Source organism: Fibrobacter sp. UWS1, assembly GCF_002300445.1.
In the GTDB taxonomy this organism is placed as follows: domain Bacteria; phylum Fibrobacterota; class Fibrobacteria; order Fibrobacterales; family Fibrobacteraceae; genus Hallerella; species Hallerella intestinalis.
Window position 1 is genome coordinate 172,784 of the sequence record NZ_NSGW01000002.1, and the last position, 113,994, is coordinate 286,777.

General features: G+C 46.3%; 113 protein-coding genes, 1 tRNA gene and 1 pseudogene (1 of these 115 running past the window's edge). 89 read left to right on the plus strand and 26 right to left on the minus strand.

Features of this window, described 5'->3' with window-relative positions; all coding sequences use genetic code 11:
* Both nrdD and nrdG read left to right on the plus strand, forming a co-directional pair.
* On the plus strand, positions 1 to 255 hold the final stretch of the coding sequence (gene nrdD / locus BGX14_RS10685; RefSeq protein WP_198951203.1) for an anaerobic ribonucleoside-triphosphate reductase. The gene continues 2,055 nt to the left of window position 1, outside the view; the window shows 255 of its 2,310 coding nt (coding positions 2,056-2,310); the start codon falls outside the window, past its left edge; it ends in the stop codon at positions 253 to 255.
* On the plus strand, positions 255 to 803 hold the full coding sequence (gene nrdG, locus BGX14_RS10690) for an anaerobic ribonucleoside-triphosphate reductase activating protein (RefSeq protein WP_095879883.1): 549 nt from the start codon (positions 255 to 257) through the stop codon (positions 801 to 803). The genes nrdD and nrdG overlap by 1 nt, the downstream gene beginning before the upstream one ends.
* On the opposite strand, the gene BGX14_RS10695 is transcribed toward nrdG, so the two are convergent.
* Both BGX14_RS10695 and BGX14_RS10700 read right to left on the minus strand, forming a co-directional pair.
* A complete protein-coding gene (locus BGX14_RS10695; RefSeq protein WP_095879884.1) occupies positions 721 to 2,010 on the minus strand; it encodes a CotH kinase family protein in 1,290 nt (429 codons plus the stop codon). The genes nrdG and BGX14_RS10695 overlap by 83 nt on opposite strands.
* 11 nt (positions 2,011 to 2,021) lie before the next feature.
* Positions 2,022 to 3,131 (minus strand): acyltransferase family protein, encoded by a 1,110-nt coding sequence (locus BGX14_RS10700; protein ID WP_095879885.1) that lies wholly within the window; start codon positions 3,129 to 3,131, stop codon positions 2,022 to 2,024.
* 271 nt (positions 3,132 to 3,402) lie between these two features.
* On the opposite strand from BGX14_RS10700, the gene BGX14_RS10705 reads away from it, so the two are divergent.
* On the plus strand, positions 3,403 to 3,927 hold the full coding sequence (locus tag BGX14_RS10705; protein ID WP_158223299.1) for a hypothetical protein: 525 nt from the start codon (positions 3,403 to 3,405) through the stop codon (positions 3,925 to 3,927).
* A 6-nt stretch (positions 3,928 to 3,933) separates the two neighbouring features.
* On the opposite strand, the gene BGX14_RS10710 is transcribed toward BGX14_RS10705, so the two are convergent.
* The 4 genes from BGX14_RS10710 to BGX14_RS10730 all read right to left on the minus strand — a co-directional run bounded on the left by BGX14_RS10710 (position 3,934) and on the right by BGX14_RS10730 (position 8,388).
* Entirely contained in the window at positions 3,934 to 4,893 is a 960-nt protein-coding gene (locus BGX14_RS10710) for an IS30 family transposase (RefSeq protein WP_095878741.1), read from the minus strand.
* Positions 4,894 to 5,143: 250 nt separating this feature from the next.
* Positions 5,144 to 7,006, minus strand: a complete 1,863-nt coding sequence (lnt, locus tag BGX14_RS10720; protein WP_095879888.1) for an apolipoprotein N-acyltransferase — start codon at positions 7,004 to 7,006, stop codon at positions 5,144 to 5,146.
* Positions 7,003 to 7,689 carry a 16S rRNA (cytidine(1402)-2'-O)-methyltransferase gene (gene rsmI / locus BGX14_RS10725; protein ID WP_073302755.1) on the minus strand — a complete coding sequence of 229 codons (687 nt, stop codon included), beginning with the start codon at positions 7,687 to 7,689 and terminating at the stop codon, positions 7,003 to 7,005. The genes lnt and rsmI overlap by 4 nt, the downstream gene beginning before the upstream one ends.
* Before the next feature lie 9 nt (positions 7,690 to 7,698).
* Positions 7,699 to 8,388, minus strand: a complete 690-nt coding sequence (locus BGX14_RS10730) for a hypothetical protein (RefSeq protein ID WP_095879889.1) — start codon at positions 8,386 to 8,388, stop codon at positions 7,699 to 7,701.
* Between the two features lie 150 nt (positions 8,389 to 8,538).
* Here BGX14_RS10730 and BGX14_RS10740 point away from each other — a divergent pair, with 150 nt between their 5' ends.
* On the plus strand, positions 8,539 to 9,312 hold the full coding sequence (locus BGX14_RS10740; RefSeq protein WP_233126523.1) for a UDP-2,3-diacylglucosamine diphosphatase: 774 nt from the start codon (positions 8,539 to 8,541) through the stop codon (positions 9,310 to 9,312).
* Between the two features lie 6 nt (positions 9,313 to 9,318).
* Here BGX14_RS10740 and BGX14_RS10745 read toward each other — a convergent pair whose 3' ends face one another.
* From BGX14_RS10745 to BGX14_RS10755, 3 genes are all read right to left on the minus strand, one after another.
* A complete protein-coding gene (locus tag BGX14_RS10745; protein WP_073302747.1) occupies positions 9,319 to 9,735 on the minus strand; it encodes a hypothetical protein in 417 nt (138 codons plus the stop codon).
* A gap of 3 nt (positions 9,736 to 9,738) precedes the next feature.
* Positions 9,739 to 10,380: a hypothetical protein gene (locus BGX14_RS10750; RefSeq protein ID WP_073302745.1), complete on the minus strand. Its 642-nt coding sequence runs from the start codon at positions 10,378 to 10,380 to the stop codon at positions 9,739 to 9,741.
* A gap of 70 nt (positions 10,381 to 10,450) precedes the next feature.
* On the minus strand, positions 10,451 to 11,215 hold the full coding sequence (locus tag BGX14_RS10755; protein WP_073302743.1) for a hypothetical protein: 765 nt from the start codon (positions 11,213 to 11,215) through the stop codon (positions 10,451 to 10,453).
* 374 nt (positions 11,216 to 11,589) lie between these two features.
* On the opposite strand from BGX14_RS10755, the gene BGX14_RS10760 reads away from it, so the two are divergent.
* From BGX14_RS10760 to acpP, 8 genes are all read left to right on the plus strand, one after another.
* Positions 11,590 to 12,459: a TIGR02147 family protein gene (locus tag BGX14_RS10760; RefSeq protein ID WP_078775571.1), complete on the plus strand. Its 870-nt coding sequence runs from the start codon at positions 11,590 to 11,592 to the stop codon at positions 12,457 to 12,459.
* Entirely contained in the window at positions 12,449 to 13,807 is a 1,359-nt protein-coding gene (locus tag BGX14_RS10765; RefSeq protein ID WP_143159316.1) for a hydroxyisourate hydrolase, read from the plus strand. The genes BGX14_RS10760 and BGX14_RS10765 overlap by 11 nt, the downstream gene beginning before the upstream one ends.
* A gap of 95 nt (positions 13,808 to 13,902) precedes the next feature.
* A complete protein-coding gene (locus tag BGX14_RS10770) occupies positions 13,903 to 14,421 on the plus strand; it encodes a DUF177 domain-containing protein (RefSeq protein WP_078775569.1) in 519 nt (172 codons plus the stop codon).
* Between the two features lie 35 nt (positions 14,422 to 14,456).
* The gene (rpmF, locus tag BGX14_RS10775; RefSeq protein ID WP_073302738.1) at positions 14,457 to 14,639 is read left to right on the plus strand and encodes a 50S ribosomal protein L32; all 183 of its coding nucleotides are present in this window, start codon (positions 14,457 to 14,459) and stop codon (positions 14,637 to 14,639) included.
* Positions 14,640 to 14,665: 26 nt separating this feature from the next.
* The gene (gene plsX / locus BGX14_RS10780) at positions 14,666 to 15,634 is read left to right on the plus strand and encodes a phosphate acyltransferase PlsX (protein ID WP_073302736.1); all 969 of its coding nucleotides are present in this window, start codon (positions 14,666 to 14,668) and stop codon (positions 15,632 to 15,634) included.
* Positions 15,635 to 15,791: 157 nt separating this feature from the next.
* The gene (gene fabD, locus BGX14_RS10785; protein ID WP_095879891.1) at positions 15,792 to 16,721 is read left to right on the plus strand and encodes an ACP S-malonyltransferase; all 930 of its coding nucleotides are present in this window, start codon (positions 15,792 to 15,794) and stop codon (positions 16,719 to 16,721) included.
* Positions 16,718 to 17,458 carry a 3-oxoacyl-[acyl-carrier-protein] reductase gene (gene fabG / locus BGX14_RS10790; protein WP_233126524.1) on the plus strand — a complete coding sequence of 247 codons (741 nt, stop codon included), beginning with the start codon at positions 16,718 to 16,720 and terminating at the stop codon, positions 17,456 to 17,458. Before fabD ends, fabG begins: the two co-directional genes overlap by 4 nt.
* 56 nt (positions 17,459 to 17,514) lie before the next feature.
* Positions 17,515 to 17,760, plus strand: a complete 246-nt coding sequence (acpP, locus tag BGX14_RS10795; RefSeq protein ID WP_073302732.1) for an acyl carrier protein — start codon at positions 17,515 to 17,517, stop codon at positions 17,758 to 17,760.
* 102 nt (positions 17,761 to 17,862) lie between these two features.
* On the opposite strand, the gene BGX14_RS10800 is transcribed toward acpP, so the two are convergent.
* Positions 17,863 to 18,753, minus strand: coding sequence for a YitT family protein (locus BGX14_RS10800; RefSeq protein ID WP_095880356.1), 891 nt, complete (start codon positions 18,751 to 18,753; stop codon positions 17,863 to 17,865).
* Between the two features lie 283 nt (positions 18,754 to 19,036).
* Between BGX14_RS10800 and BGX14_RS10805 the strand changes: the two genes are divergently transcribed.
* The 8 genes from BGX14_RS10805 to BGX14_RS15585 all read left to right on the plus strand — a co-directional run bounded on the left by BGX14_RS10805 (position 19,037) and on the right by BGX14_RS15585 (position 25,908).
* Positions 19,037 to 19,636: a superoxide dismutase gene (locus BGX14_RS10805; protein ID WP_078775565.1), complete on the plus strand. Its 600-nt coding sequence runs from the start codon at positions 19,037 to 19,039 to the stop codon at positions 19,634 to 19,636.
* Positions 19,637 to 19,797: 161 nt separating this feature from the next.
* Positions 19,798 to 20,877, plus strand: a complete 1,080-nt coding sequence (locus BGX14_RS10810) for a DUF2914 domain-containing protein (RefSeq protein ID WP_095879892.1) — start codon at positions 19,798 to 19,800, stop codon at positions 20,875 to 20,877.
* Between the two features lie 60 nt (positions 20,878 to 20,937).
* Positions 20,938 to 21,333, plus strand: coding sequence for a metal-dependent transcriptional regulator (locus tag BGX14_RS10815; protein ID WP_095879893.1), 396 nt, complete (start codon positions 20,938 to 20,940; stop codon positions 21,331 to 21,333).
* Between the two features lie 417 nt (positions 21,334 to 21,750).
* Positions 21,751 to 22,908, plus strand: coding sequence for a hypothetical protein (locus BGX14_RS10820; protein WP_095879894.1), 1,158 nt, complete (start codon positions 21,751 to 21,753; stop codon positions 22,906 to 22,908).
* Positions 22,909 to 22,920: 12 nt separating this feature from the next.
* The gene (locus tag BGX14_RS10825; protein ID WP_073302720.1) at positions 22,921 to 23,130 is read left to right on the plus strand and encodes a FeoA family protein; all 210 of its coding nucleotides are present in this window, start codon (positions 22,921 to 22,923) and stop codon (positions 23,128 to 23,130) included.
* Positions 23,131 to 23,147: 17 nt separating this feature from the next.
* Entirely contained in the window at positions 23,148 to 23,384 is a 237-nt protein-coding gene (locus tag BGX14_RS10830) for a FeoA family protein (RefSeq protein ID WP_073302718.1), read from the plus strand.
* Positions 23,385 to 23,386: 2 nt separating this feature from the next.
* The gene (gene feoB / locus BGX14_RS10835) at positions 23,387 to 25,750 is read left to right on the plus strand and encodes a ferrous iron transport protein B (RefSeq protein WP_095879895.1); all 2,364 of its coding nucleotides are present in this window, start codon (positions 23,387 to 23,389) and stop codon (positions 25,748 to 25,750) included.
* A complete protein-coding gene (locus BGX14_RS15585) occupies positions 25,750 to 25,908 on the plus strand; it encodes a hypothetical protein (protein WP_158223300.1) in 159 nt (52 codons plus the stop codon). Before feoB ends, BGX14_RS15585 begins: the two co-directional genes overlap by 1 nt.
* 176 nt (positions 25,909 to 26,084) lie before the next feature.
* On the opposite strand, the gene BGX14_RS10845 is transcribed toward BGX14_RS15585, so the two are convergent.
* Positions 26,085 to 26,969, minus strand: coding sequence for a phosphoribosylaminoimidazolesuccinocarboxamide synthase (locus tag BGX14_RS10845; protein ID WP_073302714.1), 885 nt, complete (start codon positions 26,967 to 26,969; stop codon positions 26,085 to 26,087).
* 29 nt (positions 26,970 to 26,998) lie between these two features.
* Here BGX14_RS10845 and BGX14_RS10850 point away from each other — a divergent pair, with 29 nt between their 5' ends.
* From BGX14_RS10850 to BGX14_RS10865, 4 genes are all read left to right on the plus strand, one after another.
* Positions 26,999 to 27,229: a hypothetical protein gene (locus tag BGX14_RS10850; RefSeq protein ID WP_095879897.1), complete on the plus strand. Its 231-nt coding sequence runs from the start codon at positions 26,999 to 27,001 to the stop codon at positions 27,227 to 27,229.
* Positions 27,226 to 27,822, plus strand: coding sequence for a dephospho-CoA kinase (gene coaE / locus BGX14_RS10855; protein WP_073302712.1), 597 nt, complete (start codon positions 27,226 to 27,228; stop codon positions 27,820 to 27,822). The genes BGX14_RS10850 and coaE overlap by 4 nt, the downstream gene beginning before the upstream one ends.
* A 112-nt stretch (positions 27,823 to 27,934) precedes the next feature.
* Positions 27,935 to 29,620, plus strand: a complete 1,686-nt coding sequence (locus tag BGX14_RS10860) for a Na/Pi cotransporter family protein (RefSeq protein WP_073302710.1) — start codon at positions 27,935 to 27,937, stop codon at positions 29,618 to 29,620.
* Between the two features lie 135 nt (positions 29,621 to 29,755).
* The gene (locus tag BGX14_RS10865; protein WP_073302708.1) at positions 29,756 to 30,265 is read left to right on the plus strand and encodes an LptE family protein; all 510 of its coding nucleotides are present in this window, start codon (positions 29,756 to 29,758) and stop codon (positions 30,263 to 30,265) included.
* Positions 30,266 to 30,280: 15 nt separating this feature from the next.
* Here the strand turns inward: BGX14_RS10865 and BGX14_RS10870 are convergent, their stop codons facing one another.
* The gene (locus tag BGX14_RS10870) at positions 30,281 to 31,411 is read right to left on the minus strand and encodes a hypothetical protein (RefSeq protein ID WP_073302706.1); all 1,131 of its coding nucleotides are present in this window, start codon (positions 31,409 to 31,411) and stop codon (positions 30,281 to 30,283) included.
* Positions 31,412 to 31,673: 262 nt separating this feature from the next.
* Positions 31,674 to 32,951, minus strand: coding sequence for a chromosomal replication initiator protein DnaA (gene dnaA / locus BGX14_RS10875; protein ID WP_233126525.1), 1,278 nt, complete (start codon positions 32,949 to 32,951; stop codon positions 31,674 to 31,676).
* A gap of 52 nt (positions 32,952 to 33,003) precedes the next feature.
* On the opposite strand from dnaA, the gene BGX14_RS10880 reads away from it, so the two are divergent.
* The 5 genes from BGX14_RS10880 (at position 33,004) to BGX14_RS10900 (ending at position 36,648) form a co-directional block, all read left to right on the plus strand.
* Positions 33,004 to 33,567 carry a hypothetical protein gene (locus BGX14_RS10880; RefSeq protein WP_095879898.1) on the plus strand — a complete coding sequence of 188 codons (564 nt, stop codon included), beginning with the start codon at positions 33,004 to 33,006 and terminating at the stop codon, positions 33,565 to 33,567.
* Positions 33,561 to 34,616: a squalene/phytoene synthase family protein gene (locus BGX14_RS10885; RefSeq protein ID WP_073302700.1), complete on the plus strand. Its 1,056-nt coding sequence runs from the start codon at positions 33,561 to 33,563 to the stop codon at positions 34,614 to 34,616. Before BGX14_RS10880 ends, BGX14_RS10885 begins: the two co-directional genes overlap by 7 nt.
* Positions 34,616 to 35,197, plus strand: coding sequence for a signal peptidase II (lspA, locus tag BGX14_RS10890; RefSeq protein ID WP_073302698.1), 582 nt, complete (start codon positions 34,616 to 34,618; stop codon positions 35,195 to 35,197). The genes BGX14_RS10885 and lspA overlap by 1 nt, the downstream gene beginning before the upstream one ends.
* Positions 35,166 to 36,479 (plus strand): RluA family pseudouridine synthase, encoded by a 1,314-nt coding sequence (locus BGX14_RS10895; protein ID WP_095879900.1) that lies wholly within the window; start codon positions 35,166 to 35,168, stop codon positions 36,477 to 36,479. Before lspA ends, BGX14_RS10895 begins: the two co-directional genes overlap by 32 nt.
* 95 nt (positions 36,480 to 36,574) lie before the next feature.
* A tRNA-Arg gene (locus tag BGX14_RS10900) sits at positions 36,575 to 36,648 on the plus strand.
* 554 nt (positions 36,649 to 37,202) lie between these two features.
* Here BGX14_RS10900 and rimO read toward each other — a convergent pair.
* Both rimO and BGX14_RS10915 read right to left on the minus strand, forming a co-directional pair.
* Positions 37,203 to 38,516, minus strand: coding sequence for a 30S ribosomal protein S12 methylthiotransferase RimO (rimO, locus tag BGX14_RS10910; protein ID WP_073302694.1), 1,314 nt, complete (start codon positions 38,514 to 38,516; stop codon positions 37,203 to 37,205).
* A gap of 3 nt (positions 38,517 to 38,519) precedes the next feature.
* A complete protein-coding gene (locus BGX14_RS10915) occupies positions 38,520 to 39,338 on the minus strand; it encodes an SPOR domain-containing protein (RefSeq protein WP_073302692.1) in 819 nt (272 codons plus the stop codon).
* Positions 39,339 to 39,543: 205 nt separating this feature from the next.
* Between BGX14_RS10915 and rpsU the strand changes: the two genes are divergently transcribed.
* Together rpsU and BGX14_RS10925 are read left to right on the plus strand one after the other, a co-directional pair.
* Positions 39,544 to 39,753 carry a 30S ribosomal protein S21 gene (gene rpsU, locus BGX14_RS10920; RefSeq protein WP_073302828.1) on the plus strand — a complete coding sequence of 70 codons (210 nt, stop codon included), beginning with the start codon at positions 39,544 to 39,546 and terminating at the stop codon, positions 39,751 to 39,753.
* 130 nt (positions 39,754 to 39,883) lie between these two features.
* Positions 39,884 to 40,354, plus strand: coding sequence for a GatB/YqeY domain-containing protein (locus BGX14_RS10925; protein ID WP_073302690.1), 471 nt, complete (start codon positions 39,884 to 39,886; stop codon positions 40,352 to 40,354).
* Here the strand turns inward: BGX14_RS10925 and rpiA are convergent, their stop codons facing one another.
* Complete coding sequence (gene rpiA, locus BGX14_RS10930) at positions 40,355 to 41,041, minus strand: ribose-5-phosphate isomerase RpiA (RefSeq protein ID WP_073302688.1); 687 nt, start codon at positions 41,039 to 41,041, stop codon at positions 40,355 to 40,357.
* Positions 41,041 to 41,658: a peptidylprolyl isomerase gene (locus BGX14_RS10935; RefSeq protein WP_233126526.1), complete on the minus strand. Its 618-nt coding sequence runs from the start codon at positions 41,656 to 41,658 to the stop codon at positions 41,041 to 41,043. Before BGX14_RS10935 ends, rpiA begins: the two co-directional genes overlap by 1 nt.
* A 31-nt stretch (positions 41,659 to 41,689) precedes the next feature.
* On the opposite strand from BGX14_RS10935, the gene BGX14_RS10940 reads away from it, so the two are divergent.
* From BGX14_RS10940 to BGX14_RS10955, 4 genes are read left to right on the plus strand one after another with little or no spacing between them, the layout of a single operon-like run.
* Positions 41,690 to 42,418, plus strand: a complete 729-nt coding sequence (locus BGX14_RS10940) for a metallophosphoesterase (protein WP_078775594.1) — start codon at positions 41,690 to 41,692, stop codon at positions 42,416 to 42,418.
* The gene (locus tag BGX14_RS10945) at positions 42,415 to 42,876 is read left to right on the plus strand and encodes a 23S rRNA (pseudouridine(1915)-N(3))-methyltransferase RlmH (RefSeq protein WP_095879902.1); all 462 of its coding nucleotides are present in this window, start codon (positions 42,415 to 42,417) and stop codon (positions 42,874 to 42,876) included. The genes BGX14_RS10940 and BGX14_RS10945 overlap by 4 nt, the downstream gene beginning before the upstream one ends.
* A gap of 31 nt (positions 42,877 to 42,907) precedes the next feature.
* The gene (locus tag BGX14_RS10950; protein WP_158223301.1) at positions 42,908 to 44,416 is read left to right on the plus strand and encodes a carboxypeptidase M32; all 1,509 of its coding nucleotides are present in this window, start codon (positions 42,908 to 42,910) and stop codon (positions 44,414 to 44,416) included.
* Between the two features lie 3 nt (positions 44,417 to 44,419).
* Positions 44,420 to 45,298: an ATP-binding protein gene (locus tag BGX14_RS10955; protein ID WP_073302683.1), complete on the plus strand. Its 879-nt coding sequence runs from the start codon at positions 44,420 to 44,422 to the stop codon at positions 45,296 to 45,298.
* Positions 45,299 to 45,452: 154 nt separating this feature from the next.
* Here the strand turns inward: BGX14_RS10955 and BGX14_RS10960 are convergent, their stop codons facing one another.
* Positions 45,453 to 46,574 (minus strand): mechanosensitive ion channel family protein, encoded by a 1,122-nt coding sequence (locus BGX14_RS10960; RefSeq protein WP_073302681.1) that lies wholly within the window; start codon positions 46,572 to 46,574, stop codon positions 45,453 to 45,455.
* Positions 46,575 to 46,663: 89 nt separating this feature from the next.
* On the opposite strand from BGX14_RS10960, the gene lepB reads away from it, so the two are divergent.
* The 9 genes from lepB (at position 46,664) to BGX14_RS11005 (ending at position 62,272) form a co-directional block, all read left to right on the plus strand.
* Entirely contained in the window at positions 46,664 to 47,941 is a 1,278-nt protein-coding gene (gene lepB / locus BGX14_RS10965; protein ID WP_233126527.1) for a signal peptidase I, read from the plus strand.
* A gap of 6 nt (positions 47,942 to 47,947) precedes the next feature.
* Positions 47,948 to 49,747, plus strand: a complete 1,800-nt coding sequence (locus tag BGX14_RS10970; RefSeq protein ID WP_073302678.1) for an Ig-like domain-containing protein — start codon at positions 47,948 to 47,950, stop codon at positions 49,745 to 49,747.
* Between the two features lie 9 nt (positions 49,748 to 49,756).
* Positions 49,757 to 52,477, plus strand: coding sequence for a helicase C-terminal domain-containing protein (locus BGX14_RS10975; protein ID WP_095879905.1), 2,721 nt, complete (start codon positions 49,757 to 49,759; stop codon positions 52,475 to 52,477).
* Positions 52,478 to 52,519: 42 nt separating this feature from the next.
* Complete coding sequence (locus BGX14_RS10980; protein ID WP_095879906.1) at positions 52,520 to 54,421, plus strand: hypothetical protein; 1,902 nt, start codon at positions 52,520 to 52,522, stop codon at positions 54,419 to 54,421.
* A 105-nt stretch (positions 54,422 to 54,526) separates the two neighbouring features.
* Positions 54,527 to 58,336: a DNA polymerase III subunit alpha gene (gene dnaE / locus BGX14_RS10985; RefSeq protein ID WP_073302674.1), complete on the plus strand. Its 3,810-nt coding sequence runs from the start codon at positions 54,527 to 54,529 to the stop codon at positions 58,334 to 58,336.
* 50 nt (positions 58,337 to 58,386) lie between these two features.
* Positions 58,387 to 59,406: a hypothetical protein gene (locus tag BGX14_RS10990; RefSeq protein WP_095879907.1), complete on the plus strand. Its 1,020-nt coding sequence runs from the start codon at positions 58,387 to 58,389 to the stop codon at positions 59,404 to 59,406.
* A 60-nt stretch (positions 59,407 to 59,466) separates the two neighbouring features.
* Positions 59,467 to 60,534 (plus strand): hemolysin family protein, encoded by a 1,068-nt coding sequence (locus BGX14_RS10995; protein WP_095879908.1) that lies wholly within the window; start codon positions 59,467 to 59,469, stop codon positions 60,532 to 60,534.
* Positions 60,531 to 61,361: an NAD(+) diphosphatase gene (gene nudC / locus BGX14_RS11000; protein WP_095879909.1), complete on the plus strand. Its 831-nt coding sequence runs from the start codon at positions 60,531 to 60,533 to the stop codon at positions 61,359 to 61,361. Before BGX14_RS10995 ends, nudC begins: the two co-directional genes overlap by 4 nt.
* The gene (locus BGX14_RS11005; RefSeq protein ID WP_095879910.1) at positions 61,361 to 62,272 is read left to right on the plus strand and encodes a metallophosphoesterase; all 912 of its coding nucleotides are present in this window, start codon (positions 61,361 to 61,363) and stop codon (positions 62,270 to 62,272) included. The genes nudC and BGX14_RS11005 overlap by 1 nt, the downstream gene beginning before the upstream one ends.
* Before the next feature lie 69 nt (positions 62,273 to 62,341).
* Here the strand turns inward: BGX14_RS11005 and BGX14_RS11010 are convergent, their stop codons facing one another.
* Complete coding sequence (locus BGX14_RS11010) at positions 62,342 to 63,673, minus strand: MATE family efflux transporter (RefSeq protein WP_095879911.1); 1,332 nt, start codon at positions 63,671 to 63,673, stop codon at positions 62,342 to 62,344.
* 280 nt (positions 63,674 to 63,953) lie between these two features.
* Here BGX14_RS11010 and rplM point away from each other — a divergent pair, with 280 nt between their 5' ends.
* The 11 genes from rplM to BGX14_RS11065 all read left to right on the plus strand — a co-directional run bounded on the left by rplM (position 63,954) and on the right by BGX14_RS11065 (position 73,733).
* Positions 63,954 to 64,388: a 50S ribosomal protein L13 gene (rplM, locus tag BGX14_RS11015; RefSeq protein WP_073302663.1), complete on the plus strand. Its 435-nt coding sequence runs from the start codon at positions 63,954 to 63,956 to the stop codon at positions 64,386 to 64,388.
* A 16-nt stretch (positions 64,389 to 64,404) separates the two neighbouring features.
* Positions 64,405 to 64,809 carry a 30S ribosomal protein S9 gene (gene rpsI, locus BGX14_RS11020; RefSeq protein ID WP_073302661.1) on the plus strand — a complete coding sequence of 135 codons (405 nt, stop codon included), beginning with the start codon at positions 64,405 to 64,407 and terminating at the stop codon, positions 64,807 to 64,809.
* Positions 64,810 to 65,557: 748 nt separating this feature from the next.
* A complete protein-coding gene (locus BGX14_RS11030; protein ID WP_198951204.1) occupies positions 65,558 to 66,577 on the plus strand; it encodes an HD-GYP domain-containing protein in 1,020 nt (339 codons plus the stop codon).
* Between the two features lies 1 nt (position 66,578).
* The gene (locus tag BGX14_RS11035; protein WP_095879913.1) at positions 66,579 to 66,932 is read left to right on the plus strand and encodes a histidine phosphotransferase; all 354 of its coding nucleotides are present in this window, start codon (positions 66,579 to 66,581) and stop codon (positions 66,930 to 66,932) included.
* A gap of 101 nt (positions 66,933 to 67,033) precedes the next feature.
* Positions 67,034 to 69,490, plus strand: a complete 2,457-nt coding sequence (locus BGX14_RS11040; protein ID WP_158223302.1) for an ATP-binding protein — start codon at positions 67,034 to 67,036, stop codon at positions 69,488 to 69,490.
* Entirely contained in the window at positions 69,459 to 69,653 is a 195-nt protein-coding gene (locus BGX14_RS15590; RefSeq protein WP_158223303.1) for a hypothetical protein, read from the plus strand. The genes BGX14_RS11040 and BGX14_RS15590 overlap by 32 nt, the downstream gene beginning before the upstream one ends.
* Positions 69,654 to 69,689: 36 nt before the next feature.
* Positions 69,690 to 70,505 carry a 30S ribosomal protein S2 gene (rpsB, locus tag BGX14_RS11045; protein WP_073302823.1) on the plus strand — a complete coding sequence of 272 codons (816 nt, stop codon included), beginning with the start codon at positions 69,690 to 69,692 and terminating at the stop codon, positions 70,503 to 70,505.
* A gap of 1 nt (position 70,506) precedes the next feature.
* Positions 70,507 to 71,394 (plus strand): translation elongation factor Ts, encoded by an 888-nt coding sequence (gene tsf / locus BGX14_RS11050; RefSeq protein WP_233126528.1) that lies wholly within the window; start codon positions 70,507 to 70,509, stop codon positions 71,392 to 71,394.
* Positions 71,395 to 71,651: 257 nt separating this feature from the next.
* Complete coding sequence (tnpA, locus tag BGX14_RS11055; protein ID WP_095880359.1) at positions 71,652 to 72,095, plus strand: IS200/IS605 family transposase; 444 nt, start codon at positions 71,652 to 71,654, stop codon at positions 72,093 to 72,095.
* A 650-nt stretch (positions 72,096 to 72,745) separates the two neighbouring features.
* The gene (locus tag BGX14_RS11060; RefSeq protein ID WP_255404537.1) at positions 72,746 to 73,294 is read left to right on the plus strand and encodes an FISUMP domain-containing protein; all 549 of its coding nucleotides are present in this window, start codon (positions 72,746 to 72,748) and stop codon (positions 73,292 to 73,294) included.
* A gap of 37 nt (positions 73,295 to 73,331) precedes the next feature.
* A complete protein-coding gene (locus tag BGX14_RS11065) occupies positions 73,332 to 73,733 on the plus strand; it encodes a hypothetical protein (protein WP_143394225.1) in 402 nt (133 codons plus the stop codon).
* Positions 73,734 to 73,787: 54 nt separating this feature from the next.
* Here BGX14_RS11065 and BGX14_RS11070 read toward each other — a convergent pair whose 3' ends face one another.
* On the minus strand, positions 73,788 to 74,666 hold the full coding sequence (locus BGX14_RS11070) for an IS30 family transposase (protein ID WP_095879463.1): 879 nt from the start codon (positions 74,664 to 74,666) through the stop codon (positions 73,788 to 73,790).
* 388 nt (positions 74,667 to 75,054) lie between these two features.
* Positions 75,055 to 76,290: an IS256 family transposase gene (locus BGX14_RS11075; RefSeq protein ID WP_095879753.1), complete on the minus strand. Its 1,236-nt coding sequence runs from the start codon at positions 76,288 to 76,290 to the stop codon at positions 75,055 to 75,057.
* Between the two features lie 60 nt (positions 76,291 to 76,350).
* Here BGX14_RS11075 and BGX14_RS11080 point away from each other — a divergent pair, with 60 nt between their 5' ends.
* The 4 genes from BGX14_RS11080 to BGX14_RS11095 are packed head-to-tail and all read left to right on the plus strand — an operon-like array spanning position 76,351 to position 79,756.
* Entirely contained in the window at positions 76,351 to 77,277 is a 927-nt protein-coding gene (locus BGX14_RS11080) for a fibrobacter succinogenes major paralogous domain-containing protein (RefSeq protein WP_095879917.1), read from the plus strand.
* Positions 77,278 to 77,309: 32 nt separating this feature from the next.
* Positions 77,310 to 77,978, plus strand: coding sequence for a hypothetical protein (locus tag BGX14_RS11085; protein WP_158223304.1), 669 nt, complete (start codon positions 77,310 to 77,312; stop codon positions 77,976 to 77,978).
* Between the two features lie 48 nt (positions 77,979 to 78,026).
* Positions 78,027 to 79,370 carry a fibrobacter succinogenes major paralogous domain-containing protein gene (locus BGX14_RS11090; protein ID WP_143394226.1) on the plus strand — a complete coding sequence of 448 codons (1,344 nt, stop codon included), beginning with the start codon at positions 78,027 to 78,029 and terminating at the stop codon, positions 79,368 to 79,370.
* A gap of 47 nt (positions 79,371 to 79,417) precedes the next feature.
* Positions 79,418 to 79,756: a hypothetical protein gene (locus BGX14_RS11095; protein WP_095879920.1), complete on the plus strand. Its 339-nt coding sequence runs from the start codon at positions 79,418 to 79,420 to the stop codon at positions 79,754 to 79,756.
* A gap of 145 nt (positions 79,757 to 79,901) precedes the next feature.
* Here the strand turns inward: BGX14_RS11095 and BGX14_RS11100 are convergent.
* Positions 79,902 to 81,005: pseudogene (locus BGX14_RS11100) on the minus strand (Acyl-CoA dehydrogenase C-terminal domain-containing protein); the annotation flags it as partial.
* Between the two features lie 236 nt (positions 81,006 to 81,241).
* On the opposite strand from BGX14_RS11100, the gene BGX14_RS11105 reads away from it, so the two are divergent.
* From BGX14_RS11105 to BGX14_RS11135, 7 genes are all read left to right on the plus strand, one after another.
* Entirely contained in the window at positions 81,242 to 82,531 is a 1,290-nt protein-coding gene (locus tag BGX14_RS11105) for an ATP-binding protein (protein ID WP_095879921.1), read from the plus strand.
* A gap of 78 nt (positions 82,532 to 82,609) precedes the next feature.
* Positions 82,610 to 83,317: a UMP kinase gene (pyrH, locus tag BGX14_RS11110; RefSeq protein ID WP_073302648.1), complete on the plus strand. Its 708-nt coding sequence runs from the start codon at positions 82,610 to 82,612 to the stop codon at positions 83,315 to 83,317.
* A gap of 48 nt (positions 83,318 to 83,365) precedes the next feature.
* Complete coding sequence (gene frr, locus BGX14_RS11115; RefSeq protein ID WP_095879922.1) at positions 83,366 to 83,902, plus strand: ribosome recycling factor; 537 nt, start codon at positions 83,366 to 83,368, stop codon at positions 83,900 to 83,902.
* A gap of 5 nt (positions 83,903 to 83,907) precedes the next feature.
* Positions 83,908 to 84,618 (plus strand): isoprenyl transferase, encoded by a 711-nt coding sequence (locus tag BGX14_RS11120; RefSeq protein WP_073302644.1) that lies wholly within the window; start codon positions 83,908 to 83,910, stop codon positions 84,616 to 84,618.
* Positions 84,611 to 85,456, plus strand: coding sequence for a phosphatidate cytidylyltransferase (locus tag BGX14_RS11125; RefSeq protein ID WP_078775520.1), 846 nt, complete (start codon positions 84,611 to 84,613; stop codon positions 85,454 to 85,456). The genes BGX14_RS11120 and BGX14_RS11125 overlap by 8 nt, the downstream gene beginning before the upstream one ends.
* Positions 85,457 to 85,459: 3 nt before the next feature.
* Positions 85,460 to 86,608 carry a 1-deoxy-D-xylulose-5-phosphate reductoisomerase gene (locus BGX14_RS11130; protein ID WP_095879923.1) on the plus strand — a complete coding sequence of 383 codons (1,149 nt, stop codon included), beginning with the start codon at positions 85,460 to 85,462 and terminating at the stop codon, positions 86,606 to 86,608.
* A 225-nt stretch (positions 86,609 to 86,833) separates the two neighbouring features.
* Complete coding sequence (locus BGX14_RS11135; protein WP_095879924.1) at positions 86,834 to 87,613, plus strand: Bpu10I family restriction endonuclease; 780 nt, start codon at positions 86,834 to 86,836, stop codon at positions 87,611 to 87,613.
* 53 nt (positions 87,614 to 87,666) lie between these two features.
* On the opposite strand, the gene BGX14_RS11140 is transcribed toward BGX14_RS11135, so the two are convergent.
* Both BGX14_RS11140 and BGX14_RS11145 read right to left on the minus strand, forming a co-directional pair.
* Positions 87,667 to 88,797, minus strand: a complete 1,131-nt coding sequence (locus BGX14_RS11140; protein ID WP_078777394.1) for a DNA cytosine methyltransferase — start codon at positions 88,795 to 88,797, stop codon at positions 87,667 to 87,669.
* 28 nt (positions 88,798 to 88,825) lie between these two features.
* Positions 88,826 to 89,035, minus strand: coding sequence for a helix-turn-helix transcriptional regulator (locus BGX14_RS11145; RefSeq protein ID WP_078777393.1), 210 nt, complete (start codon positions 89,033 to 89,035; stop codon positions 88,826 to 88,828).
* 102 nt (positions 89,036 to 89,137) lie between these two features.
* On the opposite strand from BGX14_RS11145, the gene BGX14_RS15595 reads away from it, so the two are divergent.
* The 6 genes from BGX14_RS15595 to BGX14_RS11175 all read left to right on the plus strand — a co-directional run bounded on the left by BGX14_RS15595 (position 89,138) and on the right by BGX14_RS11175 (position 97,818).
* Positions 89,138 to 89,467 carry a hypothetical protein gene (locus tag BGX14_RS15595; RefSeq protein WP_158223305.1) on the plus strand — a complete coding sequence of 110 codons (330 nt, stop codon included), beginning with the start codon at positions 89,138 to 89,140 and terminating at the stop codon, positions 89,465 to 89,467.
* A 103-nt stretch (positions 89,468 to 89,570) separates the two neighbouring features.
* Positions 89,571 to 92,531 carry a glycoside hydrolase family 44 protein gene (locus BGX14_RS11155; RefSeq protein ID WP_095879926.1) on the plus strand — a complete coding sequence of 987 codons (2,961 nt, stop codon included), beginning with the start codon at positions 89,571 to 89,573 and terminating at the stop codon, positions 92,529 to 92,531.
* A gap of 128 nt (positions 92,532 to 92,659) precedes the next feature.
* A complete protein-coding gene (gene rseP, locus BGX14_RS11160) occupies positions 92,660 to 94,039 on the plus strand; it encodes an RIP metalloprotease RseP (RefSeq protein ID WP_233126531.1) in 1,380 nt (459 codons plus the stop codon).
* Between the two features lie 3 nt (positions 94,040 to 94,042).
* Positions 94,043 to 95,149, plus strand: a complete 1,107-nt coding sequence (locus BGX14_RS11165; protein WP_095879927.1) for a macro domain-containing protein — start codon at positions 94,043 to 94,045, stop codon at positions 95,147 to 95,149.
* A gap of 139 nt (positions 95,150 to 95,288) precedes the next feature.
* The gene (locus tag BGX14_RS11170) at positions 95,289 to 95,948 is read left to right on the plus strand and encodes a vWA domain-containing protein (protein ID WP_073302819.1); all 660 of its coding nucleotides are present in this window, start codon (positions 95,289 to 95,291) and stop codon (positions 95,946 to 95,948) included.
* Positions 95,949 to 96,117: 169 nt separating this feature from the next.
* Entirely contained in the window at positions 96,118 to 97,818 is a 1,701-nt protein-coding gene (locus BGX14_RS11175; RefSeq protein WP_095879928.1) for a hypothetical protein, read from the plus strand.
* Positions 97,819 to 97,917: 99 nt separating this feature from the next.
* On the opposite strand, the gene BGX14_RS15600 is transcribed toward BGX14_RS11175, so the two are convergent.
* Positions 97,918 to 98,163 carry a hypothetical protein gene (locus BGX14_RS15600; RefSeq protein ID WP_158223306.1) on the minus strand — a complete coding sequence of 82 codons (246 nt, stop codon included), beginning with the start codon at positions 98,161 to 98,163 and terminating at the stop codon, positions 97,918 to 97,920.
* A 37-nt stretch (positions 98,164 to 98,200) separates the two neighbouring features.
* On the opposite strand from BGX14_RS15600, the gene BGX14_RS15605 reads away from it, so the two are divergent.
* On the plus strand, positions 98,201 to 98,746 hold the full coding sequence (locus BGX14_RS15605; RefSeq protein WP_146139585.1) for an FISUMP domain-containing protein: 546 nt from the start codon (positions 98,201 to 98,203) through the stop codon (positions 98,744 to 98,746).
* Between the two features lie 7 nt (positions 98,747 to 98,753).
* Positions 98,754 to 100,298: a hypothetical protein gene (locus BGX14_RS11185; protein WP_095879930.1), complete on the plus strand. Its 1,545-nt coding sequence runs from the start codon at positions 98,754 to 98,756 to the stop codon at positions 100,296 to 100,298.
* Here BGX14_RS11185 and BGX14_RS16170 read toward each other — a convergent pair.
* On the minus strand, positions 100,182 to 100,811 hold the full coding sequence (locus BGX14_RS16170) for a hypothetical protein (protein WP_233126587.1): 630 nt from the start codon (positions 100,809 to 100,811) through the stop codon (positions 100,182 to 100,184). The two genes, BGX14_RS11185 and BGX14_RS16170, sit on opposite strands and share 117 nt — an antisense overlap.
* 94 nt (positions 100,812 to 100,905) lie before the next feature.
* Between BGX14_RS16170 and BGX14_RS16175 the strand changes: the two genes are divergently transcribed.
* The 15 genes from BGX14_RS16175 (at position 100,906) to BGX14_RS11260 (ending at position 113,989) form a co-directional block, all read left to right on the plus strand.
* Complete coding sequence (locus tag BGX14_RS16175; protein ID WP_255404538.1) at positions 100,906 to 101,499, plus strand: FISUMP domain-containing protein; 594 nt, start codon at positions 100,906 to 100,908, stop codon at positions 101,497 to 101,499.
* A gap of 18 nt (positions 101,500 to 101,517) precedes the next feature.
* Positions 101,518 to 102,954: a glycosyltransferase gene (locus tag BGX14_RS11195; protein ID WP_095879932.1), complete on the plus strand. Its 1,437-nt coding sequence runs from the start codon at positions 101,518 to 101,520 to the stop codon at positions 102,952 to 102,954.
* A gap of 261 nt (positions 102,955 to 103,215) precedes the next feature.
* Entirely contained in the window at positions 103,216 to 104,499 is a 1,284-nt protein-coding gene (gene purD, locus BGX14_RS11200) for a phosphoribosylamine--glycine ligase (RefSeq protein ID WP_073302619.1), read from the plus strand.
* The gene (gene purE, locus BGX14_RS11205; protein WP_073302617.1) at positions 104,487 to 104,954 is read left to right on the plus strand and encodes a 5-(carboxyamino)imidazole ribonucleotide mutase; all 468 of its coding nucleotides are present in this window, start codon (positions 104,487 to 104,489) and stop codon (positions 104,952 to 104,954) included. Before purD ends, purE begins: the two co-directional genes overlap by 13 nt.
* A gap of 7 nt (positions 104,955 to 104,961) precedes the next feature.
* Complete coding sequence (locus BGX14_RS11210) at positions 104,962 to 105,729, plus strand: DUF3108 domain-containing protein (RefSeq protein ID WP_158223307.1); 768 nt, start codon at positions 104,962 to 104,964, stop codon at positions 105,727 to 105,729.
* 118 nt (positions 105,730 to 105,847) lie between these two features.
* Positions 105,848 to 106,708, plus strand: coding sequence for a hypothetical protein (locus tag BGX14_RS11215; RefSeq protein ID WP_095879934.1), 861 nt, complete (start codon positions 105,848 to 105,850; stop codon positions 106,706 to 106,708).
* A gap of 121 nt (positions 106,709 to 106,829) precedes the next feature.
* On the plus strand, positions 106,830 to 108,224 hold the full coding sequence (gene murC, locus BGX14_RS11220) for a UDP-N-acetylmuramate--L-alanine ligase (protein ID WP_073302613.1): 1,395 nt from the start codon (positions 106,830 to 106,832) through the stop codon (positions 108,222 to 108,224).
* A complete protein-coding gene (xseB, locus tag BGX14_RS11225) occupies positions 108,221 to 108,448 on the plus strand; it encodes an exodeoxyribonuclease VII small subunit (RefSeq protein WP_078777220.1) in 228 nt (75 codons plus the stop codon). The genes murC and xseB overlap by 4 nt, the downstream gene beginning before the upstream one ends.
* Positions 108,445 to 109,305: an ATP-binding cassette domain-containing protein gene (locus BGX14_RS11230; RefSeq protein WP_095879935.1), complete on the plus strand. Its 861-nt coding sequence runs from the start codon at positions 108,445 to 108,447 to the stop codon at positions 109,303 to 109,305. Before xseB ends, BGX14_RS11230 begins: the two co-directional genes overlap by 4 nt.
* Complete coding sequence (locus BGX14_RS11235; protein WP_095879936.1) at positions 109,302 to 110,435, plus strand: class I SAM-dependent RNA methyltransferase; 1,134 nt, start codon at positions 109,302 to 109,304, stop codon at positions 110,433 to 110,435. Before BGX14_RS11230 ends, BGX14_RS11235 begins: the two co-directional genes overlap by 4 nt.
* A gap of 76 nt (positions 110,436 to 110,511) precedes the next feature.
* Positions 110,512 to 111,036, plus strand: coding sequence for a hypothetical protein (locus BGX14_RS11240; protein ID WP_073302609.1), 525 nt, complete (start codon positions 110,512 to 110,514; stop codon positions 111,034 to 111,036).
* A 10-nt stretch (positions 111,037 to 111,046) separates the two neighbouring features.
* Positions 111,047 to 111,961 carry a hypothetical protein gene (locus BGX14_RS11245; protein WP_073302608.1) on the plus strand — a complete coding sequence of 305 codons (915 nt, stop codon included), beginning with the start codon at positions 111,047 to 111,049 and terminating at the stop codon, positions 111,959 to 111,961.
* On the plus strand, positions 111,958 to 112,419 hold the full coding sequence (locus BGX14_RS11250; protein WP_078777223.1) for a hypothetical protein: 462 nt from the start codon (positions 111,958 to 111,960) through the stop codon (positions 112,417 to 112,419). Before BGX14_RS11245 ends, BGX14_RS11250 begins: the two co-directional genes overlap by 4 nt.
* Positions 112,420 to 112,421: 2 nt before the next feature.
* Positions 112,422 to 113,231: a glutamate racemase gene (gene murI, locus BGX14_RS11255; protein WP_095879937.1), complete on the plus strand. Its 810-nt coding sequence runs from the start codon at positions 112,422 to 112,424 to the stop codon at positions 113,229 to 113,231.
* Between the two features lie 83 nt (positions 113,232 to 113,314).
* Complete coding sequence (locus tag BGX14_RS11260) at positions 113,315 to 113,989, plus strand: hypothetical protein (RefSeq protein ID WP_073302603.1); 675 nt, start codon at positions 113,315 to 113,317, stop codon at positions 113,987 to 113,989.
* The last annotated feature ends 5 nt before the right edge of the window (positions 113,990 to 113,994 follow it).

Sequence of the window (113,994 nt, forward strand, 5' to 3'; positions counted from 1 at the left end):
CTTTGCGACGTCTGCGGCTACACGGGTGAAATTCGGGTGGTCAAGGATTCGACGGGAAAGCAGGTCTGGGAATGCCCGAATTGCGGAAACCGCGATCAGATCAAGATGCACGTGGCGCGCAGGACTTGTGGCTATATCGGCACGCAATACTGGAACCAGGGTCGCACGGCCGAAATTGCGGATCGCGTTTTGCACGTCGGCATCGGAACTATCGCGGCGGATTCTTCCGAAAAAGTCAATTCGGTCGTCCGCTAATGCACGTTGGCCAGATTTACAATTCGGATTGTGCCAATGGGACGGGCATTCGCATTTCGCTGTTTGTTTCCGGCTGCACAATCCATTGTCCGGAATGCTTCAATTCGCAGACGTGGGATTTTCATTTTGGCGTCCCATACGACGAGAAAATCGAGAACCTGATTTTAAATGAATTGCGCAAGGATTTTTACGAGGGCATCACGATTCTCGGCGGGGAACCTTTTGAACCGTCCAATCAGGAAACCCTCGTCCAATTGGTGCGCCGCATTCGGAAAGAGTTGCCGCAAAAAAATATCTGGATGTTTTCCGGCTACGTCTATGACCGGGATTTGATTCCCGGCGGAAAAAGACATACGCCTTATACCGATGAGATTCTGGACTCGATTGCCGTTCTGGTCGATGGCCCGTTTATGGCGGCGAAAAGGAATATCGCTTTGCGCTTTCGCGGATCTGAAAATCAGCGAATCATTGATATGCCGCAGACTCGGAAGGCGGGGAAAGTAGTTCTGCATCCAGCCATGCAATCCGCTCTCGAATCCAGTCTTTAAGGGAATCTGCCGTATCTTCGTAGCGTTTAAAGGATTCGACGAATATCCAGAATTTTTCGCCTAGAATCGGCCAACGCTTGTATTCGTTTTTGGCAGCTGGGGTCAAGTATTTGACCGTGGAATCGACAGAATCGATAACTGCTTCAAATGCGGAATGGTGATTTTGCCAGTATTCCTGTACTTTTTTTAAAATCTCCGGATTTTGGAACAAAAGGGAAAACCATCCGTTGTTTCCTGTGGGCCAGTTTTCGGGTGAAATTTGATGCTTGAGCCCGATGCCGTAGGCCAAATCGAAATCCCAGACAGGCCCCATTTGCAAAGGGAATCCTTTTTTCCAGACAATGAAAATGCTTTTGTGAAAATAGCCGTCCTGATTTTTGGAAAATTCCTGAATGAGGTAGTAGCGGATAAGATCCTCCAAATCTATCCAATGGGAGATGGATTCCAGCGTTTTTGGGTTTTCGTTTTGCCAGAAAAACTCAAAAGAATGGATTTGATTTTTGACGAGACGGAATGCGCTGTCGGAGATGGGCGAGGGGTGTCGAATGAAAAAATGGTGGCCCGCGTCCGAAAAAAAGGCCGGATGCGATTTGCTTTCGTCATCGTCCGACGTTTTTTCCAGCAGAAATCCGTTTTCATTATCGGGAATGTTGACGCGGTGCTTTGCGACCTTGATGTTTTCCGTCAGCAGATAAATTCCACGGTAGTCCTTGTTCACGAATACTTCCACGAATTGCGAACGAGGGGAATACTCGTCTCCTAGCGATTTCGCCAACTGAAAAGAAATGCGGTTTCGCACGAGGCTCTTATCTCTGTGGTTGGAAATTAAAATCCAATCCTTGTCTTTGGGCATATCGAATAGCGGGACGGCATTTTCAAATTTCAATCGGTAGCTGTATTTAGAAAAGCTCCACGAAGAATTTCCGTGTCCCCGGATGGTTAAGTCGTAAATGCGACTTTCGGGAGAGTTCTTTCCGTAAATTTGCAATTTGGCTTTAACGGGAGTTTCTTTGTCGCGGATGCTCGTGGCGTTTTCGGTTTGAATGACAAGGCGCGGCAAGTTGGCGTAGGGATATTCGGAGTCGTCCAGCGGAAGATATTCAAATTCCTGTTCGGAAACGGAATTGAAATTCCAGAGGCATGCCGTAAGTAAAGAGGCAGCAAGAAAAGAAGCGGCGACAAGCATATTTCTGAACGGATTTTTCAACGGCGCACTCCTTAGCGAATGGACAAACTGGAAGAAACAGATATTTTTTCTTTGGCTATTAAACGGTAGAATTTACAGCGGAATAGCGGAATGGCGCAGATTACGCCGGCGATGACAATGGGAATCGCGAAATAAACGGTGCCGGGCTTGTCCAAGACGCTTTTGAAGACGATTCTGAGAACCAGTAGAATCCACCAGTGAACGGCCAGAATAATCATCCCGTTTCGGGAAATGTTCCGCAAAATCCCTTGGAAAAGGGAAAAGCAAAAAACTTTGGGAAAACGATTGGCAAGCAGAAAAAGCGAAAGAATGCCCCACGTTCCCATGAGCGAGCTGAATAGGAAAGACAGAAAATTTTTCCCCAGCGCGTTGTTCATGATGCTGAAATTCGGGTCGGGAGTTTCAAAGAATGCGTAAAGGACGGCGAATAGCAACGCCGATGCGACCAAAAGGAAAATTTTTGCATTTCCCAAAGTGAAAATGAATCCTTTGGAAATATAGCCCATTGCAAAAAAGAAAAACGTCGTGAGAATCCGCTCGATTCCCCAAGGAAGGTGGATGGCATAGCGGTTCGACAGCCAGCCTCCGGCCATTCCCAGTGCGGCCAAAAGCAGTAACGGCATTTTTTTGCCGGACGTTATTTTATGCGCGGCAAAAAACAGCAGGCTGACGCCGTAAAGATTGAAAACGAACCAGAGCGGCCCCGCTCCCACGGAAGATTTTCCCGCCACAAAAATTTTGGCCAGATTCCAGCCGATATATTGCCAGACATTTTGAATATCGGGGTGTATGCCGAGAATGCTCATTTTCGGGGACAGCGGGAAAAATTTTGCAAAGTGGTATAGCACGGGATCCATCGCGAGAAAGAGAAGGGACAGTAGAATGTAGGGAACAAGCAGAACTTTTGTTTTATGCTTTAGATATTCTAAAAAACGAGGGAAACGGCGATTGCTAAAAAGCATTCCCGAAAGGTAAAAGAATGCCGACATCCGGAAGGCCGAGCAGTGAAGCATTCCCATTTGGATATTCGCAAAAGATTGCTCCAGATGAAAAAGGCAGACAAGTAAAAGGATAAATCCTTTGCATTCGTCAATCCAGGGAATTCGTTCTGTGAATTGCATCACAATGAAAAATAGGTTTTCCACAATTTGCTGTGGGCGTCAAACCGTAAAAACCTTTGTTTTGGTAAACCGATTGAGAGCTGGGAGCTGAGAACTAAGAACTGGGAACTAAGAGCTAGCCACTCTCACGCAACAATTTTTTGAAAATGAATTTTTAGAAGTTGCCAATATTTACTGAAAAGAGGTTGTCTGTATGGACAATGATTATATTTTTTAGATAGCTCTGGAATGCAAAAGTGAAATTTCAGATGGTTGTTTTTTTGAGAGAGGATTGCTTGTGTTGAAATGGACGTGGCTCTCTGGATTGGCTTCGGATTGGAATATCTGGGAAGATGAATTGACCGTTGCCGATATGGATGCGGAACATCGCTTTGTCCCGTATGTGAAAGAAGTGCAATCTTTGCAGAACATCTATTCCCTTTCCGAAGTTAAAAATGCGGATGTCCTGGTCGGTATGGATTTTTCGGCGCTTTTAATGCTCAAATCTGTAAAGCACCGGCCCGTAAAACAAAAATGGATTCTTTTGGCCCCGATTATCGATTTTTGCCATGGGGAAGACGCGTGGCCGCAAAAGCAGGTGCTGCAAGTGGCGAAAGGCGTGCGAAAAATGCCCAAGGTCGCCTTGCAGGATGTTTTGAATTTGTTCGGACCTGCCGACGAAGAGTATTATGAAAGCTGGATGCGAACCGCCTTGCAAATGGATCCGGAGCTGATTGCTCAAGGGTTTGAATATCTGGCAAATGAAAAAGTGAATTCCCCGCTTGCGCTTTTAAATTGGGCGGATTTTCGTCGCTAACGCGACTTAGGTTTGTAGTTTAACTTGCGTATAAATATACTCTAAAGGGGTCATAAAGTCAAGCCTTTTTCGAGGCCTGTTGTTCAGTTTATCCTGTATCCAGCGAACTTTCCGGGGAGAGATTCCCTTGAACGACTCCTTCTTGGGAAGATATTGGCGTATTAGACCGTTCATGTTCTCGTTGGCACCGCGCTCCCAGGAGTGGTACGGGTTCGCAAAGTAGTAATCCGCCTTCATAGCTTTCGCTATTTCTGCGTGACAGGCGAACTCCTTCCCGTTGTCCGAAGTGATTGTGAGAATCTTGACTTCGAACGTTTTCTCAAAGTCCTTCAGCGCCCTCACAAGCGTTCTCTTCAGGTCTTTCGCGTTCTTCGTCGGAAGATACCTTATCAGGCTGTAATTCGTCATCCTGTCGTTGATCGTGAGCAGGTTCGCGTCATGGTCCGCGCTGTTTATCAGGTCTATCTCGATGTCGCCTACGCGTGATTTCTCGTCCACGATTGCCGGACGTTCCTCGATGGGCACGCGGCCTACAATCTGGCCTCTCTTGTCCTTCTTCTCCCCGCGCTTACGGTATGGTTTCTTGCCGTGCCGCAAGTGCTTCTTCAGGTCCTCGTCCTTGTTCACATGCCTGTATATCGTGGCGACGCTAGGGACACCCATCCCATCGAGTTTCGCGCGTCCGTTCACCTGTTCGGGAGAGTAGTCTTCCTTGATTTTCCCGTCCACGATTTTCCAGTCGTCCTCGTCGTAGTCGTAATGCAGGTGACTTGTCGCGGCAAGGAGGTCTGCCCGTTCCTGCGACTTGACCGGGTCGTAATGCTGGCGGCCGCCGCCCCTGTTTAGTTCCCTGTAGATTGTGGATTTGTGGACCTTCAGCTGCAAGGCTATGTTTTTCGGGGGGATCTTTGCCGCATTGAGCGCTCGTATTTCGTATCTTTGTGCTTGGTTGAGACTCACCGCCATGTCCTTTTTTGGTAGAATCGGCAAGGTAGAAAAGTTTCGGCCAGGTTCCCCAGGGGCTAGCCCTAGGGAACTTTTTTTCTTCCCGATTCAACCTATATCAGTCGCATTGACGGTGAAAATTCGCGTTGTGAAGTCCGTTTCGGCAAAGAAGACGAATGGATTACGGGCGCGGTCGTCGAAGCGGCAAAAAATTTATTGCAGGGCGCTCAAGTAAGCGTCCGTCCCAAGGTGGGGCATTGGCCAATGTCCCTTATCGATTAAGGCGAATCCGCGGAATGAGAATGGCCGCGAGCAAATAGGCAAAGAAAAAAGCGAGCAGGGCGTATTCGACGGCGTCTCCGATGCGGGAGTAGAGAGTGTCTCTTGTCCGTAGGGGAATGCGGCGTGTGATAACGCGTTCGGTGAAAAGCTCTGTTTTCAAATCCTCGTTGCCGTATTGATCAATAAATGCAGAAATGCCGGTATTGGTTCCGCGCACAATGGGGTATCCGTTCTCGATAGCCCGGTAGCGCAACTGATTCAGATGCTGCGCGGCCGCTGTGCTTTTGCCGAACCAGCCGTCGTTTGTGATGTCCACCATCAGGCGGGATCCCTCTCGGATGGAACGTCGTCCTTCGGCTCCGTAAATGGTTTCGTAGCAGATGTATGGACTCCAGGAATAGGGCTCAAAAACGGGGCGGCTTTTTCCGGGAACAAAATTGCCCTGCCCGACATCCACATAGTTGAGAATCGGGAATACATTGTCAAAAGGCAGTCTTTCGCTGAAGGGAACTAGATGCGTTTTGATATATCGCGTGTAATCGTTTTCGTCCGGCTTAAAAAGAAATCCGCTGTTGTAAAGGTTTACGGGGCGCGGCTTTTTGCCGTTTTTGTCGTAATCGAGAGCGCCGATAAAAATGCTTGTACGGGAATTTTGAATCCGTTTGTGAATCCAGCGTTTTTCCCGATTCCGCAGCCGGAGAAAATCGGGGATGGCTGTTTCCGGGAATACGACCAGATCCACATCGTTTTTTTCCCAATCGATGCTGTCGTCGGCGATTTGCCAGGTTTTAAAGACGACGGAATCGTAGTAGGCCTTGCTCCATTTGTTCGTCTGGTGAATGTTCGGCTGAACAATGGCGATCTTGGGAGCTTCTTTCGGGTCGGCAACATAGAAGGGCGAAGCTTCCGGCTTGGAGAGAATGCGGGAACCGTAAGCCCACAACAGTCCAAAAAAGACGAAAGGAACGGCGAACAGAATTTTTTTTCGGGCGGTAAAGGCCGCCGCTACAGAAAGGTTGCTCGCAATAATCAGGGCGGTATAACCGAAAACGCCGATGAGGGAAAGCGCTTGCAAAAGCGGCAACTGATTGCCAAGAGCGTAGCCCAGGTGACTCCATGGAAAACTGAAGTCGCCGATGCTGCGGGTCATTTCGAGTCCAGCGTAAAAGAGCGGGAACAGAATTAAAAGAATCGGGAATTTCCGAATCCGGATTTCCCTCGCTTTCACAAAAAGAACCGCCGCAATCACGTTGTAAACGCTGAAATAAGAAATGAGCAGAACGAGCCCGATTAAAATCAAAAGAGCGGGCCCCACGTTCATCACGTTGTAAATCCAGTAATAGTTGATGACGTTATACAGAAATCCGGACCAGAACGAGGCGAAAATCGCCATCTGCAAATTCGCTTTCAAAAGTACGATAAACCAAGGAACCAGAAATACAAAAGCCCCCGGACCCAAAGGCAAAGGCGGAAAGGCGAATCCGTAAAATCCCCAGCCGATAGAGCAGAGAGCCAAAGCGGTGAGGGATTCTTTTTCATGAATTCTTTTCCAGTTCCATTGAACAAAGCGGAAAAGCGCGAACAAGAGGAACGGCACAAAGACCGTGGCAAGTTGAATCAGGCCGACATGAGAATAGAGAATGTAGTCCAAGGCGAGTGCTAAAAAACCGACAAGGCAATAGGACCACAGGAATTTTGAAAAATGCCGCCGTGTTTTTTGGCGGAAGAGGAACGGCAACGCTCCAAGAAATGGCACGAGCTGGGCGTGAAACGTGTAAATGCCTTCGATATCCGGATTGGCGAGGACTAAGGCGGCGTTCAAAACAATCTGGACAAATAGGAATCCGATCATAAACCGCCCTTTCCTTGCGGATGGAACAGAAGAACATATTCTCCTTTCGGTTCTCGATTCTTGTAATGTTCCAGCAATTTCGTCGGCGTTTCTACCAGATGTTCTTCAAATTTTTTGGTGAGTTCGCGCATCAGGGCGATGGGAATTTCTCCAAAGACCTGCCGAATTTCATCGATAAATTTGACCAGATTGTGCGGGCTTGCATAAAAAATAAGCGTGGAGTCCGCAGAGGATTTCAATTTTTCAAGCAAGTGCAGCCGTTGAGCGCTTTTTTTCGGGGAAAAATTTTCGAAGCGGAATCGGTCCGTTGGCAGCCCGCTGGATACGAGCGCATTGATCATCGCGCAGGCACCTGGAATGCTGCGCACGGCGATGCCTTCCCGGACGCATTCTCGGACAAGGTTGAATGCGGGGTCGGCGATTCCCGGCGTTCCCGCGTCGCTCACGATGGCAATATCGCCTTGGGTTTTCAAGTACTCCACGTATTTAGGAGTCACTTCTTCTTTGTTGAAGTCGTGATAGCTTTCCATGGGCGTGCGAATCTCGTAATGTTCCATCAGAAGTCGGGAATGGCGGGTGTCTTCGGCGAGGATGAGCGAAACTTCTTGAAGAATCCGCACTGCTCGATAAGTAATATCTTCTAAATTCCCAATGGGAGTGGCGACGACGTAGAGTGTGTACATAGGTTGAAATTAGTAAATGTCGGAACGGATGGATTCGTCGGCGGGGAAGTTTTGCAACAAGGACTGCTTCAAACGAGCGACGAGCTTGCGGTGCACCATGTCGGCGTGTTCCTGCATATAGCCGTTTCGATACGGCCCATACCAAAATAGTCGAGGGTGTTCCTCTTCCCAAAGGGTTGCGCTTTGTACTTTCACGCCTTCGCAGATAAGTTCCGCTGCAAGCCGAATGGAAATGTCGTCCTCTCGGGGCATGGCCGGCCATAACGGGGCCAACAGTAAAATCCCGAAATACCAGGGGCTGGCGTAATGCTCACGGACATCGCCGGCAAAGGAAAGATGCAGCGTGCAGCCAGCAGGAATGGCACCGTTCAAATGGTGCGCATAAGCGTGTTGCAATTGTAGCGGAACGGAAACGGTGTCGTCGTCCTCTGTCGCGGAAAAATAAACGGGCGCAGCATTTTCCGTAGCCATTGGTGCCGATTCGCCGAGAGCGTCTGCTCGGTAAAGAGCGGGTGCGCAGGCAGAAAATAAAATGGCGGTGAGAATGAAAATGCAAAACTTCACTCCACAAAAGTAAAATTTTATGCGGACGAGAAATTTTCCGATAGAGGAAAGTTCCAAACCGGGCAAGCGAAAATAGCGGCGGCGAGCATCTTGTAGCCCGCGAGAAAAATTCACCTTGTGAAAAAGAAAGTTCACGTTTTGAAAAAGAAGTTCACCATGTGAAAGAATGTGCCCCGCTTTGAAAAGAGTTCATTTTGCGAAAAAAGTTCGCTCTTTGAAAAAAAATGAATTGCGAGTATTCGGAGAAGGATTGTATGTAATTCCCTTTTTTCTTTTAATTTTTCTTTGCTCGGACAATTTTTGGGATTTCCCGTATTTAAATTGCAATATATGTGCAAGCCTTCCTATTTTTTTTCCGATGCCCATCTCGGTGTGAACCCTCCCGGAGCCATTGAAAATCGCGAAGAACGGCTTGTCGCTTTTTTACGGGACCTGAAAGGGAATGCGGAAAAGATTTTTTTTGTCGGCGATTTGTTTGAATTTTGGTACGAATACCGGCATTATATTGCTCGGGGACATTTTCCTCTGTATCGGGCTTTGGGCGATTTGGTAGATGCGGGAACGGAAGTCCATTACCTGATGGGAAATCATGATTTTGCACTGGGAGATTTTTTCCCGAAAGAGTTGGGCGTTCAGGTGCATTGTTTCTTTGTCTGCAAAAACATTCAGGGACATCATATCTATTTGATGCATGGCGACGGCATTCCCCAAAAGGATTGGGGTTATCGGGCTGCGCGCAAGCTGATCGATGCAAAATGGGCGCGCTTTTTATTTCGAAAAATCCATCCGGATTTGGGGATGGATTTAGCGCTTTTTGTAGGGCGAAACAGCCGTCGCGCCGGAGCTTCCCGGCAAATACAAATCGAAGAATATCTTCAGGCGGCGACGTTAAAAATGCAAGAAAATGCCTGCGACATTTGCGTTCACGGGCATCATCATATTCCTGGAATCTGGGAAGTCCCTGCCGGGAAAGTCGTTTCAACGGGGCAGTGGCTGTATTCTTTGCACTACGCCAAATTGGAAAACGGAAAAATCGAATTGGTGACTTTAGACCGATAGAGCCGCTTAATTGCTCAGGCGTTCTTCGGAGGCGTTCCGCAAACCTTTGGCCTTGTTCGTCCCCCAGAGCTTATCGACAAAATCGTAGCTGAGGAATTTTTCCATATAGGTTTCCACCCAGCACCAGTGCAGCTTTTCACCATTTTCGCCTTCTTCAATCCAATGGTCCGGAGCCGAAAAACGGTGAGTCGCCGGAGCTGCCGCCCATTCGTTTGATGTATCGGGAGCGTCTGTAATCGTCCAGACTTTTCCTGCGGTTCTTTGCCAAATAAACACGTTAAAGGCAATGACGATCGCCAAAAAGATGAGGCTCCATTTGAAGTTCTTTTTGGTCAGCAAGAAGATAATGAGGAGCAGAATCAAGAGTGAAAACGCTCCGAAATTATAGTGGACCGAGTAGAAAGCTTTGAAAATGTCTATCATAGATTATTCGAGTTTAAGTGTCATGACCTGACCGGAAATCTGCACGCTGTAACGGACGTGGGATTCCGGAAGTTGAACGCCAAAGGAGTGGAATGTTCCCATCATCGACATACTGGCATGGCTTTCGATGGTGCGTACGTTCACAAGTCCTTTCTTGCCAAAAGTGAAGCGGAATGTTTTTTTCTTCGCGTCGTATTCGGGAGTCATCACGGGGTTTTTGATGGTATTGATGGCGGTGATGCAACGCTTGTCCAAAATCATCGTTCCGCGTTGGTCGATGGAAATCATCGGGAGTCCCACGGAATTGCGGCAGGCGAGCAAATTCCATGTGCCCGTTTTTTTCGCCCCTTTTTTCTGGAAAATGATTTTGTCGCCTTCTTTTGTCAAAATGGCGTCGCCCGAGCAAATTTTCATGCCGACGGCGTTCATGGCGCTGCGAAGGTAAAGAAGGAATGTCCCGTTGGATTGAAGAAAACGGTATGACGAGGTTTTGATCTTGCTGGTGGGGACAATGGCGATTCGGCTTCCCGCTTTATCGACCAGCACGTCGGCATACGGCGTGTTCTTCAATTTGAATTTTTCTGCGAGTTCCTTGGAAAAACGGATAAATCCGCGGATATCCAGTCTGGCTTTGTAGCTTTCCATATTTTATAACCTCATCTAAGAATTTATGTAAAATTTAGAAAAACAGCAAAAGACGGGCAAGGCGCATCCGTTACTTTGTAATCATTCCTGATAGCTCTGCTCGAAGAACTTCTAAAAAATTTTGCCCTTTCCGTTCGACCACTTTGAATTTTCCAGCGTGATTTTCCAGCAATTTTTGCAGATTTTCTTTTTTTCGCGGGTCGTTGGCGATGATGATGGCTGGCGCGGTCGTCGCATTTTGGAAATCCATCTTGGCGCGTGTTCTGCCTAAAAAAGCGGGGAAAAATATACGGTAGCGAGAGGATAATGAAGAATTGAAACTTTCAGCGGGATCCACCAGAATCGCCGCCTGTCCCAAACCCTGCGTCAGGGAATTATAGGCCGCGATAGAGCCTGTACCATGCCCGAGAAATAGGGGATTTTCGGCGTGGGCGCATCCGATCATCGCCCGAATGTCGCTCTTGTAGTGGGTTTCTCCGGGATTTCCTTCGCTGCCTGCAGAACCGCGGTAATTGAATGCGACAAAACGAAATGCGAGGGAACCTTTGGTGTTGGCGAGAAAAGTCGCCGCGTCTTCTCCGCCGTCGGCAAAATAAAGCACGGTGTTGGGCAAGCTGTCGTTCAAAATCCAGCCTTGCAAGCGTTTTCCGTCGTCTGTGATGCACATCACGGCTTCATCCCGTAAAATGTCTTCGGCGGCTTTGTCGGCCTCGGCTCTGGGGAAAGCGAGTCGCCGTTCCGAAAGAAGCATATAAAAAAGCAGGCTCGCATAAATGATGGCGAAAATGCCTGCAAATCGAAGAATCTTAAAGAATGATTTTTTCAAAAGTTCCATTTTGTGGGTAAAATAGCTATTTGGTGCCGTTTGTCTCGGCGAGAGTCCGCGTCGGGCGCCCTTTGAGTAGTTGGAACTGGGAACTGAGAGCTGAAAGCTGAGAACTGAAAGTTGGGAGTTGGAAGTTGGGAGTTGGAAGTTGGAAGGTTGTCCATAATTCCCCAAAAAAGAATCCCGTTCTCTTTGTGAAAACGGGATTCAAGGGATGGGATTGGGTGTTCCTTGAAAATAGACAAAAAAATGTCGGTTGGAAAGAGCGTTTGCGCTAAAAGTGTTCTCCAAATGTTCTTTTGCGAAAATTGCGGCAATTTTACTCAAAATTTTGCAGAAGGGTGTTCCCAAAAAAAGAGGAAAAATTTATCTTATGTGGAGCCATGAATGTGTTTGCGTATTACAATTATCGGAAATTTTTGCAGGACTATTACGAATATCGGAAATCGGTTCAGCGCTATTTCTCTTATCGGGCGTTTGCCAAGCGGGCGGGCTATTCGTCCAGCGGATTTTATTTGGACTTGGTCAAAGGGCGGAAGTCCCTGACCCCGCAGATGGTCCCGCGGTTTATTCATGCGCTCGGACTTTCCGAAAAAGAAGGGCATTATTTTAGTCTGATGGTGGATTTCACCCATGCGGAAACGCCGGAATCCAAGCAGGCGATTTTTGACCAGATGTCGGCACTTTTGCCGAGAACGCCCAAGGCACTTTCGCGTCAACAGGTGGATTACTACAAAGACTGGTATAATGTGGCCGTTCGGGAAGCGTTGTCCGTTTTGAATATCTCGGACAATTATCAGGACCTGGCATTCTTTATGAATCCGCGGATTACCGTTCCGCAGGCGAAGCGCGCTATCAAACTGCTTTCGGATTTGGGGCTTATCGAAAAAGAAAACGGTTTTTGGCGTTCGGTGAACAAGACGATTACCAGCGGACGGGAAATTCCGGCGTTTATTGTCCACAAGTTCCAAAAGGAAATGATGGATTTGGGGAAGGCTGCGGTCGATAATTACAGCACAGAACGGCGCAATGTGTCTTGTACGACGATGAGCGTGTCGCCACAGGGACTTGAACGCATTATCCATAAAATTGACGCTTTTCGCAAAGAAGTCGTGGATATCGTCCGCTCGGATGACAGTGAATCCATGATTTACGAATTGAACATCCAGTTTTTTCCGCTCTCCAAAGAATTGGAAATCCCGGCAGGCAGGTCGGATGCGGTTCGCGCACAAGGAGGAATCGATGAAAATTGATCGGCTGATTTTCGCCTTCTTCCTCGGCGCATTGGTTTGGGCTTGTTCCGATAGCAAGGTCGCGGGAACGGCTACCGATACGGAAAATACGGTTGCGGGATTGGTTCGGCTGTCGGACGGTTCTTCGGCGGATGGCGTTGTGGTGCGGCAGGTCGCGGTTTCTCGGGTCGCTTCTTCGACGACATATCTGGAAACCCGAACGGATTTACAAGGGGCTTTCGTATTTGATTCGACGATTGCGGACACCGTGAACATGGAATTTCGTTACCATGTCAAGGATTCCGTCCTTTCGCAGGCGCAGATTTTGCGGAACGTGTCGGCGAAAGAGGCAAATGCGCTGGATGTCCAGTTGAAAAGCGTCGCCACTCTTCGCGGGTCGCTGGAATCCATAGGTGCGGCTTCGGGCTTGGCGGGTTCGCATTTTATTGTCGCTTTGGACTCGACGACATTTATGACGGACGTCTTTGCTCCGGATTCTTTTGAACTTTCCATTCCGGAGGGCGATTACCTGCTGACAGTGCTTCCTGCGGATTCGGGTGTGGTTTCCAAGTTGCGGGCGTCTGGCTATACGGATTCGACCATCGTCCGACAAATCGCCGTATCGCTTTCCGCAGGAGAAATTCTGGATGTCGGCAATCTTCGCTGGAACGCTTTGAAAGAAAATCAGGCAAAACCGAAAATTTTGCAGGGCTCGGTGCGTTGGCAGGACAAAGCGGCAAAAGGAGTGTCCGTTCATGTGGTGACGGATCTTTACGGACTTGGAGTCGCCGACAGCTCTGCTTTTGTCACACAGGCCGTGACGGATTCCAATGGAATCTGGCGTGTGGAAGCGCCCGTTCCCGATTCCGTAGAAGGCCGCTTCCGTGTTGAATTCCGGGGAAAAGATTTGTTGGGCAATCATATTACCGGGGTGACGCCTTATATCGAAAAAACGAAATTGGAAGAACGCGCCGATACGATTCTGGTTGATGCGGTTCTTTTGTCTGCCGAGTCGAGTCTTCGGGGCTCGGTGTTCCTAGTGGTCGATATGCCGCAATCGTCTCGGCAAGACACCCTTTGTTGGGCGTATAGCATCCGGATCGGGATTCTCGGGACGAGCAATTTTAAAACGGTCAGCTCTTGCAACAAGGTGGAACTTTTGCACTTGCCGTCGGGAATTCAGGATTTTGTATTCTATTCTGGGGACGAATTGGTTATCCGCAATTTGAGAACTGGCGAGTTCAAGCGGGAAGATTACGTAAAAAGCGTGGAAGGCGTTGTTCTGCCGGAAGGAGCTGTTCTGGATCACCAGAACTTTACCTATACGCCCCCGATGCTGGAAATGAATGCGTTGAACGGCGGAAAATAAATGTTTTTGGACGTTTTGCCGCCTTTTCTGGATGTTTTTGCTCCCCATTTATTGACTGAATCCTTTTTTTCTAGTATATTTGCGTAGCCTTGAAAATGGAAATTTCAAAGATTGCATCCTGCAATGGTAAGTTGCAGGCGAGTTTCGCAAAGGACGAATCCGATGCGGGCGTTTTTGAAGAGCTCCGGATAAAAGGAGAACTTCATGCAGATCTTTCGGTTTTCCCAGAGGATTCCAACAAGTGGATTCTTTCGGGGACGCTTTTCGGGGTACAGGTTTTGGAATGCTCTCGCTCGCTGGAACTGTTCGACCATCCTTTTGAAACGCCGATCAGTTTCTGGGTGGAATTAGTCCCGGGACTAGCGAAGCAGGAATTGGACGATTCGGATGACGAAACTTTTGGAATTCGGATTCCGGCTGTCCAAGACCACGTGGATGTGACCGAATGTATTCGGCAACTGGTGATTCTCCAGGAACCGCTCCATCCGGTCAAGGATGATCCGGACAAGGCCTTCGTTTGGGAAATCGGCGAAAAGTCGTCAAAAACCAAAGAAGATCCTCGTTGGGAAAAATTGAAAGCGCTCAAGGACAAGATGTCGCATCCGAACGGATGATTCGGGTTCTTGAGCCGAACGATTAGGAGTTCAAAATGGCCGTACCAAAAAGAAAAACCTCTACGACTCGCCGTGACAAGCGCCGTACTCATTGGAAGCTCGAAGCTCCGGCGATGTCCACTTGCGACCATTGCGGTTCTGCAAAGCGTCCGCACCGCGTGTGCCCGGTTTGCGGCTACTACAATGGCGTAGAAGTCGTTCACATTCAGGAAGCTTAATTTCCATTTATAGGAGTTTACGCACCATGATCAGCATTGCACTTGATGCTTTTGGCGGAGATTTCGCTCCGGATGTCGTTGTCCAGGGGGCAATCAATGCCGTCAATAGTTCTGAAGGAAAGTTTGCGGTAGTTTTATGCGGTCCAGAGGCCGAGGTTAAGGCGAAACTCAAACAATTCGGATATGAAGGCAAGCTGATTCAGGTGGTGGACGCTCCTGAACTTGTCGCGATGGACGATCACCCGACCGAAGTTCTCCGTAAAAAACAGAATTCCGGTTTGGTGATGTGCGTTGCGCTGCAAAAGAAAGGCCTGGTTCAGGCCAGTGTTTCTGCGGGCAACTCTGGTGCCATGATGGCGTCTTGCCTGATGATTTTGGGACGCACCAGTGAAAATTTTGCGCGTCCGCCCATCGGTTGCATTTTGCCGACCGCCGCAGGGCAGTGCATTCTGGTCGATGCCGGTGCGAATGTGGATGAAAAGCCCGTTGTCCTCAAGGATTTTGCGCTGGCCGGTTCTGTTTTTGCCGAATGCCAGCTGGGTATTCAAAACCCGAAAGTCGGACTTTTGAATATGGGCGAAGAAGAAAAGAAAGGCCCCGCGTCCGTTCAGGAAGCGTATCAGCTTTTGAAGAACGCCCCGGTGAATTTTATCGGCAATATCGAAGGTCGCGACGTGGTCATCGGCAAAGCGGATGTCGTCGTTTGTTCGGGCTATGTGGGCAATGTCCTTCTCAAGATGTACGAAGGTTTCTACGAATTGCACCAGAAAATGTTCGGCAAAATCGATTCCGAAGCCGGAAAGAAATTTAATGAAGCGTTTGATTACCGCAATGCCGGCGGCGCCCTGCTTTTGGGCTTGAAAGGCACCGGAATCATTGCTCACGGGCGCTCCGACGCCAAAGCGATTGAACAGGCTGTCAAAGTCGCTTATGCCTTTGCGGAAAATAAGGTCCCCGAAAAGGTGGGGCAAAAGCTCGCCGGTATCGAAGCATAATGAAAAATTTTTCGTTCCTGTCGGCATTGTCAATGTGTAGGCAGGGATTGAACAGCCTTTTTATTAAACATGGATTTAAATTTCCGTCTGAAGTAGCGCATACTCGGACGGTTTTTATTATCTTCACACTGTCTGTCTGTTTATTTTGGAGTTAACTATGGCCAAGACCATTTTTGTTTTTCCCGGTCAGGGAGCCCAATACGTGGGCATGGGCAAAGCCCTTTCTGAATCGTTCGCTCCGGCGAAAGAACTGTTGCAGAAGGCCGATGACGTTCTCGGTTTTTCCCTGTCGAAGGTGATGTTCGACGGCCCGGAAGAAGATTTGAAAATGACGGCGAATACGCAGCCGGCTCTGTTTGTCTTTTCGATGATGGTCCTGGAAATTTTGAAAGCCGAAGGCATTCCCTTTGATCTGGTTGCTGGGCATTCCCTCGGTGAGTATTCGGCGATTTGTGCTGCAGGCGGCTTCTCGTTTGAAGACGGTTTGAAGCTGGTTCGTTTGCGCGGTAGCCTGATGGCGGAAGCCGGTCGGACAAATCCGGGAGCGATGGCGGCGATTATCGGCGTCGATGATGAAAAGATTCAGGCTCTTTGCGATGAAGCGAAAGATGCGGGCGTTGTCGTTCCTGCCAATTTTAATTGTCCGGGGCAGATTGTCGTATCGGGTGAAGTCGATGCGGTGAACAAGCTGGTTGCGAATTGTGCTTCTGCCGGAATTAAGGCGGTACCGCTGGCGGTGTCCGGAGCGTTCCATAGCCCGTTGATGCAGAGTGCTCAGCCTGGGCTTGCCGACGCGATTGCGCAAACGGCATTTCACGATTTGCAAAAGCCGCTCATTGCGAATGTGACGGCAAAAGAGGTGACCAGCGGAAATGAAATCAAGGATCTGCTGGTGCGCCAACTGGTGAGCCCGGTTCGCTGGAGCCAGTCCATGCTCTATGCGCAAAAAGAACTGGGAGTGACCGCCGGAGTGGAAGTCGGTGCTGGGCACGTGTTGGCGGGCTTGCAGCGCAAAATCGATCGCTCGGTAAAAATTTCGGCAGTGGAATCCGTGGAAGCGGTTCAGGCACTTAAAGGAGCGTTATGATTGATTTAAAAGGCAAAGTCGCCGTGGTGACGGGAGCGTCCCGCGGTATCGGTTTGGAAATCGCCAACACCCTGGCTCTCCAAGGGGCCCGTGTCGCTGTCGTTTCGACAAAGGAACGTCCGGAACTGGCAGAACGCCTGTCTTCAGAGACGGGATCCGAAGTCAAGAGCTATGCTTGCGATGTCTCGGATTCGGAACAGGTCTCTGCAACATTCAAGTCGATTCTGGAAGCCTTTGGGCAAATCGATATTCTTGTGAATAATGCCGGCATTACTCGGGACGGTTTGATGATGCGCATGAAAGATGCGGATTTTGACGACGTGATCAATACGAATCTCCGTTCGGCCTTTCTTTGCACTCGGGCCGTTGCCCGCCACATGATGGGACGCCGCTCGGGACGCATTGTCAATATGGCGAGTATCAACGGCATCCGTGCGCAGGCGGGGCAAGCGAATTATGCGGCCTCGAAAGCGGGAATCATCGGGCTTACCAAGACCAATGCCATGGAATTTGCGGCTCGGGGTATTACGGTCAATGCGGTCGCTCCCGGTTTTATTGAAACCGATATGACGGCCAAACTGACGCCGGAAACCCTCGAAAAATTCAAGAACGCCATTCCTGAGCAGAGAATCGGCACGCCGAAAGATGTGGCGAATGCGGTGGCGTTCCTCGTTTCGGATGAAGCGGGCTACATTACGGGACAAGTTCTCGGTGTGGACGGCGGCTTGGGCGCATAACTTGATATTTTGTCAAAAGTTTCTAAATTTAACCAAAACCTCAAATGGAGTTAAATATGACTGAAGAAGAACTTCTCAATAAAATTAAAGCCGTCGTTGTTGAAAAGCTCGGCGTAAAGCCGGAAGATGTGACGACCGACGCTTCGTTCGTAAACGATCTCGGTGCGGATTCTCTGGACCGCGTAGAACTGGTGATGGCTCTCGAAGAAGAATTTGATATCGAAATCCTCGATGAAGATGCTGAAAAGTTCATCAAGGTTTCCGATGTTCTCGCTTACATCCAGAATAAGCTGAACAAGTAATCCGATTCAGCTGTCGGCAACAGCTCTTTCGTCAAAGGGATCTGCTAAAGGTCTTGTGACGAAAGGGCTGTTTTCATTTTTAAAGAACCCGGCTTTGAAAATTTAATCCTTGGGTTTATTGTAGAACCTGCCGGACAGTTGCCCCGTCTTGATCACATTGAGAAAAACGGAGGGATCGGCTTGACGGATGGCGCGCAGGACCTTGTGCTCCTCTGCGGCGGAAACGACCGAATAGAGCATTTGGCGTTCTTTGCCTTGATAGCAGCCGATGCCCCGGAAAAGAGTGGCGTCATGGTTGGTCAGAGAACGAATGGCTTCATAAACTTCGTCCGGTTTATCGGTGATAATGAGGAGTGTCGCCTTCTGGTAATTTTTATACAGCACTTTCGTGGCTTGGGTCGTTGCAAATTGGAAAATAATCGAATACAGGGCTTTGTCCCAACCGAAAAGAATCCCGGCTGCGGTGAGAATGACGATGTTGAAGGCGAGAATGTAATTCCAGGCATCGGAACCGCTGCGTTCTGCAATAAAAATGGCGATGAAATCCGTTCCTCCGCTAGTCGCTCCGGCATAAAGGCAAAGGCTGATGGAAACCGCGCAAATAAGGCCTCCGAAAATAGCGGAAAGAAGCAGGTCGTTGGTGACGTGGAATGTTGGCAAGGCATCTGTGAAAACGCCGGAAAGCAAAATCATCTGGCAGGAAAGGAGCGTGTATTTTTTACCGATGAAAAAGAAACTCGCGATGGCGGGAATCGCGTTCAGGACGACGAGAGTGAGGGTGAACGGCAGATGGATGTTGCCGAATTTTTCTGCACATCCCTGCAAAAGCAGAGCCAGTCCGGTAAAGCCGCCGGGGAAGAGATTCGCGGATTTAACAAAAGTATTCAAGTCGAGAGCCATCAGCAGCGCCGCAGTGACAATGCAGAGTGGACGCCAAAACAAATCGCCCACCTGAAAAGACGACCGGTTGGAGAGGAAATTTTCTTTCGTCATAAAGGGGATATAGAAAATTTTCTGCTGAAAACCCATTTTTTTGAAAGGATGCGACTTGGGAGGAATTGGAGTGGTTGAATTTTTATAGTTCTTTGTATATTAGTCATTAGCCCCGTAGCTTTCAAGAAGGAAATGGACGCGCTGGGCGGGAATTGCTACGAAAAATGTGGCAGGATTAGAATGGGATTTCGTGAATTTTGCCCGGAAACATTTTGCTCGGCAACGATACCTCACGCAAGGAATTTAGAGAAGAAACTTTTCACAAACAAAAAGGAGACTCACAATGATTCAACAAACGAACGGAAAATTTGAAATGCCCGCTTTGCCTTATGCAGCGGCGGACTTGGCTCCGGTTCTCAGCACCGAAACCATCGAGTATCATTATGGCAAACATTTGCAGACGTACCTCAACAACTTGAATGCCGCTCTTCCGGGTAGCCCTTTTGAAGGCAAATCCATTGCCGAAATTGTGACCAAAGCCGAAGGGGGAGTGTTCAATAATGCGGGCCAGTTCCTGAATCACTGCATGTATTTTATGCAGTTCAAGGTGCCGTCTGCAGAGAATCTCCCCGCAGGCAAAATTGCCGAAGCTATCGTTCGGGATTTTGGCTCTTTTGAAAAGTTCCAAGAAGAATTTCAGGCCAAGGGTGCGGGCCTTTTCGGTTCTGGCTGGGTCTGGCTTTCTGCCGACGCATCGGGGAAGCTTGTGATTACGCAGGAATCCAATGCCCAGAATCCTCTTACCAAGGGACTCAAGCCTCTCTTGACCTTTGATGTATGGGAACATGCCTACTACATCGACTACCGCAACCGCCGTCCCGATTACCTCAAGGAATTGTGGCAAATCGTCGATTGGAACATCGTCAATGAACGTCTCGGATAAATTTCGCACGGTTTAGCTGGCGTCTTAGATGCCCAAATTCTACGGAGTTTGGGCTTTTTTGTTGGAGAGAATAAAATGAACTTTTTGGCAGCGTCTGTTTGGGGCTAGATTGCTAAATTTCTGCTTGGATAAAAAATTTTAGCGGATAGGAATAAGTTTGAATGATGATGGATTTTTTGCAGAGCGAATGGGTTCAAAAATTACGGAAACTCTTTCCAGCGGCTTCGTTTTTTGGCGGCTTCGCCTGGGATTCCTTTACTCTCGGCAAATTGGTGCAGACCTCGGATTTGGCGATTCTCCTTTTGTATTATCTCGCTTCGTTGATTCTTTTGATTTTGCTCTCGGCTGAATCGGGAAAATTTCTGAATCGCTCCTGGAGCGAAAAATGGAACAACCGTTTTACCTATGCCGTGCAGTTCTGCTTTGGCAGCTTGTTCAGCGCGCTGGTCGTGTGCTACTTCAAAAGCAGCGGTTCATTTGGAGCGTTTTGTCTGGTGGCGCTTCTCATGGGTTTTTTGGTCGCCAATGAATTTTTGCAAAAGAGCTACGCGCGATTCGGGTTCTCTTTGGCATTGTTCAGCCTGTTGGGAACCATGTATTTGAATTTTTTGATCCCGCATTTAGTGAGTGGCATTGGACTCCCGTGGTTTTTGCTGTCGTTGCTTTTATCGTTTGGAATTTGCTTTGCCGCTTTTAAAATTTCCAAGCGTCCCAAGCGGACATTAATCGCTCCGGTGGTTATTTCTGTCGTCATGCTCGTCGCTTACTTGGCGAATTGGATTCCTCCGGTTCCGCTCGTGCTCAAGGATCAAAATGCGTGTACGGGATTTTCCAAGGATTATTCCTGCGATGTCGATGAAAATGGTTTTGTCAAAGGCTTTTTGGTTCGTTCGGGGGTCGTTTCGCCGACGGTTACGTTGCCTGCCAATGAGGGCGTCACGTTTTTGAGTTCCGTATTTGCACCTGCTCAAGTGGAAGCTCAATTGGAACATCGCTGGTTTTGGAAAAATCCCAAAACGGGAAATTTTGAATTGATGAATAAAATTTCGTCGAACAGAATGCGTACGCACGGCAGCCGGGAAGAAGGCTTCCGGATTTATACCAGAAAATCGAATGTGCCCGACGGAAAATGGCGCGTGGAAACGGCAGTCAAAGACGGTCCTATTGTGGGTTCTAAAACATTTTATGTGAAAAAGAGCGAAGGCGGTTTGCCGAAAAAGGCATTGTGGAAAATCCGATGAAAAACGAAAAATCCAAGCCGAATTGCCCGGCGGCTTGTGAAAATATGTAAATTGCAAATCATGGAAAAACTCAGCCAAAGTTTGGAAGATTATTTGGAAAAGGTGCTTATGCTGCACCAGTCAAAGGGCAATGCCCGATTAAAAAATATCGCTTCCGAATTGGGTGTCAAGGCGCCTTCCGCAGCGCGCGCTATGCGGGAATTGAAGGAGCTGGGCTTGGTTGAGCAGGAACCTTACGGATTGATTACGCTGACCCCCAAGGGATTGACCGCGGCAAAGTCCATTTTGGGAAGGCATACTTTACTTCGGCGTTTTTTGTCATTGCTCGGTGTTTCGGAGGCCAATGCCGATGCGGACGCCTGTTTGATTGAACACGTGCTTTCGAAAGAGTCGCTGGGCTGCATTGAAAATTTTGTAAAAAGCCACGTGGAAAATGGCAAAAGCGAAAAAAGCTGAAAGGGAAACGCTTTGGGGAAATTAGCATTCGCTGTTTACATTTAGGGAATAATGGACAATTCTCCACCAAGGGGAATTTAGTTTTCAGTTATCAGTTATTAGTTATCAGTTCCAACTCTCAACTCCCAACCGCTTGTCGAATTAGCCAAAGGATGGTCCCTGAGTTTTGGTTAGTGAGCTTGCCGAACGAATCGAAGGGCACTAATCACTAAGCAGGGGAAATGCAAAGTGATTATGAGCATAGCGCAAAATGAAAATGTTGCAGCGGTAATTTTTGAAGAATATCCGGCGTTGAAAAAATTTTTTTTTGAATTTTAGCCTTGACTAAATTTGTAAAGTGTTTTAAATTAGCAGCATAAAATTAGTTTAGACAAAACTAATTAGTCTAACCTAAAAACAAAAAAGGAAATATCGACAATGAAAACAATTCTCGGCATGGTTCTGGTTTCGGCATGGGCAACATCGCTTTTTGCCGAAGAATCGACAAAAACGCCCCAATTTTCCGTTGCGGGAGAAGTGGAATTTGAAGGCAATGCGCACTTTAAACAGGTGGATCCGCGGGAGGATTTGGCGAATAATGCCGAAGATAATAAATGGTTTCACGATTATTCGTCCACGTTCAATTTGCTTTTTCAGGTGAGGTTCAGCGATAAGTGGTCAGCAGAAGCGGCAATTTCTGCGGATGATGACAATGCGGCTCCAGGTTTCGCATACGACGGCGCATTTGTCCAGTATCAATTCAACGATAATTTGGCGATTAAAGTCGGCGACTTGACTTATTCTGAAGGGGCACTGCGTTATTACGATTACGATGATCCGGGCGATGCGGCGGTGGGATTGACCGAACGGAATGTCCGCGGTATCGAAATCAACGCTTACGGCTTTCTTTTGGGACTCGGCTGGGGCAGGGACGATGATGACTGCATCGATTGGCTTTCGGAAGAGAATGAAGAATCCGGCTGCAAATCTTACGATGCGCATCTTGCCTATGAACTGGCGCTGGGCTCTCATACCATACGTCCGTTCGTGAATTACCAGAGTTACCAGCAAAAGAATGCGAACCGCTTGCGCGCTGGCGTGACGGCGAATCTGGCTTTTGGCGAAGGGTTGAACGTGCAGATTGCCTATGGGCTTTTGTCCGATGCGCTCCAAGAGGACAATCCGAAAATGAGTCACGCTTTTGCGGTAGAGCCAGAGCTGAATTTGGGCAAATTGCATATCAAGGGATCGGCGTTCCATGCTTACAAAGCCGACGAAGAAGATGCACCGACCGAAATTGAAGTTCCCGAATATATGTTCGCTTATGTAGAGCCGAGTTTTGATATGACGGAAGCATTTTCTCTGGGTGTGCAAGGGGAATTCCACACGATGTCCACGAACAAGGACGACAAGCTGTCTCAAGTCTGGGTGGGGCCTCGCGCTTATTTAAATCCGATGGAAAATCTGGCTTTGGAAGGCTATTTCCGGGCTTGCATTCCTGTTGGCGACGACTATGATGCGGGCAGTGGCAGCGATTATGCCGGACAAGACGAAGTCTATTTTGGAGCCGGCGCAACGGTGGGATTCAGATTTTAAGAAAGAGGGAATATGCCTTTGACTTTTTGCTCGATTGGAGAAAATTACAGGGTTCGCCACTTGCTCGGAGAAGCCGCTGTGCGCCAGCATTTAAATGAACTCGGATTTAGCGTAGGTTCGCCTGTTTCGGTCATCAGCCGTTTTGGCGGCAATTTGATTGTGAAAGTAAAAGAGTCGCGCTTGGCGATGGATCGTAAATTGGCCAGCCGGATTTTGGTTTAAACGGCAAGGGAGATTTTATGAAAACTTTACGAGACGCGAGGATTGGAGAAACGGTGAAAATTGCTCGGCTGAACGGAGTGGGCGCATTGAAACGCCGTTTGATGGATATGGGTTTGACCGGAGGCACGGAGGTGTATGTGCGCAAAGTTGCGCCGCTAGGCGATCCGATGGAAATAACGGTTCGCGGATACGAACTCAGCCTCCGCAAGGAAGACGCGGAAGGTGTTGAATTGAAAGAGACAGGAGAAGCTTGAAAATGCCGATGACGATTGCTTTAGCAGGAAATCCGAATTGCGGAAAAACGACGATGTTCAATGCGCTCACGGGGGCGAATCAGTATGTGGGAAACTGGCCTGGCGTGACGGTGGAACGCAAGGAAGGCCGCCTGAAAAAGAACAAGGAAATTCGGGTCGTGGACCTTCCGGGAATTTATTCCCTTTCGCCTTATACGCCGGAAGAAGTCGTTTCGCGCGATTATCTGGCGAGTGCTGCTCCTGATGCGATTTTGAACATTGTGGATGCGACCAATATCGAACGCAACCTCTATTTGACGACGCAGCTTTTGGAGCTGGGAAAGCCGACGGTCGTCGCTTTGAATTTGATGGACGCTTTTCAAAAATCCGGCGATTGCATAGATGTGAAAAAGCTTTCGGAAAAATTGGGAGTCGCCATTGTGGAAACGTCCGCGCTTTATGGCAAGGGCGTGCTGGAAGCGGCTGAAAAGGCGGCAACATCGGATGCGAAAATCCCGACGGCACCTCGATTTGCTGACGACGTAGAGGGTGTAATTGCCGAAGTCGAACGCATTCTTTTGGGAAAGGTGGATGCTCATTTGCAACGCTGGTTCGCTATCAAGTTCATTGAGCGCGATAAGAATGTGCAATCTCGCTTGGCGCTTGCCGACAGCGACAAGGCGAAAATCGAAGCGAGCGTTCAGGCTTTGGAAAAAAATCGCAATGACGACAGCGAATCGATTATTACCAACGAACGCTATCATTTCATCGCAGAAATTTTGCGCGGCGTTTTTCAGAAATCCAATTGCCGATGGACCTTTTCTGATAAAGTCGATTGCATTGTGACCAACCGGATTCTGGGGATTCCCATTTTTTTGCTGACCATGTGGGCGGTATATTACATTGCGGTTTCGACGATTGGATCCATGGGAACCGACTGGGTGAACGATTCTTTGATTCCCGGCATTCAAGATGGCGTTGCGGGCTGGCTTTCCAATGCGGGGGCAAGCCCGATTCTGCTGGACGCTTTGGTGAATGGGGTCATCGGCGGCGTTGGCGCGGTCGTGGGCTTTGCTCCGCAGATGTTCATCCTTTTTATTTTGCTCTCTTTCATCGAAGATTGCGGCTATATGGCGCGTATCGCCTTTGTGATGGATCGCGTGTTCCGTCGCTTTGGACTTTCGGGAAAAAGTTTTATCCCGCTTTTGGTTTCTTCGGGCTGTGGCATTCCTGGTATTATGGCGTCGAAAACCATTGAAAACGAAAACGATCGCCGTTTGACAATCATGACGACGACTTGGGTGCCGTGCGGTGCAAAACTTCCGGTAATGGCGTGTATGACGGGCGTTATTGCGGCTTCATGCGGATTTGGTTCTTGGGTTGCTCCGTCCGTCTATTTTATCTGTATCGGGAGCGTTCTTTTGGCAGCGATCATGCTCAAGAAGACAAAATATTTTTATGGAGAATCGGCTCCTTTTGTTTTGGAACTTCCGCAGTACCATTTGCCGCAGGCGAAAACGGTGCTTTTGCATGCTTGGGAACGCACCCGTGGATTTCTGATTAAAGCGGGAACGATTCTTTTTCTCGCTTGTCTTGCCATGTGGTTTTTGTCGAGTTACGGTTGGGAATCGCCAAGTGTAGAAGTCGCGCAGGAAACGCTGGTAGAGGAATCCACTGAAGACTCGGACGCGGCTAGTGAAGTGGAAAACGAAGAAGCTGCGGCTGCAGGGGAATCTCTAGAAGCGGATTCGGACAATTTGGAATTCGGGCTGGTTGAAAACTCGGCAAATTCGATTTTGGCACGCGTAGGCGACAAAATACGCTATATCTTTGTGCCGTTGGGATTTGGCGGCAAAGAAGGCGGTTGGCAGGCTGCGGCTTCGACCATTGCGGGATTTTCTGCAAAAGAGGGAATTGTCGGAACGATGGCGGTTCTTGCCGGCGGAAACGATGCCTTGGTAGAATCCGCAGAGGGAGCCGAATCGTTTGATGCTGAAGATGAAGGCTTGAATGTTTTTGGGCAAGCGTTGAAAAAGTGGTTTCCGAGCGCTTTGGCCGCTTTCTGCTTCCTTCTTTTTAATTTGCTCAATTCGCCTTGCCTTGCGGCGATTGCGACGATGGCACATGAATTGAATCATCGTAAATGGTTCTGGTTTGCCTTTGCTTTTCAGAATATCTGGGCGTGGACATTCACCTTTATCGTTTACCAGATTGGCCGATTTGTCACAGACGGACGCGGATTTACAATAGGAACAGGGATCGCTTGTTGTCTCCTGGCGGTCATGCTGTTCCTGTTGTTCCGCCCGAATCCCTATAAAGAAAAGAATTTCAAAACGGTCCGCTCTGTCGATGCGCAGTCGGCTTTGGAAAATGAAAGGAGGGCTTGATGCTTGCGAATGTAGCGATAACCCTGTTTATTTTGGCTTGGGCTGTGGGTGCGGCTTTGTATGTGGTGCGGAGAATGCGGGATGCCGCAGCGAATCAAGCTCCCGCTTGTATCGGTTGCAGCCAAAAATGTTCCAAATGTTGCCGGTGTAAACACTGACGAGTGCATTGCCATAGAGAATCCCTCGGAGCCAAAGTTCCGGGGAATTTTTGTTGGCGGCGAATGTTTTGCACTGGTAACTGACTCTGCCGATGCACCAAAATCCTTTTTAGAAAAGGCCCTTACAAAAAAAAGCAGCCCTCGTTGTGAGAGCTGCCTTCCTTGAAAAGGATTCCTTAAAGCTCCGGTTGTTTGCCTGTCAACTTCACGAAAATTTCCACGTATTTAGCTAGCGTGTTTTTCACGACTTCGGGCGGAATTTCTGGACCCGGATAGGTTTTGCCCCAATCGAGAGTTTCGAGCCAGTCGCGCACGTACTGCTTATCGAAGCTTTCCTGATTTTTGCCGACCTGGTATTTGTCGGCGGGCCAGTAACGGCTGGAGTCCGGAGTCAGAACTTCGTCAATCAAGATGGTTTTGCCGTCGATTTCGCCGAATTCAAATTTGGTGTCCGCAAGGATGATTCCTTTGGTCGCGGCATAATCGCGCGCTTTCGTATAAATGTCAAGCGACATGTTCTTGAGATCGGTTGCCACTTTTTCGCCGACGATTTCAAAAGTCTGTTCAAAGGAGATATTTTCATCGTGGCCGACATCCGGCTTGGTGCTGGGCGTGTAGAGCGGTTTTTCCAGTTTTTGGCAGAGCTCGAGTCCCTGCGGCAAAACGTGTCCGCAGATTTTTCCGGTTTTCTGATAGTCCTTCCAGCCGGAGCCGACAATGTAGCCGCGAACAATGCATTCGACGCTATGGCGCTTGGCTTTTTTGACAATCATGGAACGCCCGCGAAGATAGTCCTTGTATTTCTGGAGAACTTCGGGATATTCGTCCACGTTGGCGGTGATCAGGTGGTTGGGCATACCGAGATGTTCGAACCAGAAGAGGGAAAGCTGGTTGAGAATTTTTCCCTTGCCGGGAATCGGGGTGGGGAGAACCACATCAAATGCGGAAAGACGGTCGCTTGCGACCATGAGGAAGCTGTCGCCCAGGTCGTACATATCGCGTACTTTGCCTTGGTGGAACAGCGGGACATCGGTAATGGGGGTTTCAAATTTTAAGCTCATAGTGCCCAAAATTTAGTTAAATTCCGGCTATGGCAACCTCTAAAAAAGCATTTTCAAAAATTCCGCCACGACATATCGCGCTTTTTCGTTTTTTAAAGTGGAGATGGTGGCTGCCGTTTTTTCAAGGAACTCGGAAATGGCCAAACGAATTTGCCCGCTTCGCTCGCCGGGATGGCGGAGCTGAGGTTCTTTTTGATTCTGTATTGTTCGGTTGCTCTGGATTTTTCTTTGTTAAAGCTTTTTGGAAAATTGCCTTATGAAGACAGTGGGTATTTGCGGTAAAATCGGCTCGGGTAAAAGTGCTGTTGGAGTCATTTTGGAACAGCAGGGCGCCCTAGTGCTGGATTTGGACATGGAAATGCACGCCCTCTATGCGGAATCTCGGGAATTGCGAAATAGGATCGAGGCGCGTTTTGGAAGCGGTTGTATTCAAAATGGAATGGTGAACCGGGTTGCTTTGGCTTCGCTGGTGTTTCGGGAACCCGCTGCCCTTCAGGATTTGGAATCCCTCGTTTACCCGCTTTTGCGTCGCCGAGTCGAGGAAAAACTGGAAATTGCCAAAGACCACGCCCATTTGCTCCGGATGGCGGCGGTCGAGGGGGCTCTTTTGTTCAAATGGCCGGATTTTGCCGAAAGCCTTTCCGAAATCTGGGTGGTGGAAGCTCCGGATGCTGTGCGGCTGGAACGATTGTTGAAACGCGGTTTATCAAAAGAAGATGCGGAACGCCGGATGCAAGTTCAAGCTAAAGATCCTCTGCCTCGCAACGCCGTCTATCGCTTTGTTGAAAATTCCGGAACGATTTCCGACCTTCAGAAGCGGGTGCTGGAGCTTGCCGAAAAATTAAAGCCGTAAAAAATGGAAACATATCTCGGATAGGTGCCGTTGAAATTCTAAATTATCCAACCGATGTTACGCTTGGCAGAAAACAGCTACACCAGATGTTCACGATAAGGATGAACTCAATATGTTATTCTCGCAGATAGCCCAGTCCATCGTCTTTCTTATTGGCGGTGCTGGCATTTTCCTTCTCGGTTTACGCTTTCTTTCGATGGGACTTCAAACGATAGCGGGGCCCACTCTTCAAAAATTGATCAGCAAGGTCACGAACCACCGCATTCTAGGAGTTCTAGTCGGCATGGGCGTGACCTGCCTTGTTCAGTCCAGCGCTGTGACCATGGCGATGGTTATCGGATTTGTAAATGCGGGAATTATGCAGCTGTCGCAAACCTTGGGTGTCATCATGGGGGCGAATATCGGTACGACCATTACCGGTTGGGTTCTGGTTTTGAATATCGACCAGTATGGGATGCCGATTGCGGGAGCTTGCGCATTGGTCTATTGTTTTGCAAAAAAAGAACGCCTCAAGTATTCCGCCCTCGCCCTTCTCGGCGTGGGCCTTGTTTTTGTGGGGCTTGCCGCGATGAAGGTGTCGCTTGCTCCGGTTTCGAATAATCAGGATTTTTTGAATGCGCTGGCGGTTTTCAATGCGGAAAGTTTGCCGAGTATCTGCGCTTGCATTCTGGTCGGCTTTTTGATGGCGACAATCATGCAGTCGAGTTCTGCATCTTTGGGAGTTACCATCGTGCTGGCTTCTCAAGGGCTTATCGGATTCAATACGGCGGCGGCCTTGGTGCTCGGGCAGAATATCGGTTGCACCATCTCCGCTTTGATGATTGCCGTGAACACTTCTCGACATGCTCGTCGGGCGGCGATGTTCCATCTGCTTTTCAATATCTTTGGCGCCGTCTGGGTGACTCTTTTGTTTGATCCGACAATTCATTTTATGCGCTGGTTCTTGGAATCGGCGGTGGGCATTGCCAATCCGGATGATCCGAAAAATGTCACTCTCGCTATCGCTCTTTATCACACGACTTTTAACGTGGCGAACACCCTTGTGCTTTTGCCGTTTACGGGAAAAATTCCTGCCCTTTTAGACAAGTTGTTCCCGAACAAGGTGCAGCCGAAGCACGCTGTCGTCACCAAGCTCGATCCGGCGTTGATCAAGTCGCCGTTTGCGGCGATCACGCAATCCGCGCGGGAAATGGAAATGATGAACCAGACGGTTCGCGATATGCTCACCGACTTGCGACAAGTTATCGACGGCAAAGCGGACAAAAGCATTGTGGAACGCATTTTTGAAAACGAGAACAAATTGGACACGGCGCAAACCGAGGTGATTGAATTTTTGACCGGCCTTCTTTCAACGAGCGTTTCCAAAAGCATTGCGAACGATGCGGAGCGTCAGTTGCGGATGAGCGACGATTTGGAAACGGCTTCGGATTATGTGACGCAGGTTCTGAAATTATGGCTTCGGATGCGGGATCACAACGTGGTGTTTGACAAGTCGCACCAGGACGATATTTTGGCACTTCATGACGGCGTGACCAAGTTGGCTGCCGATGTCGCCGCAGTTCTGAACAATCAGCACAATGTGCAAAAGCTTTCCGAAATCCGTCGAGAGGGACGCGAAATTACGGAGCAGGTTCGGGAATGCCGTGCCAAGCATTGGCGTCATGTCGCTGAAATCAACGAAGACCCTCTGCTCACTACAACGTTTACCGACGTTTTGGGTTCTTATCGCAAAATCAAGGAGCACTTGGTTACGGCGACGCAGGCTCTTTGTGCAGAAATCATTCCCGAAGAAAAATAACGTCAGGGCCGCTTCTAAAAATTTCATGGGCTGCTTCAAGAATCTCGCGCGGTCGTTGTTGCCTTTATAAACGGTGAACGCCTTTGATTCTTGGAATTTCTTGGGATGGATTTTAGAATAGCTATCTTTTGAAGTATGAAGAAACTCCGCGTTAAAAGTATTTTGATTCTTTTTTTGATGGCCTCTTTGGGGGGCGTTTTCGGCTGTTATAGTTTTACGGCGAGTACTCTTCCTAGCCACATTAAAACGGTACAGATTCACGAAGTGGACAATAAAACGTTGGATCCGGTTCTGGGAAATACGCTCAAGGACAGCGTGGAAAAAATGTTCCGTAAAAACGCTGGCGGTGTGCGCCTGGTGAATTCCGATGCGGATGCCGATTTTGAATTGACGCTATTGAGCTACACGAACAAACCCGAAAATTATACGAGTTCTTCGGAAGTGGAAACTTACCGTGTGACCATGAAAGTCAATGTGCGCTTTTATGACAATGTGAAAGAAAAGATGATTTACAAGGGCGAGAACCTTTCTGCTGATGGCACTTATGATGTCTTGCAGAATGAAACCGAAGACCGGCACGGGCAATCCCGGGCGATTGCCAAATTGCAGGATTTAATCATCGCGAACGCTTTGGCGAAATGGTAAGCCGTTTGGGCGGTTTTACGAAAGTCCCAGCAGCCGGGAAATTTCGGAGCTGATTTCACCATTTTGAAGGGTGACGCCCAACAATTTCTGTTCAATATCTTCGGGCGGGTTTTGGGGACCTTGATTGTTCAGGTATTCCGATTCAAAAGCTTCGTTGTGTTCCAGGACAAGCCGTTCTCCCAAGGCGGCATGCAGGGCGAGGGACGCGTCCAGGTATTTTAAAAGGGTCGGCTCTTTTAAGCTGAAGTTGATGGCAATTTTATTGTTTAAAACCCGCTCGTCAGGAAAATCTTCGGGAAATTCGTCTTCGACGCCCATATTGGCGAGGACGGCTTTGGTTTGTAGAAGCGCTTGAAAAATCTCTTCGCCGGATAGGGCGTTTTTCTTTCCTGTTGCCGATACGACAAAATCCGCTTGGGAAATTTCCTGAAGCACGGAAGGAATGTCGTCTTTACTGACAAGGGGGACGCCGTTCTGTTCCAATGTCCGGATGAAATCCGTGGGGGAGTTCCGTTTGTTCAAATCGGTTATCGTGCAAACTTCACAGCCGTTTTCAATTCCTTGCAGGGCGATTCCGCAGCCCACTTTTCCGCTGCCGAAAACCAGTAGTTTTTTCCCTTTGAATTCTGTCCATCCCGCCTGAACGAGCGCACGAAAAAAGCCGTTTCCTGTGCCAAGCGAAGTTTCGATCCGCTTGATGATGCCTCCGTCCGCATTAAATACCGGAAACTCTGAATCGTTGTAGTAGGATATGCCGGCGCGAGTCAATTCCACAAAACCGATTTTCGGGTGGCAGGATGCAAATTGCCCGGCGCAATCTAAAATCAAATCGAAAAATTCATCTTCCTGTTCCATATCCAAGACCATTTCTGGCGATACGACAGGGATTTCGCTTTCTTGAAGAAGTTCGACGATTTCGAAATCGCAGGGAATGGCAGCGTTTTCCACCGCGCGTCCGACATAAAGTTCTGCGCCGCCAGCTAAAAGGGCTTCGTATTGCAAAAGGGTGTTGCGAAAAATAGGAGTAGCAACCAAAATTTTCAGGCCTTCAAAAGGACGTGAGTCCTGCCATTCTTCGGCAAGGCTTGCCAAAGCGGGATATTCGCTGGGTCTGTAGTGACTTTGGATGATTTCTTCAAAAAGCATATAGCAAAAATAATAGCATTTAAAATTTGGGAATTATGGACGATTCGCCACCAAATACTCGCAATTAAATTAGTTCTCAGCTCTCAGTTCTCAGTTTTAACTTCCAACTCCCAACTCCCAACCGGACCCTGAGTTTTGGTTAGTGCACCTCGGCAAGCTCGGTAACCGCTTGCCGGACTAATCGATGGACGCTTTGCCTATAAGTCCAAAATTTTTACGGGTGACGAAAATGAATCGCGTCTTGTGGAAAGCGAAAGGAAAATCAGTGGATGTTCGATTTAATCGTTTCTACCGTGCGGGCAAAAGCCGCATCCTTTTGCATTTCTTCTTTAACGGAATTGATGGCGTGCAATACCGTGGAATGGTCGCGGTTTCCAAATCGCATTCCAATGCTTTTTAGACTGAGCGTAGTCAGAGATTTCATCAGGAACATGGCGACTTGCCGCGCGCGGGCGACTTCTTTTGTTCCCCGCCCCGCTTCTAAAAGTTTATCTTCGGGCACTTCAAAATATTGTGAAATCGCATGGATGACGGATTCGATGCCGACTCGCCGTTTGATGTTGGGAATGATTTCGGAAACGACCTGCCGCGCCATGGAAATGTTGATGTCCTGCTTGGAAAGGCTGGACTGCATGGCTAACCGAACGATAGCGGATTCCAGAGGACGAACGCTGCCTTCGATATTTTCTGCGAGATAGGCGAATACGTCGTCGGGAATATCCAAATGGCTGTTCTGCGCTTTCTTGCGGAGAATCGCTTCGCGGGTTTCAAATGCGGGCGGCTGAATATCGACCGTAAGTCCCGAAGAAAAACGGCTTACCAGACGGTCGGAAAGGCTTTTCACTTCGGCTGCTGGAGCATCGGAGGTCAAGACGATGAGCTTTCCCGCTTGGTGCAGCGTGTTGAAAATATGGAAAAACTCGTTTTGCGTTTCCGTTGAACCGCTCCAGTTCTGGATGTCGTCAATCAAAAGGACATCGACTTCATTGCGATAAAAGGATGACCACTCGTTCGTGTAGCCGTTGCGGATGCTTTCCGTGTATTCGCGCTGGAAGTCGTGCGCGGGAATGTAGCGTACTTTTTTCCCCGTGGCGTTTCCCAAAATATAAATGCCGATTGCTTGGAGCAGATGCGTTTTTCCCAGACCGGAAACGCCGTAAATAAAAAGGGGATTGTATTTGCTGTGTTCCGGATTTTCGGCAACGGCAAAGGCCGCGTTGAAAGCGAGCTTGGATTTTTCGCCGACGACAAAATTTTCAAAGCAGAATTCTTCCCCCAGTTTAATGGGCTGGCAAAACTCGTTTGATGCGACGGAAACGGAAGGGGTTGTCCCAGGGTGCTGAAAGTCGAAATCCAATTGCTGGCCGTTGACTTCTTTCCAGCTCATTTCCAACAGGGCTTTGTATGGCTGGTAGGCTTTGATGTCCTTGTTGGCGGGAAATAGGACCGAGACTCGGCGATCTGTTACTCGAAGCAATTCCAGATGAGCGAACAAGTCGTTGAATACGGAGTCCGAAATCAAACTGTGCAAATGATTCAAACAATTTTCTAGCAGGGGGTTCATAGGGTATAATTTAATTATTATTGAGGGTATGATGGATTGTGTTTACTGGATTGGGGCATTCTTTTGGTTGCCCCTATTTTTGTGGCTCGCTTTATTTTTGTGGGCTCGCTTTTTGGCATACCCTTTGTTTCTGAAATACCAGATTCGGCGGGGAAAAACGTGGTGTTACATCCCCGGATGGTGGTTGAAAAACGCCGCATTGCGGATAATGGTGCGGTTTGTCCTGTTGCTTCTTTGTGTTTTGGCCGCATTGTCGTCGTCGGCGACTCTTTATTGGCTTTATCCGGTATCGGCGTATTGGTTTGTGTTTTTATTTCTAGGCGTTCTGATTTTAGCAAGGCCGGTCGTGAATTTTTCGATGCGTTTTGTCTATCGCTTGGAATTGGATGCGTATTTTTTGGAATATCGGAAGCAGAGCGAATTTTATGATAAGGCGGGGCATCCGCTGTCGGATTATGATTTGGCTGGGCATGCTGCTTGGGCTTTTCGGGATGCGATGCATAAAGCCGATGCGGAAAAACGTTTTTTTAAATATTTGAAAGAAATGTCGAACCAGGCCTTCGCCTTGGAAAAAGGATCTCTTCCATGTTGAAGTTACAGGATGCCAAAAGTCGCTTTGAGTATGCAGACAAAATGCTGCTGCTCGTATCGCGGACATTTGCGTTGAATATCAACCGCCTTTCGGGAAATCTGCGCAAATCGGTTCTGCTTTCGTATCTTTATTTGCGGATTGCCGACACCTTGGAAGACGATTCGGTATTGCCCGCAAAAGAAAAAATTCACTTGCTCGGCCTTTTTTCGGACATTTTTCAGAAAGACGCTGATGTGGAAGAAAAAACGGACATCTTTGTGAAGTCGCTTCCGGCTCATTTTCTGCATTCGGATGATCCGAATTACGATTTGTGTTGTCATGCGAAAACCGTTGTTCCTTTGCTGTGGACTTTTGACCGTTCCTATTCGGAACCCATCGCCGACACGGTTGTGGAAATGACTCAAGGCATGGCGGACTCCATTCGGCAGATGGACGCTTCGTTTGAAAAAGGCTGGTTTGTTTTGGAAACGATGTCGGATTTGTCCCGTTACTGCTACTATGTGGCGGGAATCGTCGGCAAACTTTTAACCCGTTTGTTTTCGGCGAACAATTCGGCGATCGATGAAAAACGGTTGCAAAAAATGAAAACGCTGGATGTCAGTTTTGGGCTGGCGCTGCAACTGGTGAATATCATCAAGGATGTGCGGGAAGATTCGGAACGCCGGGTCTGCTTTGTTCCCGAAATGATTTGTCATTGTCATGGTTTTGAAGATGCGCCGTCTATGTTTTTGCCCGAAGCCGACAAAAAAGCGCGGGCGTCCGTGATGAAGGAACTGGTCGCTGAAGCTTGGAAACATCTGGCCGATGCGATTGAATATACGGTGACGATTCCCCGCAGAAATCCGCAGATTCGGTTGTTCTGCCTGTGGCCGCTTTTTATGGCCGCCAAGAATCTTTCCATCATGGGCGACTGCTCGCATCTTTTTGATAAAGACCATAAAGTGAAAATTTCCCGTGATGATGTGAAGCAGATTGTGAAATCGACGACGCTTCATTTTTATTCCAATTCCTGGATTCGAAAAGAATTTGAAAAATGGAGGGACGCATAATGAACGAAAAATTTCGATGGCTTCAGTCGTGGAAATTTCATTTGGCTTTTATTTTCGTTTCGCTTTTTGTGGATCAGGCAACCAAGATTTGGGCGGTTGCCTATCTATCTCCGACTTATGAAAATCCGCTGGGTCGCACGGTCCATATCATCGGCGATCTTTTGCAATTTCGTTTGGCTTATAATTATGGGGCGGCGTTCAGCAGCAGGCCGCAGGATATTTTGCCGTTTCTTCCGCCGACGGTTTTCTTTTTGCTCATTTCCCTTGTGGCGGTTTTTGTCCTCGTCTATTTTTACCGTTCCGCCAAATCCGGCGATTTTTTGGTGCGCACGGGAATCGCTATGATTATGTCTGGCGCTTTGGGAAATTTTGCGGACAGAATGCGACTCGGAAAAGTGGTCGATTTTATTGATTGCGATTTCCCCGATTTTATCATGTCGCGCTGGCCCACATTTAATTTTGCCGATTGCTGTGTAACGGTGGGCGTGGCAATCATTATTCTTGCTCCGATTTTGTATAAATTCATCCGATATGTTCCCGAAGGTTCCCATGACGAAAAAAATGGAAAATCCCCAAACTGAATTCCCCAAATTTGTAGTTGCTGAAAAGGAAGCAGGAGAACGTCTCGATAAATTTTTGCAGGTGAAGCTCAAAGATTTTTCTCGGACGGACATTCAAAAACTGATTGTCGATGGGAAGGTCATTGCCGCGGGTTCTGTGGCCAAAAAGAATTTGCGCCTGACAGAAGGAATGCATGTCGCCCTTTCCGCTTTGCCGCAGAAAGAAGCGTCGGAACTCAAACCCGAAAAGATGCCGCTGCATATTGTTTACGAAGACGACGATGTCGCCGTGATTTTCAAGCCGCGGGGCATTGTCGTGCACCCGGGAAATGGTGCTGCCACGGGAACTTTGGCGGCAGGACTCTTGCATTATTTCAAGGACAAATTGTCTTCGGTAAACGGGCCTTTGCGTCCGGGCATCGTGCATCGTCTGGACAAGGATACTCCGGGCTTGATGGTAGTTGCCAAAAATGACAAGGCGCATCGCAGCTTGGCGCATCAGCTGGAAACACGAACTCTGCACCGGAAATACGAAGCTCTGATTTGGGGGCATCCTCGGGATTTATCGGGGGAAATAGAATTGCCGGTTGGTCGGGATCCCAAGTCGAGAATTCGGATGGCTGTCGTTAAAAATGGAAAGTTCGCTAAAACCCGTTATAAAGCGAAGACGTTTTTTGCTATTGCAACGTTAATGGAATACGAACTCGATACGGGGCGCACACACCAGATTCGCGTGCATTCCCGCTATACGGGACATCCGATTGTTGGCGATCCGGTCTATGATGGTCGGGAAAATTCTCTTTCCCGAGTGCCGCCGCTTTATCACAGCACCGCGGAGATCTTATTGAAAATGGCTCCAGCCCAGTTGTTGCAAGCCGTTGAAATCACATTTTCGCATCCGCGCACGCGAAAGAAGATGACCTTTTCGGTTCCTTTGGAAAAGCCTTTTGCAGAGGCTGTCCAATTTTTGGAAAAAGAGTGCTTGCAGTCGGCGCCGACTTTTGACGAAGATACGAGCTTCCGTGATTTTGCCGAAACGGAAATCAATAATCCGTATTTGGAAGAAGAGATTGTTGAAGACGAGGAAGAATATCCTTACGAGGAAGAACCCGTCAAGGAGCGTTTGACACGGGCGGAACGTCTGGAAATCAAAAAGGAACGCCGTAAAAAGCGCAAAGCGATTGAAGCGGAAAAGCGGGAAAAGAAAGAACGCCGGGATGCGGAAAAACGCGGTGAAACGTACGTTCCTAAAAGCGAAATCGTTACGGGTTACGAGCCGACCATCGATCCGTCTTTTCTTTAGGAAGTGTTTGATGGGCGTGAATCGAGTTCTTCTTTTGCCGTTTTGAAAAAATTCAAAGACAAAAATCAAAAAAAAGACTATATTCTTCTCATCCTGTCCGCGTAGCTCAATTGGATAGAGTGTCAGTTTCCGAAACTGAAGGTCACGAGTTCGACTCTCGTCGTGGGCACTGAAAAACGCACCGTTTTCGGTGCGTTTTCTGTTTCAAAAGGATTGGGACTTATATACAAAACTCCACCCGATTTGCTTGGTTGGTGTGCTTCGACAGGCTCAGGGACCAGTTGGGAGTTATGAGTTGGGAGTTGGGAGTCGGGAGTTGGAACTGACAACTGAGAACTGAGAACTAAGTTCACCGTGTGAAAGAAAATCCCACGTGTGAAAAGAAGAACTCTTCCTCTCTCCACGGCGCAACATCCAATTCCAGCTCACAAAACCAAAACTACCAACCACAAAGCGTGGCGGGGGATAGGGTGAAGGGAAAAGGGGGCTGGCCTTTGCAACTTGGAAGCCCCCTTATCCCTTCCGCCCGCCGCGAAGGCGAGTCCCTCGCAGTCTGCGAGAAGAAATTCCCCTTGTGAAAAAGAAATCCACGCTTTGAAAAAAATTATTTGAGGGGATTTGGAGGAAGATGGTATATAATTCCCAAAAGATTTTATCTTGAACTGCGGTTTCGAGGTTGCTTGCACAGTCCATTAAGTCGCAAGGAAAGTTCAAACAAAATCCTTATTCTATTTTCGCTACGATTTTTCCAATGAGTTCATGCGGTTCCGCGTCCACGATTTTCACCAGATAAAATTCGCCGGGAGTTGCGTCGCCTTCCACGATTTTTACAATGTCGTCGGCATCCAAGGAATTGCCTTCGGTGCGTCCGATAAAATGGTAGTCGCTTTCTTCGGCGACTTCATCGATAAGGACGGGAACTTCCGTGCCGATGAGAGCTTCGTTTGCTTCAAGGGAGATTTCTTCCTGAATGTCGTTGATGGCGTCCAGGCGCGCTCTTGCCAGATCTTCGGGAACGGGAGCGTCTTCCAGTTTCATCGCGGGCGTTCCTTCTTCGGGGCTGAAAACAAAACCGCCCAGATGTTCAAAGCGCACGTTCTGGATTAAATCCATCAGCTCTTCAAAATCTTCTTGAGTCTCTCCGGGAAATCCGACAAGCACTGTTGTGCGTAATGTGACACCCGGAATTTTATCCCGCATTTTTTGCAGCATTTCCCGCAACGTTTTTTGCGTATAGTGGCGTCGCATCCGCTTTAAAACATTGTCGTTCGCATGCTGAATCGGCATATCGATGTATTTGCAAAGCCGCGGTTCTTTGGCCATCAGATCGAGCAGCTCGTCATCGATAAATTGCGGATACCAGTAAAGCGTCCGAATCCAGGGAATGTTCGTTTCCCGCAGAATCGCTTTCAAAAGCTTGACGAGATTGGGACCTTTGTTTCCCTGTTCGTGCCCGTAGAAAGTGGTGTCCTGGGCGATAAGGGTCAGCTCTTTGACTCCTTGTTCTTCGAGCTGCTTGGCTTCTTCGACGATGCTTTCGATGGAAAAGGAAATCTGTTTGCCGCGGATGTTGGGAATCGCACAAAATGCGCAACGGCGATCGCAGCCTTCGGCGATTTTCAGATAGGCGTGATGCGGAAATTCGCCCAGATTCAAGCGACGGATGTTTTCTGTGCCACTGGATTTTTCGCCCAAGCCTAAAACCTGTAAAATTTTTCCCGGTTCATAAGTGCCGAGCCAGTAATCGACTTCGGGCATTTCTTTGGGCAGTTCTTCTTTATAGCGTCCAGAAAGGCAACCGGAGACAATCAGTTTTTGTGAAGTTTTTTTGATTTGGATAAAGGAGAGAATCGCATTGATGGATTCTTCTTTGGCCGCTTCGATGAATCCGCAGGTATTGATGAGAATGTAGTCCGCCTTTTCAGGGGAAGAGACCGATGCGAATCCGGCAGAGTAAAGTTCGGTCAAAAGATGTTCCGCATCGACTTGATTTTTGGCGCATCCAAGTTGGGCGGTAAAAATTCGAGGGTGTTTCAAGGGCTATTCCCAGTCGTCGTAAACGTCTTCAGAGGTCGCAGGAGCCGCCGGGGCGGGGGCCGGTTCTTCGGGGACAGCTGGTGCGGATTCCGGTTGTTCCGCCGGCTGAGAGGCTTCGGCGGGTGCTTCGCTTTTCTGGACAACCGGTGCAGGTTCCGAAACGGTCGGTTCCGGTTCTGGTGTTGTGGAAACGCTTTCGCTAGCGGCGGGAGGTTCTGGTTCCATCGGAGTCGAACTGGTGTAGGAGCCGGAAGTGTTGTAGGAATCCGAGTTGCTGTAAGAACCCGTGGATTCTCCGGACTCTGGCGAGCCGACCGTGTCGTTGGCTTTATTGTCCACCCACCAGGCAAAGCCTAGAGGTTCTAACGCCGATTTTCCGTAGGCCTTGGCCTCTTCGATTTTTTTGAAATAGCCGATGCGAACCCGGAAATAGGAACCTTCAAGTTCCCCCGGATTTTCGACTTGCGCGAGATAGCCTTTAATTCCTTTTTCTTCCAATTTTTTTAAGACGTTTTTGGCTGCACTTTTCGACGGCTGAATGCTCACCTGGATGACGACCGCCCCTTCGGTTCCCGGCTGGATGTCGCTTTTGGCGATGGAAGAATTGCCTTCGGTAGAGGAGTTCGCGGAAAGAGATTCAATGGATTGCAAAATGGGCATCTCGGATTTTTGCGCGGAATCCGTTGCAGGAGCGGGCGCTTCTGCTTTTGGGGGCATTTTGATTTCGGGAACGATTTCGTCCTCTTCGTTGCCACAAGCGATGAGCATCAGTCCCATGATAGCGGAACAAGCAAAAGAGGAAATTTTATGAAGATTTGCCATTCTCTCTCCTATAACAAGATCCCAAGATCCTGTTGAACAAAATATACATAAGTCTTTGTAATGGCGCAAGTTGTGAGCGTCTTTAACCGCGAAAAAAATGGGAAACGCCGAGGATGTGGCGCGGAAAGACCTCTTCCCCTTGACGGGGCAAGGCCTTTTAAATATATTTGGGGTGAATTTTAATTTTTTCAACTCGAGGAATCGAATGATCGGTGTTGTAGTAAAGCCCAATGAACCTTTTGAACGCGCTCTCAAGCGTTTTACCAAGTCTTGCGAAAAGAACGGAATTATTTCCGATGTCAAGAAGCGCCAGCGCTACGAAAAGCCGTCTGAAGAAAGAAAGCGCATTGAAACTTCCGCTCGTCGCAAGCGCCTCAAAGAACTTGCTGAAGCGAACCGCAAGCGTCTGTACTAATTCTTTAATATAAAGATTTTGGGAAAGCGGTTGCCGCTTTCCTTTTTGGCGTTTCCGGTGAAAATTTGATTTTTTCATAAACTCTTTCATTTTGTGACAACAACATCCCGTTTGGGAAAAAGGAATAATTATGGCCGATTCGTTGGTTAAAGCGGAAAGTCCGCTCCTTCAGCAAATTCTCGCTGACATCAAAGCTGCGATGAAAGCGCACGACACGATGACTTTGGAGGTTTTGCGCACTCTGCATTCCGACATTAAGAATGTAGCGATCAACGCGCAAAAAGAAATCACGGATGAAACGGTTCTGGATGTGCTCTCCAAGAGCATCAAACAGAGGAACGAATCCATTGAAATGCTCCGTAAAGGCGGGCGCGAACAAAATGCGCAGGAAGAGGAAAAGACTCTTGCCGTTTATCAGAAATATCTGCCGCAGCAGCTGACGGAAGAAGAAGTCAAAGCCTTGATTGCAGAAATTAAAGCGCAGGTCGGAGCGCAAGGTCCTAAAGATATGGGCAAGGTGATGAAGGAGCTTTCTCCCAAGGCGAAAGGCCGTTTTGACGGTCGCCGTTTGAGCGAACTCGTCAAAGAAGCACTTGCCTGATTACCATTCTTCAATACCGTTTGGCGTAGCAAGGATAACTTTGTTCGCCATGCCGATAAACAGCCCGTGGCCAAGCAGTCCGGGTATTTTGTTTAATTCCGAGTCGAGTTTTTCCGGGTCGTTGATGGTCCCGAATTTGGCGTCGGCGATGAGATTGCCCGAATCGCTGATGACGGGGCCGTCTTTGCCGGGGGCTCCCATCCGAATCTGGAGGTCGGCTCCCAATTTGTGGACTTTGTATGTAACGGAAGCGATGGCGTTGGGCAGAATTTCCAGAGGAACGGCAAATTTTTCGCCCAGTTGCTTGACTTTTTTCCCGTCGTCGGCGATGATGATATAATGGTCCGCCATGGAAGCGACGATTTTTTCAAGTAGATGCGCCGCTCCACGGCCTTTAATCAAATTCTTTTGAGGGTCGATTTCGTCGGCACCGTCAATAGCGATGTCCAGATGTTCCGCGTCTCCCAAATCCATAAGGGGAATGCCCAACTGGCGACATTGAATGGTTGTACTCCAACTGGTGCTGACAGCCTGGATTTTTAATCCTTCCGTCTGGATGCGCTCTCCCAATCGGGCGACCATGTAAGCTGCGGTGCTGCCGGTTCCGAGTCCGACGGTCATGCCGGATTCAATTTTGTTTGCCGCAAGAATTCCCGCGTTTTTTTTGAGTTCGTTCAGGTCCGCCATTAGCGCCAATGCCTCCCAAAGTTGTTTTGTTCGTCTTCTGGAAAATCCTCGTCGCTGTCGAAATCGTCATCATCTTCTTCGTATTCGTCGGGAATGCCCGTTTCCAGTTCGGTGATGGACGGTTCGGCAATGTCAATGATGTCCACTTCAAATGTCAAATCTTTTCCTGCAAAGGGATGGTTGCCATCGAGGGTGACTGTATTTTTTTGAATCTCTCGTATGACAAAAATATCCGGTTCGTCGAAGTTGTCGTTTTTGTTGTAAATTTCGCGGGGATCCTCGGGAATGGAAAATTCGGTGGAGTCGGTGTCGCGGACCATTTCCAATTCCATGCCCAGCCAGAGTTCTCCGATGTTTTTGAGTTCTTCTTTGGGGACTTTGATGATCAGTTCTTTGCGGTAAGCGCCATAACCCTTGGTGTAGGGGACGTGGGCAATGATGTGGTCGCCGACGGAATGTCCGTCCAGCGCTTCTTCAAGTCCTTCGATAACGCTGTCGCAACCGTGCATATAAACAAAAGGAAAATTTTCGGGTACTTCTTCGATAATGGCGCCGTTTTCGTCTTTTAGGTAGTAGCTGATGCTGACCTTTTTGTTTTTCTTGATCGTTTCCATCATGATTAAATATAGAAAAGCTATATTGATTTTTATGCTATACGGGATCTATTCGGACATTCACGCCAATTTGCCTGCGCTTGAAGTGGTTTTGGAATCGATGCGGGAACATGGCGTGGAGCGTCGTGTTTGCCTGGGAGACATTGTTGGTTATGGGGCAAGTCCCAACGAATGCGTCGCTTTGGTCAAGGAAAATGCGGATGTTTGCATTTTGGGAAATCACGACAGCGTTGCTATCAAGTGGGATTCCGATGTGGGATTTAACCCGTATGCGAAGACGGCGATTGAATGGACGCAAAAAGCACTTTCAGAAGAATCCAAACAGTATCTGCGTTCGCTGCCCTATATGTATGAAGAAAACGATATCTGCTTTGTACACGCTTCGCCGATGTCGCCTGCGGACTGGATTTATGTCACGGATTTGGAAGACGCGCTGGATGCCTTTGATCATTTTGGCGAAACGCATTGCTTTGTCGGGCATACGCACAGCCCGGTGATTGTGGCGATGAAAGAAGAAGAAATTCCGAAAGTGATTGAAACGGGTTCCTATGTTTTGGAACCGAGCGAGCGCTTGCTGATGAATGTCGGCAGCGTCGGGCAGCCTCGCGACAGGGATTCCCGGGCGAGTTATTGCCTGTTTGATTCCGAAAAGCACAGCGTACAGTTGGTGCGCTTGGATTATGATATTGGGGAAACGCAAAGAGTGATGCGCGATGCCGGATTGCCTATGTTTTTAATAGAACGCTTGGAATTGGGACGATGAAACTGACGATGGCGGTGTTTGGCAAACCGGGCTCTTCTTTTGTCAAAGACGAAGTGGAAAAATATGTCAAGCGGTTGCGAGCCTCGAATGTGCAAATCGAAATAGTGGAATTGAAGCAGAGCAAGCGCGATGATCAGGCGAAGGGGCTTTCGGAAGAAGCCGCGGAATTTTCCAAGCGTTTTCCACGGGAAAATTATCAATGGATTGTTCTGGCAGAAGAGGGAAAGCTGCTGAATACGGTTCAGCTTGCCGACTGGATAAAGCCTCGGATAACGGCGAATTGCGTTTTTCTGATCGGTTCCGCTTACGGCATTGCTCCGGAAATCAAAAAGCAGGCGAGCCTTTTGCTCTCTCTTTCTCCTTTGACTTTTACGCACGACCACGCCCGTGTGATTTTAACGGAACAGCTTTATCGATGTCTGATGGTGATGGCAGGGCACCCCTATCATCATGTCTAAAAACACAGTCTCTTTTTTTGAGGGTTCACTTATGCATGAAGATATCCAAAAAGCACTACAGATCATTCGCAAAGCTTTGGAGGAAAAGCAGGTTTTACGACACGCCTGTTGCGTCCTAGAATTTGACAGTCAGACAATTTGCCCGGAAAGAGGAATGTTGGAACAGGGGAATACTTCAGCGTTCCTTTCCAATAAGGCGTTCCAGATTTCCCATTCTAAGGAATTCATTTCGTCGCTGGAACTTCTCTATGAACATCGGAAGATTCTTTCCAGGGATACTCGTATTCTTGTCGAGAGACTTTATTGGGATTATTTGCGAACAAAAAATATTACGCCGGAAATGGACAAAGAGTTTTCGTTGGTTTTTAACAAGGCTTTTGTGGATTGGCTGGATGCGAAAGAAGAGGCCGACTTTTTGCTTTTTGAAGATTCATTGGCTGCTGTGCAAGAGGTGAATTTAAAACAAATTGCGATCGCTGAAAATGCAAAGCGAGTGCCCTATGACAATTTGCTGGACGTTTACGAACGGGGAATGACGACTCGGGATTTGAATCGCTGCTTTGACGAATGCAAGGAACGTCTGGTTCCCATGCTCAAACGTATTTTGCAAAGCCCTAAAGAAATTCGCACGGATTTCCTTTCGCGCCCGGCACCTAAAGAATCCCAGAGGGAAATGACGGAATACTTGTTGGAACTGCTCGGGTTCAATTTTGAGCGGGGAACATGGACAACAAGCGAACACCCTTTTACTGAATGCCTTGCCAAAGACGATGTGCGCGTGACAACGCATTTTCACGAAAACATGTTCTATTCGAATATGTTCTCGATTATCCACGAATGTGGCCACGCCTTGTTTGAACAGAATCAGCCGGTGGAGGATTTTTTTTATCACATATCGTCCTATAAAACGTTGGGCCAGCACGAATCGGTGGCCCGGTTTTATGAAAATCTGATCGGGCGTTCCGAAGCGTTTATCCGACTGGTCTATCCGAAATGCAGGGAACTTTTCCCGAAAGTATTTGACGGTGTTTCGGAAAAGCAATTCTACGAAGCGATGAATCTGGTACAACCCAGCCTCATTCGCACTGAAGCCGATGAATTTACATACACGTTCCACATTATTATCCGGTACGAAATAGAACAGATGCTGGTGAATAAATCGGTACAAATTAAGGATTTGCCTCAGATTTGGAATGAAAAATATGAGGAATATCTTGGAATTTGCCCCTCGAACGATCGGGAAGGGATTTTGCAGGATGTCCACTGGACCGACGGATTCGGCTATTTTCCGACATACGCTTTGGGTAATATGTACGGGGCGATGTATTACAATAAAATGCGTGAATCGTTAGATGTAGATGCTCTGGTTTCTAGCGGAGATTTTGCACAAATTAACAATTGGATGCGGGATCATGTCTGGAAATCGGCTAACCGTCGGGATGCGAAAACTTGGATTTTAAAAATTACTGGACGTGCGTTTACGCCGAAGGATTTTTTGGATTATTTGGAAAATAAGTATTCCAAAATTTACGGCATTTAAAAGATGGCAGAAAAGAAAAAACGCGAACTGCATTTGACTCCGGCGCAACAAACGGAAAGAAGCATTTCAAAAAAATTCCGCAGCAAATTGTGGAGCCCTTTTGTTTCGGCGTTGAAGATGTATCGGATGATTCAACCGGGAGATAAAATTGCAGTTTGCATTTCTGGTGGTAAAGATTCGATGCTGCTGGCAAAGTTGATGCAGATGCTTCACCGTTACACGGAAATTCCGTTTGAACTTGTTTTTTTGGTGATGGATCCGGGCTATAGTCAAATCAACCGCCAAAAAATAGAAAGCAATGCAGCGTTGCTCGATATTCCAATTACGATTTTTGAAACTCGCATTTTCGACGTTGCACAAAAGACCGAACATTCGCCGTGCTATCTTTGTGCCAGAATGCGTCGTGGTCATTTGTATGCAAAAGCGGCGGAGTTGGGCTGCAATAAAATCGCTCTGGGACATCATTTTTCTGATGTGATAGAGACGACGGTGATGAGTATGTTTTACGGTTCCCAGCTACAGGCGATGATTCCGAAATTGCACAGCCAAAATTTTGCGGGGATGACCTTGATTCGCCCGATGTATTGCATTCACGAAGATGATATTGTGGCTTGGGCGAAGTGGAATCGTTTGGAATTTATCCAATGCGCTTGTCATTTTACGGAGTCAATCGCTTACAGTGAAAATGGAATCGGTGAAAGTAAGCGACAGGAAGTCAAGGAAATTATCCGAAATTTAAAACGCACGAATCCCAATATAGAACAGAGTATTTTTAACAGCATCCATGCGGTCTGTATAGAAACGTTTCCCGGTTTTAAAGCGGATGGGATTAGACATTCTTTTTTGGAGCGTTTTGAATTAGAAAAGGTGATTAGGGATTAGCGGTTAGCGACTAGTGATTAGAGGGAAGTTGGGAATGTAGGAGAAGCGGCTTGCTAGAATGCAAAACATCTCGCGGCCCGCGAGAAAAATTCGCTATGTGAAAATGAATTTTTAGAGGAACCCACTAATCCTCAACTGTATTCCGCCTACTGATTTAGGGCCTTTGATAAAGGGTTAATCCAAATTCGGGGAGACGTGCCATTAATCTGTCGATGAGGGTAGATGAAAAATTTTCATAGGGGATCCACTTGGATGTTGTCGTGAACAAGTAGATTTCAAGAGGAATACCATAGCTTTTAGATTCCAGTTCGCGGACGATAAGTGTTCGGGAGGTATCGATTTCGGGAATGGTTCTCAAAAAGGCGTCAACGCAAAGGCGGAAAACGGTTAGATTGAGCGGCTTTTCGTCTTTGGGAAACGTCGATGCCAGATTTTCCAGAACCGGACGATAAAGGGGATTGTTATTTAAATGTTTGATTTGTTCTTCGGAAAGCGGAGCGAGGGACCGCGCATCGATAAGGAGAGATCTTTGGATTCGGCGCCGACCGGATTCCTCCATGAGCCTCCAGTTTTTGAAAGGCGTGGAAACGAGGCTGTAGGCGGGGAGAATGCTGACGGTGTTGTCCCAGTTGATGATGCGAATGCTGGTGAGGGTTACGGATTGGACTGTGCCGTTGATTCCTTCTTTGGGAATTTCAATCCAATCGCCTGTGCGAACCAGGTCGAGGGAGGCGATTTGAACTCCGGCGGTGAATCCTAAGATGGAATCTCGGAAAATCAGCATGAAAACGGTGGCGAGCGCGCCTAATCCGGAAAGGAGAATGACGGGACTTTTCCCCGTTAATTGGGAAATGACAAGGATAGTGCAAAAAAGAAGTCCTACAAGAAATAGCGCTTGGCGAACGCCTTGGATGGGAAGCCCTTGCTTGTGGGATTTGGATAAAATGTGGCTAGCGCAAGCGTGCAGGAACGAATCAAAAATTAAAAAACTGATGACGATAAAATAAATGTTGTTGAAAGTGAACAGTAGCTGAAAAAGGATGGATTCTTTGGGTAGGACATGAGGAAGAAGAACGTAAAAAATAATGGCGGGAACGAGGTGGACTGCACGTTCAACGGTTCGATATTTCAAAAGCAAATCATCGAATTTATTTTTGCTTTTCTGTGCAATTTTTTTGAAAAATGGAAATAGGAGGTGCCGCGCAACGATTAAAGCCAGAGCGGACAGGGCTATAAGAACGGCGAGTCCGCGATAGATTCCAAAAATATCTCTCATGCTGCTAAAATAGAAAATACCGAGTGCAAAGATTCTGGACTGTGGTGTGGGGAGTTTGAAAAGTTTCTATCTTGCGAAACGCTATGACTATGAAGAAATTTTCGATCCCGTCGGGGATTAAAGTTTTGCTGCGGGAACTTGTTATCCCCATCGCCTGCGCGCTGATCGTCATTCAGTATGTGGTGCAGGCGTTTCAGATTCCGAGCGGATCGATGGAAGATTCGCTTTTGACTGGCGATTTTATTTTGGGGCTCAAGTTTACCTATGGATCACCGATTCCTTTTTCCCATTCCAAACTGCCGGGGCTTGCCGACCCGAAAGCGGGAGACGTGGTGATTTTTCGCTATCCCGGAGAACCGCCTTATCCCGATTACGATTATCAACGCTATACGCATTTGGCGGATGCTTTGATGTTTGGCAATTTCTTTTGGGATTCAAAGCCGTTGCCCGGAAATCCGCATCTGGTGCATTATGCGGACGGCCCGAAGGATTTTATCAAACGTTGCGTTGCGGTTTCTGGCGATTCCATTGAAGTGCGGCGCGGCGTGCTGTATCAAAACGGCGTGGAACAGAAAATTTTGCCGGGAAAAGGAAAATATACGGCGTATTATCGTTCGGGAGTAGCTCGAGATTCCTTGGAACCTCTGCGGGTTCCCTCTCCGGGAGAATCGGTGGATTTGTCGAATCTCTCGTTGCCGAGGCTCTGGTGGATGAAATCGTTGATTGCGCAGGAAAATCCAGAAAAGAAAATAGAACTGGATCTTTCTTTGTTCCGCGATTCCGTTGAAGTGCAGGATTATTTGTTTGAAAATTTTCGAGTTCCTGTAGAAAACGATCGGGGGCTTTTGTTGAATGCCGTTCTTGCGCAAGGGCAAATCGTCGGGTTGAATTTGCGGCAGGGCGATACGGTAGAAGGGCCTGCAAAATTCTCGATGTTTAAATACTTGGCTCGGACGGGATTTCTGCCCCGCTTTGATCCAAACGAACGCTATGGCGGTTTGATGCGCCCCGTGAGCTATGATTATTTTGAAGGTCATCAGCTCGGCGATTTAGCGTACAATGTTTCGCGGGATTCTTCGCTGGAATTGCAGGCGCGAATCCTTGTGGATGGAAAACCAATCGATAGTTATGAAATTCAATATCCCGTATATTTTATGATGGGCGATAATCGGGACAATTCGGCAGATAGCCGTTATTGGGGATTTGTTTCCAAGAGGAATGTCAAGGCGAAAGCGTTTATTGTCTATTTCTCATTTGATAATTCCGATGACGGTTTTTCGTTTACAAATCCGTTTTCCTGGTTTAAAATCCCATTTAAAATCCGGTGGACTCGCATCGGAAAAATTATTCATCTGATTGGGGAATAGCTTCGGATGAAGTCCCGCATTCTGATTCTTGTTTTTCTGGCGCTTTTTTTGAATGAATGCGCTACTTCCATCGCTCCGAGCGGTGGCCCGGAAGACAAGTATCCTCCTCGTGTTGCTGGGGTTTATCCAGCGCCGAATGCGGTGAATGTCCCGCCGAAATTGAATATCCATTTGCAATTTGACGAATGGATAGCGGCGTCGGTTCCGCGGAGTGCAATCATGATTTCTCCGCCTTTGGAAAAGAAACTCAAGTTTGAAGTGGACGGGGACGAACTTTTCATTACTTCAAAAGCGCGCTTGGATTCAAATACGACTTATACGGTAACAGTGGCTAGCGGATTGAAAGATTTGCGAGGAAATTCCGTTGCCGATCCGTTCCGTTTGACCTTTTCGACAGGACCTGTCATCGATTCCCTTTCGGTTGCGGGACGAGTCATGATTACGCCTTCGATGATTAAAGACAAACAATATCCGACGGTGGGACTTTTTTTGTTGGGAGCTTCGGAACGGGCGACGCACCATTATTTGGAAAAATACCGGGATTCTACGCTAGCAATCGAAGCGGATTCGATCCCGAATTTGATCAAGGAACAGCCGCTTTTTGCCACGCAGACCGATAGCTTGGGACGCTTTCATTTAGCAGGATTAAAAGCGGGGCATTATCGGGTTGTCGCTTTTTGGGATAGGAATGGAAATCAGAAAATTGAACCTTCTGCTGAGTTGGCCGGTGTAAACAATGGGGATTTGCTTTTAACCCCGGAATTTCAAGATACGTTGTGGATTCCCCTTGCGGACCAGGACACGACTTCGATTTCTTTGGAGTCGGTGACGCAGTCGGGCAGAGCATCCCTAATCGCTAAATTTTCCAGAAGCATTTTTGTGGACAGCGCTTTTTTGAATTTAAAGAATTGTGCATTGCGGACGCTGGATTCTGTACAAATATATCCTTCGGCAATTTATCGGACGCCGAACGGACAAGATATGCAGTTTTATTTTGACTCGCTGGCAAATCGAGATTCTTCTTATACGTTCGTTTGCAAAACGGCGCGTGATTCGCTGGGGCGAATGTTGAATAATCGGCTGGCGAGCTTGAGCATTGAATGGACGGAGCAAAAGGACGATACGCTTCCGCCTAAACGAGTGACGATAAATCCGTCGAGTGGCGCAAAAAATGTTTTTCCGGACGATTCGATAGTCGTTGTTTACGATAAACCGATTTCCGATTCGCTTTTGAATGCGTTTTTGAACACGCTGATTTTGGTGCAGAATCAGGACACGCTTCCGGTAAAAATTTGGCGGCTGGATCCTGTACGTTTTGCCGTGCAGGGAAACGAAAAGTTTTTGACCGATGCGAAAGAGGAACTTTTGGAACGCTATGCGGATTCCTCATTGTCGTCGCCGGACAGTGTGACGGGATTGCGAGATACGATTGTGACGATGAAGACCAGACAATGGGTGAAATTTGAAACGGTTCCCAAATTGCAGCTCTCTACTCTTGCGGGAAAAATTCCGGGAGGCAAGGCGGACACTCGTGTGCGTATTCGCTTGGCGGGAACGGAAAATTTCAATACTTCGCGCTGCGCCCCTGATGGCAGTTTTAAAATGGATGATTTGATAGAAGGAAAATACCTGATGGAATACTTCCGCACAAAGGATTCTTTGGACGTTCCTTTTGCGGGAAAATTGCAGAGCTTGGAATTTGGAATGCCCTGGCGAATGCTTGCGGATACGCTTGTGTTGGAACGCGGGGCGAATGTCTTGGACGAAAGTGTCATTTCTCGGATGCCGGCATTGCCGGAAAAATAAAGGAATAAAATGAAACCGAATGTATATGTAGCTTTGGACTTGGAAACGACGGGACTGGATTTCGAACATGATGAAATCATCGAAGTCGCGCTGGAACGATTTGAAAACGGCTCGCCTGTAGAAAGCCGGGACTTTCTGATAAAGCCGAATCGAAATATTCGCCCTTTTATTTCTTCTTTGACGGGCATTTCAGAAACGGATTTGGCGGACGCTCCAGACTTTGCTACGGTAGCTGGGGAAATTCGACAGTTTCTTGGAGACTATCCAATAGTCGCTCACAATGCGCAATTCGATTCCAAATTTTTGCGCGATTCCTTTGCCAAAGTTGGCATTTCGATTGAAGGCAATCCGGTGCTGGACACTCTTGTGCTTTCCCGTATCGCTTATCGCGATGTTCCAAACCACAAATTGGAAACGCTGGTTGCGCATTTGAATATCAAGCGTGAACGGGCCCATCGTGCGCTTCCTGATGCCGATGCCTGCGGAAAACTTTTTTGGCAGGCACTTTCGGAAATTGAAAAATTGGATTCTTTTGTACGGCATCATCTTGCCCGAATAGCCAAAGGAACCGCTTGGGAACAGGTATTTGAAGACTGCATTCCTTCGCATGAAGAACTCTCCCCGCTCTCGCCGGAGGCCGTTCTTCCCCCGAAAACAAGCTCTGCCAATACATTGCGCGTGCGGGAATTTTTTGGCGAAAATGGAAGACTTGCCAAAGAAATTCCAAATTTTACTGCCCGCCAGTCGCAGTTTGATTTTGCGGAAGTGGTGGAGCGTAATATGTATAAGGGCGGCATTTCGATTTTGGAAGCCGGAACGGGAATGGGAAAAACGCTGGCGTATTTGATCCCGGCGGCAATCAAGGCGGCTTCGGGCGAGCGAGTTGTTGTTAGTACAGCGACTCGTACTTTGGAAGAGCAGTTGTCTAAACACGATTTCCCGATGATAGCTTCTCTTTTTGGAAATTCGGTATCTCCGCTTGTACTCAAAGGTCGGGGAAATTATATCTGTCTGCGCAAATTTGAAGAACATTTGAACTCTCCGGATGTGCTTTTGACCTTGGACGAGCGGGAAACCTTCATGACTTTGCTTCCTTGGATTGAACAGACGAAGACCGGCGATGGTTCGGAAAATACCGGATTCAATTTGTCCCGCAATCGATTGCTCTGGAATAAATTTGCGAGTGACGCTTCGACTTGTCTTGGTGAAAAATGCCGCTTTTACGAAAAGTGTTACGGCTTGAATGCCCGGCGGCAGGCGGCAAAAGCGAATTTGCTGTTTATCAACCATTCTTTGTTCCTTTCGGATTTGGCGTTGGATTTTGCGCTCCTTCCCGCTTATGAACACATTGTTTTTGACGAAGCACATCGACTGCCCGCAATGAGCCATGCAAGCTTTGGAAAAATGGTGCGCTTTTTCCGGTTGAGAAACATCACCAAAGTTTTGGTGCATCCGAAAGCTCCGGACAAGGGGCTTGTTGCCGAAATGGAAGCTCAGCTAGGTAAGGCGAATATGGATTCGTCCATCCTTGATGCCTGTGCCAGATTGCGCGAAGCGGCGATGGAATGCGAAAAGTCGTTACATCGCTTTTTCATGAAACTCGGGAAAAAAGTATTCAAAAATAAATCGGACGGCTTCCGTTTTTCTCGGGGAATTCTTGCGGAATATGATACAGACCCGAAGCCGGTTTTGGAATCTTGCAATGCGGTGAAAGCGATTTCGGAAGACATTTGTTCGCAGTTGCGCCGTGTTCCCGCATTTGAATTGCTGGCTCGAAATTTGGAAGGAATCGCCATGGAAACGAGTCGCTTTGCCGAAGATTTTGGATTTATCGTTTCGGCAGGGAAGGAAGATTGGGTGTTCTACATGGAAGAACCCGGCAATCCGCATACGGCGATTTTGCGTGCGATTCCGCTTTTCCCGGGAGATAATTGGACGGAAAAATTTTATCCGTGGATTCGCAGTGCGACTTTTACATCGGCGACGCTTTCGCTCCAAAATTCCTTTGAATATTTTGAAAAACGGATGGGGCTGCTTTCTCCCCGTTTGAACAAATCGAAACGTCCGTTTGTGCGTTCTTATCCGCCAGCGTTTGATGTCAATTCTAAAAGGCGCGTTATTATTGCGGACTTTTTGCCGAAACCCAATGCGCCGGAATATCAAAAAGCTTTGGAGGAAACGCTGTCCGCCATTTTGCCCGAGAACAAGAAAAACGCTTTGGTCCTTTTTACTAGCATTCTCAGCATGACCAAAACGCACGACGCTCTTGTTCCGCACTTTGCCAAGAACGACAAGCTGCTTCTTTGCCAGCAGGTAGATGGCGGCATGGACAGCTTAGTGGAAATGTTCCGCAAAAAGCGGGAAGCGTGCCTTTTGGGATGCCAGATATTCTGGGAAGGAATCGACCTTCCGGAAAATGCGCTGGAACTTTTGGTGATTCCCAAATTGCCGTTCCCTAATCCTTCGAATCCTTTGATTGCGGCTCTTGCCGACAAAATGAAAGAGCAGAATGAAAATGCGTTTAAGAACCTGTATATTCCAGAAGCTTTGCAGGAATTGCGTCAGGGCCTGGGACGCTTGATTCGCAGTGAATCCGATTCGGGAACAGTCTTGTTCTTGGATAACCGTCTTGTTACGGAAGCTTACGGAAAAAGCTTTACCCGCTTGTGGGGCTTTAAATATGAGGTTGCTCATAACATCGAGGAATTGAAAAATTTGCTCGGATTGTAGGCCTTTAATTTTCTAGTTTTGGCATTTGTTTGTGGAGAATCTATGCTCGCTGTGAGAGAGTTTTTAAATGGTCTTACGAAACCGCAGTTGAAGGATTTGCATACCAAGGCGTTTGGTGCGCAGGGTTTGCTGAACAACGCAAAAATCCTTTCGGAAACGAGTTCTTTTTTTACGGATGTTGCTCGCTTTGAAAGCTTTTATGCGTCGTTGGAACCCTGGAAACGGTTTTGCATATTTTTGATTTATCATAGCGAAATGCGCGGACTGGAAATGAACGAACTCCGGTTGGCCGCGCCAGCGGACAAACGGGATGAAGTCGAGGTTTTCCTGTTGGAATCGGCAAAGAATCTTTATATTTGGCGTTCTCGTTCCGAAAAGGGAACGTACGTCTATTTCGGATTTGAAGATTTTTTGAAGGGGATTCTTTTGACTCCAGAAAACCCTGCCGATGAAAAAACGCGTTTTTTGAGTTATGAAGATATGCTGGTCTGGCATCTTTGTCAGATGCTCGCATTTGCTCGCCTCGGAAAAATGAAAATGAACGGTGCCGGAAATTTGCATCGTCGTTCGCTCCAGTTCTGCGAAGAAGCGTTTTCATTTTCTAAACAGGTTTCACCCGATGCGATTCGTGAAGAATGTACGTTGCTGTTGGAATTTCTCTCTTCGCATAATTGGATAGAACAGCGCGGCATGGATTTGCTCGTCACGGAAAAAACTTTTGACTTTTTGAAACACAATGGTTTCCGGCTCAAGAATGAAATTCTGGAATGGTGGATCCTGCGGCGTTTCCATGGACAGGAAGATTTTTTCAGGCACGTCTTATTTTCTATCAAGCGGGATGCGTCGATTATCAAAGCGCAGCAGATTTTGTGGACTCTCGATCCGTCGAGTCGCCTTTCCCTTTCGGAAACGGATGTGTTCTGGTCTTCGCTTCCTAAACCGCTGGCGGAGCTTTGGCTTTTGGGGATGGTGGAATTTGCCGTTTCGGCTGGGAAAATTTCAGCGGTGCGCTTGAGCGATTGGGCAAAAACGTGGCTTTCCGCTTCGGCGTCCCCAATGCTCGGCGCTCAAATTTCGACCCTTCCGAATTTTGAAATGATTATTTCTGTCAAGAGCGCTCCGCGTGTTTTGTTTATGGCGGCATGCCTTGCGGATGTGCAAAACGACGAACCGTATCTGCGTTTTTCCATTTCTCGCGATTCTTTTTTGAATGGACTTAAAACCGGATTTTCCAAAGAGATCACGGAAAGTTTTGAAGGCTGGATCAATGCGCCGGAAAATGTTCGGGATGCGATGAGCGAATGGTCTGCTTGTTATTATGATTCGGAGTTCAGCTCGGTACGTCTTTTGAAAATCAACAATGCGGAATCTCGGGAAGCGTTGGCAAATTTTCCGGAATTTATGCAGATGGTTTATGAAGCGATTCCGAATTACGGATTTATTATCAAGCCGGCGTTTGAATCGAACATTCGGGAATTGTTGAAAAATTATGGATTGGAACCGGCAAATCCGGTCAATGAAAATCCTGTGGAACCTTTCCGCAATACGGATTGGAGCAAGGAATTTTGGCTTCGTTGGACGCCGGAAGGAACTCCGGATGCGGCGTTTAAACCGGAAACGGATGGTTCTTCGGTTTCGGTCGCTTTAGGCGCGACGAAGTATGGTGGCGATTATCAGAAATTTGCAATGGTGGATTTGTTTAAAATGCTCCGTTACGCCCGCTCCACAAACAGTTTTTTGGAAGCGAAAATTTCTTCGAAAAATACGGACAAGAATATGAAATTGCCCAAGTTGCCGTCAGAAATTCGCTTTAAAGTCGAAGAACTGCATTTTTCCAAGGTGCCGTTCATTGCGAAAATCACAGTGGCACCCGAAGGCGAATCGCTGAATTTGCCTTTGGAATCCATTTCGGCGCTTCGCATCGCTCGCGAAACCCCCGTCTGATTTTTGGCGAAGAAGATTTTTGCTACATTCTGGATTCGCGATAAAAAACAAGGAGAGGGAGGGGGTTCATTTTAAGGAACCCGCTCTCAAAAAGAGAGGTTTTATATGAGTTTTGTACATTTGCAGGTTCATTCCGAATTTTCCATTCTCCAGTCTTCGGCCCGATTGGACGATATTTTGGCCGCTGCCGCAAAAGATAATGCGCCTGCCGTCGCTCTCACGGATCATGGTGCCATGTTCGGCATTTTGGAATTCCAGACCCGGGGAATGGCTCTGAATAAAGATCGCAAAGCAAAAGGCTTGCCTCCGATTAAAACGATTTACGGTTGCCATATTTATGTAGATACTTCGGGGGCAAACGCTAAGGAACCCGCCACTTACGAACGATTGACTCTTTTGGTGGAAAGCGAAAAGGGCTATTATAATCTATTGCGCATTGTCAGTTATCGGTATGAGGAATCCAAACGATGGGAGGAAATTCCGTCGGTGCCGTTAAGCGTCATTGAAGCGCACAAAGAAGGTCTGATTGCCATCGCTGGCGATTATTTTAGCCGTTATGGAATGAATGTGTCCGCCGGTCGAGAATCTTTGGCCAAAGCTTATATGGAATCTCTTTGTGAAATTTTTGACAAAGAGCATCTTTATTTGTCGCTTTGCGATAATGGCATTGCAGCGCAGAAAACATTGAATCTTTTTACGATGGCCCTCGCCAAAGAACTGGATAGGGAATTGGTTGCTGTCGGGGACGTGCATTATATAAACAAGGCGGATTCGGATGCGCACAAAGCGCTTCGCTGTATTTCGCTGGTCGAAAAATTCAAGGAATTTAAGGATAAGCGATTCCCGACGGATCAGTTTTATTACCGCAGCGAAGAAGAAATGCGGCAGTTGTTTTCGGATTGTCCCACGGCTCTTGAAAATACGGTTAAAATCGCCGAACGCTGCAATTTCGTGGTGAAAACAGGTATCGGTGATGATTTCTGGCCCCGATTTGCGATTCCCAAGGATTTTTTGGAATCCGAAGAATGCAAAGAAATTTACAAGGCGATGGAGGACGAATACAATAAAGCTTTCCCGGCAGCTTTTGAAAATGCGGCAAAGGAATACTGCGCAAAGAATGAAGGGAAATCCATGGACGCTTTGACGGACGAAGACAAGGCGGCTATCGAAAGAATCATGGAAAAAACGAAGACGAGTCGGCATGGCGGCGATGCGGATGCCTACTTGATTTATTTGACGAACCAGCGTCTGCGCAGAAGGTATCCGGATGAGGAAATTCTGTATCCGAATCACGGGACGGAAGTCAGCGATCGCGTCTATAAGGAATTGAATTGTATTCGCAATATGAATGTGGCGGGTTACTTGCTTATCGTTTGGGATTTTATCAACTGGTCGCGAGAACACGGAATTCCTGTTGGACCGGGGCGCGGTTCTGCTGCAGGCTCCATCGTCACTTATATCATTGGCATTACGAATATCGACCCGCTGAAATTCGGGCTCCTTTTTGAACGTTTTTTGAATCCGGAACGCGTTTCGATGCCGGATATCGATACGGACATTGCGGATAGGGATCGCGGGCGAGTCATCGACTATGTGACGCAAAAATACGGTTCGGATTGCGTCGGGCAAATCATTACTTATGGAATGCTCAAGTCAAAGGCGGTCATTAAAGATGTCGCTCGAGTTCTTGGCATTGATCACCGCGAAGCCGAATCCATTATCAAATTGTTCCCGCAAAAAGTCTTGAATTTCAGCTTGAATGAAGCGTGGACGGGTAAAACGAAAAAAGACGCTCCGGTCGCTCCGGATTACGATAATGCGCCTCTTCAAGCACTTGTCAACAGTCGCGAAAGCTATCGGGAACTTTGGGATATCGCATTGAAGCTCGAAGATCTTCCAAGGCAAACGGGAGTTCACGCTTGCGGCGTCGTGATTACGCCAAGTCCGATTTACGAACTCGCTCCGCTGTATCGGGCAGCTCCTGCCGATACTCCCGTTGTCATGTATGACAAACATTACGCGGAAGACATCGGCCTTTTGAAAATGGACTTTCTTGGTCTTATCAACCTTTCCATCATTTTGGATACGGTGAATATGGTCCAGAAAATTCGCCATCTGGAAGTGGACATGGACAAGATTCCGACCGATGACAAGGAAACTTTTGAATTGTTGAGCAAAGGAATGACGACGGCGGTTTTCCAATTTGAATCGCCGGGAATGCAAAAGTATCTTCGCGAATTGAAACCATCTCGGATTAGCGATTTGATCGCTATGAATGCACTCTATCGCCCAGGACCGATTGATCAGATTCCGCATTTTATCGCCCGCAAATTGGGCAAAGAATCTATCGACTGCTATCATAAGGATTTGGAACCGGTTTTGGCGGAAACTTACGGCGTGATTGTTTATCAGGAACAGGTGATGCAGCTGGCGCAGATTCTGGGCGGTTACACGCTGGGCGGCGCTGACAATATCCGTCGAATCATGGCTAAAAAAATGCCGGACAAAATGGCGAAGCTGGAACCGGAATTTAAATCCCGATGCGTTAATAGGGGCTATGATCCCAAAATGGTTCAAAAAGTTTGGGATGCTGTTCTTCCTTTTTGCGGATATGCGTTCAACAAGAGTCACGCAGCGGCGTATGCTTATGTCGCTTACCAAACGGCCTATCTGAAAACGCATTTTGGCCCGGAATATATGGCGGCTTCGATGACATCCAAAATGGGCAAAACGGAAGATATCGTGACGATTGTGCAGGAGTGCAAACGGATGGGAATCGAAGTGCTTCCGCCAGATATCAATACGTCGCTCGGCGTTTTTTCTGCAAATGAAAAAGGGCAGGTCGTTTATGGGCTGGCGGGAATTCGCAACGTCGGGCTTCCTGTGATTGAAGATGTGGTGGCGGAACGGAATTTGCACGGTCCTTATAAAACGCTTTTTGATCTTTGCAAGCGGGTCTTGGATTATCAGGCGCTTCAGCCGGAAAAGCGTCCTCCGCTCAGCCGTAAAACTTTGGAAAGTTTGGTTTTGGCCGGTGCATTTGACAAAATGTCCGAGACGACGCCCAATCGTCCAACTTTGATGGCGAGCGTGGAAAAAGCGATCGAAGTGGCGAATCGGCATCGCAAGGAACAAGATGCGGGGCAAACTTCGCTTTTTGATATGTTCGGCGAGTCGGATGCGGAATCGCAAATGGATGAAACCTACGAAGAGGCGCAGCCGTGGGGGTTGATGGAAGTCCTGAACAAGGAACGCGATGTTCTGGGACTTTACCTTTCGGCGCATCCGCTTGACGAATGTCGCCCGGAACTGATGGGATTTACAACGAACACTCTGGCGGAGAGCGAATTGAACGACATTATGAGCCAGAATCCAAAATCGGAAGTTTGTGTTGGCGGAATTATCACTCGCTTGCGTTCGTTTCAAGGCAAAAAAGATGAAACCAAAACAATGGGATCGGGAATTTTACAGGATTTCCATGGAGAAATTTCCATATTCTTCCCGCCGGATGCGTGGGAACGCTGTCGGAATTATGTCGGTGAAGACGACCGGGTGCTTATCTGCGGAAAATTGATGTCGCAATATCAGGATAAAGCTGCATTGCAAATTGTCGTAGAAAAAACTTTTTCGATGGACGATGTGCGTGACAAGCTGATCAATTACATTCACGTCTCTGTTTCTTCTATGGAATTGACGGAAAGTAAAATGAGCCTCATTTTGGATAGAATGGAGCAGGCGCAGGCTTTTCCCGGAGAGCATGCCGTGAATGTTGTTTTTCATGTTGAAACCAATTCCGGATATGTTCATATTTTAAAATCGCAGGTATTTAAAGTCCTCTATACTTCCGATTTTTTCGAATGGCTGCAAAAAGAATTCGGCGCGGATCATGTGTGGGTTTCTGCAAAAGTCAAGTAATGGCCTCCTCTAAAAGTTCACCAAAGCCGTTTTTAGAGGTTGCATAATCGATGGATTTGTTCTGGCTTTTTTGTGCAGGAGAAGATTCGGGAGATATTCTCGGAGAAAGCGTCGTTTGCGAAATTCGGGAAAAGGGATTTTCCGCGGTTGGTGCTGGTGGCGCAAGAATGCAGCATGCCGGTTTGAAAGCTGTCGTTCCTTTTGACGAATTGCCTGTAAACGGTTTTGCCGATGTGATATTTCATGCGAAAAAACTAAAGCAACATTTGTGCAAACTTCAGAAGCTTTTGCTAAACGAAAAATGCCAAGGGCTTGTCGCCATGGATTATCCCGGATTTAACTTGAAATTGATGCAGCTTGCGCTCCGATTAGGCAAGCGGATTATTTATGTGGAACCTCCGCAGATTTGGGCGTGGAATCCTCGGCGAGTTCGATTTTTCCTTTCGCCCGAAGCAAAAAAGCGGGTAGAACTTCGTTCGTGCTATCGAATGAATGTCCTCGCCTATCAAAAATATGGATTGCCGATTCGGCAGATAGAACATCCGTTTGCTGCGTTTTCGGATTTAAAAAAAACGGAGGCTTTTTCGCCTAAAGAGATTTTGCTTTTGCCGGGAAGTCGCGTTTCGCAAGCCAAGCGAAATCTGTCGCTTTATCGCAAAGTGGCGCAAAAATTTCGGGAGAAGAAAATCGCTGTACGTTTTGTAGCTTCTCGAAAAGAAGTGCAAAAATTTTTGGAGGAAAATATCGGGGAGTTTCCGGTGGTTCTCTCGCCGGTTTCTACAGAAGAACGTTTCCTGCAGATGATGTCGGCAAAGGCGGTTGTATGTGGACCAGGAAGTGCTGCGTCCGAAGCGAAATGGGCGGGAACTTTTTGCGTCGTCGCATCTCGAATCGAACTTTGGACATTTCTGATGGGAAAACTTTTTCTTCGCACAAGGCACATTGCCATGCCCAACATCGAAGCGGATTCCGTTGGCGAAAAGCCGCCCTTCCCGGAGTTTGTGCAGAGCGTCCTTTCTAACGAAAGTGTTCAGGCACAAAAAATTTTTCAGGCGATTGAATCTCGTTGAAGATGCCTTTTGAAAAATGCCGCTGCGTATTTTCACAGATGAAATATCTATTTTATCGCTATGGCTCTTGTTTTTGTTGCAATCGCTTTTTTTCTCGCTTGTTCCGCTTTTTGTTCTTTTGCCGAAGCTGCGTTTTACAGTTTTCCGACATCTGCCGTAGAAGTTCTTGTCAAAAAAGGTTCATTTACAGGAAAATACATCGCCCATGTCAAAAATAATATCGACCGTTATATCGCATCGGTTTTGATATTCAATACTTTGGCGAATACGTTGGGCGTGTATCTGGCGACCTCTGTAGCTTTGGAACATTTTGGCGTAACGGTTCAAGTTGTGCTGCCCATCGTCCTTTCGATTCTCATTCTTTTGTTTGGGGAAATAACGCCGAAAACCATTGGTGTAAAACAGGCAAAACGGGTTGCGCCGATTTGCGCAGTTCCCATGTATTACGTGACGATATTTTTTACCTATACGGGTCTTATTAAACTTTGTTTAGCCATCACGCAGCATTGGACGAAAAGCAAAAAAGAAGAGCCCGAAGTCAGTGTAGAAGACATCAATAGTCTGGTGAATTTAGGTTTAAAAGATGAAATTTTGGATCGCCAGCAGGCTTCGGTTATCAAGAATATTTTGGCATTAAAATCGATTCCTGTTCGCAAGGTGATGACCCCGCATCAGGTCGCATTCACCCTTCCTTTAAACAGCACGATTGGCAAAGAATTGGATAAGCATTCCAATTGGCCTTTTTCCCGAATACCCGTTTATGATGCAGAGGATAAAGAAAAATGGGTCGGGCTGATTATGCGCCGGGATGCCTACAATTTGTTTGCGGAAGGAAAGCGGGATGTTCCCATCAAAAAATTGATGCGCCCGATCCAGTTTGTTCCGGATAGTTTGAGCTTGGATAAATTGCTGATTCGTTTTTTGAAACAGCGCGGACATATTGTTGCTGTCGTCGATGAATATGGTTCCATTGCGGGACTAGCTTCATTGGAAGACGTGCTTGAAGAAATTTTAGGTCGAGAAATCGTCGATGAATTTGATGTTGCTGTTGATTTGCAGGAACACGCTCGCCGAAAAAGTCGCGCACTTTCTTTTTTGAAAGAACATAGAAGGGATAATCGCGTATGATGTTTGAAATCGCGCCTCGAATTTTGCATAATGAATTTCGTGTGCAGAAACCGAAACCATCGGATTATGTTGTTTGTACAAAACGGAATTTGGTTCTCGTGAAAAGGAGCGCCGACTCTTTTGAAATTCCCCGGGTCGCCGATATGGAAAGCGCAAATCCAGAAATCTCATCTCATTTGCATTATCTTTTTTCTATCGATGAAATAGCATTTTTTTCTTGCGATGAAGAGCTTTCTCTGGATCCGTTTGAATTTGTCAAAGACCGGATTTTTCGAGAGATGCCGGATATGGCAATCGCTTTTGGGGGCGCTGTCGCTGCGCACATTTCTCGTTGGGAACAGTCCAATCGTTTCTGTGGGCATTGCGGAAAACCGATGTCTCGCAAATCGGATGAAAGAGCGTTTGTGTGTAAAGAATGCGGCAATCTTGTCTATGGAAAAATCTGCCCAGTCGTCATTGTTTCGGTAACGTGGGGTGACAAACTTTTGATGGCGCACAATTTGAACAATCCCGATCCCAAACCCTATTTGATTTCGGGATTTGTGGAAATGGGCGAGTCGTTGGAACAGGCCGCCGTTCGAGAAGTGAAAGAAGAAACCGGCGTTTCGATTAAAAACCTTCGTTATATCGGCAGTGAACCTTGGCCGTTTTCCAATTCACTTATCGCCGGTTTTACTGCGGAGCTGGAAGGCTCCCCAGAAATTACCGTACAGCGTTCGGAACTTTCTTTTGCCAAGTGGGTCGCGCGAAAGGACATTGGAGAATATACCGGGCGGCTCAGCATTTCTGGCACGATGATCAAACGATTTAAGGAAGGCGTTCTTTGATGGATTTTATCGGGGACATTCATGGGCATCGTGAACGGCTGGAATTTCTTCTCCAAAAGATGGGGTATTCTCTTGTGGGCGGATCGTATCGGCATCCTTGTCGGCAAGCCGTTTTTTTAGGCGATTACATTGACCGTGGGCCGGATACGCGGGGCGTGGTGAATATCGTTCGGCGAATGGTTGAAGCAGGCTCCGCTCAAGCGATTTTAGGAAACCACGAATGGAATGCTCTTTGTTTTTGGGAAAAAAATCCGCAGGGCGGTTACCTGCGGGAGCACAGCGTCAATAAAATTTTAATTCACACAAAAACGATGGAGTCGTATCGCAGTTGCCAAGAAGAATTTCAAGAGGCTTTGAATTGGTTTTTAACTCTTCCGCTCTTTTTGGAAACGCCTGCATTTCGCGCTCAACACGCTTGTTTCGATTTGGAAAACGTCCGTATTCTCCGGCGGGAAAATTTGATAACCCTTCAGAATCGGGAAAATCTTTTCCGCATTTTGAATGACGCCGAAATTCGTCGTGCGGTATTGGATACTGTCCAAGGCCCGGAAATGGAACTTTCTCACGGAAATTTTTATTACGACAGCGAAGACGTTTTAAGAACTCGGGCGAGAATCAAGTGGTGGCTGGATCCGCAAGGAAAAACGCTTCGGGATTTGGCGTTTCAGCCGGGGGTAAAAATTCCGCCGGAGCCGCTTGCTGCAGAAATTCGGAATCGCCTGTTTTATGGCGAAAACGAGCGTCCCGATTTTTTTGGACACTACTGGCTGGAGGGAACTCCGACTTTATTTCGTTCCAATATTTGCTGCTTGGATTACAGCGTCGCTTCGTACAAGGGCACGGGAATTTTGACCGCTTATCGCTTTGATGGGGAAGCAAATTTGGATTCTCGAAATTTTGTGTGGGTTTAGGATTGGTTTGAGTAGCTTTGTGCGAAAACTAACCGCTGACAACTAGTCACTATTTGCGCATTCCGAACGCTAACCGCCGTCTAATTTCCTTTTGTAAATTTTGAAAACGGCAAAACAAAAAATGACAGAAAAAAGCGACCCCGCTGGCGCGGCCATTCCCATGGGAAGCAGCGTGTCGGGGGAGAATTTGGCGGCGAGAGCCGTTCCCGGAATGCGGACGAGCGCAATGGAAAATGCATTGTGGACAAACGAAATGATGGAAAGTCCGCGGGCGCAAAAATAGCCGCTAAAACAAAAATGGACGGACGCAAAAATGCAGTCAAAAACGTACATTCGCAGATACTCCGTTCCGAATCGTACAATGGCCGGGTCTTCCGTAAAAAGGGCGACGGCATTTTCCGAAATGAATTGAAAGGCGATGGCAAAAATAAAAGCGACGCTTGCTGTGATGCCCATTCCCGTCCAAAGTGTTTTTCGGGCGCGTTGAAAATCTTTTGCGCCGAAACTTTGAGAAGCGATGGCCGAAATGGTGGAAAGCATTGCCGACGGAACGAGGAATAGGAACGAAATGATTTTTTCAACAATGCCGACCGCTGCAGCGATTTCCATTCCGCGACTATTGGCGATCATCGTGATGAAAAGAAACGAAACCTGGATGAATCCGTCTTGAATGGCAATGGGAAATCCAACGCTACAGATGCCGCGAAGAATGGTTTTGTGCGGGCGAAAATCTTTTAAAGAAAGCGAAAAACCGACAGATTTGCGAACGGATTTAAGAGCCATCAAGAAACTTGCCGTTTGAGCGAGAATGGTCGCTGCCGCTGCTCCTGCGGCGCTCCAGTGAAATCCTCCGATAAAGATGTAATCGAGCGCGATATTTAATAGGCAAGCGAACGCAATAAAGTACATCGGGCGTTTGGATTCTCCCATGCCGCGGAAAATGGCCGCCATGAAATTGTATGCGATAATGCCCGGAATACCGGCAAAGCAAATGCGCAAATAGCGCGTGGTATTATCGATGGCTTCGGGCGGAGTTTTTAACAGGGAAACGATTGGCGAACAGAAAAATAAAAGGCTCGCTGTCAAAAGTATAGAAGCCGTTCCCAAAAGGAGGATGCTGTTTCCGGCGATTCGAGAGATGCTCAAAAAATTTTTCGCTCCAAAAGCTCTGCCGATAAGAACCGTCGTCCCCATGGCGAAACCCACAATAATCACCGTTAAAAAGTGCATGACCTGACTTCCGACCGCAACAGCTGTAATCGCCTCTGCACTTTCAAATTGCCCGATGATGAATAAGTCGGCAAGCCCATAAAGGGTCTGTAAAAAGTAGGCCAAAAGATAGGGAAGCGAAAAAATGGCGATGTTCTTAAAAATGCTTCCGTGTGCCAGATTCTGCGGCATACGGGGCAAGGTAGAAATCGGGAAGGCGAAGCGTTTTCTTTTCGTGTGAATTTGGTTTTGTTTGGGCGTACCAAGCTGCTCGGGTTTTGTGGAATTCTTGAAGCCTGTTCTGCTATTATAATTGATTCAATTATATCAATTAGTAGAATCAAAAAAGCGATATTTCCGCTAAAAATGGCAAAAATCACTTCTTTTTGCCCTTGCTTTTATCTTTTGGATTTCTACTTTTGGGTGGCACTGCGGCGCGTTTCTGTGCCCGCAGGAACTTTAGAGGAATAACATGAAAACCATTATGGTGAACCCCAAGACGGTCACTCGTCAGTGGAAGCTCATCGACGCCGAAGGCAAGCCGCTCGGTCGCGTCGCCAGTGCCGCTGCCCGCCTTTTGATGGGTAAGCACAAGGCTATCTATTCCCCGAACGTCGATACCGGCGATTTCGTGGTTATCATCAATGCTGGCAAAGTCGGCATTACAGGTAAAAAAGCCCAGCAGAAGCAGTATTTCCATCACACCGGTCACATCGGTGGAGAACGCTGGATTTCTTACGAAGCTTTGATGGCGAAGCATCCGACAGAACCGCTGATGGAAGCGATTTGGGGAATGCTCCCGCACAGCTCTTTGGGTAAGAAGATGCTGAAGAAACTCAAAATCTACGCTGGTGCGGAACAGCCGCACGCGGCCCAACACCTCGAAACCGTGACAATCGATTTCTAGGACGGAGGATAACGCTATTACTACCGCAAAATCTAAAAAGATCTACCGTGGCACCGGTCGTCGCAAAAACGCCATCGCTGCTGTTATCTTGAAACCGGGTTCCGGCAAGCGCACCATCAATGGTCGCGATTTTAAGGATTATTTCCACTCCGATGTGCAGAATATGATTGCGAATCTTCCGTTCGCCGTTCTGGAAAATGCGGAACAGTGGGATGTCGAAGTGAACGCTCATGGTGGCGGAATCGCCGGCCAGATGGGCGCCGTTCGTCTGGGCATTGCCCGCGCTCTCGTGGCAAACAACGCCGAGGACAAGTCCGCTCTGAAGAAAGAAGGATTGATGACTCGCGATTCTCGCGCCGTGGAACGTAAAAAGTTCGGTCGCAAGAAGGCTCGTAAGCGCTTCCAGTTCAGCAAGCGTTAATCGCCTGCGAACGAAAAGTTCAAGAAAAGCTTCCGGAAACGGAAGCCTTTCTGTTTTAAAATAGGGTCTGTGAAAAATGAATGCCGCAGCCATTCGTCGTGGTGAAGGATGTTTCGAACTAGGCTCCCTTCAATTAGTTCGGCTAGTTCGATAAGATCACTAACCAGCGGTTGCTGCCCTTCGATAAACTCAGGGACCGCCGGTTAGTGTGTTTCGTCAACCGGCTGCTGAGCTTGTCGAAGCACTCACCAAGCGCCTTTATATGTAAGTGGAGACTTTGCATTCTGCGGGAAAATTCATGCTGTGAAAAAAATCATCTTGTGGAAAAATATTCGCTTTGCTCGCCATGGCGATTATCGGGCATAGTTAGGGTGGATTTTGCTTTAAAACGTTCTTTTGTACAAAATGAATTTTCTTTCAAAAACGAGAGTGTTTCAAAGAATTTGTCTGAAATGGCATTGCGGATGTGATGCACATCAGTTTCGATAAATTTAAAATTTACGAGATAATGTTGTATTGTTTTTTTTTCTTACTGCAAAGGAAGGGGGAATCGGCGTTGCTATTTTTAATCTGCAAAATTCGCTGGCGGTTTTGTTCCTTTATTATAAAAAGGCAAAGGCGATTCAGGCGAATTCGGCTTTTTATCAAAAGCCATTAAAAAATAAGGAAAAAATTCCACCGCAAAGTAACTTTGCGAAGTCGCTTTGAACAAGGAGAAGGATTTGATGGAAGAAGAACCATTTTGATTGTGGGCGACGACGAAATGAATCGGGAAATTTTGTCGGGCATTTTTTCTTCGCATTTTGAAATTGAAGTGGCGCAAGATGGCAAACAGGGCTTGGAACGTGCGCTGAAACTTCGCGACAAACTGTGTGCGGTTCTATTGGATATTATGATGCCCATAATGGATGGCATTGAAGTTTTGCGAGAATTGAATCGAGAAAAGTTTACCGAAAAAATTCCCGTTTTTATGATCACGGCTGAAGCAAGCGGTGACGTGATGAAAGAGGCGTATCACCTCGGCACGATGGATGTGATAACCAAACCGGTGATTCCGTATGTGGTTCTTCGCCGGGTGCAGTCGGTCGTGGAATTTTTCCTTGTCCGGCAGCGGCTTAGCAATGTGGTGGAAGTTCAGGCGGAAAAAATCAATGATTTGAATTACGGAATGATAGAAGCCCTTTCCACGGCGATTGAATTTCGCAGCGCGGAATCGGGAAATCACGTTCGGCGCATCCACGATATTACTCGGTATTTGCTTTTTCATACGGAACTCGGGGCGGGGCTTTCCGCCGAAGAAATCGAACAGATTGCATTGGCTTCGATTATGCACGACATTGGAAAGATTGCCGTTCCGGATGCCATTTTGAATAAACCGGGAAAACTGACAGCCGAAGAATATGGCGTGATGAAATCGCACACGGTTCAGGGCGCAAAACTTTTGGAAAAAATTCCGCAGCTGCGGGAAAATGGCGCATACCATTACGCTAGAGATATTGCGCTGCATCACCATGAACGCTATGACGGTAGAGGATATCCGGAAGGTCTCCAAGGCGATGAAATTTCCATTTGGGCGCAAATCGTTTCCCTTGCCGATGTTTATGATGCCTTGAGTTGCAAGCGGGTTTACAAAGATGCGTTCCCGCGCGAAAAAGTTCTTGAAATGATTCGGACGGGACAATGCGGCATCTTCAACCCGAAAATGCTCGAATGCTTTTTTGCGGTGGAACCGGAATTGAGTAAACTTTACAAGGCGGGAGAACTCTGAAATGGAACAGGAAAAATGGGATTGGCTCTCTCGCGAGGGCGTTGATGTGGAAAGCGCTCTGGAGCGTTTGATGGGTAATTGCTCCCTCTTGGAACGCTTTTTGAATAAATTCGCTGCCGACCGTTCGATTTACGAGCAACTTGTAAAATCTCTTGCTGAAAAAGATGCCAAAGGCGCTCTTGCGGCGTCGCACAGTTTAAAAGGAATGACGGCGAATCTCTCGATGCTGAAGCTCTCGGAACTTTTTGCGCGCCAGGTGGCGTTTTTTCGGACGGATCGTTTTGAAGAGGCTTCGGCGATGATGCCAGAAATCGATGACGAGTTTCACAGAATGATCGTTCTTATTGAGGAATGACTGAAATGATAGATTGGTTGAAACGTTTCGGGAAAAAGAGTAAGCGGAATATCTTCATCTTATTTTTTTTGGTGCTGCTGGTAATTTTCTTTGCTGCTTTTATGCGGCGCATTCTTCTTGAACAATATTTGAAATTGGGAAATGCCATTGCTTTGCGCTATTCGTTGGAAATGGCCGGAGAATTGGATCTTATTTCTACTTTGCTTGATCACGGATCCTATATGGCGGCAATTGAAACGGAAAAGGGTGCCGATGAAAAAGAATTGTCTGAATGGGTTGCGCTTTTCCGCAAACGTATGTCGTTGCTGCTGGGAGAGGAAATTTTAGAACCGTTTATTGTTTATGATAGCGTTGTTGTTGTTAGCGATGCCGGAATCCAAAAGGTTCAGGCCGAATTGTCTAACAAATGGTACAAGAAAGTGCTTGCTGCAGATGGGAAAAAGTTTTTTTCCAAAGTTTATATGGATTCTGTTTCCCAGAAATTGTGCTTGGTCATCGCACGAAAATGCGATAAAAAGAACACTGTCATCGCATTTAAAGTTTTTGTACAAAATTTGACAATTTATGCGTTCAGGCCGGATTTGCCAGTAGGCTTCTCCGTTTATATTTGCGACAGAGCCGGGAATCTTATTTACAGCAATTCCATTCTCAAAGTCTCGCAGGATGAAATTAGCGATTATGTAAAGCGAATTGACAGTGGTTTTAAGAATGGTTCGCTTGTCGCTTATGATGCTTTTGTTTTCGATCCGACAGGAGCGCAGAGAGGCGTTTATTCCTCTCCGATTTCATTTGGCGTCCAAGACCTTGGCTGGAATGTCTATGTCACGATTCCTTACTGGACAATCACCGAACCGCTCCGTCATTTTTATTTCCTGTTCGCTTTATTTACTGTTCCGATTTTTGTCGTAGTTGTGATTATGAGCGTTCGGACGATTAAATTGAGTGAGGACAAGGCAATTGCCGATGAAACGGTGGCCTGTTTGAGCAATCAATATTACGCTATTTATCGGGTGGATTATGTAAAAGGAACCTACTTCATGATAAAAGGCTCCGAATATGTAAAAGGTCGTCTGCCTAAGAGGGGTTCTTATGCTGAACTGATGCGGGTTTTGGAAGAAATTATCGAGCCTGCTGCTTTTGAAGATTTTTGCAAGAATTTTTCACAGGAAAGCATTGGCAATCTTGTGGTCAAGCAAATAACTGAATTTGGCGGGGATTTTTTGCGTCGGTTTGGGGAGGAATACCGCTGGGTAAACGTGCGGGTTTTATTTGACAATCGTTTATTGTCACACGAGGCCGTGCTTTGCTTCCGAGAAGTGGAAAAAGAAAAACAGCAGCAATTTCAGGAACGCAAATTGTTAAAAGATGCGCTGGAAATTGCGAAGCGCGGTGAAAAATCGAAACAGGCGTTTTTTAGCAACATGTCGTATGATATGAGGACGCCTCTCAATGCGATTTTAAGCCTTTCGGAGCTAAATCTCAACGAAGATTCGCTCTCGGAAAAAGTGCGTGGTTATCAGGAAAAGCTTGTTTATTCGGGACGTCAGCTCTTGAATTTGGTGAACGATATTTTGGACGTGTCTTGCATGGAGCAGGGAAAAATTGTATTGAACAATCAAAGCATCGATCTTGAAGATTGCATTTCGGAATGCGTAGATCCGTTCTATTTGCAGGCGGAAGTCGAAAAGAAAAAATTCGAGGTGAAGTTTAACATTCGAAATCGCAAAATCATGGGCGACTCGGCGAGAATTGTTCAGGTGCTGAACAACTTGTTGTCCAACGCATTTAAGTTTACTTCCGAAAAGGATTCGATTTCGGTGTTTGTTCAACAAGTCGATGCAGTGGGAAGAGCGCAATATCAGTTTATAGTTTCGGATACCGGTATCGGCATTTCAAAAGAGTTCTTGACGCGGCTGTTTGATCCATATTCTCGGGAAACCCGTTTTTCAAATCGGCGAATTGCGGGGACGGATTTGGGAATGGCGATTGTAAAAAATCTTGTCACGGAAATGAGCGGTCAGATTTATGTGGAATCGACTCTTGGCGAGGGCACAACGTTTACCTTTACGATTCCTTTTTCGCTGGCAGAGGAATTGGACGAAAAGAAAACAAAAAAGGATAGCCATAAGAAATCCTTGCAGCTGGTATCTTTAAAAGGTCAAAAAATTCTGCTTGCCGAAGATAACGTCATCAATATGGAAATTTCCGCGGAGATTCTGACGATGAATGGCGTTAAAATTGTGAAGGCGTGGAATGGCGAAGAAGCGGTGAAGGCTTTTGAAGAGAGTTCGCCGTTTGAATTCGATGCCATTTTAATGGATATGCAGATGCCGATTATGGATGGGTGTGAAGCTTCGCAGCGTATTCGGGCGTTGAATAGGCCGGATGCCGAAAAAATTCCGATTATCGCGGTAACGGCGAATGCTTTTGCAGAAGATATTGCGGCGACATTTGCAGTGGGAATGAACGCCCATATTTCCAAACCGATAGATTTTAATGCTCTGTGTCGCACTCTTGGAGGTTTGATTGGCGAAAAGCAGAAATCGGCCGATAGCTGAAAATTTCTTTACTAAAGCCATTTTGTTCCGCGCCGGTTTACGGGAAAAGAAAAAATTCGGTGCTTTTTCTATATTTTCCCCCGCTCAAGCAATAGCGCTTGGGTATAACAAGCACCATTCAGGAAAAGAATCGCTTTCGGTGGCTACAAGCTTTGCGATTTGATGAATGGGAAGAATAACCGAAAAAAGGAAAAATACCATGGCAAATCTGCCTTCCGTTGAAGAACTGCTTTCCGCAGGCGCTCACTTTGGACACCAGGCTCAGCGCTGGAATCCGAAAATGAAACCGTACATCCTTGCCAAGAAGAATGACATTTACGTCATCAATCTGGACAAGACGATCAAGATGCTCGAAGAAGCCGGTAAAGTTGCCGCTCGTATTTCGGGTGAAGGTAAGAGCGTTCTCTTCGTCGGTACCAAGCCCACAGCTCGCGCGATCGTTGAAGAAGCGGCCAAGAAGACCAATCACTTCTTCGTCTCCAACCGCTGGCTCGGCGGCATGCTCACCAATTTCCAGACTGTCCGCAAGTCCATCAAGCAGATTGATAAAATCGACCAGATGGAAGCCGACGGCCTCTTTAAAGAACTTTCCAAGAAGGAAGTTCTGGACAAGACTCGTCTTCGTGAAAAGATGCTCGGCGTTTTTGGCGGCATCCGCGAAATGACCACTCTTCCGGGACTCGTTGTGGTGACGGATCTTCATCACGAACACATCGCTGTGGCGGAAGCTCGCCGTCTGCACATTCCCATTATCGGCATTTGCGATACGAACGTCGATCCGACCCTCGTAGATTATCCGGTTCCGGCGAATGACGACGCTGTGAAATCCATCAAGCTCGTTGTGGACTATATTGCTAACAACGTAACGGCTCGCACCGAAGTGGCAAAGAATGCCGATGCGGAAGCTGCTGTCAAGAAGTATGACGACGCTCCGGCTCCGCGCAAGCGTTTCAACAAGCCGCGTAAACCCGCTGCTAAGGCCGAAGAAAAGTCTGAAACCGCAGAGGAAAAGTAAGATGGCTATTGAAATTACTGCCGCTATGGTCAATGAACTCCGCAAAGCTACCGGAGTTGGCATGATGCAGTGCAAAAAAGCTTTGATTGAAGCCGAAGGCAATCAGGAAAAAGCGGTTGAACTGCTCCGTAAGCAGGGGGCCGCTGTTGCTGCAAAGCGTGCTGACAAGGCTGCGAAGGAAGGTCGCATCTATTTGGTCGAAACGGCGGACAAGGCTGCTGCTTTTGAACTTTCTTGCGAAACCGAACCCGTTTCCAACAACGAAGATTTCAAGGCTCTTGCTGCTCTGGCCGTGAAGGCTGTCGAAACCCAGAACATTTCTTCTGTGGAAGATTTGAAGAACGCTGTGGTGGACGGCAAAAAGGTGAACGACGTTCTCCAGGATGTGCTGGTCAAAATCCAGGAAAATATCGACTTCCGCAAATTCCAGGAACTCAAGAAGGCTCCGAACTCCGTGTTTGGCGTTTACAGCCACATGAACGGTAAGATCGGCGTGATTACCGAACTCTCTTACGAAGGTTCTGCAGACGAAGCAGCCCTCAAGGCTGCTGCTAAGGACATCGCTATGCAGGCCGCTGCTTTCGCACCGGTCGCTTTGAACGATGCCGCTGTTCCGGCTGAAACCATCGAAAAGGAAAAGGAAATCGCAAAGGCTCAGATCGAAGCTTCCGGTAAGCAGACGAAGCCGGAATTCGTTCAGCGCCAGATCGACGGTCGCGTTGCCAAGGTCCTCAAGGAAATCGTTCTCGAAGACCAGGAATTCTTCATGTCCGAAAAGAACCCGAAGAAGCTCTCTGTCAAGGATTACCTCCAGGAAGTCGTTGCAAAGCAGCTCGGTCTCTCTTCCTTGAAGGTCGTAAACTTCATCCGCTTCGAACGCGGTAACTAGTTTAGACGAAAGGCGAGTGGCGAGAGAATCGTCGCTCATCATCGCGAGCCCCGTAAGGGGTGAAGCAATCTCTAGTTAGAATTAAAATTGGTCGTCCCATCCGGGGCGACCAATTTTTTTGTATGTATTCAAAACCGCTGGCTAGGCCGGCGGTCCCGTTTAGCCTTTTGGCGTTCCATCCTCGACAAACAAGAAATCCTTTGGCTACTATTGAAATGCGGTCTGCCAACTGCAAACAAAAGAACCAAAGGATTCAAATGAAAAATAGCAATAATCATACCTTGGCCCACACGACGTGGAATTGCAAGTATCATATCGTGTTTGCCCCCAAATTTCGCAGGAAGGTGTTCTATGGAGAAAAGCGCCGCGAGATAGGTGAAATCCTACGTATGCTTTGCAACTGGAAACAGGTGAATATCGTCGAGGCGGAAGTTTGTCCAGATCATGTACACATGCTTCTCGAGATACCGCCGAAATATTCGGTTTCGGGATTCATGGGATTCCTGAAGGGGAAGAGTAGCTTGATGATCTACGAACGGTATCCGTCGCTTCAGTTCAAATACAGGAATAGGGAATTTTGGTGCCGAGGGTATTACGTAGACACGGCCGGCAAGAGTGCGAGCAAGATTGCCTCGTATATCAAAAATCAGTTGGATGAGGATAAGTACGGAGAACAGCTGACTATGCTCGGCAAGATGTAGCCCGTTTACGGGCGGCCGGTAAGGACCTTACGCAAGTGGCAGATCGACCAACGCGACGTGACGCGTGGCTAGTATCCTAGGGCTACGCCCGTAAAAGAAGAACCGCCGGCTATGCCGGCGGGTTCCTTTTTTGTATACAGAAAATCACTCAACCTGGAATACCCAACATTCTTTACAATTTGCCCCAAATTCGTCGGTTTCGTCACAAAACTGGGCATTTCTGTAAATATTCCGTGCGTCTGGGCTGTATTTAAGTTATTTTTAAATCGGACATATTAGAGAGTTTAGCTCTTGTTCTCTAAGTGAAATTTCGACAGTTTCCCTGAACGAGAATAAGGCGAACGCTCACGCAGGTATGCCGTTTTGCGGTGTATCTCGGTTTGCTGTACCGGCCTTTTAGCCGGTCTTTGGTCGTATAGCCAAAAAGCAACAGCCCTTTTGGGGCGTGGGTCGTTTGTGTTTATCGTTCAGAGGCAGTCGAGAGCCCCACTTAGGTAAATGCAACGATCTACGCCTTTTTTTGTTTCCTTACAAAAATCGGCACGGTTCCTTGCAGAATGGGAGTAAACCTCTTGTAATGAAAGAGGCTTGGTTCTATGGGAATAGCTAGGTATGTGTTTCAAAATTGCATAAAGCAACCTTTGCTTTTTATGCTAGTTGTTTCGTGTGCTTGCGTTTATGCAGGTTCATTCACTGGTTCCAGAGATGGGGAACGGTATCCGACTATTAAAATCGGCAAATCTGAATGGATGGCCGAAAATCTGCGATATAATGTAAGAGGAAGTATTTGCTTCCGAAATGAACCTAGAGCATGCTTTGTAGGACGCTACTATAATTTCGATATGGCTGAACACGCTTGCCCAAGTGGTTGGCATTTGCCATCAAGGCAGGAATGGACTGAAATATTTGATGTGGCAGATAGCAAATTTGTCACGGATCTTACCGGGTATTGTTACGATGATGGTACATGCTTTGACTCGGAATTCAACAAATATGGAGAGGAAAGCTCCTATTTTTGGCCGTCGAGTGATGATAATGGCACTTGGACATCTAGGCGTAGCGATAGTTTTATCAAGAGTATGTTTCCAAGACGACATAATGCCTATGCAGTGAAATACTCTAAGTCTCAAAGACTCAAAGACTATTTCGTGATTTTAGTAAACCAAAGGATGCTAATTATTTTAGTGTCCGTTGTGTGAGAGATTAAAGTTTAACAAATGAAAAAGGGGTGCAAATATGCCAAAAATAATCAGTTCTGCTAGTGAAAGGGGCTCGTTCCTCAAAATTAACTCTGTTCTTGTAAAGTCTATGCTTGTATTCACAGTAGCCTTTATTGGTTGCACCGATAAAGATGGTGATAAAAGTAAGTCGGGTCGAGTCATCACTAGTCAAGAAGCTTCGCCTGCCAAAGAGATTTCTATAGAAGAAATGTCTTTTGAACAATTGTATGGATGTGAAAAAATTGAATGTTATGATGAATATAAAAAACGATTAAAAGAAGCTGTTGCCTATGTGGATTCTGTTTATGCAGAAGGAAATGTTGATGATGCATCACAATTGTCTGCTTGGTTCTATGCTATTTTGAAAAGTGATGGGGTTCTGTCAAATAAACTGTGTCATTTAGTTTTTGTTAGCTAAAAAAAGAGCTTTGAAATTTCAAAATTGAAGGCGGATTTTCGTCGCTAACGCGACTTAGGTTTGTAGTTTAACTTGCGTATAAATATACTCTAAAGGGGTCATAAAGTCAAGCCTTTTTCGAGGCCTGTTGTTCAGTTTATCCTGTATCCAGCGAACTTTCCGGGGAGAGATTCCCTTGAACGACTCCTTCTTGGGAAGATATTGGCGTATTAGACCGTTCATGTTCTCGTTGGCACCGCGCTCCCAGGAGTGGTACGGGTTCGCAAAGTAGTAATCCGCCTTCATAGCTTTCGCTATTTCTGCGTGACAGGCGAACTCCTTCCCGTTGTCCGAAGTGATTGTGAGAATCTTGACTTCGAACGTTTTCTCAAAGTCCTTCAGCGCCCTCACAAGCGTTCTCTTCAGGTCTTTCGCGTTCTTCGTCGGAAGATACCTTATCAGGCTGTAATTCGTCATCCTGTCGTTGATCGTGAGCAGGTTCGCGTCATGGTCCGCGCTGTTTATCAGGTCTATCTCGATGTCGCCTACGCGTGATTTCTCGTCCACGATTGCCGGACGTTCCTCGATGGGCACGCGGCCTACAATCTGGCCTCTCTTGTCCTTCTTCTCCCCGCGCTTACGGTATGGTTTCTTGCCGTGCCGCAAGTGCTTCTTCAGGTCCTCGTCCTTGTTCACATGCCTGTATATCGTGGCGACGCTAGGGACACCCATCCCATCGAGTTTCGCGCGTCCGTTCACCTGTTCGGGAGAGTAGTCTTCCTTGATTTTCCCGTCCACGATTTTCCAGTCGTCCTCGTCGTAGTCGTAATGCAGGTGACTTGTCGCGGCAAGGAGGTCTGCCCGTTCCTGCGACTTGACCGGGTCGTAATGCTGGCGGCCGCCGCCCCTGTTTAGTTCCCTGTAGATTGTGGATTTGTGGACCTTCAGCTGCAAGGCTATGTTTTTCGGGGGATCTTTGCCGCATTGAGCGCTCGTATTTCGTATCTTTGTGCTTGGTTGAGACTCACCGCCATGTCCTTTTTTGGTAGAATCGGCAAGGTAGAAAAGTTTCGGCCAGGTTCCCCAGGGGCTAGCCCTAGGGAACTTTTTTTCTTCCCGATTCAACCTATATCAGTCGCATTGACGGTGAAAATTCGCGGAAGAAGCGAAAAGCAAAATCAAAGCGATGTTTTTTCAACTCGATTTTGTCTTTGCGACAACTTCAAATTTCTCCTTTTGAAGCAATTCAAATATAACAAGAAATGATAAAATTATCATTCCTTGTTTGAAAAAAAATCATCCAATTAAAGTTTTTGTGTTTCCGTTTGGGGGCGGAGAAAATTCATTTTGGAATTTGATTTAAGTTGAGTGGATTAAATCTTTGACCAAAAAGAATCGATAATTTTTGTACGCAAGTTGTCCAGTTTTGCAATGGCTTTTTCCACTTCTTTTTGATATTTCGATACGCCAAGTACACGAGTTTTACAAGCGAGTCATCATTTGGAAACAGACCTTTTGTTTTTGTCACTTTTCGAATTTGGCGATGATAACCTTCGACAGTATTTGTCGTATAAATAATGCGACGAATTTCACTTGGATAATCAAAATAACACGAAAGTTTATCCCATTTTTCTTTCCAAGATTGAATGACGATTGGATATTTTTTTGCCCAATTTTCTTCTAATTTTTTTAGTGCAATTTCGGCTTCCGTTTTGGTCGATGCCGCATAAACTAACTTCAGTTCTTTCAAAAATTCTTTTTGTGATTTTGCGTTAATGTACTTGAGTGAATTTCGAATTTGATGCACTACACACAACTGAACATTGGTCTTTGGAAACACGGATTCTATTGCGTCCGGAAAGCCTGAAAGTCCGTCTACACAAGCGATGAGAATGTCTTCCACTCCGCGATTTTTCAAATCGGAAAGGACTTGCATCCAGAATTTTGCACCCTCGCTTTGCGACACATACATGCCTAGCAAATCTTTGTAACCATTTGAATCAACACCGATGACATTGTAAATTGCTCGCGTTGTTACGATGCCTGATTCATCTTTTACTTTGTAATGAATTGCGTCCATCCAAACGATGGGATAAACCGTTTCTAAACGTCTCGTTCTCCATTCGTTAATCTCTGGCCACACGCGTTCTGTGATGTTGCTAATGGTATCGGCTGAAATGTATTCGCCAAAATCATCTTCCAAATATTTTTGAATATCGCGCATACTTTGTCCGAGTCCGTAAAGGCCGATAATTCGGTCTGCAAGACCTTCGGCAAGCACGGTTTGACGTTTCTTCACAATCTCAGGATTAAAGCTTCCTTCGCGGTCTCTAGGCGTGTTTATTTGGACTGCTCCGTATGCCGTTTTTATCTCTTTCGGCATTTTCCCATTGCGCCGATTTTCTCGATTTTCGGGCTTTGTTTTTTCCAAATGAACATCCATTTCCGCTTCTAATGCAGCATTCAAAAAATCTTCCAATACTTGGTGAAATGCTCCGTCTTTGCCAAAAATTGGCTTTCCTGTTTTGAACTGAGATGCTGCTTTTTTGATCATCTCTTTATATTCTTCGTGTGTCATCATAGTTCCTCAATTTACATCATTTTTCAAATGATGCTTGGTGGTGAATGACACAGTTTTATGGATAGAGTCAGTGATGGTTCAACAATTAATATGAGAAATGAAGCCCCATCTGCGGAAAGTGTTGCTAGAAGGATAGAAAAGTTGTATCCCCAAAAAGGATGTATTGAAGATTCGGTACAGTATGTTAATTATTTTTCGACAATATATGAAGTTGAAAAGAATTTAGAACCAGACGATGAAAAAATAAAGAAAATTTTCAAAAGGTATTTTGGTTATCTAAATAAAAATTGCAAGTTGCGTCACTATGATGAAGATGTTTTGGCGATGGAAGAACATTTTGTCACGGGCGCTTTGAAACGAAAAGATATCACAGTTGCAAAAGCCCAAAATTTACGAAATGATATGAGAAAAGGAGAGATTCTTGTAGACGAACGTGATGGAAAAAAATACAAAACGGTCAAAATCGGCCAACAAGTTTGGATGGCAGAAAATTTAAACCACACACTTAGAGGAAGTCATTGCTATAAGGAAAGTGCGGCAAATTGTAGAAAATATGGACAACTTTACAGTTGGGAATATGCGATAGAAGTTTGCCCTGATGGCTGGCATTTGCCAAGTGTAGATGATTTTAGAAAATTAATCGAAACCATAGGGGGCAAAAGTGCTGGGAAATCTCTGAAATCGACAACTGGTTGGGCAAGGCAAGATGGAAAAGATTGTAATGGAACAGATGATTTTGGCTTTTCAGCACAAGCTGCGGGGGGTAATTTTTTCTTTGGTGGGTATGGTCATATGACTAAGCATACCTCTTTTTGGTCTTCAACAGAAACTAAAAGTGAACCTGCTGGTCCGGGGCTTGGAGATAATGTATGGGCCGCCCGAATGTATATTGGCTCAAATGATGATTGCAATGAGATTGTGATTACATCGGCTATTACAGGCTACGGGATTAACGAGTTTTCTGTTCGATGCGTAAAGGATTGATTTGCGAAAATGGTGTGTAAGTGTTTAGGTGCGTGAAAATGAGTGGAAGCAAATCTATTTATCGGTTTGTGCATTTCGAACATCTTCTTGATCTGATAAAAAATCATCGATTACCGTTGATAAATCCTTTAGAATGGGAAGATAAGAATGACATCTTTGCGTCAAAATTAAGCAGCAAAGATAATGATGTGATGGGAATTTGTTGTTTTACTTTGTCTAAGTCTAATAGCATCTATAGATGGAGTAAAATGGCTCCCAATAATTTATGCGTACGTGTTGAATTTGACATGGATAAAATTAAGGCTAGACTTTCTCAAAAAATGATGATGAAAGAAGTTCAATATAAATCGGCCGAAGAATTAGAATCGTATGTCGTAGAAACAACGAAAGACTGTGCGTTTATAAAATCAAAACCATTTAAACCAGAAAAAGAAATCCGTATTGTCACGTACCAATCAGAGACTGGCGAAAATGAAAAGATTGTTGATTATTTGGATAACTTACCGTCGGATGTCATAAAAGGTATTCGATTCTCGCCTTTTTTGGACCAGGAAATGTATTGCCTAATTAAAGAATTGCTGCGTAAATATCTTAAAGCAAATAATTGGGCGAAAACCAAAATTTCACAGTCTGAAATATTAAATAAGGAAAAATGGCAAAATGCGTTATGTAAATGTGTCGGCTCTATTGCTCAAAAATAATTTTGAGTGAGGAAGTTGTTTCTTAACAATTTAACTTGGAGAAAAAAAATGATTACTTATAAGTTATATAATTCTGATAAATCGCTGGATAAAATGAGTTCTTATTTGATTGTCATGATGCTTTTGTTTGCTGTTGCTATTGTTGGTTGCTCTAGTAATGATGAAAAAAGCCCAAACGAAACGGAAAACAACAAAAAGCAATTTGTAGGAAATGAAGAGTCGGTTTTAAATAACTCCAACATTCAAGTTGTTAATGATGCTAGTGAAGATATGTCTTTTGTTGACCCTCGTGACGGACAATCTTATAAATATGCAAAAATCGGCTTTCAATTATGGATGGCTGAAAATTTAAAAACAAAGAAAGGCCAGTGGAACTGTTATGACGGTAATCTTGGAAATTGTGAAAAATATGGAATGCTTTATGATTGGAATACAGCAAACAATGTTTGTCCAGAAGGTTGGCATTTGCCAAAGTCTCAAGAATGGGATGAATTGTTTACTTATGTAGGTGGTCGAAATAAGGCAGGAACCGCACTAAAATCAAAAGAAGATTGGATAAATGGGACTGGTTCCAATTCGGCTGATTTTTCTGTTTTGCCTGCAGGAGCTATGAATGATAAAAAGCTCTTCGTGAACAGAGGCTATAGTGCGTTTTTTTGGAGTTCAACAGAAACTAAGCGCGAAATGGTGGAAATTATTGGTTTTAATCATGAAAATCAATTTGTTTCTGTTGGTCAAAGTGCAAAATATTTTAAGTTCTCAGTAAGGTGTGTGAAAGATAGAGATGCCGTTGAAAATAAAAAAATGAAGGAGGTGGATAATAACGATGTCACTGAAAATAAGAATGAGAGTGGTGACGAAACGAAAACATATGAGAAGATTTTTGTGAAAATAGGTTCACAAAAATATAAAACTGTAAAAATCGGCAATCAAATATGGATGGCTGAAAATCTAAATTTGAAATCAAAAGATTCTAAATGCTACAAAGGACTAAGTGTAAATTGTAAAAAATATGGTCAGTTTTATAATTGGAAGGATGCGCAAACGGTGTGCCCAGAAGGATGGCATTTGCCTAGTCAATGGGAGTGGGAATCCTTGATTGACTTTGCTGGTGGAAAGGATGAGGCTGGAAAAGTGCTGAAGTCTAAGCATGGTTGGAATAACAGCGGCAATGGTACAGATTTATTTGGTTTTTCTGCGCTTCCTGCAGGAAATTACGATATAGATTCTGATTATCAATATATAGGTTATAGGGCTCTGTTCTGGTCTTCTACCGATATTGATGCGGATAAAGCCTTTGTAATGCAATTAAACCATGATCGTAATAGTATTACTTATCAAACTACTAGAAAATGGAACTATTTCTCGGTAAGATGTGTTATGGATGATTAAAGAAAGATTCTAGTGCAAAATTAAGCGAATTTAAAAAGGTTGTTGAAATGCCGTCAAATAAAAAACAAATGTTTGTTGTTATAGAAAAATTTGCTCAATGCAATGAGATTGAATTTTCTGGTGACTGTGAGGATCAATCGATTTTAATTGGGTCCGACAATACTCATTCTGTCCAATTTCAACTTCAATGGTCAAACGATCATTATATCGTTTATCTTGTTTTAAAAAAAGAAAAGCAAAAAAAGAAAAAAATTACAGGGAAACAAAAGTCTCAAGCAATTGCGTCATTGTGGAATGTGTCAGATGTAGTTCAATTTCTCGGAGCGTTTTATAATCTTTATTGGCTATATGCGAAAAGAGATAATCCAAACGAGAATGAATTGTAGATGTGTTGGATAAAGTAGGGACTCATGTTCTTTTGATTGGTATTGAAAAATTACTATGAAAAAAGACCCCGGCATTCCTGCCGAGATCTTTAGTTTTATGGATTGCTTCGGGGCTTCTCGCCCCTCGCAATGACGAAGAAGCAGCTTAAGCCTTCCTGTAGCTCTCCATCGCGTCCACATCCACGCTCTTCACGAAGTTGTAGTGCTTGGCGACTTCGGCTTCTGCGTAGTTCACAAAGACCTTGAGGCTCTTGCCGAACATGGCCGCATTCTTCGTTGCATCGCGGAGCAAAAGCTGCGTCATGATGCAGTAAGCGGCGAGTTCATAAAGGTGACGGCATGCAAGGTCCAACAGTTCCTTGTCGCCCGTCGTCTTCACCGCTTCGAGGACTTCGTTGAACTTGACGCTCATCGCCTTTGCACGGGCGGCAAGCGCTTCGAATTCCGGAGCGACCGGCTGGGCTTCGAGTTCCGCGATGATCGCCGAGTATTCACCCGTCGAAAGGTGCGGAAGAGCTGCCACCGTCTGGAGCTGTGTCGTACCTTCATAAATCGAAGTGATACGTGCGTCGTGGTAGAGACGCTGGCAGGCGTATTCGAGCATGTAGCCGGAACCGCCGTGGACCTGAATACAGTCATAGAAATTCTGGTTCGCAAATTCCGCGTTCATGCCCTTGGCAAGCGGCGTCAAGGCTGTAGCGAGTTTGCCGAACTTCTTCAGTTCCTGTTTTTCTTCCGGAGTCAGCGGACGTTCGCGTTCCATATCTTCGAGACCCTTGTAAATGTCTACGTAACGGGCTGTTTCGTAGAGAAGGGCACGGCCTGCGTCGAGCTTCGCCTTCATCGTGGAGAGCATTTCGTAAACGGCCGGGAAGTTCACGATTTCCGTACCGAACTGCTTGCGGTCCTTCGCATAGGCGAGAGCTTCGTCATAAGAAGTCTGGCTAATGCCCACGGACTATGCGGCAAAGCCCAGACGTGCGCCGTTCATGAGAGCCATCACGTACTTGATAAGGCCGCGCTTGCGGCTTCCGCAGAGTTCAGCCTTGGCGTTTTTATAGACAAGTTCGCAAGTCGGGCTTCCGTGAATGCCCATCTTGTTTTCGATACGGCGAACCGTCACGCCGCCGTCGCGCTTGTCATAGATGAACATGGAAAGACCACGAGCATCGTGCGTGCCTTCTTTAGAACGGGCAAGCACCAGGTGAATATCGGAGTCACCGTTCATAATGAAACGCTTCACGCCGTTCTGATACGACCGTTCGGCTTACGCCTGAAACTTGCTTTTTGTGTATCTGTCTTTCCGTTGCTAATGTAAAAAAAAACAACAATTGTAAGTAAATTTCTGTAAACTTTAAAAAATGTAAATAAATAAATAAAGTTGGAAAACGCTAAATTTTGCAACTATGAGAAAATTTTGTTACGTTGTTACACTTTTTCCGAAGAAAAAGTGCTTTTTATTCGCAAAAATTCTATATTAATAATATGTTTAGGTCTATAATCGAAAAAATGGTCCAGTGGAAGGACTCGAAAAACAGAAAACCTCTTGTCCTTTGGGGAGCCCGTCAGACGGGCAAAACGTGGGCAATGAAGGAATTCGGCAAGACGCATTTTGAAGATTGCGTCTATGTCAGTTTTTATAACAACAGTAGGATTGCGAAGATTTTCGAGCCGGATTACGACGTCCGTCGCATCTTGAACGCTTTGGAAATTGAACTGCGTGTCAAGATTGTTCCTGAAAAGACTTTGCTGATTTTTGACGAGATTCAGTCTGCGCCGAAGGTGCTTGAATCGCTGAAGTATTTCTGTGAAGATTGTCCCGAATATGCGGTTGTGGTTGCGGGCTCGCTTTTGGGGGTTGCAATTCACGAGGGAATTTCTTTCCCGGTGGGCAAGATCAACGAGTTGTGGCTCCATCCGATGAGTTTTTCTGAGTTTTTGATAGCGCTTGGTGATGAACGCCTTGCCGCGTATATTGACAATCCTGAAAATGCGGAGGTGAACGAGTTTGCGGACTTGTATAGGGAACGTCTCAAGCAGTATTATATTGTTGGGGGAATGCCCGAAGTTGTGAATTTGTTCCGAGAAAATCAAGATTATGATGCTTGCCGTGAAATTCAGAATTCAATCTTGAATCAGTACGAGGGCGATTTCGGTAAACACGTGGACCCGAGGGAATTGCCAAGAATCCGTATGGTTTGGAATTCTCTACCATTGCAGTTGGCAAAGGAAAATCGAAAGTTTTTCTTTGGACAAATTAAGAAGGGGGCTCGCTCAAAAGATTTTGAAATTGCGATACAGTGGCTTTTGGATTGCGGGCTTGTGCATAAGGTAAATATGGTTTCCAAACCGGGAATGCCTTTAATGGCATATGCGGAATTGGATTTCTTCAAGATTTATATGCTCGATGTAGGCTTGCTTGCTGCAAAGAGCGAACTGGATGTGTCGTCGGTTCTGAATGGAAATAGGATCTTTACCGAATTTAAAGGTGCTTTGACGGAACAGTATGTGTTGCAGGAATTGCTTGCCGAGAAGCCGTATACTCCGTTCTATTATGCCTCCGAAAAATCAACGTACGAGGTTGATTTCTTGATCCAGAAGAAGGGGAATGTCGTTCCTATTGAGGTCAAGGCAGAAGAAAATCTGAAAGCCAAGAGCCTCCGCTTTTTTGTGGATAAGTTCAAACCTTCTACGGCGATTCGCACATCTATGTCGCCATATCGCAAACAAGAATGGATGGAAAATGTCCCTCTGTGGGCTGTGAAGGGTATATAGGCTATTTTTGGGATAAGAGTGTCCTAGCTTTTTGTTACATTTCTTCCGAGAAACGAACCTATCAACTGGCGAATAATTATGTCTAAATTTAAGCGCATTCTTCTGAAGCTCAGTGGCGAAGCCCTTGCGGGTGAAAAAGGCCACGGTATTGATAATGTCATCCTTGCCGACATGGCAAGTGAAATCGCTTCCATCGTCAAGCAGGGCGTGCAGGTGGCTCTCGTTATCGGCGGCGGCAACCTGGTCCGCGGAATTTCTGCTTCGGCAGGCGGTATGAACCGTGCTCAGGGCGATGCCATGGGTATGCTCGGCACCGTGATGAACGGCCTTGCCATGCAGGACGCTTTGGATAAGCAGGGCATCGACTCCGTGGTGATGTCTGCGATCCGCATGGAACCGGTCTGCGAATTCTTTGACCGCCGCCGTGCGCTCAAGCTCCTTTCCGCAGGTTCCGTGGTGATCTTCTCTGCTGGTACGGGCAATCCTTTCTTTACGACGGACAGCTGTGCTGCTCTCCGCGCCATCGAAAGCGAATGCGACGTGATCATGAAGGCGACGAAGGTCGACGGTATTTATACGGCTGACCCGGTCAAGGATCCGAAAGCGACCCGTTTTGACGACATCAGCTACCAGGAAGTCATCTCCCGCGGTCTCAAGGTCATGGACACGGCTGCGGTCGCTCTTTGCATGGAACACAATATGCCTATCTTCGTGTTCAAAATGGTAAAGGGAAACTTGACAAAGGCTGCCGTAGAAGGTAATTTAGGAACGCTCGTACACTGCTAATTTGGCTGTGTGCATAACTTTTATTTTTGAATTTGAAGAGGCTATTTCATGGCTGAAGAATATGAATTGAAAATGCAAAAAGCGATTGAAGCGACAGAACGCGAATTTTCGAAAATCCGCACCAGTGTTGCGACTCCTGCAATTTTGAATAACATCCGCGTGGACTACTATGGCACGCCGACGCCGATTCCGCAGGTGGCCAAGGTCACTGTGCCGGAACCTCGGATGCTTTTGGTGACGCCTTGGGAAAAAACGATGGTGGAACCGATTAACCGCGCTATTCAGATGGCGAATATCGGAGTCTCGCCGATTATGGATGGAAACGGAATCCGCGTTGCGATTCCCATTCTCACTGCGGAACGCCGCGCGGAACTGGTGAAAATCGCTCGCAAGCATGCGGAAGAAGGCAAAGTCGCCATTCGCAATATCCGCCGTGATGCCAACGATGCCATCAAGAAGAATAAAGAACTCGGCGAGGACGAATCCAAAAAACGCCAGGACCAGATTCAGAAAGTGACCGACAGCTACATTGCCAAAGTCGATGAAATTCTGAAGGTCAAAGAAGCCGATTTGCTCGAGGTCTAATCGTCATGGCGAATGGGCTGAGACATGTGGCAATCATCATGGACGGCAATGGCCGCTGGGCAAAGAGCCGCGGGCTTGAACGTTTTCTGGGGCACCGTAAAGGCACCCAGGCGACAATAGACGCCGTCAAATTCGGTTGCGATTTGCACTTGGAACATTTGACTCTTTACGTTTTCAGTTCCGAAAATTGGCAGCGCCCTTCTAAAGAAGTGGATTATCTGATGAAGCTTCTTGTCGAAATGGTGCACAAGGAACTCCCCGATTTGATGGAAAAAAACGTGAAGCTGGTGGTTATCGGAAACATCGACCGTTTACCCGAAGCTCCACGAAAGCAATTGCAGCATGCGATCGACACGACGGCGAGCAATACCGGGATGCAGCTGAATCTTGCGATTTCGTATGGCGGTCGTTTGGAAATTGTTGATGCTTGCAAGGCGATTGCCAAAGAGGTTTTGGAAGGCTCGCTTTCTTTGGATGCTATTGACGAATCGGCTTTTGCGAAACGCCTTTATTTAAAAGGAGCGCCCGACCCGGATTTGGTGATTCGGACAGGTGGTGAATTTCGCCTTTCGAATTATCTGCTGTGGCAAGCCGCTTACAGCGAATTTTATGTGACGCCAACGCTTTGGCCTGAATTTACGAACGATGAATTTCAAAAAGCGATTGATTTTTTTAATTCGCGGGAACGTCGTTTTGGAAAGGTTCTAGATGAGTAATTTAACAGTTCGAGTTCTTTTTGCTCTGATCGCAATTCCCGCTACTTTTTTATTGTTGTGGCTGAACGATATTTCTCGTTTGGCACTCATGTGTTTTTTAAGCGGCGCAGGTGCCTGGGAATGGGCACGGATGGCCTCTAAAATGTATAAGGGGCCTTCGATGCAGGTGGTGGCTCCGATAGCTTCGGCGGTGTTGGTTGCTGCCTGGGCGTTCCAGTCTGGGCATTTTTTGGGTATGGCTCCTGTTCCGCATTTGGTCGGGTTGGTTTTTGTCGCCGTTTTTGTGGCTTACATCATTATCGCTTTTGCGAAAGTTTCCATAGAACACTTGTTCCCGTGGCTTGTTATGCAGCTCGGCGCTCCGCTGTATTTGGGGCTTTGGGGCGGTCTCGAAGTTTTTTTGCTCGGTTCGGGCAATTTTTCCATCGAACATTCCTACAAGTTCATCATTGTGATGTCGGCGATGTGGGTGTGCGATACGATGGCTTATTTTGGCGGTCGCTTTCTGGGAAAGCATAAGCTGGCTACGGAAATCAGTCCTAAAAAAACTTGGGAAGGGGCTATTTGCGGGACGCTCTTTGCCGTCGCTTGGGTGATGCTTTTTGCGCCGTCCGTATTTGGATTGAATTATGCCCTTTCCGCCGTTCTGGGATTGGTTCTTGCGGTCGCTGGACAGGTGGGCGATTTGCTGGAATCCACTCTGAAACGCTGGTCGGGCACGAAGGATGCAAGCCAGATTTTCCCGGGACATGGAGGCGTTCTCGATCGGGCGGATTCGTTCTTTCTTTCGGCACCGGCTGTGGTGCTGATGATGTTTTTCATCAACGGAGCGGTTTAGTTTATGAAACAGGTCTGCCTTTTGGGAGCCACGGGTTCGATCGGCTCATCGACGATAGGTGTTTTAAAGCAACATCCAGAAAGATTTCGACTGTATGCGATTGCCGCCAACAAAAATTGGAAAAAAATGGCGCAGATTGCCCGCGAAATGAACGTGGAACGTCTGTGCATGTTTGACGAGGCTGCCGCCAGGGAACTTTCCAAAGAACTCGGCAAACCGGTTCTTTCTGGAATGGATGGACTTTGCGAATTGGCGAGCGATCCGAAAACGGATATCGTGTTGAACTCGCTGATGGGATCCGTCGGTTGCTTGCCTACTCTTTCTGCAATTCGTTCTTCCAAGCATATCGCGCTGGCAAATAAAGAAACCCTTGTGATGGCGGGCGAAGTGATTCAAGACGCGCTTGCCGCAAATCCCAAAGCGTATCTCACTCCGGTCGATTCGGAACACAATGCGATTTTCCAGTGTCTGGCGGATAGGCCAAAAGAGGAAGTGGAAAATTTACAGATAACCGCTTCGGGCGGACCTTTCCGGGAATGGCCCTTGGAAAAATTTAAGGACATTCGAGTGGAAGACGCCTTGAATCATCCGGTGTGGAGCATGGGCAAAAAAATTACCATCGATTCCGCCAGCATGATGAATAAGGGGCTCGAAGTCATCGAAGCGCATTTCCTTTTTCACATTCCTTATGAACAGATTCAGGTTGTCGTGCACCCGCAAAGCCGTGTGCATTCGTTGGTGCAATTTCGCGACGGCAGTCTGATGGCGCAACTCGGTGCTCCGGATATGAAAATCCCCATTCAAGTGGCACTGACGTGGCCGGAACGAATTCCTCTTCAAACCGAACGTTTGAATCTCGCCGAAGTCGGCACGTTCACTTTCTTTAAACCGGATTTGCAAAAATTCCGCTGTTTGGCTCTGGCGATGGAATGCGGGAAAAAAGCGGGGCTTTACACGGCGGTCATGAATGCGGCGAATGAAGTTTTGGTCAATGCTTTCCTCGAAAAGAAAATCGGTTTTATGGACATTCCGAACGGAGTCGAACGCATTGTCGAAAAGACTCCGTCTGTGTCGGGCAAGCTGGACTTGAATACGATTTTGGAAGCCGATGCGGAAGCGCGCCGTCAGGCGATGGCTCTTATCAAATTATGATGGCTTGGACATAGGTTGTTTTAATATAAACGTTTGCTCTTAATTTTTTTGTAGGAATCCAATTACAGCCTGATCTAAAAGGTGTGTTTATTGTTATCTATTTTTCCGTTTCATACGATTTTTTTACGATATATTTCAAAAAGCTCTTTATTTTTGCAAGTTTTTTGAAAAATTGTAAATTATATTGAAAAGGAATGATACGCCTTACAGAAGGAGAATGGATTTATGTATGTCCATGAGGATAACATTGAAACAAAGATAGGTGGCAATTATAATGGTCTTGAAGAGAAATTACTCGCGTTTGAAAAAAAATTTTATTTTCCGATGCGTGAAAAGGTAGAGAGCATTGATTTTTCAAGAGGGCTGACTGCTTTTGAAAAAGCTACAGAGATCCTTAATATTTATTGGGAAGAACTTCATGAATTTGCTATTAAAAACAAGATAAAATCTCAATCAAAATTTGAATCTACTTTTTTAGAAGAAATAAGTTGTTATCTTTTCCATAATATTGATGAAATAAAAAATGGCAATCTTTCAATATTCAACAAAGGAATTTATGCGGGAATAAAAATCAAGGAAGACTTAACAATTGACGTGATAAAAAAAGATGTTGATTTTTGTATTGGGAAAAAAATAAACGTCACCATAGATAAGCAAACACCGGTATCACTCATCATACCTGCAGTTTCTGTAGAGGTGAAAACATATTTGGATGCTACAATGTTTGGGGAGATTAAGTCATCTAGCAAAACACTCAAAAGTTCAACGCCCAATTCCCGGGCGTATGTTTTAATGGGATATAAAAATATTGCCGACGAACATATATTAGCAGCAAAACAAGATTCTACATTAGACGAAATGTTCGTCCTTCAAGCTAAAGAAGGGGATCCTATTGATAGTAAAACTTTGTATGAATATTATAAAGAGGTAAAAAAAGCGATTTCATCTTTGGTTAATCAAGTCAAAATTGTGGTTCCTGGAAGACTTCTGAATAAATCCGAATAATATTCTAACATAAAAGTATTGTTTATTGTCTACACAATCTTGTAGGAGGCGGTTCATTTTTCTCGTTTTAAATATCGCGCTATACTTTCTGCGATTCCTTTCGCTAAAAGTGGCGGTACTGCATTTCCAATTTGTTGGTATTGTGATAAGTTTTTTTCCCAGGACATTGTGGTTCTTTTCCCGCAAAAGATATATGAATCGGGAAATGATTGTAATCTAGCCCCTTCTCTTGCAGTATAATTTCTGTCGATGTAAGGATGCACAAAATTACTTTGAAAACTTGCGGGAACTGTTGGAGATGGTCTATTTGGATATGGTCTCATATTATTTTGTGAGTATGTTCTCCCGCTTATTTTATTAGCGTTCCCACGTTGCCGTTGCTGGTATTCTTGAGCGACATCTGCAACAGATTGCCCATATCCTATATGCGAAAATCGTTCTACCAGTCTTGCGGAATGTTTCATTGCTATATGGTTGTAAACGGCTGTTGATTTTTGCCGCGCCCATTTTTGGTATTTATTTTGAGGACAGCATGGGTATTCAACGGGTTCTTTCCCCGCTCCAGCTGATATTTGAGGCAAATCCATAATCGCCTGCTCTATAGTGATTTGATTATCACCAAATAAGAATCCTTTAGGTTTTAGCATTTCTCTATCATAAAGAATTTCTTTTTTTAGTCCGATAAAGAAAACCCTTATTCTTTTTTGCGGAACACCAAATTCTGCTGCGTTTAGAACATAAATCTCAACATTATAGCCGGCTTTATTATATTCACTCAATATAACGTCTTTAACCAATTCTCCCGATTTTGTTTGCATGGAGAGTATACCGGTGACATTTTCCATGACAAAAAAGGTTGGTTGAAAATGTTTTACAAACCGAACAAACTCTATAAACAAACTATTTCTTGGGTCTTTTTTGTCCCTGTTGCCACTTAACGAAAATCCCTGGCAGGGTGGGCCGCCAATAATACCATCAATTTTTATTTTCTTTTTTGAAAATAATGAATCCAGATCTTGAATTTGTGTGATATCGCCTGTGATAACTTTTGTTCCTTTGTGATTTTTTTTATACGTTTCTGATGCCCAACCGTCCCTCTCGACAGCTAGCGGAATTTTATAACCGGCCATTTCAAAGCCTGTACTTAAACCGCCGCATCCGGCAAATAAATCTATTACGTTCATATAAAAGCTCCTAAATAAATGATAAAAGTTAGACTTCATCTCCATTTTCAAGGATAAACGTTCTTTTGAATGTGACATTAAGAACTTTTGAAATACGCTCTAAATCTTCAATGGAAAAATATTTGCGCCTCATCTTTGCGTTAAAACTTTGAGGAGACTTGCCTAGTCTTCGAGCTAATTCAGCTTCACTGACTTTACATCTTACACAAAGTACCTTTATTTGTTCTGAAATCGTCATAATGCACCTTTAAACAAAGGTAAACTTTTTTGTTTATAACGTCAATCTTTTTTATGAATTCGCCTTAAAAATCTATTTGGAAAAGTTGGAGAAAATGCTTTTTTGCCAGCAAAAATTACAATATCCCTCTCAAAAAAGGCAAAAAGCGAATGTCCCCCTCGCCATATCCACCTTTGGAGAAATTTCCTAATTATTAATCCTCGTTTTGACGGGAAGTTGAATTTATATGAGCTTGTTTTGCTTATGGTCGTATCGAAAAATTTATTTTCAAAAAGCTTCACTCATTGGGAGGGAGACTGCCCTAATTGCATTGTGATTGCTTTTGCAGGGAAGGATGCATTACGTCTGTCCGACAATATCGTTCACTTTGTAGAAAAATGGAATGCGGGTAAATTTATACGGAAAATTCTTCAAGGTGAATTTCGCTCCTAATAGTTTAAGAAAAAAACTGTTTTTTGGGGAAAAGAGAACCTCGTATGCCTTTTTTATTATAATTCATCACAGGAGAATTTGTTTTGCTAACGGAGATTTCTGGATGAAAAGCCGCTTCCATTTTACGTTTCTATTTATTTGCGGAATCATTTTCTGCTCGACGATATCGGTGTTTGCCTCCCCAAACGTCATTCGGGTAAACGACTTGCAACCGGGAGTTCTTATAGACAAAAGCCAGATGTTGGCTGCGGATTTGGCGATTTGGAATCCGCCGAGTCGCTTTGACGACATGAAATCGGCACTGGTAGATGGCGGTTACAGCCTGTTTCGTTTTCCGAATGGTTCGCTTTCCAATGATTATCACTGGAACGGCATAGGTCATTACGATAGCACGGGACTCTGGATTCCCGATGAAAACAAATGGGCTCGCGGTTTTTTAGGAGAAACGATTTACCGCGGCACGACCAAGGACAATTATGGCTTTATTCGACGCAGCCATCTGGCGGACGGCGATTTGGAAACTATCTGGTGGGGCGAAATTTTGGATCCGGCGGATCCGCCTTGGCTTGTCGTGGAATTTCCTGAAAAAATAAATTGGGATTCGTTGCGGATAGATTGGGGAAAATGGCGACCCAAATCCTTTGAAATTGCTTACTGGACGGACGACTACGCGGAATATCCCGGGGTGCATCAGGCATTGGAAAATAAGTTGAAAGTAGAGTCCGTTGTCAAGGTAAAATCGGCGACAACCAAACACAAGTTTAAACAAATGAATTCTCGCTATCTCGCTATTCGCTTTAAAACGAAGGACTTGCCTGCTAAGGGTGTGCAAATTCGCGAAATGAAGCTGTTCAGCGGCGGAGCCGATTTGCTCGGCGGCAATAATTATAAAATTTTTGCCATTTCAACTCGCAATGGCGATAAAGCCCGTACCGATTGGACGAATATCCAGTGGGATTTTGAAAAATTTATGAGCTTCATCCAATCTCTTCCCAAACTTCCGAATGGCGATTCTGCGCAGGCGGTAATCTGTGTAAATGCGGGCACGGGAACGTCCCGTGAAGCTGCGGCATGGGTGCGCTATGCGAATAAAGTAAAGGGATATGGCATCAAGCAATGGCAAATCGGAAATGAACTCGAAGGAGAATGGGAAGAATCCGGACCGATTTCAGCAAGGCATTATGCGGTGCGCTTTTTGGAGTATGCGCGGGCGATGAAAGCGGTGGATTCGACGATTGTTTTGCATGGACCCCTGTTCAGTACGCACAAGATGCAGCAGAAAGGCGCGGGCCTTTTGGACGGCAAGTATTGGCTGGAAGAATTTTTGCGGATAGTGGGGGAAGCGGAAAGGAAAGATGGCAAACGCTATTTGGACGTGGTGGATTTGCACAATTATCCTTACTGGGCTGCAAACAAATTAAACGCTCACGATATGCTTGTAGCAATGCTTGATGTGGGACCGAATTTGGACACTCTTGATATGTGGATGAAACGTCATCTCGATGGCGAACGTCGCATATTTCTTTCGGAATTTAGCACTTGTGTTCAAGGACATCATTTGTTGATGGATTACCCGCAGGCAGCCGGTGTGGCTAGTATTTTTGCCCAATATGCTATGCGTTTTGGCAACCGCTTGCAGGTGCTTCCCTGGGACGCTTTTGGGGATTTATTTCGGGGACCTGACAGCACTTGGGGAACGATTAGTCTTACCGCACTTCTCAAGGAAGGCTCTTGGAATTATTGGAAATCGTTGGAACCGACCGCGGAATATTTTGGCATCTACATGACGTTTATGGATTTTCTGGAAGACGGCTTTGCCGTTTTGCCTGTGGAAAGCGCTTCGACGGATGTTGCGGCTTATGCAATCGGTAAAGGCGATTCCCTGCGGGCGCTTCTTGTTAATTTGTCTGAAATTACGCAGGTGGTGCAGATTGATCGTGCCAGCGTGCCGGACTCAAATGTCCTTGCTGAAGTTGGCAAAGGGGATTGGGTGCGCACACAAGTGGAAATTTTTGGCGAAGAACAGTTTAAATGGGTGGGCAATCAAAAAAATTCTTATCCTTATCCAAAAATGGGACCCAGCGGACGCCGAATCAATCCGAGCAAGAATAAGGATATCGCCATTCCCCCATTTGGTATGGCGGTTGTGCAAATCCAGCCGAAAGTCATTGGCGGCGAATCGGCGATCGAGCCTAAAATCCTTGCGGCTGCGCTTGAAAAAAAAGTTCTTCTTCCCGGCGACTCTCTGGATTTGTTTGTTACGGCGGTTCAGCGCAATGGACAGCTGACGGGGGCGACTTTTGAAATCGCGGAACTCGGCACAAAGGGTTGGATAAAACCCGATGATGGCAAGTGGAATGCGTCCATCGAAAGTTTTCATGTTAAAATACCGATTTCGGAAAAGGCAAAACCGTTTTCCGGAAATATCACGCTGAAAATTTCGGGTTTGGGCCAAAAGATGTGCGAATTGAAAATTCCTTTCCGTGTCCGCGGTGCTTACCGTACGACAAGCGTCCTGCAAAATTTCGATAGCGGGATCGATGCCGTGAACTGGTTTCCGGTGGCGTTCGGTGACAATGCGACGACAATGGGTGCAAAAATTTTTAACAGTGCTCCTCCGCAGGGTGGATTTATTCGTCACGATTTTTTCATAGAACAGCCGCCAGCGCAAGGATGGCCGAACTTTGCCGGTGCTTATTATGTGGTCCCTCCTGAAATTCGTCATTCGGCGGGTATCGTTTTTGATTATGCGACCCATCACGACAATCCTGAAGGCTATTTTGAAGTGCAGGTTGCTAGTGAACAAGTCAAGGATTACGACGAGTTCATGGCAATTCTTCGCAATACGCATGGCAGCTGGGTGCGTGACATTCTCATCTGGGAAAATATGGCGCAAGAAGGTTGGGGAAATATCGTCGAACGGCTCGATCCGAATCAAATCAAAAATATCTCGTTCCGGGCGAGGCATAGCGGCAAGGGCTACATCAGTCTTGATAACATTTATTTGCTGCAAGAAGACGGCGCAGAGATTCCCATGCCCAAGGGCTTGCGCCGTTTACGGTAACGCCCTAAGGATTGTGTAACCGGTTTTGAAAATTTGCGGAATAGGAAACGGACGGATATTCTGTTCGATCGCAGAAGGCCCTGAATGCGACTACTTTCTCTGGCGACTATTTACTACATTTCCCTTTGATGGAATCGATTTTTAGCAACATTTTGATGTTTGTGCTGGGCCTTGTGGCGTTGAGTTTTTTGGTGACGATTCACGAGCTGGGACATTTCCTGGTCGCCAAGTGGAAAGGCGTCAAGGTCAATACATTCAGCATCGGCTTCGGCAAAAAACTTTTGAAATTCAAGCGCGGGGAAACGGAATACTGCATTTCGGCAATTCCTTTCGGCGGCTATGTCGCCATGGCTGGGGAAAATCCGGATTCCTTGCCGGAGGGGACTCTTCCCGGTGAACGCGATTTTATGGGGAAATCCGTCGGAGCGCGGGCAGCGATTGCTTTTGCAGGGCCCTTCGTGAACATCGCTTTTGCCTTCATCCTTTTGATGACGCTCTATATGGTGGGCGTTCAGGAGCCGGCGAAAAACGAATTGATTGTGGGCTTTGTCGGCAAAAATTCTCCAGCGGAAATTTCGGGGATTCTTCCCGGAGACACAATTTCGGCGTTGAACGGTAAACCGACTCAAGGCTGGGACGATTTTCGCGAGCAAATCGGCGTGAGTCTCGGTGCGAACGTGGTGTTGGAAGTTCATCGGGGTGGAGAGGTTGTTTCGATTACGGTAGTTCCCGAAGAACTCGTTGTTCCCGGCAAGGATTCCTCGGATGGTGAAATCAAGATGGGCATCGGGGACATTGGCATTTACCCGCAGAATCGAGTCGTTGTTCGGCAGGGACCCTTGCCAGAATCGGCAGCGGAAAAAGCGGGCATTTTACAAGGGGATACGATTTTAGAAATCAACGGCGAACATATTTCCCGCTACGAAGATGTAGTGCGGATAATTGACGGCTCCCAAGGCGAATCTGTAAACATTTCCGTTGTCCGGGACGGCGACACTCTTTCCAAAAGTTTGACTCCGGTTTACAATGCGGAATACAAGCGCTATATGGTGGGAATCCAAATGGGCTATGTGCTTTTCCGCGAAACCAAACTGGTCCGCCGCGGTCCGGTGGAGGCGTTTACAAAAACCTGCGCCACCAGTTGGAAAATGACGACCAGCATCTTCCGCTATTTCAAACGGATGATCCAAGGGCAGGTCAAAGTGGATGCGTTCTCCGGTCCCGTTTCCATTGTGGCGGTAATGGGCAACGTCTGGATGAGCGGATTTCAGGAATTTCTGATGCTGCTCGCCCTTATCAGCATCAACTTGGGCGTGATGAATTTGCTCCCGCTGGCAATTACCGATGGCGGTCTTCTGCTGTTCTTGGGCATTGAAAAACTCCGCGGAAAACCGCTTTCCACAAAAACCCAAAGCATTATTCAAAACGTTGCTGCGGCGTTCTTTATCAGCTTTTTCGTGTTCATCACCATTTTGGACTTTGGAAAAATTTCCCTGTTCCTGATGTAGCTAATGTCCTTTCGCATTGTTCGTAACGAGATTTCAAAAGTCCGAGCGGACGCCATCGTCATGTCGGCGAATCCGGAACCGATTTGCGGAGACTCCTGCGATTTAAGCATTTACAACGGCGCCGGCTTTGAAGAAATGCTGAAGGCCCGCCAAGAAATCGGTCCGCTAGCTACGGGTGAAGTTGCGGTTTCACCGGCGTTTGCGCTGCCAGCGAAATATGTTTTCCATACGGTAGGTCCTGTCTGGAAAGGCGGGGAGTCGGGCGAGTTACTGGCCTTGCGCACCTGCTATGAAAAAAATCTGGAAAAAGCGTTGGAGCTGGAATGCCAATCCATCGCTTTCCCGTTGATTTCTAGCGGGGTTTACCTGTTTCCCAAGGACAAGGCTCTTTCTGTTGCAATAGAAACTATCCGGGATTTTTTGCAGATAAATGAAATGGATGTTGTTCTAGTCGTTTATGACAGACGCTCCTTTGAACTTTCGCAGGAATTGCGGAATGATGTCCGCTCGTATATCGACGAAAATTATATCGCCCTAAAAGATTCCTACAGTGAAAAATGGAATTTGAATTCGCGTAGCAAACTGTCCGCTTTTGAAACGGATTGTGGCGAGAATTCGGTGCTCCAGCCGGATGACGACGAATGCTCAAGTTTTTCGTTGGCGTCCTTCGAAAATTTGGAAGTTAGAAGGGAATGTGCATTCCGAAATATTTGCACGAAACCCTCCATCGACCCCAAAGAAGAGCCGTTGGAAAAAGTCATCAATCACGCCGCGGAAACCTTTCAGCAAAAACTATTCAGCCTGATTCAGAACAAGAAATTTGACGACGTGGATGTTTACAAAAAAGCGAATCTCGACCGCAAGCATTTTTCTAAAATCCGCAGCGATGTCCATTACTCGCCAAAGAAGAAAACTGCCATCGCCCTGTCTATCGCCTTGCAGCTGAATCTAGATGAAACAAAGGACCTTTTGTCCCGCGCGGGTTACGCCCTTTCGCCTTCGAACAAGGGCGACCTCATTGTGTCCTATTTTATCTCGCACCAAAAATACGACATTTGGGAAATCAATACGGTGCTTTTTAAGTACGGGCAGACGACCTTGGGCGCTTAACAAAATCCTTTGAAAACGTTTTTAAAATGTCGCTTTGCAGGCGACCTTTTTTGTTTTGAAGTCTTCTATTATTAAGCTACGATGATTGAAAACATCGAAACTTCAAACCAGTCACATGGTAAATAACAAGGAGATAAATATGAAAAAAGGATTGACGGAACTGGTATTTATTTTGGACCGCAGCGGTTCTATGAGTGGTCTTGAAAAGGAAACCATCGGCGGATACAATTCGACGCTGGATCGCCAGAAAAACGAAAAGGGAGAAGCCTGTGTTTCCACGGTGCTCTTCGACAATGAAATGGAAGTTCTGCACGATCGCATCCCTATACAAAATGTGGTTCCTTTAACCGAAAAACAGTATTACGCCCGGGGAAGCACCGCTCTCATGGATGCCATTGGAAGAGCCATTCATCACATTGGCAATGTACACAAATACGCCCGCGAAGAGGACCGCCCGGAAAAGACGATTTTCGTTATCACAACCGACGGCTACGAAAATGACAGCCATGAATATTCCATTCAGCAAGTGCAATCGATGATTAAAAGGCAAAAGGAAAAATACGGTTGGGAATTCCTTTTCCTCGGCGCCAATATCGACGCTATAAAAACGGCGGAATCCATTGGCATCCACAGTAGCCGTGCTGCGAATTTTATTGCGGACGAAGAAGGTGTAAATAAAATGTATAAAGCGCAGGAGATGCTCCTATGCGACATCCGGCAAAATCGTGCAACTGCTTCTGATGATTCTTGGAAAAGAAACTTGGAGGATGATTATATGAAACGCAAAAAGAGGGGATAGCTTTTTTAGGAAATTCCATATTTGCCTTTATTCTTGGTTGAAAATGTCGGTTATTTTTTTGTTTTCAGCCAAGATTGGGCTTCTTTAGCGATGATAACACACTAAAAAATTATTCTTTTTTTTACAAAATGTTATATTATTAAAGATAATTTATATTAAGGATGTTTTCGTGGCCTACCCTGTACCTGAAATTTGGACAGTTTCTGGATCGCTTAACAAGAGCGGGGTTCCGTTTTCTGCGGGCAAGGTTTATGCTGACAGCCTCAATATCCAGGGGGTAAAACGGGCCCTCGCCTTGTTTGCGCCGCCCATTGATCCGGGAATGTTGGTGAAGGCTCGCGCAATGGGCCTTTCCATTGATTCCATTTTGAACTCTGCTAACGAAAAACGGTCCATTTATAGATTCCGAGTTATTGTCAAACTCGCTGTCGATATGGCAAAGGATGCTTGCCAGATGGGTCGCGACCTGCTTGCAATTCTTGAAAAACAGGACGCAGAACAACTGCAAGTGTTCAAGGCCAAATGCGACAAGGCTGTGGTTGCCGAGAGCAAGGCTGTTCAAGAAATGGAAGTCAAGTCGCTGGAAGCCGAAAAGGTTCGGCTTGAAGAAAAGAAGACTGCAAAGCAGAATACCTCTAAGAAGCAAAAGGCCATGCACCTTGTGTCTGCTGCCGAGAAGAAGTATCAGAAGTTGATGGAGAAAGTGGCGAAAATCCAAGAAACTGTCGAGAAAGTCCGCAACATCGCTTCTGCAACATTCAAGATACCAGATTTCAAGTATGGCTCCGTGGTGAACGCATTCGGTGGCCCGAGATTCGACATAGAATCCATCGGCGGAACAAAGCTAGCCGAGAATTTAGTGAGTGCAGCCGAAAGCTATGCGTCGCGATTCGCACAAAGACAGCTCGATGCCGCCAAGACAAAGTTGCAAGCCGAACTGGAACGCCGTAAGAAGGAATGGACCCTGGAAGACGAAGTGGCTGATGCCGAAGTTGTCGAAGTTGAAAAGCAAGAAGTTGTAAACGAAATCAAGACCCAACAAGTCGAGAAAAAACATAAGAGTATAGAAAATGAAATTCTTCGTTCCGAACAGGCTTATGAAGTTTTGAGCGAAAAGTTTACGAATAATGATTTGTATATTTGGCTTGAAAAGGAACTCGGAAAGGTATTCAAGCAATACGTAAAACTTTTGCTTGATGTAGCCAAGATGGCTGAAAGAGCGTATCATTTTGAAATTCCTGATGATACTAGCAAGCCATATATACAGTCGAATTATTGGGATTCTTTCTACAAAGGATTGCTCGCTCCAGAACGGATATTGCTTGATTTAAGACGGATGGAAAAGGCATATCTTGAAAATGATAAACATAGAATAGAAATTACAAGACCTATTTTATTGTTTACAAATCTTACAGATCCGATTGTGCCAGATGTTAATTCACAGTATGTAACTGTCTCAAAAACTGATAATAGCAAAGTATCTGAATATGTTGTAAATATTAGAAGAAGTTTATTTGAGAAGGATTTCCCCTATCATGAAGAACGATTTACAAAAGACATTCGCTTGCAAGTTGTTGCAGAGAATGAGACTGAATCGTATGCTTGTCTTAATGCCGAAGTTTCTTTAACATCAAATCCTCAATTTATTGGAGTGACTGCTTCAAGTATGGCTCTATCCGAAGTGGGGAAATTTGATTTCAAATTTGTTGATGATAAGTATTCTCCATTTGAAGGGACTCTTATTGAAAACACCTTGGACCTAAATTTAAGGTTGACAGGAATTGATTGCATAACGGATTTGTCAACAGTGAAAGTTATTGTATTTGTAAGTTATACAGCGTGGAGGAACTCTAATGTTCAATCTGAATAAATATTATGGGTTATTTTTTTGTGCGTTAATGGTTGCCTGTGGTGAGGATTCGTCATTTTCTTCTCCAGAAGAACCAATTTCGTCATCGGTTGAAATTTTTCAGGAAAATGGTTCTAGTAATTCTCTAGAGTCGTCGTCCAGTTTGACTGTCTCGATATCCTCTACATCCGAGGATACCTCATCGAGCTTGATAGTCTCGACATCCTCCACATTCGAGGAGTCGTCGTCGAGCTTGGTAGTCTCGACATCCTCTACATCCGAGGAGTCGTCGTCGAGCTTGGTAGTCTCGACATCTTCTACATCCGAGGAGTCGTCGTCGAGCTTGGTAGTCTCGACATCCTCCACATCCGAGGAGTCGTCGAGTTCTCAAATTCCTGAAGTAATGAGTGTATATGATTCCATTGCGCACACATTAACTGATTTGCGTGATGGTCATGTTTACAAAACGGTGATTATCGGAGAACAGGTATGGATAGCCGAAAATATGAATTATAAGTATAAAGCAGGTTCAGAAAGTTTTTGTTATAACAATTCAGAAAAATATTGTAGTCTTTATGGTCGCCTTTATACAAGTGATTCGAAGAATGTTATTTGTCCGGAAAAATGGCATTTACCAGATTCTACAGAATGGGAGATTTTATTCAAATTTACCGGAAATCAAACAAGTGTTCTCAAGGCCGATAGTGGATGGATCCCGTGGGGAAAAGAAAATACGAATGGGACGAATGATTTTGGTTTTTCTGTATATCCTGCTGGGTACCAAACTATACTCGATGGATATACTGGTCTAGGCTCAGATGCTCATTTTTGGGTGCGAAAAGGCGATTGGATTCCGTATATACCCGATGTTAATAGAACCCCGCTCAATTTTGTACTTTCACATGACTATAAAGCTATACCTATTCGTTGCATAAAGGATTCGGAGTAATCTAATAATGAGTTCTTTGCTTAAACAAAACTCCTGCAGCAAGAGCGGTCATTTGCAATTGTTTAGGCTTTCTGTTGAAACGCCTACAAATGAAGTCTTTGTTTACGACCTTCTTGCCGTGCTTGAAAAACAGGATGCGGAACAGTTACAGGTGTTCAAGGCGCAATGTGACAAGGCTGTGGTAGCCGAGAGTAAGACCGTTCATGAAATGGAAGTCAAATCGCTTGAAGCGGAAAAGGTCAGGCTTGAAGAAAAGAAGACTGCAAAGCAGAATACCTCAAAGAAGCAAAAGGCCATGCACCTTGTGTCTGCAGCCGAGAAGAAGTATCAGAAGTTGATGGAAAAAGTTGCGAAAATTCAGGAAACCGTCGAAAAAGTCCGCAATATCGCTTCTGCAACATTCAAGATGCCCGATTTTAAATTTGGTGCAGTAACTAATTTATTTGGCGGACCTCGCTTTGATATGGAATCCATTGGCGGCACAAAGCTAGCCGAGAATTTAGTGAGTGCAGCCGAAAGCTATGCGTCGCGATTCGCACAAAGACAGCTGGATGCCGCCAAGACAAAGTTGCAAGCCGAACTGGAACGCCGTAAGAAGGAATGGACCCTGGAAGACGAGGTTGCAGATGCCGAAGTCGTCGAAGTGGAAAAGCAGGAAGTTGTTAACGAAATCAAGACACAACAGGTCGAAAAGAAACACAAGAGTATTGAAAACGAAATTCTTCGCTCTGAACAAGCTTATGAAGTTTTGAGCGAAAAGTTTACGAATAACGAACTGTATGTTTGGCTTGAAAAGGAACTCGGAAAAGTATTCAAGCAATACGTAAAACTGTTGCTTGATGTAGCCAAAATGGCAGAAAGAGTATATCATTTTGAGATAGATGGCAAAATAACTTCTGTTTGCGACTTTATAAAAAATGATTACTGGGATAATTTCCGTAAGGGCCTGCTCGCTCCAGAACGAATATTACTTGATTTAAGGCGGATGGAAAAGGCCTATCTTGAAAATGATGTGCATGAAATGGAAATAACTAGACCGATAAGTTTAAAAGAACTGCAGGAACGAGCCGAATTGTATGAATATGACGAAGGCTTTGAAACTCCGTTGACTGATGTGAAAGCTAATTGTTCTTGTGAATTCCAATTGACAAAATCTTTCTTTAACAAAAATTTTGAGGGACATTCTTTTCAGAGAATTAAAGATGTCCAAATTTTTGTTAAATTGTCTGAAAGCTCCGTACCATGCTATCTTAATGCAGAATTATCGTTAACGGAGGCCTTGGTTTATTTTGGAAAGGATTTACCCTTGTCTCTAATGGTTTCTGATACGACAATGGCTACTGGGTTAGCATATTGTCAACCTGACATTGATGGTAAATCCTACAATTCTAAAAAAACAGGTATCTTTGAAGGATGCGGGGCGATATCCAAATGGTCATTGTCTATTTCTGGAATAGAAAAGGATGGTAACGACAACAGTGCAGAGTATCCAATAGAAGATGTAATCATATATCTCACTTATACGGCTAGAAAAGGGGGGACTCATGCTTAAATTTTTGTTATGTTGTTTGATTGCAGGGGCATTTTGGGCTTGCGGCAATGCAGACTCATCTGACGATAACCCAATTATACCTGTGCTTTCGTCATCAAGTTCAGACATCGGAACATCTTCTAGTTCGGAAGAATCGTCATCAAGTTCAGACATCGGAACATCTTCTAGTTCGGAAGAATCGTCTTCTAGTTCAAACATCGGAACATCTTCTAGTTCGGAAGAATCGTCATCAAGTTCAGACATCGGAACATCTTCTAGTTCGGAAGAATCGTCTTCTAGTTCAAACATCGGAACATCTTCTAGTTCGGAAGAATCGTCTTCTAGTTCAAACATCGGAACATCTTCTAGTTCGGAAGAATCGTCATCAAGTTCAGACATCGGAACATCTTCTAGTTCGGAAGAATCGTCTTCTAGTTCAAACATCGGAACATCTTCTAGTTCGGAAGAATCGTCATCAAGTTCAGACATCGGAACATCTTCTAGTTCGGAAGAATCGTCTTCTAGTTCAAACATCGGAATATCTTCTAGTTCAGAAGAATCGTCTTCAAGCGAGTATTATAAATTAAGTTGGGACTACCTAAATCCATCAATTTCTTATGATACAATTATAGATTCAAGAGATGGTCAGATTTATAAGGTCGTAACCATCGGTAACCAAACATGGATGGCAGAGAATTTGAATTATTATGACACCCTTCAACATCCTGAATTAAAGATTATCTCATGGTGTTTTAATGATAAAAATATAAACTGTGAACGTCGAGGTAGACTCTATAAACATCCTGCAGCATGGGATTATGAAGACGGTGCAGACTTGTATAAAGATGTATATAAAGGAGGAAAATATCAAAACGAAAATGGAAAATTTGATTCTTTACTCGTACAAGGTATTTGTCCTGATGGATGGAGAATTCCTACACGATCGGAATGGATTGCCTTATCTAATAGGTGTAATATAAGGTCTGAAAAATGGGGTGGGACGAATAAATGTGGAATTTCCGTATTTGCGAGTGGTTGGCGCTCTGTTGACGCTGACGATTCTTCATTAGTTAAATATGTTAGTAGCGTCGCTCGTTTTTGGACATCCTCTTGGATTTCCGGTTTCACCTCGATAGTCGAATTTGAAAAAAATGGAACTAGTAATGTTGTTGGATCTGGTGCACAGAACGCTCATTCGGTTCGTTGTGTTAAGGATAATTAGTTTTTTGAGGAAAATATTATGGCTGACAAGAAAAAAATCCTCTTCTGGCCCGATGTCTATAAAGAACAGGGCCACTGGCTTCCAACCCTCGCATGGGCTGATCGTTTGAATTCAATAAAAAATCGCGATGGTGAAAAGATGTTTGAAATTGAATATATGGGTATTGCCGATTGTGAGGAATTGATTACATCTTTCAACAAGAAGAATGGAACAGATTTTAAATACAGCAATATCTTCTATGTTCCCGAAGATACGAAAGAGTCCATCTATCCTCCTGGCTATACAAATGAGTTTCGGACAACTCCTGGAAATAGGTGGAAAACAGACCATATATGGGCACTTGCATATGCAGGATTTGATAATCATGAAAACATCGTTAAGGCCGGAGCCCCAGAAGATTCTGTCATATACAAGAATGCTATTGAATTTAGAGAAAGATGGGATGATATTAAACCAGATTTAATGGTTTCTGGGTATTTTACTGCATTAGAAGCGTTAATTATCTATTATCATCATCAATTTGATTCGGATGTTTTTACTAGCAATACGAAGTTTGCTCTATCTACAACATATCTTAGACATCCTAGTGATAACCCTGCCGCGCACGCTTTGCAAAATTTGATGGCGTTTACACCAGATGAGCAAAGAAAATTGATAAACATGGTGGCGAAGGATTTGTGCAATCCCGATGACTATATGGTTGATCATGGAATTACGCTTGAACAATTTGTTGAGCCGCTAAAGAGTTTTCCTGAATATATTCCATGTCCACAGCAATTTGATTATGCTCATTATTCTCATGGCGGATTGGTGTCGTATGGAGAGCCCTGCATTACCAAGGAACTAGAAGGTATAGAGGATGATTCCTCGGGAATTCTGTGGGATGACATTCTAAGCAAGGATAAAATTATATATGTAACGGCTGGCTCACAGGTGCTGGACTATGCGGAAAGTGCGTTGTCGTTGTTTATGTCCATGATTAACGCTATGCAGTCTTCGGATATGAAGGACTACCATCTGATTCTGTGTGTTGGCTCGACACTTATTCAAAATCATTGGGAAGAGTACGATAATGTAACTGTTTGTGGTTGGGCTCCACAAAGACAAATTCTTGAGACCATTGCTGCAAAAGAAGATAAAAGCAGTTGTGCCATTATTCATGGTGGTCTTGCTACAATCAAGGAATGTATATACTATGAAGTTCCGTTCCTTGTGCTGCCGCTGGGAAAAGACCAAATGGACAACGCCTTGAGATTGGAAGACTGCGGTATAAAAAATAGATTCCATATTGAATACCTCAAGCCTAAATGCCTACGCTATTTTATCAACCAGATTTTACAAGATTACACGTCTTTGCGGAATCTAAAAAAATTAAGTAGTGAATTCCGTAAAATGGAAGCAGAGCATCCGACGGCACAGAAAATTGCTCAATATGCGCTAGAGAATTCAAATTAATAGTGAAAGATTTTTATTGATAGTGCGCATATACAAATATGTCAAATTTTAAGAGAAAGCGCCTTTTTGTTGCCCCTTGCTAAAAACTAAAACGAGTGTAACAAATAATTGCAGAATTTTAATTGAAAATTCTATGAATGTGGTGGAGTTCATTGTAGAAAGTGCATAAAGATTCCTTTGAAATGAGTAAGAATCCCGCACCCTTCTGTTGCAGGAATCGCGATTTTTCTAAATTGCCATACGAAATAAAAGGAAGTTTTTATGAATATTCTCGTTGTCGGTAGCGGTGGCCGCGAACATGCCATCGCGTTGGCGGTAAAAAAGTCGCCTCTGTGTGAAAATCTGATTTGCGCACCGGGCAATCCGGGCATGGCGAATTTGGGCCGTTGCGTTCCTGTGGACGTGGCTGACCCCAAGGCGCTTGCTGATTTGGCGGAAGCGGAAAAGGTGGATCTTGCGATTATCGGGCCGGAAATTCCTCTGGTTGCCGGCGTTGTCGATGAGTTTCGTGCTCGTGGTCTGCGGGCTTTTGGTCCGGCGGCTGCTGCTGCTGCTCTGGAAGGCTCCAAGGCGTTTTCCAAGAATTTCATGAAAAAGTATAGCATTCCCACCGCCGCTTTTGAAACATTTACGGATCTTGCTTCGGCAAAAAAATTTTTAGCAGAGCATCCTGCCCCCATCGTCGTCAAGGCTTCGGGGCTGGCCGCTGGCAAGGGCGCTGTCGTCTGCTTGACGGACAAGGAAGCGAACGATGCTGTGGAAGAGATGCTTGGCGACAAGGCGGTGTTTGGCGAATCGGGAAAGACGGTTGTCATCGAAGAGTTTATGGAGGGCGAAGAGGCGTCTCTCTTTGCCGTTTGCGATGGCAAGGATTACGTTTTGCTTTCTTCCGCTCAAGATCACAAGCGCGTTTTTGACGGTGACAAAGGCCCCAATACCGGGGGAATGGGCGCTTACACTCCAGCTCCCGTCGTCACGCCGGAAATTCTTTCGGCGGTCAAATCTCAAATAATCGAGCCGACTCTAAAAGGAATGGCTGCCGAAGGTTCGCCTTATACGGGCGTTCTCTATGTGGGAATTATGGTGACGAAGAACGGCCCGAAAGTGGTGGAATACAACTGCCGTCTGGGCGACCCGGAATGTCAGGTGGTGCTCCCGGTTTACGACGGCGACTTGCTCGCTCTTTTCGATGCCGCAGAAAAAGGGGAACTCCGGAATTTCGACGCTCCGGCTTCTCCGAAAATGTCGGCGGCGATTGTCGTCATGGCAAGCGAAGGCTATCCCGGCTCCTACGAAAAGGGCAAGGAAATTTTCGGAATCGAAGATGCCGAAGCGACAGGGGCGATGGTCGTTCACGCCGGAACCAAGATGGCAGACGGCAAGTTGCTCACCAACGGTGGCCGTGTTCTCGGTGTCGTGGGCACAGGCAAGGATCTTCAGGCCGCTTTGGACAAAGCCTATGAAGCTTGCGGAAAAATTCGCTTTGAAGGAGCGTTCTATCGCAAAGACATTGGACAAAAAGGACTCGCAAGATGCAAGAAGTAAAAAATCCTCTGGTTGGCATTATTACCGGCAGTGCTTCGGACAAGCCGATTGTTGATAAAGTAACAGGCATTCTCGATGAATTTGGCGTTGCTTGGGAATACAACGTACTTTCGGCGCATCGCACTCCGAATAAAACGGCGAAGTATGCGCGAGAAGCCGAATCCCGAGGCGTAAAAGTGCTGATAGGTATCGCGGGACTGGCGGCGGCTCTTCCGGGGACGCTTGCCGCGCACACGACGTTGCCGGTAATCGGTGTGCCGGGAGATGGCGGTCCTCTTTCGGGAGTCGATGCGCTCCATTCCATCGTGCAGATGCCTTCGGGCATTCCGGTTGCGACAGTTGGCATTGGCAATGGAAAGAATGCGGCTTATTTGGCGGTTTCCATTCTGGCCCTTCTGAACTCGGAAATTCGCCAGAAGCTTGCGGATTATCGTAAATCCCTCGGTGACATCTAAGGATTTTGTGAAAAGGATTCTCCTTGGCGCACTGCTTTTGACCGCATTGGGTTTTTCAGACGATGCGGCAAAAATTCCTTGGGCAAACGGGGAACAGCTTTCCTTTCGCTTGAGCTGGGGTTTTGTTACCGCTGGCTCGGCTGATATGATTGCCACTCCGCTTTCAGATGGGAAGTTCCTTTTTGAAAGCGTCGCTCGCAACAATGGCGCATTTAAATCCATTTACCCGGTTGCCGATACGATTCGGACGATTTCCAAAGGGAACAATGTCCTCCCGGAGTCGTTCAAAAAAATTCTGAACGAAGGTTCTTATCACAGCACTTCGCAAATCCTTTTCGACCGCAAAAATTTGAAAGCGACTTTATCCGACACGGTTTTTACAAATGCCCGTCGCCAAGATGTAAAATCAAGGGTGGATACGACCATATCGCTGAACGGTTACGAACATTGCATCATTTCGGCGTTCTATCGTGTGCGCAATATGGATCTTTCGGGAAAAAAGGATACTTATTTTTCGGCGGTAAGCGGGAAAAAACGCTACTCATTGCGCGTGATTATCTATGGAAAGGAGTCTGTGGAAACGGATCTCGGCAAGTTTGATTGCATTAAAGTGGAGCCGGTTTTAGGGGACGACGGCGCATTTCAGGCTTCTGGAAGGCTTTTCATCTGGCTGACGGATGATGAACGTCGATTGCCTGTCCTGATGCGGGTTAAAATCCCCATCGGCTCCATAAAAGGGGAATTGGTGCATTTTCGGCAAGGAAATGCCCAGTAAGGGAATTTTTTGGGGGTTGGCAACTTCTTTTTACACAAATAATTTAGTTTACATTCCGAATAATAAACTATATTGAATGCGGAACTATTCTATCTCTAAAAATAGAGGCTTTTTAGAAATGTTAAAAAAAGTTTACATCTTGTTTTTTGCTCTGGCAGTAGCCGGTTTTGCTCAAGACGACAATGATTCCTATGAGGATGAAGCTGCTCCGAATACGGCGGCATATACGGCTGCCAATGACGACGATGAAGAAGCTCAATCTTCGGCGAGGTCGTCCCGTGCTGCAGATCGTGCCAAACGCGCGGAATTTGAAAAGGATCAAAAATTGGACGAATTTGCGAATAACATTCGTCGTCGCGACTGGTTGAAAGACCGTTTGATTTTTGAACTCGGTGCGGGTTCACGCCAGCCGGTCATGGGAGAGACGGGAATCGGTATGGGCTTCGGTTTTGGAGCGGAATACATTACCCGTTGGCATTTGGGTCTGTACGGAGCGTTCGGTTTTATTCCGAGTGGAGACGACCCGGATTTCTCGGACTACAAATTGGAAGGCGGAACGGGCTGGAAGGTCGGTTTGAACTACTATCTCTTCCCGAAGAATCCGCTGCATTTGGGTCTTTCCGTGTCTTATGGAACGGTCTATTATGACCATGATATTACGGCGAACGAAGACAACGATTTCACTCGTGAACTTTTGATGACGACGGGTTTCCAGTTCGACGTTCTCATCACCTACCTGACGAATGAATGGTATTATCTCCAATTTGCCATCGGTATGTATTATGCGCCGAATGCTTACGACGATTCCCATAAAAAAGATGTTACCGGTAAAACGATTTCCCGTGTCATCGATTCGGACGGCATTTCAAAATTCGGCTTGGTCTTTGGCATTACTATCGGGTTTGCCCTGCCGGAATTCTTCCCGGATGCGACGGAAATCCGTCGGCGCGAACGCGAAAAGAAATACCAGGACGATTAAATTTTACTCGGCTTAAAAATATCCCTGCCATTGCAAACGGCGGGGATTTTTTGTTTTCCGAGTTGCGAACGATTTTTAAAATCGGTTTGAAACCTTTTTCATCTATTTCTATAATATGTCTATGCTTTCTCAAGAACAATCTTTCTTTTTTGTCGGTGTAGCCGGTTCGGGCATGAGCGCCATTGCGGAATATCTGGCGGGCAAAGGCTTTTCGATTTCGGGTTCTGACCGTAAATTTTCCAGTGCGGATGGAGACGCTTTACGCGCGCAGTTGGAAATGACGGGAGTCAAGGTTTTTCCGCAGGATGGTTCCGGGATTCAAAAAAATCTTTCGGCAATCGTTGTCAGTTCAGCCATTGAAGAATCCAATCCGGACATCAAGCGGGCCTTGGAATTAGGCATTCCTCGGATGCACCGCAGCGAAATGCTCGCCAAAATTTCGGAAAGCGTAAAGACGATTTGCGTCAGTGGGACCAGCGGAAAAAGCAGTGTGACAGGAATGATTTGGCATATTCTCCATGAAGCCGGACTTTCTCCTTCCATTCTTTCGGGTGCTGCCCTTGTGTCTTTGGAAAAGCAGGGTAGAATCGGAAACAGCTTTACGGGAAGTGGGGAATGGCTTGTTGCCGAAGCGGATGAAAGCGATGGGACATTGGTGCGTTATTCCCCTGAAATCGGCGTCATTTTGAATATCGGGAAGGACCACAAGGAAATTGCGGAACTGCAAGAGATTTTTGCGACTTTTTCGAATAATATCACCGCTAAAAATAAAACGCTGATTGTGAATGAAGCCGATGAATTGGCGAATGCGTTTAGCGTCAATCATCTGGATGATTTTGGCTTGGAAGCAAAGGCCGGCGTTCAAGGAATGGATTTTAAACCCGAAGGCTATTCGATTGCTTTCCGAGTTCGCCATCAAGGAGAATTGGTATCGTGTAAATTGCCTTTGCCGGGGCACCACAATATGATGAATGCGCTAGCGGCGATTGCCGTGGCGTTAAAAGTCGGCGTTTCACTCCGGCAGTGTGCCGATGCGCTGTCGTCCTTTGCGGGAATTCATCGGCGGCATCAGATTTTGGGGACCTTTCATGGCGTTACTGTCGTGGACGATTTTGCGCATAATCCGGCAAAAATTGCGGCAAGCATTCGGGCGGCGCAGGATTTTACAAAGGGTCGAGTTCTCGCCTATTTTCAGCCGCATGGTTTTGGACCGACTCGTTTTTTACGAAATGATTTGGTGCAGGCAATTTCGGAAGCTTTGCGTTCCCAGGATGCTGCCTTTTTGAGTGAAATTTATTATGCGGGAGGAACCGTCTCTCGGGATATTTCGTCGGCAGATTTGGTCCGGGATTTGCTCGCTAAAAATGTGGCTGCCCACTACAGCGCGGAACGTTTGGAATGCGGACATCGGATGGTGCAATTCGCAAAGCCTGGCGATACGATTCTTGTGATGGGCGCACGCGATCCGAGCCTTTCGGACTTTGCCCAAAAAATTGCAGAGGAACTAGCTAAATGAGTGAACAGAATAACCGTTATAAAAATGCGATGAACCGCCTAGAAGAGATTTTGACAAAGATAGATCAGAGCGATGTGAGCGTAGATGAATTGGCAAGTCAGGTGGAAGAGGCTACCCGACTTCTTCGGGAATGCAAAACCATTCTTTCGGATACGGAAAAAAATGTGCAAAAGGCTCTTTCCGATTTGAACGAAGAGACTGCAAAGGACCCTGCGGAAGAATGAGTGAAGCGTTGCGGGTTCGGGATATTTCCGTTTATTATCCGATGCGGAGAGGTGTATTTTCCCATGTTTCCAATTATTTAAAAGCGGTGCAAAATATCTCGCTAGATTTGGACGAAGCGGAGATTTTGGCGATTATCGGCGAATCGGGCTGCGGCAAAAGTACATTGGCGCAGGCGTTGGTCGGTCTTTTGCCTTGGCACTCGGGAACGTATTCCGTATTTGGAAAAAATGTGGATGTGCAATCCCCAAAAGCGTTTTCCGAAGTCCGCCAGTCGGTGCAAATGGTTTTTCAGGATCCGTATTCCAGTTTGAATCCTCGGCAGACGATAGCGCAGATTTTAAGCTATCCTTTGCTGGTTCGTGGAGAATCCAAAAAGAATTCTTTGGAAAAAGCGAAAATGAAATTGGAGCTGGTCGGGTTGCCTGCGGATTCTTTGGAGCGATACCCGCATGAATTTTCGGGTGGACAACGGCAGCGGATTGGCATTGCCCGGGCGTTGATGTTGGAACCGAAAGTCATTGTCGCCGACGAAGTGACGAGTGCTTTGGATGTCTCGGTGCAAGCGCAGGTCTTAAAACTTTTGGAAAAACTTCGAGAGGAATTGGGCATTTCGTTGGTATTCATTTCGCACGACATTCTCACGGTGCGTTCTTTTGCAGACAAAGTTCTGGTGATGTATAAAGGCCGCGAAATGGAAAGAGGAACAGTGAAAGATGTCTTGTTAAATCCGCAGCATCCTTATACGCAGGCGTTGATTGCGAGCGTTCCGACCTTGGATTTTGAAAGGCCTCCCAAAGTTTCGCCGCTATTGGATGCCGAGTGGTTTTCTGCGATGGATGCCGTTTCTTCTCTATGAATATCGTGACTCTCCGTATGGAAAAAATGGCGCAGGGCGGGGATGCCCTGGCGCATTTGGAAGATGGTCGCGTCTGTTTTGTGTCGGGGGCTCTTACAGGAGAGCTTGTTGAAGTGGAACTGCTCCAGCAAAAACGGGATTATGCCAAAGGACGTGTTCAAAAAGTTTTAGAAGCTTCGCCTTTTCGCACAAAACCGGAATGTCCTTTTTTTGGTCGCTGCGGCGGTTGCTCCATGGGACACGCTTCTATGGAATTTCAGCTGGATTCCTATCGGCTGTCGGTGAATGAACTTTTCCGCCGCTTTGCTGGAACGGAATTACCGCCGGATTGGAAAATCCATTCGGGAAATCCTTATGCTTATCGCAATCGGGCCAGATTGGTTCGAGTTGGAGGTGGCTATGGATTTCGGGAAGCGCAGAGCCACAGGATGATTCCCGTTTCAAAATGTCCCATTCTCACTCCGGCTTTGAATCGGGCGATTGCCGAAAAAAAGTTGCCGCAAGTTCCCGAATTGTCTGTTTTTGATAACGGAAAAGGAAAAATAGCCTGCTATTACAAAGGAATGCGAAGTCCGGAATTTCAGCGTCTTGCGCTAAACTCGGTGCAAGTGGCCGATGTGAATCTCTCTATGGACGCCAGCTGTTTTTTTCAATCGAATTTACAGCTGCTTCCGGAGCTGGTGAAATCGGTTCGCGAATCGGCGGGTAGTGGGGATTATTTGATCGATCTTTTTAGTGGAATCGGTTTTTTTGCTGCCATTCTGCAAAATCAATTTCAGCGGATTGTGACGGTGGAAAGGGATCCGAATGCGCGGATTCATGCCAATCGAAATGTTCCAAAGGCAAAAAACATTTCTTCTCCGGCGGAGGATTGGCTTGCTCAAAATGATGCTTCCGGAGCAGACGTTCTCATCGTCGATCCGCCTCGAACAGGTTTGCCACCGACGGCTCTCTCGGCGATTTTAAAGGCGAAACCCCGAAAGTTGCTCTATATTTCTTGCGACCCAGCGACTCTTGCACGCGATTTCAAAAGTTTAGCGAGAGGCTATTCCATTGTCAAAGCGGAAGGTTTTGCCTTTTATCCGCAGACTCCTCATTTTGAAATGTTTTTGGAATTGAAAGCCGTTTAAAAAGAAGGCGGTTCTACAGGAGCTCTAAAAGAACCGGTTCCACAAAGGATTTCAAATTTTGTAATTTTCATTTGAAATGGAAATGCGATTGGCCGACAGATGGCGTTTTGTTTTGGACCGCATTTTTGTTTTAAAGGAAAGGGTCTCGCTCATGAAAAAAATTCATTTTTTGGCTTTGTTTGCCGCAGTCGTTTTTTGGACGGCGTGCTCTTCGGAGCCGATGACGATAGTTACCGGCAAGGAATTTATCCAGAATCGTTCTGTAGTGGCAGATACGGGAAGCGTTTTCCATTCTTCCGATCCATTTGTAATGCAATTTCGTTACGGCAAAGCTTTTGACTTTTCAAAGATCAAATGGGAGATTTTCAACGCATCGGGAAAGGTCATTGGTTCTAAAACCAGCACGGTAAATGGCAAGCAGGATTCTTACACGGTTCTAGTTTCTTCCCATCGGCATGGCGGCATTGCTAACGCCGCAGAAATTTTCCATGCCAAGGAAGGCTCTTTCACCCTTCGTTTTTCCAATGGTGATGTAGGAACGGTGCTTTTGGAAAAACAGATCCGCGTGGTTCTCAACAGCCAGAAAATAGACGGAGAATAGTTTTACACGCATGAATATGAAATTTTGCATTTCAGCCCTTTCTTTTCTTTTCTTTTGCGCCTGCTCTTCGGAGGTTGAAGTCAATTACAAATTGTCCCAATCCGTTCCCGTGGATTTGTATGTGGAAAGCACTTATTCAACCATGGATTTGGGCGGTATTGAACGAGTGGGGACCATTGTCGCCGATTATGTCCGTTTGGATTATTCGCAGGTGGGCGACACCCTTGTGATTCGTCGCCAGTTCGAAGTGGACAAGTCCCGCGGCTATCTGAAAAATTCGCACCCGGCGGAACTCCAGTGGCGACTTCCCGAAGTGATTACAAAGGGATTGGCGGAGCGCACGGTTGAAGTCAAAGGTTTTGCCGAGGAATACGATTCGCTGCTGTATCGCATTCCGATGCCCCAGCGTTGGCGCGATCAGCTTTTGAACCCGGATTATGTAAAACATCTGGAACGTCAGGAGCGGCACCGCTATGAAATGGACCATCTGCTTGTGGGCAAGGTTCCGGAAAAGGGAAATATCACTTCGCTTTTGAAGGAGCGAGGGCGGCTTCAATTTGCGTTGATTCAAATCGATTCCGTAGTCACAGACGGCTTTCACAATTTGGACAGACGCAAATGCTTGGGCTATACGGTTTACTTGAAAGAAAAGGAAAATTTTCCGTATTACATCTGGGAACAGCATGTAAACAGCAAAATCGGAACAGAACGTTTTCAGGCTTATCACAAAGGGCTTTCTGCGGAATATGAAACCGCCTATTGGGTCACTCTGGATCCGGAAACGGGAATTCCTTGCCAGGAAAGAGAAGTCAAGCAGGGAATCCATACCATGGTGAATCCGAAAACGGGCGATACGGCGACATTCAAAAGCAATACGACTTTGGAACGCCTTTATACGGTACTCGATTCGGCGGATAGACAATGAAAGTTTTTGCTCGCATTCTCTTTGCCCTAACGCTTTGGGTGCTGGTTTCTTGTGGTGGCACCAAGTCGGCGCAGCAGGTCATGGCCGAGGATCGAGCGTATATGTATAAGGAAGCTTATAAAGCTTATATCGACGCCGAAAACAAATACCTGAATTTGCTTTTCAATATCGAACGCTTGCCCGAAGAAGAGGAACTTTGGATAATGAAGCGCGAACAGATGCGAGAACTGGAATTGCTGCGGACAAGCATGCTCCAAGCTCGCGGCGATTTGGACGAATCTTTGCAGGATTGGGAAAAATATCTTTCCGAATTGCAAAAGGAAACGGCGATATCCACCACGCGCGCTCGTTTTCGGAACGGCAACCCGAACGACGAGAGGACTTCTCCAGGCCAATTGCTTCCCGGGGAATTTTTGCAGGATTCCATTCGCAAGGCGCAGTCCCAAATGCGGAGGTAGCGGTGATAGGAGTCTTCGATTCGGGCTTTGGCGGCCTGACTATTTTTCATGATTTGCGCAAAGCTCTTCCTGATTACGATTTTATTTACCTGGGGGACAATGCCCGCGCACCTTATGGTTCCCGATCGTATGAAACGATCTATCGCTATACGCTTCAAGCGGTCAAAGCACTTTTTGAAATGGGCTGCCCGCTGGTGATTCTTGCTTGCAATACGGCTAGCGCTCGGGCCCTTCGTACCATTCAGCAGCGCGATTTGCCGACATTGGCTCCAAAGAATCGGGTGCTGGGAATCATCCGACCGACAGCGGAAGATGCGGGTTCTTTTTCCAAGACGGGGCATTTGGGAATTTTAGGAACGTCGGGCACGGTTGCGTCGGGCAGCTATCTGCTGGAAATCGCTCGTTTTTTCCCGCAGCTCCAGGTTACGCAGCAGGCTTGTCCTCTCTGGGCGTCGTTGGTGGAAAATGGAGAGGTCGATAGCGACGGAACGCGTTTTTTTGTCCGGCGGGACATTCGTCTTCTACTGCAAAAGGACCCGCAGATCGACGCGGTACTTTTGGCTTGCACGCATTACCCCTTGCTTTCGCCCTTGATTCGGGAGTCCCTTCCGCCTCATGTACAGGTGGTGTCTCAAGGTGAAATCGTCGCTCGAAAAACGGTTGATTACTTGCGGCGACATCCAGAAATCGAAAATCGCTTGACTCGGCGAGGTAAAGTGGAGTTTTTGACGACCGATACCCCCGAATTTTTCAGTAAAGGAGCCACTTTTTTCGGAGAAAGCAACGTTTTTGCAAAAAATGTGTCTTTTTGACGGATAATTTTATATCTTGGAGAGGGAAAAACGAACCACTCTTGGTCCGCTTTTAATGCTTTTACTCTGAGGAAATACGAATTATGTCGCAAATACAAATCAACTTGACCGGTTGGCAAGGCTTCCGTGGTAAGAATATGGGTAGCCTTCTTTATGTTGAAACCAGTCACCTGACAGTCGTTCCTGTCCGTGATCAGATGAATGAAAATGGAAAGGGAGCTTTTTCGGAGCCGAATTACGAAACATCTACTTATGGATTTGTTTCTTGCTGCAACGTGAAAGCGATCAACAAGATTGTGCAGACGAATAAGAGCCGTTATATTCTTTTCGGCACCCGCTATGAAGGCGGCGATCCGGACTATAAGGGCAAGTATTTGATTATGGGCTATATGAAGATTGAAAATACGAAGGATGTGCGCTCTCGTCATATCCAGTCGTATATGTCCACTCCGGGTGCGGAAGAGCCTGAATGCATGCTTTTGGAAAAGGATATCGCCGTTCAGGGGCCGATGCATTTTGTTTCACTCCAGGATTGTTACGTTTTGACGGATGAACGCCTTAAGGATTGGGGATACAAGGGACATGCCAATCGTCAGCTCAAAACGGTTTTCAGTGAAGAGCATACAAAAATCATTTTGGACCACTTGGATTCCCGTGACGACAAAATCGACGAATATATCGCGACTGTCGAAGAGTTTAAAAAGGCTTTTATGGCACAGCAACAGGCTGAAGCTGCTGCGGAAGAACCGCAACAGTAAAAAAG

Excerpts from the sequence above, each read along its gene's own strand:
- BGX14_RS10755 (WP_073302743.1), bottom strand. The coding sequence starts at position 11,215 with ATGGAACTTTTGAAAAAATCATTCTTTAAGATTCTTCGATTTGCAGGC.
- BGX14_RS11040 (WP_158223302.1), top strand. The coding sequence starts at position 67,034 with ATGCGGCGCATTCTTCTTGAACAATATTTGAAATTGGGAAATGCCATT.
- BGX14_RS10960 (WP_073302681.1), bottom strand. The coding sequence starts at position 46,574 with ATGAGAGATATTTTTGGAATCTATCGCGGACTCGCCGTTCTTATAGCC.
- BGX14_RS11230 (WP_095879935.1), top strand. The coding sequence starts at position 108,445 with ATGAGTGAAGCGTTGCGGGTTCGGGATATTTCCGTTTATTATCCGATG.
- nudC (WP_095879909.1), top strand. The coding sequence starts at position 60,531 with ATGATGTTTGAAATCGCGCCTCGAATTTTGCATAATGAATTTCGTGTG.
- feoB (WP_095879895.1), top strand. The coding sequence starts at position 23,387 with ATGCCGATGACGATTGCTTTAGCAGGAAATCCGAATTGCGGAAAAACG.
- BGX14_RS11170 (WP_073302819.1), top strand. The coding sequence starts at position 95,289 with ATGAAAAAAGGATTGACGGAACTGGTATTTATTTTGGACCGCAGCGGT.
- tsf (WP_233126528.1), top strand. The coding sequence starts at position 70,507 with ATGGCTATTGAAATTACTGCCGCTATGGTCAATGAACTCCGCAAAGCT.
- BGX14_RS11235 (WP_095879936.1), top strand. The coding sequence starts at position 109,302 with ATGAATATCGTGACTCTCCGTATGGAAAAAATGGCGCAGGGCGGGGAT.
- BGX14_RS10860 (WP_073302710.1), top strand. The coding sequence starts at position 27,935 with ATGTTATTCTCGCAGATAGCCCAGTCCATCGTCTTTCTTATTGGCGGT.
- frr (WP_095879922.1), top strand. The coding sequence starts at position 83,366 with ATGGCTGAAGAATATGAATTGAAAATGCAAAAAGCGATTGAAGCGACA.
- BGX14_RS11140 (WP_078777394.1), bottom strand. The coding sequence starts at position 88,797 with ATGAACGTAATAGATTTATTTGCCGGATGCGGCGGTTTAAGTACAGGC.
- BGX14_RS11125 (WP_078775520.1), top strand. The coding sequence starts at position 84,611 with ATGAGTAATTTAACAGTTCGAGTTCTTTTTGCTCTGATCGCAATTCCC.
- BGX14_RS11035 (WP_095879913.1), top strand. The coding sequence starts at position 66,579 with ATGGAACAGGAAAAATGGGATTGGCTCTCTCGCGAGGGCGTTGATGTG.
- BGX14_RS10880 (WP_095879898.1), top strand. The coding sequence starts at position 33,004 with ATGATGGATTGTGTTTACTGGATTGGGGCATTCTTTTGGTTGCCCCTA.
- rseP (WP_233126531.1), top strand. The coding sequence starts at position 92,660 with ATGGAATCGATTTTTAGCAACATTTTGATGTTTGTGCTGGGCCTTGTG.
- BGX14_RS11165 (WP_095879927.1), top strand. The coding sequence starts at position 94,043 with ATGTCCTTTCGCATTGTTCGTAACGAGATTTCAAAAGTCCGAGCGGAC.
- rpiA (WP_073302688.1), bottom strand. The coding sequence starts at position 41,041 with ATGGCGGACCTGAACGAACTCAAAAAAAACGCGGGAATTCTTGCGGCA.
- BGX14_RS11075 (WP_095879753.1), bottom strand. The coding sequence starts at position 76,290 with ATGACACACGAAGAATATAAAGAGATGATCAAAAAAGCAGCATCTCAG.
- BGX14_RS10970 (WP_073302678.1), top strand. The coding sequence starts at position 47,948 with ATGAAGTCCCGCATTCTGATTCTTGTTTTTCTGGCGCTTTTTTTGAAT.
- BGX14_RS11080 (WP_095879917.1), top strand. The coding sequence starts at position 76,351 with ATGGATAGAGTCAGTGATGGTTCAACAATTAATATGAGAAATGAAGCC.
- pyrH (WP_073302648.1), top strand. The coding sequence starts at position 82,610 with ATGTCTAAATTTAAGCGCATTCTTCTGAAGCTCAGTGGCGAAGCCCTT.
- rplM (WP_073302663.1), top strand. The coding sequence starts at position 63,954 with ATGAAAACCATTATGGTGAACCCCAAGACGGTCACTCGTCAGTGGAAG.
- lnt (WP_095879888.1), bottom strand. The coding sequence starts at position 7,006 with ATGATCGGATTCCTATTTGTCCAGATTGTTTTGAACGCCGCCTTAGTC.
- acpP (WP_073302732.1), top strand. The coding sequence starts at position 17,515 with ATGACTGAAGAAGAACTTCTCAATAAAATTAAAGCCGTCGTTGTTGAA.
- BGX14_RS11130 (WP_095879923.1), top strand. The coding sequence starts at position 85,460 with ATGAAACAGGTCTGCCTTTTGGGAGCCACGGGTTCGATCGGCTCATCG.
- BGX14_RS10995 (WP_095879908.1), top strand. The coding sequence starts at position 59,467 with ATGGCTCTTGTTTTTGTTGCAATCGCTTTTTTTCTCGCTTGTTCCGCT.
- BGX14_RS10895 (WP_095879900.1), top strand. The coding sequence starts at position 35,166 with ATGACGAAAAAAATGGAAAATCCCCAAACTGAATTCCCCAAATTTGTA.
- tnpA (WP_095880359.1), top strand. The coding sequence starts at position 71,652 with ATGAAAAATAGCAATAATCATACCTTGGCCCACACGACGTGGAATTGC.
- nrdG (WP_095879883.1), top strand. The coding sequence starts at position 255 with ATGCACGTTGGCCAGATTTACAATTCGGATTGTGCCAATGGGACGGGC.
- purD (WP_073302619.1), top strand. The coding sequence starts at position 103,216 with ATGAATATTCTCGTTGTCGGTAGCGGTGGCCGCGAACATGCCATCGCG.
- BGX14_RS10990 (WP_095879907.1), top strand. The coding sequence starts at position 58,387 with ATGGATTTGTTCTGGCTTTTTTGTGCAGGAGAAGATTCGGGAGATATT.
- BGX14_RS11135 (WP_095879924.1), top strand. The coding sequence starts at position 86,834 with ATGTATGTCCATGAGGATAACATTGAAACAAAGATAGGTGGCAATTAT.
- BGX14_RS11145 (WP_078777393.1), bottom strand. The coding sequence starts at position 89,035 with ATGACGATTTCAGAACAAATAAAGGTACTTTGTGTAAGATGTAAAGTC.
- BGX14_RS10975 (WP_095879905.1), top strand. The coding sequence starts at position 49,757 with ATGAAACCGAATGTATATGTAGCTTTGGACTTGGAAACGACGGGACTG.
- BGX14_RS10940 (WP_078775594.1), top strand. The coding sequence starts at position 41,690 with ATGCTATACGGGATCTATTCGGACATTCACGCCAATTTGCCTGCGCTT.
- xseB (WP_078777220.1), top strand. The coding sequence starts at position 108,221 with ATGAGTGAACAGAATAACCGTTATAAAAATGCGATGAACCGCCTAGAA.
- BGX14_RS11090 (WP_143394226.1), top strand. The coding sequence starts at position 78,027 with ATGATTACTTATAAGTTATATAATTCTGATAAATCGCTGGATAAAATG.
- BGX14_RS10955 (WP_073302683.1), top strand. The coding sequence starts at position 44,420 with ATGGCAGAAAAGAAAAAACGCGAACTGCATTTGACTCCGGCGCAACAA.
- BGX14_RS10825 (WP_073302720.1), top strand. The coding sequence starts at position 22,921 with ATGCCTTTGACTTTTTGCTCGATTGGAGAAAATTACAGGGTTCGCCAC.
- BGX14_RS10800 (WP_095880356.1), bottom strand. The coding sequence starts at position 18,753 with ATGACGAAAGAAAATTTCCTCTCCAACCGGTCGTCTTTTCAGGTGGGC.
- BGX14_RS10765 (WP_143159316.1), top strand. The coding sequence starts at position 12,449 with ATGAAAATTGATCGGCTGATTTTCGCCTTCTTCCTCGGCGCATTGGTT.
- BGX14_RS11005 (WP_095879910.1), top strand. The coding sequence starts at position 61,361 with ATGGATTTTATCGGGGACATTCATGGGCATCGTGAACGGCTGGAATTT.
- murC (WP_073302613.1), top strand. The coding sequence starts at position 106,830 with ATGCTTTCTCAAGAACAATCTTTCTTTTTTGTCGGTGTAGCCGGTTCG.
- fabD (WP_095879891.1), top strand. The coding sequence starts at position 15,792 with ATGGCCAAGACCATTTTTGTTTTTCCCGGTCAGGGAGCCCAATACGTG.
- BGX14_RS10700 (WP_095879885.1), bottom strand. The coding sequence starts at position 3,131 with ATGCAATTCACAGAACGAATTCCCTGGATTGACGAATGCAAAGGATTT.
- BGX14_RS11060 (WP_255404537.1), top strand. The coding sequence starts at position 72,746 with ATGCTAGTTGTTTCGTGTGCTTGCGTTTATGCAGGTTCATTCACTGGT.
- BGX14_RS10815 (WP_095879893.1), top strand. The coding sequence starts at position 20,938 with ATGGAAAAACTCAGCCAAAGTTTGGAAGATTATTTGGAAAAGGTGCTT.
- BGX14_RS10925 (WP_073302690.1), top strand. The coding sequence starts at position 39,884 with ATGGCCGATTCGTTGGTTAAAGCGGAAAGTCCGCTCCTTCAGCAAATT.
- BGX14_RS10870 (WP_073302706.1), bottom strand. The coding sequence starts at position 31,411 with ATGCTTTTTGAAGAAATCATCCAAAGTCACTACAGACCCAGCGAATAT.
- BGX14_RS15585 (WP_158223300.1), top strand. The coding sequence starts at position 25,750 with ATGCTTGCGAATGTAGCGATAACCCTGTTTATTTTGGCTTGGGCTGTG.
- BGX14_RS16170 (WP_233126587.1), bottom strand. The coding sequence starts at position 100,811 with ATGTTTGAACTAGAAGACGATTCTTCCGAACTAGAAGATGTTCCGATG.
- rpmF (WP_073302738.1), top strand. The coding sequence starts at position 14,457 with ATGGCCGTACCAAAAAGAAAAACCTCTACGACTCGCCGTGACAAGCGC.
- BGX14_RS10760 (WP_078775571.1), top strand. The coding sequence starts at position 11,590 with ATGAATGTGTTTGCGTATTACAATTATCGGAAATTTTTGCAGGACTAT.
- BGX14_RS11240 (WP_073302609.1), top strand. The coding sequence starts at position 110,512 with ATGGAAATGCGATTGGCCGACAGATGGCGTTTTGTTTTGGACCGCATT.
- BGX14_RS10845 (WP_073302714.1), bottom strand. The coding sequence starts at position 26,969 with ATGAGCTTAAAATTTGAAACCCCCATTACCGATGTCCCGCTGTTCCAC.
- BGX14_RS10745 (WP_073302747.1), bottom strand. The coding sequence starts at position 9,735 with ATGATAGACATTTTCAAAGCTTTCTACTCGGTCCACTATAATTTCGGA.
- BGX14_RS11010 (WP_095879911.1), bottom strand. The coding sequence starts at position 63,673 with ATGCCGCAGAATCTGGCACACGGAAGCATTTTTAAGAACATCGCCATT.
- rsmI (WP_073302755.1), bottom strand. The coding sequence starts at position 7,689 with ATGTACACACTCTACGTCGTCGCCACTCCCATTGGGAATTTAGAAGAT.
- BGX14_RS10750 (WP_073302745.1), bottom strand. The coding sequence starts at position 10,380 with ATGGAAAGCTACAAAGCCAGACTGGATATCCGCGGATTTATCCGTTTT.
- lspA (WP_073302698.1), top strand. The coding sequence starts at position 34,616 with ATGAACGAAAAATTTCGATGGCTTCAGTCGTGGAAATTTCATTTGGCT.
- BGX14_RS10915 (WP_073302692.1), bottom strand. The coding sequence starts at position 39,338 with ATGGCAAATCTTCATAAAATTTCCTCTTTTGCTTGTTCCGCTATCATG.
- BGX14_RS10820 (WP_095879894.1), top strand. The coding sequence starts at position 21,751 with ATGAAAACAATTCTCGGCATGGTTCTGGTTTCGGCATGGGCAACATCG.
- BGX14_RS11185 (WP_095879930.1), top strand. The coding sequence starts at position 98,754 with ATGAGTTCTTTGCTTAAACAAAACTCCTGCAGCAAGAGCGGTCATTTG.
- BGX14_RS10945 (WP_095879902.1), top strand. The coding sequence starts at position 42,415 with ATGAAACTGACGATGGCGGTGTTTGGCAAACCGGGCTCTTCTTTTGTC.
- BGX14_RS10810 (WP_095879892.1), top strand. The coding sequence starts at position 19,798 with ATGATGATGGATTTTTTGCAGAGCGAATGGGTTCAAAAATTACGGAAA.
- BGX14_RS10935 (WP_233126526.1), bottom strand. The coding sequence starts at position 41,658 with ATGATGGAAACGATCAAGAAAAACAAAAAGGTCAGCATCAGCTACTAC.
- BGX14_RS11195 (WP_095879932.1), top strand. The coding sequence starts at position 101,518 with ATGGCTGACAAGAAAAAAATCCTCTTCTGGCCCGATGTCTATAAAGAA.
- BGX14_RS11260 (WP_073302603.1), top strand. The coding sequence starts at position 113,315 with ATGTCGCAAATACAAATCAACTTGACCGGTTGGCAAGGCTTCCGTGGT.
- rpsB (WP_073302823.1), top strand. The coding sequence starts at position 69,690 with ATGGCAAATCTGCCTTCCGTTGAAGAACTGCTTTCCGCAGGCGCTCAC.
- BGX14_RS11120 (WP_073302644.1), top strand. The coding sequence starts at position 83,908 with ATGGCGAATGGGCTGAGACATGTGGCAATCATCATGGACGGCAATGGC.
- BGX14_RS10805 (WP_078775565.1), top strand. The coding sequence starts at position 19,037 with ATGATTCAACAAACGAACGGAAAATTTGAAATGCCCGCTTTGCCTTAT.
- dnaE (WP_073302674.1), top strand. The coding sequence starts at position 54,527 with ATGAGTTTTGTACATTTGCAGGTTCATTCCGAATTTTCCATTCTCCAG.
- BGX14_RS11250 (WP_078777223.1), top strand. The coding sequence starts at position 111,958 with ATGAAAGTTTTTGCTCGCATTCTCTTTGCCCTAACGCTTTGGGTGCTG.
- BGX14_RS11155 (WP_095879926.1), top strand. The coding sequence starts at position 89,571 with ATGAAAAGCCGCTTCCATTTTACGTTTCTATTTATTTGCGGAATCATT.
- coaE (WP_073302712.1), top strand. The coding sequence starts at position 27,226 with ATGAAGACAGTGGGTATTTGCGGTAAAATCGGCTCGGGTAAAAGTGCT.
- BGX14_RS10830 (WP_073302718.1), top strand. The coding sequence starts at position 23,148 with ATGAAAACTTTACGAGACGCGAGGATTGGAGAAACGGTGAAAATTGCT.
- lepB (WP_233126527.1), top strand. The coding sequence starts at position 46,664 with ATGAAGAAATTTTCGATCCCGTCGGGGATTAAAGTTTTGCTGCGGGAA.
- BGX14_RS10710 (WP_095878741.1), bottom strand. The coding sequence starts at position 4,893 with ATGGCGGTGAGTCTCAACCAAGCACAAAGATACGAAATACGAGCGCTC.
- BGX14_RS10980 (WP_095879906.1), top strand. The coding sequence starts at position 52,520 with ATGCTCGCTGTGAGAGAGTTTTTAAATGGTCTTACGAAACCGCAGTTG.
- BGX14_RS15605 (WP_146139585.1), top strand. The coding sequence starts at position 98,201 with ATGAGTGTATATGATTCCATTGCGCACACATTAACTGATTTGCGTGAT.
- BGX14_RS10950 (WP_158223301.1), top strand. The coding sequence starts at position 42,908 with ATGCATGAAGATATCCAAAAAGCACTACAGATCATTCGCAAAGCTTTG.
- purE (WP_073302617.1), top strand. The coding sequence starts at position 104,487 with ATGCAAGAAGTAAAAAATCCTCTGGTTGGCATTATTACCGGCAGTGCT.
- BGX14_RS10885 (WP_073302700.1), top strand. The coding sequence starts at position 33,561 with ATGTTGAAGTTACAGGATGCCAAAAGTCGCTTTGAGTATGCAGACAAA.
- BGX14_RS10865 (WP_073302708.1), top strand. The coding sequence starts at position 29,756 with ATGAAGAAACTCCGCGTTAAAAGTATTTTGATTCTTTTTTTGATGGCC.
- BGX14_RS11245 (WP_073302608.1), top strand. The coding sequence starts at position 111,047 with ATGAATATGAAATTTTGCATTTCAGCCCTTTCTTTTCTTTTCTTTTGC.
- BGX14_RS11105 (WP_095879921.1), top strand. The coding sequence starts at position 81,242 with ATGTTTAGGTCTATAATCGAAAAAATGGTCCAGTGGAAGGACTCGAAA.
- BGX14_RS11215 (WP_095879934.1), top strand. The coding sequence starts at position 105,848 with ATGTTAAAAAAAGTTTACATCTTGTTTTTTGCTCTGGCAGTAGCCGGT.
- rpsU (WP_073302828.1), top strand. The coding sequence starts at position 39,544 with ATGATCGGTGTTGTAGTAAAGCCCAATGAACCTTTTGAACGCGCTCTC.
- fabG (WP_233126524.1), top strand. The coding sequence starts at position 16,718 with ATGATTGATTTAAAAGGCAAAGTCGCCGTGGTGACGGGAGCGTCCCGC.
- BGX14_RS10850 (WP_095879897.1), top strand. The coding sequence starts at position 26,999 with ATGGCAACCTCTAAAAAAGCATTTTCAAAAATTCCGCCACGACATATC.
- plsX (WP_073302736.1), top strand. The coding sequence starts at position 14,666 with ATGATCAGCATTGCACTTGATGCTTTTGGCGGAGATTTCGCTCCGGAT.
- BGX14_RS11095 (WP_095879920.1), top strand. The coding sequence starts at position 79,418 with ATGCCGTCAAATAAAAAACAAATGTTTGTTGTTATAGAAAAATTTGCT.
- BGX14_RS10770 (WP_078775569.1), top strand. The coding sequence starts at position 13,903 with ATGGAAATTTCAAAGATTGCATCCTGCAATGGTAAGTTGCAGGCGAGT.
- BGX14_RS11065 (WP_143394225.1), top strand. The coding sequence starts at position 73,332 with ATGCCAAAAATAATCAGTTCTGCTAGTGAAAGGGGCTCGTTCCTCAAA.